General features: G+C 43.1%; 103 protein-coding genes, 2 tRNA genes, 1 rRNA gene and 3 pseudogenes (1 of these 109 running past the window's edge). 60 read left to right on the forward strand and 49 right to left on the reverse strand.

Annotated elements, in window-relative coordinates; genetic code table 11:
- From rrf to E2K74_RS08455, 6 genes are all read left to right on the forward strand, one after another.
- Positions 1-115: ribosomal RNA gene (rrf, locus tag E2K74_RS08430) — 5S ribosomal RNA — on the forward strand.
- A gap of 213 nt (positions 116-328) precedes the next feature.
- On the forward strand, positions 329-1,579 hold the full coding sequence (locus tag E2K74_RS08435) for an esterase-like activity of phytase family protein (protein WP_151207133.1): 1,251 nt from the start codon (positions 329-331) through the stop codon (positions 1,577-1,579).
- Positions 1,580-1,884: 305 nt separating this feature from the next.
- Positions 1,885-3,246, forward strand: a complete 1,362-nt coding sequence (locus E2K74_RS08440; RefSeq protein WP_151207135.1) for an MFS transporter — start codon at positions 1,885-1,887, stop codon at positions 3,244-3,246.
- Between the two features lie 364 nt (positions 3,247-3,610).
- Positions 3,611-4,960, forward strand: coding sequence for an aromatic acid/H+ symport family MFS transporter (locus E2K74_RS08445; protein WP_151207137.1), 1,350 nt, complete (start codon positions 3,611-3,613; stop codon positions 4,958-4,960).
- A gap of 117 nt (positions 4,961-5,077) precedes the next feature.
- A complete protein-coding gene (locus E2K74_RS08450) occupies positions 5,078-5,731 on the forward strand; it encodes a M3 family metallopeptidase (RefSeq protein WP_151207139.1) in 654 nt (217 codons plus the stop codon).
- Positions 5,732-5,761: 30 nt separating this feature from the next.
- Complete coding sequence (locus tag E2K74_RS08455) at positions 5,762-6,085, forward strand: ankyrin repeat domain-containing protein (protein ID WP_151207141.1); 324 nt, start codon at positions 5,762-5,764, stop codon at positions 6,083-6,085.
- Positions 6,086-6,130: 45 nt separating this feature from the next.
- On the opposite strand, the gene E2K74_RS08460 is transcribed toward E2K74_RS08455, so the two are convergent.
- Positions 6,131-6,682 carry a type 1 glutamine amidotransferase domain-containing protein gene (locus tag E2K74_RS08460; protein WP_151207143.1) on the reverse strand — a complete coding sequence of 184 codons (552 nt, stop codon included), beginning with the start codon at positions 6,680-6,682 and terminating at the stop codon, positions 6,131-6,133.
- Between the two features lie 347 nt (positions 6,683-7,029).
- Complete coding sequence (locus E2K74_RS08465; RefSeq protein WP_151207145.1) at positions 7,030-7,740, reverse strand: TIGR04219 family outer membrane beta-barrel protein; 711 nt, start codon at positions 7,738-7,740, stop codon at positions 7,030-7,032.
- A 130-nt stretch (positions 7,741-7,870) separates the two neighbouring features.
- On the opposite strand from E2K74_RS08465, the gene E2K74_RS08470 reads away from it, so the two are divergent.
- The 4 genes from E2K74_RS08470 (at position 7,871) to zupT (ending at position 12,447) form a co-directional block, all read left to right on the forward strand.
- Positions 7,871-9,319, forward strand: coding sequence for an aldehyde dehydrogenase family protein (locus E2K74_RS08470; RefSeq protein WP_151207147.1), 1,449 nt, complete (start codon positions 7,871-7,873; stop codon positions 9,317-9,319).
- 587 nt (positions 9,320-9,906) lie between these two features.
- Positions 9,907-11,394 carry a sodium-dependent transporter gene (locus tag E2K74_RS08475; RefSeq protein WP_151207149.1) on the forward strand — a complete coding sequence of 496 codons (1,488 nt, stop codon included), beginning with the start codon at positions 9,907-9,909 and terminating at the stop codon, positions 11,392-11,394.
- A gap of 1 nt (position 11,395) precedes the next feature.
- Complete coding sequence (locus E2K74_RS08480; RefSeq protein WP_151205234.1) at positions 11,396-11,542, forward strand: methionine/alanine import family NSS transporter small subunit; 147 nt, start codon at positions 11,396-11,398, stop codon at positions 11,540-11,542.
- 95 nt (positions 11,543-11,637) lie between these two features.
- A complete protein-coding gene (gene zupT, locus E2K74_RS08485; protein ID WP_151207151.1) occupies positions 11,638-12,447 on the forward strand; it encodes a zinc transporter ZupT in 810 nt (269 codons plus the stop codon).
- A 69-nt stretch (positions 12,448-12,516) separates the two neighbouring features.
- On the opposite strand, the gene rsmB is transcribed toward zupT, so the two are convergent.
- Positions 12,517-13,821, reverse strand: a complete 1,305-nt coding sequence (gene rsmB, locus E2K74_RS08490) for a 16S rRNA (cytosine(967)-C(5))-methyltransferase RsmB (protein ID WP_151207153.1) — start codon at positions 13,819-13,821, stop codon at positions 12,517-12,519.
- Entirely contained in the window at positions 13,818-14,780 is a 963-nt protein-coding gene (gene fmt, locus E2K74_RS08495; RefSeq protein ID WP_151207155.1) for a methionyl-tRNA formyltransferase, read from the reverse strand. Before fmt ends, rsmB begins: the two co-directional genes overlap by 4 nt.
- 401 nt (positions 14,781-15,181) lie before the next feature.
- Here fmt and ilvD (E2K74_RS08500) point away from each other — a divergent pair, with 401 nt between their 5' ends.
- The 5 genes from ilvD (E2K74_RS08500) (at position 15,182) to E2K74_RS08520 (ending at position 21,696) form a co-directional block, all read left to right on the forward strand.
- The gene (gene ilvD, locus E2K74_RS08500; protein ID WP_151205485.1) at positions 15,182-17,011 is read left to right on the forward strand and encodes a dihydroxy-acid dehydratase; all 1,830 of its coding nucleotides are present in this window, start codon (positions 15,182-15,184) and stop codon (positions 17,009-17,011) included.
- A 361-nt stretch (positions 17,012-17,372) separates the two neighbouring features.
- On the forward strand, positions 17,373-19,058 hold the full coding sequence (gene ilvD / locus E2K74_RS08505) for a dihydroxy-acid dehydratase (RefSeq protein WP_151207157.1): 1,686 nt from the start codon (positions 17,373-17,375) through the stop codon (positions 19,056-19,058).
- 153 nt (positions 19,059-19,211) lie between these two features.
- A complete protein-coding gene (locus E2K74_RS08510) occupies positions 19,212-20,534 on the forward strand; it encodes a hypothetical protein (RefSeq protein ID WP_151207159.1) in 1,323 nt (440 codons plus the stop codon).
- Complete coding sequence (locus tag E2K74_RS08515) at positions 20,515-20,802, forward strand: chorismate mutase (protein ID WP_151205565.1); 288 nt, start codon at positions 20,515-20,517, stop codon at positions 20,800-20,802. Before E2K74_RS08510 ends, E2K74_RS08515 begins: the two co-directional genes overlap by 20 nt.
- A 156-nt stretch (positions 20,803-20,958) precedes the next feature.
- On the forward strand, positions 20,959-21,696 hold the full coding sequence (locus tag E2K74_RS08520; protein WP_151207161.1) for a sulfite exporter TauE/SafE family protein: 738 nt from the start codon (positions 20,959-20,961) through the stop codon (positions 21,694-21,696).
- Here the strand turns inward: E2K74_RS08520 and E2K74_RS08525 are convergent.
- The 4 genes from E2K74_RS08525 to E2K74_RS08540 form a co-directional block, all read right to left on the reverse strand.
- A complete protein-coding gene (locus E2K74_RS08525; RefSeq protein ID WP_151207257.1) occupies positions 21,693-22,598 on the reverse strand; it encodes a LysR family transcriptional regulator in 906 nt (301 codons plus the stop codon). The two genes, E2K74_RS08520 and E2K74_RS08525, sit on opposite strands and share 4 nt — an antisense overlap.
- A gap of 96 nt (positions 22,599-22,694) precedes the next feature.
- On the reverse strand, positions 22,695-23,993 hold the full coding sequence (locus tag E2K74_RS08530; RefSeq protein ID WP_151207163.1) for a solute carrier family 23 protein: 1,299 nt from the start codon (positions 23,991-23,993) through the stop codon (positions 22,695-22,697).
- 297 nt (positions 23,994-24,290) lie between these two features.
- Positions 24,291-26,975: a phosphoenolpyruvate carboxylase gene (ppc, locus tag E2K74_RS08535; RefSeq protein ID WP_151207165.1), complete on the reverse strand. Its 2,685-nt coding sequence runs from the start codon at positions 26,973-26,975 to the stop codon at positions 24,291-24,293.
- Between the two features lie 140 nt (positions 26,976-27,115).
- A complete protein-coding gene (locus E2K74_RS08540; protein WP_151207167.1) occupies positions 27,116-27,742 on the reverse strand; it encodes a TetR/AcrR family transcriptional regulator in 627 nt (208 codons plus the stop codon).
- A gap of 148 nt (positions 27,743-27,890) precedes the next feature.
- On the opposite strand from E2K74_RS08540, the gene E2K74_RS08545 reads away from it, so the two are divergent.
- The 7 genes from E2K74_RS08545 to E2K74_RS08575 all read left to right on the forward strand — a co-directional run bounded on the left by E2K74_RS08545 (position 27,891) and on the right by E2K74_RS08575 (position 35,137).
- Positions 27,891-28,994 carry an efflux RND transporter periplasmic adaptor subunit gene (locus E2K74_RS08545; protein ID WP_151207169.1) on the forward strand — a complete coding sequence of 368 codons (1,104 nt, stop codon included), beginning with the start codon at positions 27,891-27,893 and terminating at the stop codon, positions 28,992-28,994.
- Between the two features lie 2 nt (positions 28,995-28,996).
- Positions 28,997-32,134, forward strand: coding sequence for an efflux RND transporter permease subunit (locus E2K74_RS08550; RefSeq protein WP_151207171.1), 3,138 nt, complete (start codon positions 28,997-28,999; stop codon positions 32,132-32,134).
- 130 nt (positions 32,135-32,264) lie between these two features.
- Positions 32,265-32,642, forward strand: coding sequence for a hypothetical protein (locus E2K74_RS08555; protein WP_151207173.1), 378 nt, complete (start codon positions 32,265-32,267; stop codon positions 32,640-32,642).
- A gap of 102 nt (positions 32,643-32,744) precedes the next feature.
- A complete protein-coding gene (gene dnaJ / locus E2K74_RS08560) occupies positions 32,745-33,860 on the forward strand; it encodes a molecular chaperone DnaJ (RefSeq protein ID WP_151207175.1) in 1,116 nt (371 codons plus the stop codon).
- Between the two features lie 456 nt (positions 33,861-34,316).
- On the forward strand, positions 34,317-34,532 hold the full coding sequence (locus E2K74_RS08565; protein WP_151205465.1) for a cold-shock protein: 216 nt from the start codon (positions 34,317-34,319) through the stop codon (positions 34,530-34,532).
- 108 nt (positions 34,533-34,640) lie between these two features.
- Positions 34,641-34,874: a hypothetical protein gene (locus E2K74_RS08570; RefSeq protein ID WP_151205464.1), complete on the forward strand. Its 234-nt coding sequence runs from the start codon at positions 34,641-34,643 to the stop codon at positions 34,872-34,874.
- Positions 34,875-34,936: 62 nt separating this feature from the next.
- Positions 34,937-35,137, forward strand: a complete 201-nt coding sequence (locus E2K74_RS08575; protein ID WP_151207177.1) for a hypothetical protein — start codon at positions 34,937-34,939, stop codon at positions 35,135-35,137.
- A 130-nt stretch (positions 35,138-35,267) separates the two neighbouring features.
- On the opposite strand, the gene E2K74_RS08580 is transcribed toward E2K74_RS08575, so the two are convergent.
- The 3 genes from E2K74_RS08580 to argS form a co-directional block, all read right to left on the reverse strand.
- Positions 35,268-35,579: an IS30 family transposase gene (locus E2K74_RS08580; protein WP_151207179.1), complete on the reverse strand. Its 312-nt coding sequence runs from the start codon at positions 35,577-35,579 to the stop codon at positions 35,268-35,270.
- Between the two features lie 233 nt (positions 35,580-35,812).
- On the reverse strand, positions 35,813-36,427 hold the full coding sequence (locus tag E2K74_RS08585) for an SPOR domain-containing protein (RefSeq protein WP_151207181.1): 615 nt from the start codon (positions 36,425-36,427) through the stop codon (positions 35,813-35,815).
- 311 nt (positions 36,428-36,738) lie between these two features.
- Positions 36,739-38,529, reverse strand: coding sequence for an arginine--tRNA ligase (argS, locus tag E2K74_RS08590; protein WP_151207183.1), 1,791 nt, complete (start codon positions 38,527-38,529; stop codon positions 36,739-36,741).
- A gap of 270 nt (positions 38,530-38,799) precedes the next feature.
- Here argS and E2K74_RS08595 point away from each other — a divergent pair, with 270 nt between their 5' ends.
- On the forward strand, positions 38,800-39,087 hold the full coding sequence (locus E2K74_RS08595) for a DUF2798 domain-containing protein (protein ID WP_151205460.1): 288 nt from the start codon (positions 38,800-38,802) through the stop codon (positions 39,085-39,087).
- Positions 39,088-39,185: 98 nt separating this feature from the next.
- Here E2K74_RS08595 and E2K74_RS08600 read toward each other — a convergent pair whose 3' ends face one another.
- From E2K74_RS08600 to E2K74_RS08610, 3 genes are read right to left on the reverse strand one after another with little or no spacing between them, the layout of a single operon-like run.
- Complete coding sequence (locus tag E2K74_RS08600; RefSeq protein WP_151207185.1) at positions 39,186-40,487, reverse strand: DUF445 domain-containing protein; 1,302 nt, start codon at positions 40,485-40,487, stop codon at positions 39,186-39,188.
- A gap of 11 nt (positions 40,488-40,498) precedes the next feature.
- Complete coding sequence (locus tag E2K74_RS08605; RefSeq protein ID WP_151207187.1) at positions 40,499-41,050, reverse strand: CC0125/CC1285 family lipoprotein; 552 nt, start codon at positions 41,048-41,050, stop codon at positions 40,499-40,501.
- Positions 41,051-41,101: 51 nt separating this feature from the next.
- Entirely contained in the window at positions 41,102-41,641 is a 540-nt protein-coding gene (locus tag E2K74_RS08610; protein ID WP_151205615.1) for a DUF924 family protein, read from the reverse strand.
- Between the two features lie 213 nt (positions 41,642-41,854).
- Between E2K74_RS08610 and gshA the strand changes: the two genes are divergently transcribed.
- On the forward strand, positions 41,855-43,432 hold the full coding sequence (gene gshA / locus E2K74_RS08615; protein WP_151207189.1) for a glutamate--cysteine ligase: 1,578 nt from the start codon (positions 41,855-41,857) through the stop codon (positions 43,430-43,432).
- 21 nt (positions 43,433-43,453) lie between these two features.
- On the forward strand, positions 43,454-43,981 hold the full coding sequence (locus E2K74_RS08620; protein WP_151207191.1) for a disulfide bond formation protein B: 528 nt from the start codon (positions 43,454-43,456) through the stop codon (positions 43,979-43,981).
- 34 nt (positions 43,982-44,015) lie between these two features.
- On the opposite strand, the gene E2K74_RS08625 is transcribed toward E2K74_RS08620, so the two are convergent.
- Complete coding sequence (locus tag E2K74_RS08625) at positions 44,016-45,347, reverse strand: alpha/beta hydrolase (RefSeq protein ID WP_151207193.1); 1,332 nt, start codon at positions 45,345-45,347, stop codon at positions 44,016-44,018.
- 239 nt (positions 45,348-45,586) lie between these two features.
- On the opposite strand from E2K74_RS08625, the gene E2K74_RS08630 reads away from it, so the two are divergent.
- Positions 45,587-46,180 carry a YqiA/YcfP family alpha/beta fold hydrolase gene (locus tag E2K74_RS08630; RefSeq protein WP_151207195.1) on the forward strand — a complete coding sequence of 198 codons (594 nt, stop codon included), beginning with the start codon at positions 45,587-45,589 and terminating at the stop codon, positions 46,178-46,180.
- Between the two features lies 1 nt (position 46,181).
- Entirely contained in the window at positions 46,182-48,062 is a 1,881-nt protein-coding gene (gene parE, locus E2K74_RS08635; RefSeq protein WP_151207197.1) for a DNA topoisomerase IV subunit B, read from the forward strand.
- Between the two features lie 119 nt (positions 48,063-48,181).
- Here the strand turns inward: parE and E2K74_RS08640 are convergent, their stop codons facing one another.
- The 3 genes from E2K74_RS08640 to E2K74_RS08650 form a co-directional block, all read right to left on the reverse strand.
- Positions 48,182-48,892, reverse strand: a complete 711-nt coding sequence (locus E2K74_RS08640; protein ID WP_151207199.1) for a phospholipase D family protein — start codon at positions 48,890-48,892, stop codon at positions 48,182-48,184.
- 61 nt (positions 48,893-48,953) lie between these two features.
- On the reverse strand, positions 48,954-49,679 hold the full coding sequence (locus E2K74_RS08645) for a hypothetical protein (protein ID WP_151207201.1): 726 nt from the start codon (positions 49,677-49,679) through the stop codon (positions 48,954-48,956).
- Between the two features lie 332 nt (positions 49,680-50,011).
- Positions 50,012-50,737 (reverse strand): outer membrane protein OmpK, encoded by a 726-nt coding sequence (locus E2K74_RS08650; protein ID WP_151204679.1) that lies wholly within the window; start codon positions 50,735-50,737, stop codon positions 50,012-50,014.
- A gap of 1,109 nt (positions 50,738-51,846) precedes the next feature.
- Between E2K74_RS08650 and E2K74_RS08655 the strand changes: the two genes are divergently transcribed.
- The 4 genes from E2K74_RS08655 to dsbD all read left to right on the forward strand — a co-directional run bounded on the left by E2K74_RS08655 (position 51,847) and on the right by dsbD (position 55,511).
- Complete coding sequence (locus E2K74_RS08655; protein ID WP_151204680.1) at positions 51,847-52,203, forward strand: HPF/RaiA family ribosome-associated protein; 357 nt, start codon at positions 51,847-51,849, stop codon at positions 52,201-52,203.
- A gap of 126 nt (positions 52,204-52,329) precedes the next feature.
- On the forward strand, positions 52,330-52,872 hold the full coding sequence (locus tag E2K74_RS08660; protein WP_151207203.1) for an ankyrin repeat domain-containing protein: 543 nt from the start codon (positions 52,330-52,332) through the stop codon (positions 52,870-52,872).
- A gap of 23 nt (positions 52,873-52,895) precedes the next feature.
- The gene (locus E2K74_RS08665) at positions 52,896-53,663 is read left to right on the forward strand and encodes a transporter (RefSeq protein ID WP_151207205.1); all 768 of its coding nucleotides are present in this window, start codon (positions 52,896-52,898) and stop codon (positions 53,661-53,663) included.
- 18 nt (positions 53,664-53,681) lie between these two features.
- Positions 53,682-55,511, forward strand: coding sequence for a protein-disulfide reductase DsbD (gene dsbD / locus E2K74_RS08670; protein ID WP_171480668.1), 1,830 nt, complete (start codon positions 53,682-53,684; stop codon positions 55,509-55,511).
- A 17-nt stretch (positions 55,512-55,528) separates the two neighbouring features.
- Here dsbD and E2K74_RS08675 read toward each other — a convergent pair whose 3' ends face one another.
- Positions 55,529-56,533 carry a GGDEF domain-containing protein gene (locus E2K74_RS08675; protein WP_151207209.1) on the reverse strand — a complete coding sequence of 335 codons (1,005 nt, stop codon included), beginning with the start codon at positions 56,531-56,533 and terminating at the stop codon, positions 55,529-55,531.
- A 263-nt stretch (positions 56,534-56,796) separates the two neighbouring features.
- On the opposite strand from E2K74_RS08675, the gene E2K74_RS08680 reads away from it, so the two are divergent.
- Complete coding sequence (locus E2K74_RS08680) at positions 56,797-57,366, forward strand: FMN-dependent NADH-azoreductase (RefSeq protein ID WP_151207211.1); 570 nt, start codon at positions 56,797-56,799, stop codon at positions 57,364-57,366.
- A 59-nt stretch (positions 57,367-57,425) separates the two neighbouring features.
- On the opposite strand, the gene E2K74_RS08685 is transcribed toward E2K74_RS08680, so the two are convergent.
- Positions 57,426-58,337 (reverse strand): alpha/beta hydrolase, encoded by a 912-nt coding sequence (locus tag E2K74_RS08685; RefSeq protein ID WP_151207213.1) that lies wholly within the window; start codon positions 58,335-58,337, stop codon positions 57,426-57,428.
- Between the two features lie 155 nt (positions 58,338-58,492).
- Here E2K74_RS08685 and E2K74_RS08690 point away from each other — a divergent pair, with 155 nt between their 5' ends.
- Positions 58,493-58,930: a DUF2147 domain-containing protein gene (locus E2K74_RS08690; protein ID WP_151207215.1), complete on the forward strand. Its 438-nt coding sequence runs from the start codon at positions 58,493-58,495 to the stop codon at positions 58,928-58,930.
- A gap of 56 nt (positions 58,931-58,986) precedes the next feature.
- Here the strand turns inward: E2K74_RS08690 and E2K74_RS08695 are convergent, their stop codons facing one another.
- The gene (locus E2K74_RS08695; protein ID WP_151207259.1) at positions 58,987-59,349 is read right to left on the reverse strand and encodes a Spx/MgsR family RNA polymerase-binding regulatory protein; all 363 of its coding nucleotides are present in this window, start codon (positions 59,347-59,349) and stop codon (positions 58,987-58,989) included.
- A 517-nt stretch (positions 59,350-59,866) separates the two neighbouring features.
- On the reverse strand, positions 59,867-60,685 hold the full coding sequence (locus E2K74_RS08700) for an exodeoxyribonuclease III (RefSeq protein ID WP_151207216.1): 819 nt from the start codon (positions 60,683-60,685) through the stop codon (positions 59,867-59,869).
- Positions 60,686-60,725: 40 nt separating this feature from the next.
- Here E2K74_RS08700 and pyrE point away from each other — a divergent pair, with 40 nt between their 5' ends.
- A complete protein-coding gene (gene pyrE / locus E2K74_RS08705; protein WP_151207218.1) occupies positions 60,726-61,376 on the forward strand; it encodes an orotate phosphoribosyltransferase in 651 nt (216 codons plus the stop codon).
- Between the two features lie 287 nt (positions 61,377-61,663).
- Here pyrE and E2K74_RS08710 read toward each other — a convergent pair.
- From E2K74_RS08710 to E2K74_RS08755, 10 genes and pseudogenes are all read right to left on the reverse strand, one after another.
- A pseudogene (locus tag E2K74_RS08710) lies at positions 61,664-61,783 on the reverse strand (IS5/IS1182 family transposase); the annotation flags it as partial.
- Between the two features lie 53 nt (positions 61,784-61,836).
- Positions 61,837-62,045, reverse strand: a pseudogene (locus E2K74_RS15050) (heteromeric transposase endonuclease subunit TnsA); the annotation flags it as partial.
- Between the two features lie 133 nt (positions 62,046-62,178).
- Positions 62,179-64,017 carry a glutamine--fructose-6-phosphate transaminase (isomerizing) gene (gene glmS / locus E2K74_RS08720; RefSeq protein WP_151207220.1) on the reverse strand — a complete coding sequence of 613 codons (1,839 nt, stop codon included), beginning with the start codon at positions 64,015-64,017 and terminating at the stop codon, positions 62,179-62,181.
- An 11-nt stretch (positions 64,018-64,028) separates the two neighbouring features.
- Positions 64,029-65,393, reverse strand: coding sequence for a bifunctional UDP-N-acetylglucosamine diphosphorylase/glucosamine-1-phosphate N-acetyltransferase GlmU (gene glmU / locus E2K74_RS08725; protein WP_151207222.1), 1,365 nt, complete (start codon positions 65,391-65,393; stop codon positions 64,029-64,031).
- A gap of 19 nt (positions 65,394-65,412) precedes the next feature.
- Positions 65,413-65,934: a phosphatidylglycerophosphatase A gene (locus tag E2K74_RS08730; protein WP_151204691.1), complete on the reverse strand. Its 522-nt coding sequence runs from the start codon at positions 65,932-65,934 to the stop codon at positions 65,413-65,415.
- Positions 65,912-66,829: a thiamine-phosphate kinase gene (gene thiL, locus E2K74_RS08735; RefSeq protein WP_151207224.1), complete on the reverse strand. Its 918-nt coding sequence runs from the start codon at positions 66,827-66,829 to the stop codon at positions 65,912-65,914. Before thiL ends, E2K74_RS08730 begins: the two co-directional genes overlap by 23 nt.
- A gap of 18 nt (positions 66,830-66,847) precedes the next feature.
- Positions 66,848-67,297: a transcription antitermination factor NusB gene (nusB, locus tag E2K74_RS08740; RefSeq protein ID WP_151205652.1), complete on the reverse strand. Its 450-nt coding sequence runs from the start codon at positions 67,295-67,297 to the stop codon at positions 66,848-66,850.
- A gap of 4 nt (positions 67,298-67,301) precedes the next feature.
- Positions 67,302-67,772 (reverse strand): 6,7-dimethyl-8-ribityllumazine synthase, encoded by a 471-nt coding sequence (gene ribE, locus E2K74_RS08745; RefSeq protein ID WP_151205653.1) that lies wholly within the window; start codon positions 67,770-67,772, stop codon positions 67,302-67,304.
- Positions 67,773-67,790: 18 nt separating this feature from the next.
- Complete coding sequence (gene ribBA / locus E2K74_RS08750; protein ID WP_151207226.1) at positions 67,791-68,906, reverse strand: bifunctional 3,4-dihydroxy-2-butanone-4-phosphate synthase/GTP cyclohydrolase II; 1,116 nt, start codon at positions 68,904-68,906, stop codon at positions 67,791-67,793.
- A gap of 367 nt (positions 68,907-69,273) precedes the next feature.
- Positions 69,274-70,248 (reverse strand): alpha/beta hydrolase, encoded by a 975-nt coding sequence (locus E2K74_RS08755; protein WP_151207227.1) that lies wholly within the window; start codon positions 70,246-70,248, stop codon positions 69,274-69,276.
- A gap of 599 nt (positions 70,249-70,847) precedes the next feature.
- Here E2K74_RS08755 and E2K74_RS08760 point away from each other — a divergent pair.
- From E2K74_RS08760 to E2K74_RS08805, 9 genes are all read left to right on the forward strand, one after another.
- Positions 70,848-72,071, forward strand: coding sequence for an efflux RND transporter periplasmic adaptor subunit (locus E2K74_RS08760; protein ID WP_151203552.1), 1,224 nt, complete (start codon positions 70,848-70,850; stop codon positions 72,069-72,071).
- A gap of 10 nt (positions 72,072-72,081) precedes the next feature.
- Positions 72,082-75,165, forward strand: a complete 3,084-nt coding sequence (locus E2K74_RS08765) for an efflux RND transporter permease subunit (RefSeq protein WP_004974298.1) — start codon at positions 72,082-72,084, stop codon at positions 75,163-75,165.
- On the forward strand, positions 75,158-75,481 hold the full coding sequence (locus E2K74_RS08770; RefSeq protein WP_004974301.1) for a DUF3240 family protein: 324 nt from the start codon (positions 75,158-75,160) through the stop codon (positions 75,479-75,481). Before E2K74_RS08765 ends, E2K74_RS08770 begins: the two co-directional genes overlap by 8 nt.
- Positions 75,481-76,788, forward strand: a complete 1,308-nt coding sequence (locus E2K74_RS08775) for a TolC family protein (RefSeq protein ID WP_004974304.1) — start codon at positions 75,481-75,483, stop codon at positions 76,786-76,788. Before E2K74_RS08770 ends, E2K74_RS08775 begins: the two co-directional genes overlap by 1 nt.
- Positions 76,789-76,872: 84 nt before the next feature.
- Positions 76,873-77,523 (forward strand): response regulator, encoded by a 651-nt coding sequence (locus E2K74_RS08780; protein WP_264765936.1) that lies wholly within the window; start codon positions 76,873-76,875, stop codon positions 77,521-77,523.
- Positions 77,524-78,888, forward strand: coding sequence for an ATP-binding protein (locus E2K74_RS08785; RefSeq protein ID WP_004974307.1), 1,365 nt, complete (start codon positions 77,524-77,526; stop codon positions 78,886-78,888). It begins immediately after the preceding gene.
- Positions 78,889-79,256: 368 nt separating this feature from the next.
- A complete protein-coding gene (locus E2K74_RS08795; RefSeq protein ID WP_151203557.1) occupies positions 79,257-80,933 on the forward strand; it encodes a phosphoethanolamine transferase in 1,677 nt (558 codons plus the stop codon).
- Position 80,934: 1 nt separating this feature from the next.
- Complete coding sequence (locus tag E2K74_RS08800; RefSeq protein WP_151203559.1) at positions 80,935-81,606, forward strand: response regulator transcription factor; 672 nt, start codon at positions 80,935-80,937, stop codon at positions 81,604-81,606.
- A gap of 3 nt (positions 81,607-81,609) precedes the next feature.
- Entirely contained in the window at positions 81,610-82,926 is a 1,317-nt protein-coding gene (locus E2K74_RS08805) for an ATP-binding protein (protein WP_151203561.1), read from the forward strand.
- Between the two features lie 50 nt (positions 82,927-82,976).
- Here the strand turns inward: E2K74_RS08805 and E2K74_RS08810 are convergent, their stop codons facing one another.
- From E2K74_RS08810 to E2K74_RS08840, 7 genes are all read right to left on the reverse strand, one after another.
- Positions 82,977-83,663, reverse strand: coding sequence for a phosphatase PAP2 family protein (locus tag E2K74_RS08810; protein WP_151203563.1), 687 nt, complete (start codon positions 83,661-83,663; stop codon positions 82,977-82,979).
- A gap of 39 nt (positions 83,664-83,702) precedes the next feature.
- A complete protein-coding gene (locus tag E2K74_RS08815; protein ID WP_151203565.1) occupies positions 83,703-84,089 on the reverse strand; it encodes a diacylglycerol kinase in 387 nt (128 codons plus the stop codon).
- A gap of 206 nt (positions 84,090-84,295) precedes the next feature.
- On the reverse strand, positions 84,296-84,556 hold the full coding sequence (locus tag E2K74_RS08820; RefSeq protein WP_016658942.1) for a helix-turn-helix domain-containing protein: 261 nt from the start codon (positions 84,554-84,556) through the stop codon (positions 84,296-84,298).
- Between the two features lie 279 nt (positions 84,557-84,835).
- Entirely contained in the window at positions 84,836-85,204 is a 369-nt protein-coding gene (locus tag E2K74_RS08825) for an antitoxin Xre/MbcA/ParS toxin-binding domain-containing protein (protein WP_151203567.1), read from the reverse strand.
- Positions 85,205-85,294: 90 nt separating this feature from the next.
- Entirely contained in the window at positions 85,295-88,252 is a 2,958-nt protein-coding gene (locus E2K74_RS08830; protein WP_151203569.1) for a site-specific integrase, read from the reverse strand.
- Positions 88,249-90,429: a hypothetical protein gene (locus E2K74_RS08835; protein ID WP_151203571.1), complete on the reverse strand. Its 2,181-nt coding sequence runs from the start codon at positions 90,427-90,429 to the stop codon at positions 88,249-88,251. The genes E2K74_RS08830 and E2K74_RS08835 overlap by 4 nt, the downstream gene beginning before the upstream one ends.
- Positions 90,426-90,923, reverse strand: coding sequence for a hypothetical protein (locus E2K74_RS08840; RefSeq protein ID WP_151203611.1), 498 nt, complete (start codon positions 90,921-90,923; stop codon positions 90,426-90,428). Before E2K74_RS08840 ends, E2K74_RS08835 begins: the two co-directional genes overlap by 4 nt.
- Before the next feature lie 308 nt (positions 90,924-91,231).
- Between E2K74_RS08840 and E2K74_RS08845 the strand changes: the two genes are divergently transcribed.
- The gene (locus E2K74_RS08845; protein ID WP_005094670.1) at positions 91,232-91,495 is read left to right on the forward strand and encodes a hypothetical protein; all 264 of its coding nucleotides are present in this window, start codon (positions 91,232-91,234) and stop codon (positions 91,493-91,495) included.
- A 69-nt stretch (positions 91,496-91,564) separates the two neighbouring features.
- Here E2K74_RS08845 and E2K74_RS08850 read toward each other — a convergent pair whose 3' ends face one another.
- Together E2K74_RS08850 and E2K74_RS08855 are read right to left on the reverse strand one after the other, a co-directional pair.
- Positions 91,565-91,879: a hypothetical protein gene (locus E2K74_RS08850; RefSeq protein ID WP_151203573.1), complete on the reverse strand. Its 315-nt coding sequence runs from the start codon at positions 91,877-91,879 to the stop codon at positions 91,565-91,567.
- Positions 91,880-91,979: 100 nt separating this feature from the next.
- Entirely contained in the window at positions 91,980-92,309 is a 330-nt protein-coding gene (locus tag E2K74_RS08855; protein ID WP_151203574.1) for a DUF4236 domain-containing protein, read from the reverse strand.
- 151 nt (positions 92,310-92,460) lie between these two features.
- Between E2K74_RS08855 and E2K74_RS08860 the strand changes: the two genes are divergently transcribed.
- From E2K74_RS08860 to E2K74_RS08895, 8 genes and pseudogenes are all read left to right on the forward strand, one after another.
- Positions 92,461-93,051, forward strand: a complete 591-nt coding sequence (locus E2K74_RS08860; protein ID WP_151203576.1) for a class I SAM-dependent methyltransferase — start codon at positions 92,461-92,463, stop codon at positions 93,049-93,051.
- Positions 93,052-93,053: 2 nt separating this feature from the next.
- A pseudogene (locus E2K74_RS08865) lies at positions 93,054-93,949 on the forward strand (HNH endonuclease).
- Positions 93,950-94,004: 55 nt separating this feature from the next.
- The gene (locus E2K74_RS08870) at positions 94,005-97,280 is read left to right on the forward strand and encodes a helicase-related protein (protein ID WP_151203578.1); all 3,276 of its coding nucleotides are present in this window, start codon (positions 94,005-94,007) and stop codon (positions 97,278-97,280) included.
- 2 nt (positions 97,281-97,282) lie between these two features.
- Entirely contained in the window at positions 97,283-97,957 is a 675-nt protein-coding gene (locus E2K74_RS08875; RefSeq protein WP_151203579.1) for a DUF4391 domain-containing protein, read from the forward strand.
- A 13-nt stretch (positions 97,958-97,970) separates the two neighbouring features.
- Positions 97,971-99,989: an RNA-binding domain-containing protein gene (locus tag E2K74_RS08880; RefSeq protein ID WP_151203581.1), complete on the forward strand. Its 2,019-nt coding sequence runs from the start codon at positions 97,971-97,973 to the stop codon at positions 99,987-99,989.
- Between the two features lie 9 nt (positions 99,990-99,998).
- Positions 99,999-101,804 carry a site-specific DNA-methyltransferase gene (locus E2K74_RS08885; protein ID WP_151203583.1) on the forward strand — a complete coding sequence of 602 codons (1,806 nt, stop codon included), beginning with the start codon at positions 99,999-100,001 and terminating at the stop codon, positions 101,802-101,804.
- Positions 101,805-101,816: 12 nt separating this feature from the next.
- Entirely contained in the window at positions 101,817-104,987 is a 3,171-nt protein-coding gene (locus E2K74_RS08890) for a type III restriction-modification system endonuclease (RefSeq protein ID WP_151203585.1), read from the forward strand.
- Between the two features lie 50 nt (positions 104,988-105,037).
- The gene (locus E2K74_RS08895; protein WP_151203587.1) at positions 105,038-105,961 is read left to right on the forward strand and encodes a hypothetical protein; all 924 of its coding nucleotides are present in this window, start codon (positions 105,038-105,040) and stop codon (positions 105,959-105,961) included.
- A gap of 377 nt (positions 105,962-106,338) precedes the next feature.
- On the opposite strand, the gene E2K74_RS08900 is transcribed toward E2K74_RS08895, so the two are convergent.
- From E2K74_RS08900 to E2K74_RS08920, 5 genes are all read right to left on the reverse strand, one after another.
- The gene (locus tag E2K74_RS08900; protein WP_151203589.1) at positions 106,339-107,085 is read right to left on the reverse strand and encodes an ATP-binding protein; all 747 of its coding nucleotides are present in this window, start codon (positions 107,083-107,085) and stop codon (positions 106,339-106,341) included.
- Between the two features lie 10 nt (positions 107,086-107,095).
- A complete protein-coding gene (locus E2K74_RS08905) occupies positions 107,096-107,668 on the reverse strand; it encodes a DUF1376 domain-containing protein (RefSeq protein ID WP_151203591.1) in 573 nt (190 codons plus the stop codon).
- Positions 107,669-107,733: 65 nt separating this feature from the next.
- Positions 107,734-107,985: a hypothetical protein gene (locus E2K74_RS08910; protein ID WP_151203593.1), complete on the reverse strand. Its 252-nt coding sequence runs from the start codon at positions 107,983-107,985 to the stop codon at positions 107,734-107,736.
- Entirely contained in the window at positions 107,975-109,159 is a 1,185-nt protein-coding gene (locus E2K74_RS08915) for a site-specific integrase (RefSeq protein WP_151203595.1), read from the reverse strand. The genes E2K74_RS08910 and E2K74_RS08915 overlap by 11 nt, the downstream gene beginning before the upstream one ends.
- Before the next feature lie 19 nt (positions 109,160-109,178).
- Positions 109,179-109,388: a hypothetical protein gene (locus E2K74_RS08920; protein ID WP_000122748.1), complete on the reverse strand. Its 210-nt coding sequence runs from the start codon at positions 109,386-109,388 to the stop codon at positions 109,179-109,181.
- 115 nt (positions 109,389-109,503) lie between these two features.
- Here E2K74_RS08920 and E2K74_RS08925 point away from each other — a divergent pair, with 115 nt between their 5' ends.
- Positions 109,504-109,731: a helix-turn-helix domain-containing protein gene (locus tag E2K74_RS08925; protein WP_151203597.1), complete on the forward strand. Its 228-nt coding sequence runs from the start codon at positions 109,504-109,506 to the stop codon at positions 109,729-109,731.
- Between the two features lie 325 nt (positions 109,732-110,056).
- Here the strand turns inward: E2K74_RS08925 and E2K74_RS08930 are convergent.
- Together E2K74_RS08930 and E2K74_RS08935 are read right to left on the reverse strand one after the other, a co-directional pair.
- Positions 110,057-110,132 (reverse strand) — tRNA-Gly (locus E2K74_RS08930).
- A gap of 46 nt (positions 110,133-110,178) precedes the next feature.
- Positions 110,179-110,254: transfer RNA gene (locus E2K74_RS08935), tRNA-Gly, on the reverse strand.
- A 230-nt stretch (positions 110,255-110,484) separates the two neighbouring features.
- Between E2K74_RS08935 and E2K74_RS08940 the strand changes: the two genes are divergently transcribed.
- The 5 genes from E2K74_RS08940 (at position 110,485) to E2K74_RS08960 (ending at position 113,289) form a co-directional block, all read left to right on the forward strand.
- Positions 110,485-110,793, forward strand: coding sequence for a BolA family protein (locus E2K74_RS08940; RefSeq protein WP_151203599.1), 309 nt, complete (start codon positions 110,485-110,487; stop codon positions 110,791-110,793).
- 9 nt (positions 110,794-110,802) lie between these two features.
- A complete protein-coding gene (locus E2K74_RS08945; RefSeq protein ID WP_151207229.1) occupies positions 110,803-111,195 on the forward strand; it encodes a SirB2 family protein in 393 nt (130 codons plus the stop codon).
- A gap of 66 nt (positions 111,196-111,261) precedes the next feature.
- Positions 111,262-112,098, forward strand: a complete 837-nt coding sequence (locus E2K74_RS08950; protein WP_151207231.1) for a ParA family protein — start codon at positions 111,262-111,264, stop codon at positions 112,096-112,098.
- Positions 112,099-112,111: 13 nt separating this feature from the next.
- Complete coding sequence (locus tag E2K74_RS08955) at positions 112,112-112,504, forward strand: hypothetical protein (RefSeq protein WP_151207232.1); 393 nt, start codon at positions 112,112-112,114, stop codon at positions 112,502-112,504.
- 191 nt (positions 112,505-112,695) lie between these two features.
- Positions 112,696-113,289, forward strand: a complete 594-nt coding sequence (locus E2K74_RS08960; protein ID WP_151207234.1) for a LysE family translocator — start codon at positions 112,696-112,698, stop codon at positions 113,287-113,289.
- A gap of 16 nt (positions 113,290-113,305) precedes the next feature.
- Here the strand turns inward: E2K74_RS08960 and E2K74_RS08965 are convergent, their stop codons facing one another.
- The gene (locus tag E2K74_RS08965) at positions 113,306-113,944 is read right to left on the reverse strand and encodes a DedA family protein (RefSeq protein WP_151207236.1); all 639 of its coding nucleotides are present in this window, start codon (positions 113,942-113,944) and stop codon (positions 113,306-113,308) included.
- Positions 113,945-114,217: 273 nt separating this feature from the next.
- On the opposite strand from E2K74_RS08965, the gene E2K74_RS08970 reads away from it, so the two are divergent.
- Positions 114,218-114,580: a NirD/YgiW/YdeI family stress tolerance protein gene (locus E2K74_RS08970; RefSeq protein ID WP_151207238.1), complete on the forward strand. Its 363-nt coding sequence runs from the start codon at positions 114,218-114,220 to the stop codon at positions 114,578-114,580.
- A gap of 201 nt (positions 114,581-114,781) precedes the next feature.
- Positions 114,782-115,343, forward strand: partial view of a glutamine-hydrolyzing GMP synthase gene (guaA, locus tag E2K74_RS08975; RefSeq protein ID WP_151205189.1) — the 5' portion only. The gene runs 1,007 nt beyond the window's last position; 562 of the gene's 1,569 nt are visible here — the first part of the coding sequence; its start codon is at positions 114,782-114,784; the stop codon falls past the right edge of the window.

Raw genomic sequence — 115,343 nt, forward strand, 5'->3', positions numbered from 1 at the left:
GCTGGCGACCATAGCAAGAGTGAACCACCTGATCCCTTCCCGAACTCAGAAGTGAAACCTCTTTGCGCTGATGGTAGTGTGGGGTTACCCATGTGAGAGTAAGTCATCGCCAGCTCATTATTCAAAAATCCCCCTGCTAATCAGCAGGGGGATTTCTTTTTTTATAAAAAGAAAAAAATAAGAAGGAGAATAAAAATCAGAACAATAGTGTGGATGTCCTGCTAGAAATTAAAAACTTAGCTAAAGCTTCATACAATTGCTGTCTGTTTGTCATTTAAAGCTGATTTAATCAGTTTTGACTATAAAAAATGACGAGATGAAGAGCCGTATGAGAAAAATTTCGCTGAGCGTGTTAAGTATTTGCATCTTGATGCTTTCTGCTTGTAAAGATTCAGATCATCACGACACAACTTTACCCGAGCAGACATTAACAGAACCTACACTGATATCTTTTGCCAAGTTGGATGTAGAAACTTATGCAGAAGGTCCTGATTCTGGCCATGATGTTAAGGGAGCGAATGGAATTTTTCCTCCCTTTAAAGGTCAGCCTGTACAAGGTTTTTCGGCTGCCCTTAAAAATCCAGACGGTACTTACCTGGCGATGTCTGATAATGGTTTTGGCGCTCAAGATAATTCAGCAGATTATTTATTGCGTTTACATCACCTTTCAATTGATTTTAGAACTAAAGTTGGTGGGACAGCAGGGGTAAAACCTCTGGCTTATATCCAGCTGCGCGATCCTAATCGTCTGATTCCTTTCGATATTGTTAATCAAAATACCCAAGAACGCCCGTTAACAGGCGCTGATTTTGATCCAGAATCGATGCAACGCACTGCAAATGGAGATATCTGGATTGGAGATGAGTTTGGTCCTTATTTACTGCATTTTAATGCCGAAGGCATCTTGCAAAGCCCACCTATTGCTTTGCCACACCCTCGCAAACCCGGAATTGAACTCCGTTCTCCACAAAATCAGCTGAATAAAATGGGTCAAAATTATGTGACTCCGTTGGTACAACGCAGTGGCGGTTTTGAAGGGATGGCCATCTCCACTGATGGCCAATATCTTTATCCTCTACTGGAAAAACCGTTAATTGATGCGACTCAATCACAACTGATTATTTCCGAATTTGATATTCAGAAAAAAGCTTATACTGGAAAGGTCTATTATTTTGATCTTGATAGTAAAGCCACAGCAATTGGTGATTTTCAGCTATTTAATCAGTCAGAAGGCATTATTATCGAGCGGGATGATACTGAAAATAATCTGGGCGGTTATAAAAAATTAATCAAAATTAAGTTGAATCAACCTGGTGAAGCAGTTTCACGTATAGAGCTGGTCAATTTGATGAATCTTGCCAATCCGGACTTGTTATACGGACCTGTACGCGCAGGCGATATAGCTACTAATACTCGTTTTGGTTTGCCTTTCCAGACAATTGAAGATCTGATTATTGAAGGGCCAGACTTGCTTACTGTGCTGAATGATAATAATTTTCCTGGCTCTAGCGGACGTAACCGCAACCTGGCAGATGATAATGAAATTATCCAGATTCGTTTGGAAAAAGCTTTATATTAGGAATTGTTGAGCATTTTTAATAAATCCCCAGATGGATCCATCTGGGGATTTTTTTATATAAATTTTACAGAAAACCAGTTTATCACTTTGATAATACTTTATTTTATATGTGAATAATCACATATTTAGCTGAATTAATTAAATATTTTTATTTACAAATTTAGTGTTAAAAAGCCAATAAAGTTAAAAAATGATCAATTTTGCAGTCGACAAAGTATAAATAATCATCCATTTTATATAAAAAGTGAATAAGCATTCATTTTTTATACAATAAGTAAAAGCTCACAATTGGAGGTGAGGTAAAAATGTCAGCGATAATAAATGTAAATGCTGTAGTGGATGAAGCAAAGTTTAAACCTTTCCATTTAAAAATCGTATTGTGGTGTCTGTTTGTCGTTATTTTTGACGGTTATGACTTGGCAATTAATGGAGTTGCTTTACCTCTACTCATGCAAGAATGGAATATGACAGCGGTGCAAGCTGGCATGTTGGCAAGTACCGCACTGGCGGGAATGATGTTTGGGGCCATGCTGTTTGGGATGCTGGCAGATAAAATTGGCCGAAAAAATGTAATTCTGATTTGTGTGACTCTATTTAGTGGATTCACCTTTTGGGGCGGTTTCGCCTCAAGCCCAACCGAGTTTGGGGTTTTACGTTTTATTGCCGGTCTGGGTATTGGGGGAGTGTTGCCTAATCTGGTGGCTTTAACCTCAGAATATGCACCACAAAAAAAGCGCAGTACCTTGGTGACTACTATGTTTAGTGGCTATGCGGTAGGTGGTATTATGGCGGCATTGCTCGGGGCTTGGTTAACACCAAGTTTTGGCTGGGAAATCATGTTTTATATTGCAGGGCTTCCTTTATTGATCTTGCCACTGTTATGGTTCTATCTACCTGAATCACTGACTTTTCTAGTAAAAAAGCAGAAAAATGAAAAAGCCAGTAAAATTGTACAGCAGATTGTTCCTGAACAGGCGGTTACCGCAGATACTCAATTTGTACTGAATGAAGTCCACGCACCAGAAGGCTCTATTGCCGCCCTGTTTAAACAAGGCCGTAGCATGAGCACCTTACTGTTCTGGAGCTGCTTCTTTATGTGTTTGCTGATGGTATATGCGCTGGGCAGCTGGTTGCCAAAACTGATGATGGCCGCAGGCTATTCATTGGGTAATAGCTTGATGTTCCTGCTGGCGATGAATATCGGTGCGGTAATTGGTACGATTGGTGGAGGGATTCTAGCAGACCGTTTTCATCTGAAACCGGTTATTATCGGCATGTTCCTGCTGGGTGCGGTGTCTCTGGTGGGCCTCGGCTTTAATTCTCCACAAGTGGTAATTTATTTACTGGTGGCGGCCGCGGGTGCTTCTGCAATTGGCAGTAGTATTCTGCTATATAGTTTTGTGGCGCAATATTATCCTTTATCCATCCGTTCTACCGGCATTGGCTGTGCTTCTGCAGTCGGCCGCACTGGTGCCATTGTGGGACCAATCGTGATCGGTTTCTTGCTGGGCATGGAATTACCACACAAGATGAATTTCCTGGCTGTGGCAATCCCGGCCATTATTGGCGCAATTTCTGTTGCCCTGATTGTGCGTAAAGACCTGGCGGCAGAACATGATACAGAGACTGTGTTGGCAGCCAAAAAGCTCAATTCGATTAAAACCTAGGCATTTTTTGCCAATTAAAATGAATTAAACTTTTAAAGAATTACAAAAGCCCCTTTCAATTAAGGGGCTTTTGTTTAAATTTTCTATAAAAATACAGGGCCGAAAAATAGTTAGCTTATGTTTAATTACTGGGCTAAGTTTAATTAAAATTATAATTAATTCATTATTCAATAATTTATCTTAATAAAAACGTGACATATCACGCAAATAAATGCCTTTTCCCAATTCATAGAAATATATCATTTAGTCTTATTGTGCCTGAAATCTGACTTCCGTATATTCCTCAGTCTTGAATCTTCAGTTGAATATTCAATTGAGTCTTCAAAAGGATATTATGGACAAGTACTCATGGGAGATGAGAACGATGACAACGGAAAAAGTGGATATTAGTTCTGTAGTCGATAATGCGAAATTTACGCCTTTTCACTTCAATGTAGTTGCTTGGTGCTTACTCATTATTTTGTTTGATGGCTATGATTTAGCAATTAATGGTGTGGTTTTACCATTATTGATGCAGGATTGGGGTCTAAGTGCTGTTCAAGCAGGTATGTTGGCCAGTACCGCACTTGCCGGGATGATGTTTGGTGCGATGATTTTTGGTTCCTTGGCGGATAAAATCGGTCGTAAAAAAGTCATCATGATTTGTATTGTATTATTTAGTGGTCTGACTTTTGCTGGGGGTTTTGCTTCAAATCCAACCGAATTCGGAGTTTTACGCTTTCTTGCCGGTCTGGGCATTGGTGGGGTGATGCCTAACCTGGTGGCCTTAACTTCTGAATATGCGCCACAAAAAATGCGCAGTACCTTGGTGACCACCATGTTTAGTGGTTATGCCGTAGGTGGGGTGATGGCCGCCTTATTAGGTTCGTGGTTTACGCCAAGTTTTGGTTGGCAAATCATGTTCTTTATTGCTGGAATCCCGTTATTTTTATTACCGGTCATCTGGAAATTTTTGCCTGAATCACTCGCTTTTATGGTGAAAGAAAATAAACAGCAGGAAGCACGTCGTATTGTACGTCGTTTGGCGCCAGAGGTTAGCGTAAATGAGCAAACTACGTTTAGCCTGCCACAGGGAAATGTACCTGAACCTGCTAACGTGGTGAGCCTGTTCCGTCGTGGCCGTGCGGTCAATACGGTTTTGTTCTGGATTGCCTTCTTTAGCTGCTTACTCACTATGTATGCATTAAGCAGCTGGTTGCCGAAGCTGATGATGGCAGCAGGCTACTCGATGGATAACAGCCTGATGTTTATGATGGTCATGAACGTGGGTGCAGTCGTCGGTATTGTCGGTGGTGGTATTTTGGCTGACCGTTTCCATTTGAAACCGGTATTGATGTTCCTCGGTATGATGGGCGCGATTGTGATGAGCCTGATGGGTTTCCAGTCAAATCAGTTTTTGCTTTACATCTTGGTGTTCCTGGCAGGTGCAGCATCGATTGGTTCGCAAATGTTATTGTATAGTTATGTAGCGCAATTCTATCCATTGGCCGTACGTTCAACCGGTATTGGCTGGTCTTCTGCAATTGGCCGAATGGGGGCAATTGTCGGCCCGATCCTGATTGGTGGCTTACTGGGTATGAATCTGCCTGCACACTTCAACTTTATGGCAGTCGGTTTACCGGTACTGATTACAGCAATTGCGGTTGCGTTGATCATGCATGAAAATGAAGCTGACAAGATTGGTTCAATTGAGCCAGCAGTGTCTAAAGCTTAAAGCTAAGGATTAAATAACAAGCCTCCAAAAGGGGGCTTTTTATATTAATTTTTTATTGAAAAATAAACTTTGTGTATTAATATTATTACTTTTCATTAATGCATATAATAGGTAAAAATGAGTCTTAATAAATTAGAAGAAAATAATTATCGAATCCTTTTAGATTCAAGATGGTCATTAGCAGATTTAAATAATTTTACTCGCTTATATATGCAAAATTATGCATTTGTTTATTGCTTAGAAAATATAACAGGAATTATAAATTCAAATTCTTTTTTACAAGAGATAGAGGTTTATAAGCTGAGAGATGGCCTTACATATGTAAATGCTTATCATCTTTTTGCAAGATATATTCCTACAGAAGATAAACCTATTATTCGTGCAATAACTTATGCATCTCCTGGATTTATTGAATTAATTTTAAATTATGAAGTAGCAAAAAAGATTGCTGAATCTGTTAATATTTTTTTAGCTTTATTCAATGAATCTTATTCTGCTTACAAAAACTTAAAGGAAATTTATAGCAATTTAAGTAAAAGACGTAAGGAAAAACATGACAGCTCATTAAAATTAGCAGCAAATGAAATTAGAGAAGTAAGAAAGCTTAATGAGGAATTAGCAAAAAGTTTAGGGTATGCAAATTTAACTGATTTAAGTCAGAAAGTTGGAGATCCAGAAGAAGTATCTAAACTTCTTTTAGCTCATTATCGTAGAATGAAAGCAATGTCACAATTTGTGCAAGAAAATAAAGCTGATTTTCCTTTAGAATAAGGCAATACTTTAAAATAAAGTTATTAGCGTATGAACATTAACTCATTCTCCCCAATCCCTGAAGATGACAACGAACTGCATCTTCCTGAACTGGTGTACTGGGCTTCCTTAGGTGACGTTGAACAGGTCGAGCAGGGTTTGCAAGAAGGTCTGAACGTGAATTCTGCCGATGAAGAAGGCTATAGCGCCCTACAGGCTGCCGCTGAAAATGATCATCTGGCTGTGGTCAAACTGCTGGTCAGTAAAGGTGCAGATCTGGCCCATCGTAGCCCTCATACTGCCTTGGAACTGGCCGAAATGGCACGCAATAAAGAAGTGATTGCTTACCTGAAAAGTCTTACAGGCGGCATCTAAACATAAAAAGAACCTCAATCATGAGGTTCTTTTTATTTTAAGGATTTAAGCCGCTTCGCCTTCAAGTTCTTTCAAGATTGCTTCATTAAAGGCAGGAATATCATCTGGATTACGTGAAGTAATCAATACCCAATCACCGGTATTGCAACGATGAACCGGTTCATCGACCCATTTCCCGCCGGCATTTTCCAGATCCAGCTTAATGCTCTTATACGAGGTCAGATTCTTGTCTTTAATCCGCTGTGCATCAATCAATACCCATGGCCCATGACAGATTGCGGCAATCGGTTTGTGCTTGTCAGCAAAATGCTGAATGATGTTCTGGGCATCCTGATTGATTCTTAAGGTATCCGCATTCACTGTACCGCCCGGAATTACCAGCAGATCATAATCATCCAGATTGACGTGGTCGAAACTGGTATCCGGCGTATATTCGGTAGCAGCTTTGGTATCGCCTTTTACAGTTGCCACATCTTCATTCTTTTCTGCAGCATGAATCACTTCAAATCCTTTGGATTTGAGAAAGTTTAAAGGCTCGACCAGTTCATCATGTTCAATACCTTGATTTGAAGTAATAAAGAGGACCTTTTTTACCATGATCGCTGTTCCCAAAAAATGTGAGGATTTTCAGCTTAACAACAAGCCGATTCTTACAATGTGGGAGTTTTAGCTTGCAATTGTTAAGCAATGCTAAGTCAGGATATCGAGATAAAAAAAGCTCCGACATCCTGTCAGAGCTTTTTTTGTACTTCACTTTTAGGCATAACTCCTGTCATACCTTACGTCCTGAGGTATTACATTATTCTTGTTGTTTTTAGGTATTTGAGCGTCCTGCTCTTTATAGGGGTAGAATAGTCTGTATTGAAAAATCGGTATAGAGGTTGATCATACTGCATGTTGTAAGCCTGAACTTACAAGGTTAAATCAGACCCGCATAGCCCTCTTTAGAAGTGTATATCCAGACCGACATAAGGCCCTTTAAACTCAAGTTTCAGATCAGGTGCCTGACTCTGCTCAGCGTCAATCTTCATAATCCGATAACCCGCTTTGGCACCGACATCAACCAGTAGATTATCAATAAAATTATATTGCACTTCAGCCTGCAAGTCAGTGAGCGAGGTATCGCTACCACGGCTCAATACAGCCTCTGCTTTGGCGCTGAGTCCGGTAAATGGCAGTTTCACTCCGGCCTGTCCATAAACCAGGGCTGCATAACCATCCGCTTCATAATCCGTCAAGTAGGGCGCATTGCGATGTTGAACGGTACCTTGAAGATTGGTAAGACCAAGGCCCAGATCTGCACTGACGATATTATCGAGTATTTCGTAGTAGAGAATATAATCAATCCGGTCGAGCTGAATGTCCGCGGAAAGACCCGGAATATCTTCCTTACTTTGGCTGTCCAGATTAACGTATTTAATTTTAACATTCGGAATGATCGGTACTGGATGCTCTAAGGCCACAGACAGTTGTGCCGTACCCTGACGATCCAGCACATGCTGATATTCTGGCACTGGATGACGGGTTGTATTTTCACTATAACCCTCAAAATTCCAGTAACTCAGATCAGCTTTCAGTCCCAGCACATCTGCATGACTGAATGTGGTTAGGCCACATCCGAGGAATAGGGCAGTTAATATTGTTATCTGCTTCATATTTTCCCTTATATTTTGTTTAAATTGAACGATGTCATTTACCGAAATACATATTCTTAATATCTGCATCTGGGTGCATCATATAGCTAATTTTAAAATTGTAATATATTTGGATGCAAAGGACGGAGCAATGGGATCTACAGCAGTACAGCCTTATAACGATTATCCCTTATATGTAGCCGGAAAACCGGTGGAGACAGGAGCATGGCTGGAAGTTAAACATAAATATAGTCAGGAACTTTATGCACGGGTTGCCCTGGCAGATGCCAAAACTTTGGAGCAGGCTATTCAGGCTGCTGCCGCGGCCGAAGCCGAGATGGCAGCGTTAAAACCTTTTCAAAAGCAGAATATCCTGTTGCATTGTGTGCAGCGTTTTAAAGAAATCCGTGAAGAGCTGACCACTATCCTGATTGCAGAAGGCGGTAAGCCTCGTAAAGCCGCCGCTGCGGAAGTTGAACGCCTGATTAATACCTTTCAGATTGCCGCAGATGCCGTCACCCAGATGGATCAGGGACGTATTTTACCGCTGGCCGTTACGGCAGCAGCCGCGGATTATCAGGGCATGGTCAAGCAGATGCCTATTGGCGCCGTTTCCCTGATCAGTCCGTTTAACTTCCCCCTGAATCTGACGGCACATAAGATTGCACCAGCAATTGCCGCGGGTTGTCCTTTTGTGTTGAAGCCAGCCAGCCTGACGCCAATTTCTGCCTTAAAAATTGCCGAGATTCTGGCTGAAACCGATTTACCGAAAAATGCCTTCTCGGTTTTGCCATGTCCACGTGATCTGGCCGATGTACTGGTCACTGATGACCGTTTCAAGCTGCTCAGTTTCACCGGTTCAGATGTGGTCGGCTGGGATATGAAAGCACGGGCAGGGCGTAAAAAAGTCACCTTGGAATTGGGTGGTAACGCAGCGGTGATGATTGAGCCAGATACTGAAATTACAGAAGCGTTGATTAATCGTTTGATTGCCGGTGCTTATGGTCATGCTGGACAAGTGTGTATCAGTGTGCAGCGCATTCTAGTGCATCAGGATATTTATAAGGATGTCCGGGACAAGCTGGTTCAGCAAGTCAAAAACCTGAAAGCAGCAGATCCTGATCTGGAAAGTACTTTGGCAGGTCCGATGATTAAAGCCACTGAAGCCCAGCGTTTACAGCGCTGGTTAGATAGCGCCGTTGCGCAAGGCACACGGGTACTGGCGGGCGGCGAATTGAATGGCGTGATGTTTGAACCGACCCTGCTTGAAAACGTTGACCGGCAGCTGGAAATTTATCGTGATGAAGTCTTTGGTCCGGTGGCCATTTTGGAAGCTTATGCTGACTTTAAATCCGGTATTGCCAGCATCAATAATAGCCGTTTTGGTTTGCAGGCCGGGGTCTATACCCAGAATCTGCAAAATATGCTCTATGCCTGGGATCATTTACAGGTCGGCGGTGTCATCATTAATGATATTCCTTCTTTCCGGGTAGATAACATGCCTTATGGCGGGGTGAAAGACTCCGGTCTGGGCCGGGAAGGGATTCAGTCAGCCATCCGGGATATGCAGGAAGCCCGGATGCTGGTTATTAAAACCTAAGCGGATCGAAGCAATCAACTGAAGTCCACAATCGGCAAGCCGCAGATTGTGGAATTTTATTTTTAATTCAATAGCCATAAATTTGGAACGAGGAAAACATGCAAGCCTGATTAAAAAAGCTAGGTCTATTGCCGTGCATGCAAAGTGATACGCTACTTTTTATTGTGAGGTTCTACGAATGGTTGAACTGCTAAGCAATTGACGGGGAAAAGGCTGGAAAAGCCGGAGTAAAACTTACAAATCATACATTTCAAAATTTCTCACAATATCGAGTCAGTAAAATCAAGATCAGTTGGTCGAATTATTGAACGATTGACTAAGGATAGATTATAAAAGAAGAATATTTTGAGCAGAAATTACAGAAAAAAAGTGAAAAATTCAGTATTGTTAAAGCATCTAAAGGTCAGTGAACGCATCAGACTTTAAGCAAGCTGTACATTTTACTGACCTGTTTGCACATTAGAATACGATGCCCAAAAGGCACAACGCTAATTCAAACACCAAAAAATAATGGAAATGTTTCTTTTTTTGCTGATGAAATAATCATAACAAACAGCATGAAAAGGAATTTATAGTTTAGGTGTTTTATGACAGATTCTCGTGAAAACTGGTCCGCGCGATCAGGATTTATTATCGCAGCCGTAGGTTCTGCCGTGGGTTTGGGAAATATTTGGCGCTTTCCTTATGTGGCCTATGAAAATGGCGGCGGTGCATTTTTAATTCCTTACCTGATAGCTATTTTTGCCGCTGGTTTACCTTTATTGTACTTAGATTATGCCGTTGGCCATAAGTTCCGTAAGGCCCCACCAACTGCCTATAAGAAGCTCATGAACTCTGAAGCCCTGGGTTGGTGGCAAGTGATGGTGACCTTAGCCATTGGCCTCTATTATGCCAGTGTCTTGTCGTGGGCAGGCAGTTATATGTTCTATTCCATTGGCCAACAATGGGGAGCAGACACACAAGGATTCTTTTTTTCTACCTATTTGCAAAATGGTGAAGGCCTAGCCTTAGGTTTTGTGCCAACCTTATTTTTTGGACTGGTGATTGTGTGGGCCGTGGTGATGTTCATTTTATATGGCGGCGTTCGTCGCGGTGTAGAACTTGCCAATAAAATTTTTATGCCCTTGCTGGTGGTGTTATTTACCATTTTGGTCGTACAAGCGCTGCGTTTACCCGGCGCAACCACAGGTTTAAATGCCTTTTTTACCCCAAACTGGGAAGCGATGGCGAACTATAAAGTATGGCTAGCCGCATTTGGGCATATTTTCTTCTCACTTTCAGTGGGTTTCGGGATTATGCTGACCTATGCCTCCTATTTGAAGAAAAAAACCAATTTAACAGGCTCCGGTCTGGTGGTTGCATTAGCAAACTCATCCTTTGAGATTTTAGCCGGGATTGGGGTCTTTGCTGCATTAGGCTTTATGGCTTATAGCTCAGGTTTGCCAGTAGAAGAGGTGGTGTCGGGAGGAATTGGCTTGGCCTTTATTGCCTTCCCTAAAATTATTTCGAGTATGGGTGCGGGAGGAGATCTGTTTGGATTCTTGTTCTTTGCCTCGTTAACCGTGGCGGGAATCACCTCCATGGTGAGTATCCTGCAAGTCCCTATCGCAGCCTTTCAGGATAAACTAGGATGGTCACGTAAGAAAGCGGTCACCATTATCGCAGGCGGTTCAGCGGTGGTGTCTACATTAATTTTCTCGACACACAGTGCAATTACCTTTGTCGATATTATTGACTACTTTGCCAATAACATTGGGATTGTCGGTGGCGGTGTACTTTCTATTATCCTGGTGTCCTGGTTCCATCGTCCATTAATGCAACAGTTACAAGCGCATGTTAACCAATACTCAAGCATTAAATTAGGCAAGGGCTGGAACTTTTTGCTGACGGTCATTACCCCATTATCCTTGTTGATAGCTTTGGGCTTAACCATCAAGTCCATTATTGCCAGTGGCTATGGGGATTATGCGACGCACATTCTATGGATTGTCGGTGGGGGTACCGTGGCCCTGTTTATGCTGGGCGCTATTGGCTTGAGCTATTTAAAAGATAGCACGACTGGGGAGGAGAACTAAGATGAATACTTCCGCAATATTTATGATGGCCATTTCAATGATCTTGCTTTGGGGTGGTTTGATTCTCGCCATGCTGCATTTGGCGAAGCACCCGGATGCAGAAGAGGATGAGGTGCTGGACGAGGTCAAAGACCAGCACATACTTTAACTAAAAATCTGTTGATCTAGCCCAACAAACCATAAAAATGAAAGTCATTATCCCTTGTGATAATGACTTTCTTATTTTAGAAATGGAGCATTAAGATGCAGGCCATTTTACCCGACCAAGTCGGAATTGCATTTAGTCTGACGTTTCTTGCAGGTCTGGCGACTGTCGTGGGTGGAGGAATGGTGCTGTTCTTAAAACGTCCCAATTTCCGTGTTCTGGCGTTTGGCCTGGCCTTTGCGGCAGGGGCCATGATTTATGTTTCTCTCACCGAAATTCTGAATAAATCTATTCATTCTTTTAGTTCGGCCTTTAATGAAAAAACCGGTTTTGCCTTGGGTACGTTTGCTTTTCTGCTTGGCGTGATTTTGGTGTTAGTACTCGATCGTCTGATTCCGAACCCGCATGAAACTATGGAAACCCGACAAGCGCAGGATGCCAGCCAGCCACAGTTACTTAGAACCGGATTACTGACCCTATTGGCGATTAGTGCGCATAATTTGCCAGAAGGACTGGCGACTTTTTTTGCGACTCTGGAAAGCCCTGCACTGGGCGTACCTTTAGCCGTGGCCATTGCGATCCATAATATTCCTGAAGGTGTTGCAATTGCGCTACCTGTCTATCTGGCCACTGGTCGTAAAGATTATGCCTTGCTGGCCAGTTTTGTCTCGGGATTGGCCGAACCTTTGGGAGCGGCATTGGGCCATTTTATTCTGGCACCGTATATGAACCAGACAATGTATGGCATGGTGTTCGGGGTGATTGGTGGCGTAATGGTTTATCTGGCATTAGATGAACTCTTGCCTGCAGCCAAAAAGTTTTCCCAAGGTCATGAAACGGTCTATGGTCTGGTGAGTGGTATGGCGGCCTTGGCAACCAGTCTGGTCATCTTCAAATTTATTCAGTAGCTGTTAAAAAATACAGAATAAAAAGGGCAGCCTGAGCCACCCTTTTAGTCTAGTCTGCTTATTTATAAATTATGCTATTTTCTCAATACGACAATAGAAGAAGCCATCACCACGGCCTGCTTGTGGCAATAACTGGCGCCCATGAATCTGTTCAATGCCCCAATCGGCCTGGATTTTAATTTCTTTGGCATCAGCATGTTTGCTAAAGAATTCCACCATCTGCTGTTCATTTTCCGCTTTTAGAATTGAACAGGTGATATACAGCAGGGTGCCGCCAACTTTGAGCTGTTGCCACATATTTTCCAGAATCTGCTGTTGCAGTGCGACAGTCTGGCCAATATCAGTTGAATGACGCAGCAACCGGATGTCCGGATGGCGGCGCATCACGCCAATGGCAGAGCAGGGTGCATCCAGAACAATACAGTCCGGCTGTTCGGCTGCCTGCCAGCTAATCGCATCGGCAGCTTCAATCACGACGTGCTCACCTTCCAATAAAAGGCGTTCCAGATTTTCGGTGACCCGAGTTAAACGCTTGGTGTCCTGATCCAGAGCAATCAGTTTTCGAGGCTGATATTTTTCGAGGATATGTGCGGTTTTGCCCCCAGGTGCTGCACAGGCATCCACGACGAACTTGTCATCCAGATTGGGCAGTAGGGTGGCGCACAATTGGGCATGTTCATCTTGAACCGAAAAACCACCAACATCGAAGCCTGGCAAGTCAGGAATCTGGACTTGCGAATCCAGTACAATGCCGACCTGTGAAATGGTACAGGCATGTGCTGCAATATCATGCTCTTCCAGAATTTCTAAATAATCGTCACGACTGACTTGGCGTTCATTTACCCGTAAGGTGAGGGGAGCAAGGTGCTTGAGCTCATGGCTGAGTTCACTCAGCTGTTCCGGCCAGTCTTTCTTTAGACGTTTCAGCAGCCAGCTTGGCAGACCATGAGCTTGCTCGAGCGCCACCTGAAATTCTGATGTTTCACGTGAAACACGGCGCAGGATGGCATTCACCACACCACTCAAAGCCTGATAGCCGAGCTGCTTGACCGCCGTTACTGTTTCAGAAATTGCCGCATGTGGCGCAATCCGAGTTTGCAATAACTGATAAAGACCAACATAGAGGCAGGTCTCGACCGTATCATTATTGAGCGGTTTCACCAGCAAAGGCAGGGTAATACTTTTTAAGGCATACCATTGACGCAAAGTACCCAGAACCAGTTCATGGAACAGGGCGCGGTCACGCTCTGCCACCTTTTTCAGGTGCAGGGGGAGAACGGTTGCCAGAGATTGTCCCTGTTGTACCGCCAGTAAAGTACGTATCACTTGGGCACGCAAGTTCAGATGGGATGTACCTGTTTCAGAATAACTCATGCCAATGACTGTCCTACATGTAATTTTTGGGTCTGGTTAATTTGGACCGGATTAAGCGGTTTGCCTCCTGGCCATTGTAAGGCGCCCAGGCAGACGGCTTTTTCATCACCGCAGGCCACATGCACACCTTGTTTGTCTATCGCCAGAATGGTGCCTGCCTTATGCCCTCGCGCATTGGCAGCAGACAGGGCCGATCCCCAAACGCGCAGATTATTATTTTCATCCAGTGGAATGTAGGCCACTGGCCAAGGATTAAAGGCACGAATGTTACGGTCAATGCTGGCCGCAGTTTGAGTCCAGTCAATATGCGCCTCTGCCTTAGAGAGTTTATGTGCATATACTGTGAGCGCTTCATCCTGAACTTCGCGGGCATTCAGATATTGCTGTAATTTTTCTTCAGATTCGAGTACAGCCACAATCGCCTCAGCGCCTTGAATCGCCAGTTTGTCATGTAATGTGGCTGAAGTATCTTCGGCTGTAATTGGACACCAGGTTTTATACATCATGTCACCCGTATCTAGTCCTGCTGCCATTTTCATGATGGTTACGCCAGTTTCTGTATCGCCGGTGGCAATAGCACGCTGAATCGGTGCTGCACCACGCCAGCGTGGCAATAACGAACCGTGAATATTCAGACAGCCATATTTCGGGGTATCGAGAACCACTTGTGGCAGAATCAGACCATAAGCCGCGACGACCATTACGTCAGCGTCCAGGGCTTTCAGTTCAGCCTGGGCCGCCAGTCCTTCTTCAGTCGAAGACTTGAAGTGTACAGGCTGATAGACCGGAAGCTGATGCTCCAATGCCAGCTGTTTGACTGCCGAAGCAGTTAACTTTTGCCCACGACCTGCTTTACGGTCTGGCTGGGTATACACCGCCATAATCTCGTGCTGGGTATTAATGAGGGCTTTTAACGCAACCGCTGCAAATTCTGGTGTGCCGGCAAAGATGATTTTCACGCATGAAATTCCAAAAAAACTTGAGCCTAGTATAAGCCAAAAGCCAAATTCCAGCCTAATCAATCGGCACACTTATCTGTTACAAGGCTTTATCCCGATGGATTTTTAGTGGATATTTATATAAAAATAAATCATGTAAATTTTAAAAATTATTCATGAAAGTTTTGTATTTAATGCAGAGCCTTAGCGGTATAGTAGTTTTCAGCATGTCATCGTATATGCATTGAAACTTGCCAGTTGAGCATATTGCAGTAAGTCCTGTATTTTTAGCCAGTTTTTTAAATGAATCGCTAATTTATGATATGTTTAAAATTCGACTGATTTCATGCTCTTGATTAGTAAGATTTCGCCAGAGTGGATGAATTTTCCCACTCCTGCACAAACTTTGTTGGAATAACACCATGCCTGACTATCGTTCAAAAACATCAACACACGGAAGAAATATGGCTGGCGCACGTGGCTTATGGCGTGCGACCGGTATGAAAGACGAAGATTTTGGTAAACCGATTATTGCCGTGGTCAACTCATTCACGCAATTTGTACCCGGTCACGTTCATCTCAAAGATTTAGGTCAGCTGGTGGCGCGTCAAATTGAAGCATCAGGCGGTGTAGCCAAAGAATTCAATACCATTGCTGTGGATGACGGCATTGCAATGGGGCATGACGGCATGCTGTATTCCCTGCCTTCACGTGACCTGATTGCAGACTCGGTCGAATATATGGTGAATGCCCACTGTGCCGATGCCATGGTCTGTATTTCAAACTGTGACAAAATTACCCCGGGGATGTTGATGGCGGCAATGCGCCTGAATATTCCGGTGGTTTTTGTATCGGGGGGGCCAATGGAAGCGGGTAAAGTAAAAATCCGCGGCAATGAGAAAGCCATTGACTTGATCGACGCCATGATTGTGGCAGCAGATGACAGCTATACCGATGAAGAAGTCGCAGAATACGAACGCTCCGCCTGTCCAACCTGTGGTTCATGTTCAGGCATGTTTACAGCAAACTCGATGAACTGCTTGACTGAAGCCTTGGGCTTGTCACTGCCGGGGAATGGCTCAACGCTGGCAACCCACGCCAACCGTAAAAAACTCTTTGAACGTGCAGGTTCTTTAATTGTTGAACTGGCTAAACGTCATTATGAACAAGATGACTACAGCGTATTGCCACGCTCGATTGCCACCAAAGCCTCTTATGAAAATGCCATGACTTTGGACATTGCAATGGGGGGCTCCACCAATACCGTCCTGCACTTATTGGCTGCTGCGAACGAAGCTGGCGTTGATTTTACCATGAATGACATCGACCGCTTATCGCGTAAAGTACCGGTGCTGTGTAAAGTTGCCCCAGCGAAACAAGATGTGCATATGGAAGATGTGCACCGCGCCGGCGGTATCATGTCGATTCTAGGCGAGCTTGACCGTGCAGGTTTACTCGATACATCGGTTCCAACCGTGCATGAAGCAAGCCTCAAAGATGCGTTGGACAAATGGGACATCATCCGTACGGAAGATGAAGACGTGTATCAGTTCTTCCGTTCAGCACCGGGCGGTGTACCGACACAAACCGCATTCTCGCAAGACCGTTACTATTCACGTTTGGATGGTGACCGTGAAAATGGCGTGATCCGTAATGCTGAACATGCTTTCTCGAAAGACGGTGGTTTGGCGGTCCTGTACGGTAACATTGCACTGGATGGTTGTATCGTGAAAACCGCTGGTGTAGATGATTCTATCTTGAAATTTAACGGTACGGCACGCGTATTTGAAAGTCAGGATTCAGCAGTGGATGCGATTTTGGGGAACCAAATTAAAGCCGGTGATGTGGTCGTGATCCGCTATGAAGGGCCGCGCGGTGGCCCGGGTATGCAGGAAATGCTGTACCCAACCAGCTATCTGAAATCGAAAGGCCTGGGGAAAGACTGTGCATTGTTAACCGATGGTCGTTTCTCGGGCGGTTCATCCGGTCTTTCTATCGGTCACGTGTCACCAGAAGCCGCCGAGGGCGGCGCTATTGGTCTGGTAGAAGATGGCGACCGTATCGAAATCGATATTCCAAACCGCACCATTCACCTGGCAGTCGATGAGGCAACCATGATTGCCCGTCGTGCAGCGCAGGAAGCCAAAGGCTGGCATCCGGTAGAAGAGCGCCCACGTAAAATTTCAAAAGCACTGAAAGCCTATGCCATGCATACCACCAGCGCGGCAAAAGGCGCAGTACGTGAAATCTAAGCTGTAATTTTTACAGTAAAAAAAAAGCACTCCAGAGGGGGTGCTTTTTTTATGGTTTTGGAAAACTTCACTGCCTCAAATGCATTCAAAAGTTCTTATGATCTTTGTGCAGGCAGAGTTTTACTTTTGGAAGAACAAAACTAACAAAAATATTTTGTTTTGCTGATGCTCCATCCTTGTAGTACAGCAAAACAGCGACATCCATGTCGCTCGGTCATGTGATTAAAGCGTTTTAAGAGTTAATCAAAATATTTTTCTGCAAGGTAATTTCTTTTATATATCGTATGCCTTCTATACAATGAGCTTAGAATAAATTGCCAAAGACTGAAGCTGAAAATCGGTCATCGCCAAGGAAAAAATAATGAGTAAAGACAATATCCGCGAACATTCAGCCCCCGTTTACGATGGTATAGAAAATGCCCCGGCACGTTCCATGATGCGGGCAACCGGTTTTAAAGATGCAGATTTTAAGCGTCCATTTATTGGTATTGCCTCGACTTGGGCCAATGTCACACCCTGCAATATGCATATTGACAGGCTGGCCCGTGAAGTTGAAAAAGGAGTGAATTTTGCCAATGGCAAAGGCATTATCTTTAATACCATTACTATCTCTGATGGAATTTCGAATGGGACTGAAGGGATGAAATACTCCTTGGTCTCACGCGAAATTATTGCTGATTCCATTGAAGCGGTGGTCGGTTGTCAGGCCTATGATGGCGTCATTGCGATTGGTGGCTGCGATAAGAATATGCCGGGTTGTATTATGGGACTGGCCCGTTTAAATCGTCCCGGCCTGTTTATTTATGGCGGGACCATTAAACCGGGAGCTGGGCATACTGACATGATTTCGGTGTTTGAAGCAGTGGGACAATATGCCAAAGGCGAAATTAACGAAATTCAGGTCAAGCAGATTGAAGAGGTGGCTCTGCCGGGGCCGGGATCTTGTGGAGGAATGTATACTGCCAACTCGATGGCCTCTGCCATTGAAGCCTTAGGCATGAGCTTGCCAGGCTCATCGGCACAGGAAGCCGTTTCCGAAGAGAAAAAAATTGACTGTATGCGTGCGGGTGAGGCGGTCATGAACCTGTTACGCCTAGACCTTAAACCGCGTGACATCATGACCAAAGCCGCCTTTGAAAATGCCATTAAAGTACTGATTGCACTGGGTGGATCGACCAATGGGGTACTACATTTACTGGCGATGGCCCATAGCGCAGGGGTAGCGCTGTCATTGGATGATTTCGTGCGGATTGGTAAAGATATTCCTGTGGTGGCCGATGTACGGCCATCCGGAAAATACCTCATGTCAGAACTGATCGCCATTGGCGGTATTCAACCGCTGATGAAACGTATGCTGAATGCCGGTATGCTGGAGGGTTCTTGCCTGACCGTAACGGGTAAAACCTTGGCAGAAAACCTGGCGGATGTCGCAGACTATCCACCAAGGCAACAGATTATCCTGCCATTTGATGCGCCGATTAAAAAAGATTCGCATCTGGTAGTCCTAAAAGGCAATTTGTCTCCTACAGGAGCGGTGGCCAAAATCACCGGCAAAGAGGGGCTGTATTTTGAGGGGCCGGCACGGGTGTTTGAGGGAGAAATCGGTGCCATGCGTGGGATTTTAGATGGCGAAGTCAAGCCCGGTGAAGTGGTGGTAATTCGTGGTGAAGGCCCGAAAGGTGGTCCGGGCATGCCTGAAATGCTCAAACCGACCTCGGCTATTATTGGCAAAGGACTGGGCAACTCAGTGGCTTTAATTACCGATGGCCGTTTTTCCGGCGGCAGTCATGGTTTTGTGATTGGTCACGTGACGCCCGAAGCTTATGAAGGCGGCCCGATCGGACTGGTTAAAAATGGCGATAAAATCTCGATCAATGCCGAAACCCGTGAAATGACCCTGCATATTTCCGATGAAGAACTGGCAGTACGCCGTGCGGCCTGGGTCAAACCTGCACCCCATTATCGCTCTGGTGCTTTGGCAAAGTTTGCTAAATTGACCACCGGTGCTGAAAAAGGGGCAGTCACTGACCTCAATCTCGAGGTCTAATTCATTGTTAAATATTGAACATTTGTTCATGACTTGATATAAAATTTGCACAAGACTTATATCTCTATGCAAATCTCTTCATAATAGGGGCTTGCATAGCGCAAGCGTGCCAGCAGGGGTTGGCACGACAAGACATTATTCGAGGCTGATCTCATGTCCCTGTTACGCCGTTGGTTTGATCCAATCCGATCGAGCTGGTTTTACCAGAAGCCAGTTCGTCAAGCGGTGTTATCTATTGAAGATGGTCTCAGCATCCATTTAAGACTGGATGATGTCTATAGTTATCTGGCCGTACAGCAGCTGCCCCAGCTGGAAGAGATCTTAAGCTCGCAGCTCAAGCCTCTCAAAGTCGTGATTTCCGAGCAACGCGCTGAACCCCCCAACCAGATGTCCTTTGATGAATGGCAGCATTACTGCATTCATGATGCGAAAATTCTGGCCAAGCAGCATCGTTTCAGCTTCCACGATAAGCCTGAGCTGCCCAGCCCGGAAGCCCTGAAACAGGCCGCAGTCATTCTGAAAAACACCCCCTTACGTGGACAGAATTTTCTGTATCTGCTCGAAGATGTGTTCCATATGCTCTGGCAAAAACAGAACGGAAAATTACGCACCTTATATATCATGGCCAGTCGCCATCATGCCGCGCAAAATTTTCCGGAACGGATTTTCAATACCACCCCTATTCTGGCCAGCTATTTCACTTTTGGCGGACGTCAGTATCATGCGGTAGATGATTTACTGCGTCTGACCCGGCGCTTGAAACAGCAAAAGCTGCTGACCGATAATCCGATTTTCCTGATCAATCATATTGAATGGCGTGAGCATTTGATCAGCGATGCAGAAGAGCTGAATGAAATCCAGTCAATGAATCCGGAACTGGATCTGTATATTGCGCTGGAAGATCCGATTTCCTGGCTGTTATTGGCTTATATCAAGGAAGAGCTGGCCGATTTTTATAATATCCGGCTGAATGTCTATCCCTTATCCTATCGTGGACGGGACTGGTTTAAATGGAATCTGGCGACCCGTTTATCCAAACGTACCGAGGTCAAATTTACACCTTTTTGCCGACCGACTGAGCAGGCCATTGTACCGATGGCACAGTTGTTCTATAGCTGTCCGGAAGAGCAGCGCATTGATGCCATGTACCAAATTCTGCAAGCCGTCTGGACGCGTGGCTATGACTTGTCCTATGCACCGCATATCAAGCGTCTACAGCAGGAGTTGAAGCTGGACGAGCTGACCCAGGAAGATATTCAGACCAAATTACAAGAAAACGACACTTTGTGCGAAATGAAGTCCCAGCCTGATTTCCCGGTACTGGAATTGCGGATTGAAGGGCAAAGTTACACATTTAATAGCCTATATCGTGTCTGGATGATTGAAAGTATTTTCAGTAATGTGTTAGAAGAAAAGTATAAAAGTGATAATCAAACTGAGCATGAACTGAATCAATATGGAAAAAATCAAAGCTGAATCATTACAACATGCACGTCACCAGATCGATGCCATTGATACAGCTTTAGTTGAGCTGATTGCTGCGCGTCAATTCTATGTTGATCAAACCACACGTTTTAAAAAAACTGAAACCGATCTGCAATCACCGGAGCGTATGGAGCAGATTGTGGAAAAGGTAAGGGCTTTGGCCCAACAGCAGGGCGTGGACCAGAAATTTATTGAGCATCTGTACCGGGAAATGTTCCAGTATTTTATTCAGCGGGAGCTAAAAGAATTTCGTCCTTAAACCAGTTTTAAATCCGATTTTCGCTGATCAGTCTGCTAGTTTTCAGCACATTCATCTGAAGCCTCAAGATTTACTTGAGGCTTCCTTCTTAAAACCCTGATTTTTCTCTATCCGTGATTTCTATAGCATGAACCTAAATCAATTTAGGGTCATCAGATGACTGCTTTTGTTATTGCTATTTTTGCGCTGGCTGGTCTGATTAAAGGCACCATTGGCTTGGGTTTGCCTGCGGTGTCTATGGGGTTGCTGACTATATTTATGAGTCCATTTCAGGCAGCAACTTTACTCATTGTACCTTCAATGCTGACCAATTTTTGGCAACTCTTTGCTGAAGGTCATGTGCTGAAACTGATTCGCCGTTTCTGGCTATTGCTGGCCGGCATTATCGTGGGTTCGGTCTGGAGTATTTTTCCGACGTTAGGCCATTCTGAATTTCACAGTGAAGCCTTATTGGGCGCGATGCTTGCCCTATATGGCCTATATGGTTTACTGGCGAAACGGATGCCAGATTTAAGCCAGCATGAAAAGTGGCTTTCTCCGATGATGGGATATCTTGGCGGTGCCTTGACCGTGGCGACGGGTGTAGTGGTGATTCCAGTGGTGCCTTATTTGCAGACCCTGCATTTAAAACGTGATGATCTGGTACAGGCCTTGGGTCTTGTATTTACTACCTCGACGGTATGTTTGGCCATTTTCCTGCACCGAAACCCAGTAGAAGATATGCCGATTGATTATGCCATGTCCGCAATTGCACTGCTTCCTGCCTTGATCGGGATGTGGTTCGGCAAGAACATCCGTTCCCGTATCCCTGAACAGACATTCCGTACCGTATTTTTTATCGGCCTGATTGCCTTAGGCAGCTATATGGCGTTGCATCAATTCGGCTGGATTTAATTCAGGATTTTTTGTACATCCGCAGAAATGAGGAACTGGCTAAAGTGCTGATAGGCCGTGCTCAGTTCATCAAAGCTCTTTGCAGCTAACAATAACTTACGGTTGGCCCAATCTCCGGTCAGTTGGATTTGCTGAAATGCATAGAGTTTTGATAAATGTTGTGCAGCGCGTTTTGGCATAATTGCAATACCTACTCCATTGGCCACAACTTGGGCAATGGCCGCAAAATTCGGTAAGCGCAAGCGGTATTGAATCTCACAGTTCAGCAAGCGAGCTTGGGTTTCAATCGACTGCTGCAAAGAGTGATATTGCATCAAGCCCACAAAGGGATAATTCAGACAGTCTGCTAATTTTAATGCCGGATTCGTGGCCAAATCATGCTGTTCAGGGCAGATCAGTACCAGAGGATCATCTGAAAATTCCAGAGTCTGTAATTGGGGTGCAGGAAAAAAGCTAGAGATCAGTCCTAGCTTGGCAGTGCCGTTCACCAAAGCTGCAATGATGTCATTGCTTTCTGCTTCTTTTAAATCGATCTGGATATTTGGGTTATTTACCAAATACTGGGGTAATAATAGGGGCAGATACTCACTTTGTGCTGAAGAGTTACACCATAAGCTGATATTGGAATTGAGTCCTTCACTAAAGCCAGCCATGGCTTGAGACAATTGTTGTCCTTGTTGCAACAGGGCTTGGGCATGCTCAGCAAAGACCTGCCCTGCAAAAGTCATTTTTACCCCACCGGAATGGCGGCTGAACAGACTGACCTGATATTGCTGTTCCAGCTTTTTAATCCGTTCACTGGCCGCTTGTAAAGAAATGGCAGAGCGTTCAGCACCTCTGGTCAGGCTACCGGTATCGACTATATTGAGAAAAAGACGTAAATCAAAAAAATCCAGACGCATCGGCAGGATGCTCATATAAAAGATTAAGCCTATTTAAACAATTCTGGCGATATAAAAAAAGCAGCCTTATGGCTGCTTTTTTTATATGAATCTGGCTTATTTTTTTTCACCCAAAGCAAAGAACCAGTTCAGAAAGAGCGCTGCAAAGGTTGCTGTGCCAATACCGCCCAACGTAAAATTACCGAAGTTCAGGGCAAAGTCTCCTGTGCCCAGAATAATGGTCACGGCTGCGACCATCAGGTTTTTATTTTGTGAAAAATCGACTTTGTTTTCAATCCAGATTTTTGCACCGGCAATGGTAATCAGACCAAATACCACAATCGATGCCCCGGTCAGAATGGCGGTTGGAATGGTATGCACAATGGCACCAAACTTGGGTGATAATCCGAGGAAAATGGCAAAAACACCGGCCACGGCAAAAATGATGGTCGAGTACACTCGGGTCACAGCCATCACCCCGATATTTTCACCATAGGTGGTCATGCCAGGAGCACCGACACTGCCTGCAAGCGAGGTGGCGATGCCATCGGCCACGAAGGCTTTGCCAATGTGCGGATCAAGGTTTTCACCTGTCATAGCACCTACGGCTTTGATATGCCCCAGATTCTCGGCCACCAAAATAAATGCAATCGGTGCAATGATCAGCATGGCATTGGCATCAAAGGTCGGAGAATGAAACTCGGGAATCCCGAACCAGGCGGCTTGCTGAACCGGCAAGAAGTTAATGGCGGTGCCATAACCCATGACATTGCTCAGAAGATAATAGACCAAATAGGCCAGCAGCAGACCGATCAGCAATAACAAACGCTGCAGCAAGCCACGGGTAAAGACGGCAATCGACCCCATACACATCACGGTCAGCAAGGCCATCCAGGAGTTGAAATCATTGCCCATCACGTTTTTCACGGTGGCAGGTGCCAGATTCAGGCCAATGATCATGACCACAGCGCCAGTCACCACTGGCGGCATCAGTTTTTCAATCCAGCGTTTACCGGTGGCCATGACCACCACCCCAATCAAGGCATATAAAATACCGCAGGCAATAATCCCGCTTGCTGCCACTCCAATATTCGGATTTAAACCGCCACCTGCACCGGCATAACCGGTTGCGGCAATCACCACACCAATAAAGGCAAAACTGGAACCCAAATAACTTGGAACACGTCCCCCGGTGATCAGAAAAAATAGCAGGGTACAGATGCCGGACATTAAAATGGCCAGATTGGGATCAAATCCCATTAAAAAAGGCGCCAGCACGGTTGCACCAAACATGGCAAAGGCATGTTGGACACCAAGCACCACAGTTTGTGCAGGAGGTAAATATTCTGCAGTACCTACCGGTCGTGCATCAATATTGCCCTGATAGGGGCGCCATTTTGGAAACCAGTTGGCCATAAAATGAGCACTCTTAAGATAAATTGTGCACATCATACTCTGGTTCTGTAGAAGATTTAATTGCTGCCAGTCGTATTTTGTTCAAATTAATTCACTGAGTTTCTTAAATAATTTACCAATCGGTAAAAGTGTCTATATTAAAAACAAAACTAAATCAGTGGATTGATTAATTGATTATGGCTACATGTCATGTATAAATAAATTTTATTCGATTTATGAAATAAATATTATTTCTGCAATTGACTGCTCAATAAAAAAGCACATCGGGTAGATGTGCTTTCAGTTAAGCTGAACAGATCAGCCGGTGTTGCGTAAACCGGCAGCAATTCCGGCAATACTGACCATCAAGGCATGGTCAACCGGGGTATGCTCGGCATTTTGCTCAGCCAGATAGCTGCGACGGCGTTTCATCAGTTCGGCCTGTAACAGGTGCAGGGGAAGCAGATAAGGCTTTCGCACACGCATGGACTGATCCAGGATGTCATTGCTGGTCAGCAGTTTTGATTCGCCTTTTAACGCCAGCAGGGTTTGTACCGCGTCTTTTAAGCGTTGACGCAGTTCATTGCCCAAGACTTTTAGATCTTCATCCTCGGTTAAATGCGACTCATAATACAGCGCCACATGACCATCTGCTTTGGAAAGCACCATTTCCAGCATATCAATCAGGGTCTGGAAATACGGCCATTGTTGCAGCATTTCATTCAGCAGCTCTTTTTGCCCCTGATCGATCACCTGATTAATGGCAGCGCCTGTGCCTAGCCAAGCCGGCAACATGAGACGAATTTGAGTCCAGGCAAATACCCAGGGAATGGCGCGCAGGGACTCAATCCCGCCACTAACTTTACGTTTGGCCGGGCGTGAACCGAGTGGCAACATCTGCAATTCCAGCTCTGGCGTTACAGTGCGCAGGTATTTGACGAAATGAGGGTTTTCACGAACTGTCTGGCGATAGACCTGAACCGACAGATCAGTCATCTGGTGCATCAGTTCACGCCATTCTGGTTTAGGCTCAGGGGGTGGCAACAGAGTGGCTTCTAGGGTTGCAGCGCTATAAATTTCCAGATTTTGCAGGGCAATGCCTTCCAGACCAAACTTAAAGCGAATCATTTCCCCCTGTTCAGTGACACGGATGGTACCGGAAATTGAACCGGGTGGCTGCGAGAACAGTGCCTGCTGGGTAGGTGCGCCGCCCCGGCTGATTGAACCGCCTCGACCATGGAATAAGGTCAGTTGTATGCCATGCTGTTTGGCAACCACGGTCAGCTCTTCCTGAGCACGATACTGCGCCCAGTTGGCAGACATAAAGCCGGCATCCTTGGCTGAGTCTGAATAGCCAATCATGACCTCATGTTTGCCCTGAATATGCTGTTTGTACCAGTGCATATTCCACAAGGTCGACATGGTGCTGGCTGCGCCGTCGAGGTCTTTTAAGGTTTCAAATAAAGGCACAACCCGTAACGGAGTTTTAATGCCGGCTTCTTTTTGCAGTAACAGCACGGCCAGTACATCACTTGGATATTCCGCCATGGAAATAATATACGCCCCCAGACATTCACTTGGCTGTTCCGCCAGAGTACGCATGGTGGCAAAGACCTCTTGCACATCTGGATGTTGAATCAGGCTGCCTACCGGTTCATTCAGATGTTTAGGCAGCAGCGGACGCTTGCTCTGTAATTCCTGCAACAGGAAGTTCTGACGCGCCTGTTCGGTCCAGGTTTCAAAATTACCCAGTCCCAGATATTCAGTAATGGCAGAAATCGCTTGACGATGGCGGCCTGATTCCTGGCGAATATCCAGTTTTAGCAATTCGATTCCGAAACTGTTTACCCGGTAGATAAAATCAAGCAGTTTGCCATTGGCAATCTCAGGCAGATTGCAGGCTTGTAATGAGCGATAGCAGAGCAGCAGAGGCTGTAGCAGCTCATCTTTGCTTTTGATGACCCGGCTATCATCGGCATCTTTATTGTGTAGTTTCTCGGCCAGCCAGTTGCGGGTGGCTTTCAGACGTTCCCGGGTATCACGTAGATATTCACGGTACGGTTCCGGATGTGCTTGTCCGAGTGCCTGTTGCAGCTCTTCACTACATTGCTGGATCGAGAGTTCCCAACGTAAATCTTCAATATCGCGCAGGTACAGGTCTGCGGCTTTCCAGCGTGACAGCCAAAGTACTTCCTGAGTCACCTGATGGGTCACATTCGGGTTACCATCGCGGTCGCCGCCCATCCACGAAGCAAAGCGTACTGGTGCGACGCTCAGAGGCAGAGGCTGGGTACAGTGTTCCTGTACCAGGCCATCCAGCTCACGAATGAATTTGGGTACGGCATTCCACAAGGTCTGTTCAATGGTGGTAAAGCCCCACTTTGCCTCATCAATCGGTGTCGGGCGATGCTGACGAATTTCATCCGTTTGCCAAGCAGAGGTGATCAGCTGTTTCAGTTCATTCAGTACAGCCTGACGTTCGCGTGGTGTCAATTTCTGCTGGTCACATTTTGACAGGCAGTCATTGATGTCATCATATTTTTGAATCAGGGTACGGCGGCTGACCTCGGTTGGATGTGCGGTCAGCACCAGTTCAATTTTTAATTCACAGATCTGTTGATACAGGGTGTCTGCGCTAATGTCCTGCTGCTTGAATTTTTCAAATAAGGGTACCAGCGGATTAGGAGACTCAGCCGTTTCATCAAACTCGCTTTGACGGCGGCGGCGCACCACATGGTATTGCTCGGCAATATTGGCAAAGTTGAGAAAATGGGTAAAAGCACGGGTCAGAGGCAGGATTTCATGATCTTCCAAACTCAGAAATAACTGTTCAAGCTGCTTTTCAGCTTCCACCTGGCCATCACGTGCGCCTTTGGATAAAGCCCGAATCTGCTCGACCTGATTAAACAAATCTTGTCCGGCATGGAGTTTTAGGGTTTCTCCCAGCAGGTTTCCCAGTAAACGTACGTCTTCGCGTAGTGGTGCATCAATCTGTTGAATCATTCTTGTGTTTCCCTCCCAGAACATCATTTGACTATACCCCGAATAGGTGACAATCCAAGCCCTATAAAGCTAAAAGTTAGCGGATTTTTGCTGTAATTTTTAGCAGATCTGGAACAGGAGAATAAAAAACAGCCAAGTCCTCAGGCAGGAGCAGGGGCATATTTCAGCATAAAGATCTCAATCGCCTGCTGAATGATCTGATGCTGTTCAGTCTGGCTCGGTGGTGGGCACAGGCCGAGCAGCACTTGATGGTGACGCATGCCCATCAGTAAAGAAACCATCAGTTCGGTCTGCTGTTGGGGTTCATCTGCCTGGATCAGCGCGAATTGCTGGGCACGGGAAAAAAACTCATTCCAGACCCGGTGCAGCTTGCTATGCGAGGCCTGATAAAAGCGTTCGGTCAGCGGACTTTGCTCTGCGGCCAGCTCCATGAGCAGCAGATCCAGCTTGATCGCTTCCGGCCGGTTGGCAATATTTAAAGAGCGGCTGCAGACCTGATACAGCGCCTGGGCGAAATTGCTGTCTGGTGCCAGTACTTGAGGATGTTCCTGCAAAATAGCTTCACAGGTATGTTCAATCGCGCAGCTAAACAGGGTCGCCTTGTCCTGAAAATGGTTATATACCGTCAGCTTCGTGACGCCGGCTGTACGCGCAATCTGGTTCATGCTGGAACCCTGATAGCCATGCGCCAGAAATAGTGCCTTGGCGGCCTCTAGTATACGTTGACGCTTTTCCAGATCTTTGGGTCGCCCCACAGGTATTTGCACAACTTCATCCAAAAAAAATCAATATAGCCAATGTATTAAGGGTGCTATTTTAATTAGTGTACCGAGTGGTATATTAATTAAAAAATGATCAGTTTAATATATCAGCCTATTTTGCCCTAAAAATGACGATTAGATAAGAGCGAACACGATGAGCAGGATTCAGAGCGCTTTGGCCAGCATGATTATTCTTTGTAGCATAGCCTTAGCCGGATGTAGCAAAGAGACGATGGCTACCGAACAGGAAGTTCCTTTTGTGATGGTGACGATGCCAAAAACCTCACAGCACGAACTGAAGAGTTATGCTGGAGAAGTACAGGCGCGTCAGCAAACGGCGCTGGCTTTTCGGGTCGGGGGGCAGGTCACCCAGCGTTTTGTCGAGGTGGGTGATCAAGTCAAAGTCGGGCAGGTTCTGGCGACGCTGGATATTAAAGATGCCCAGTTACAGCTCAATGCAGCACGTGCGCAGCTGGAAAGCGCCCAGTCGGCCAGTAAGGTTGCATCAGACGAATTACAGCGTTTCAAGCAGCTCTTGCCATCCAATGCCGTCAGCCGTTCGCAATATGACGCCGTAGATAATCAATACAAGGCGGCTTTATCTCATCTGAAACAGGCCCAGTCCAATTATGAGACTGTCAGGAACCAGACGGCTTATAACCAGCTGATTGCCAATAAGAAGGGTGTGATTACTGCACGCCATATCGAAGTTGGCCAGGTGCTGGCCGCAGGTCAGGCAGCCTTTGAACTGGCGATTGCCGGAGAGCGTGAGGTGGTCATTGGAGTGCCTGAACAGGCAATTGCCGGAATCAAAACCGGACAGGCCGCCGAGGTCACGCTCTGGTCCAAACCCGAAGAGAAATTTGCCGCTTTTGTACGCGAGATTTCACCTGCTGCGGATCAGTCACGTACCTTTAGGGTCAAGGTTGCCCTGCGCGAAGGCAACAGCCAGATTCAGCTCGGACAAAGTGCCCGGGTCTTCTTTCAGCACCAGCATGACAATATATTGAGTGTGCCCTTGTCCAGTGTGTCCGCCCATGGACAGCAGGCTTATGTGATGGTGGTCAAGCCGGACCATACGGTGCAGAAGCTGCCGGTGCAACTGGGCGCCTATGGCCGTGACAGTGTCGCGGTATTAAGTGGCCTGAATGCCACTGATTATGTGGTGGTGGGCGGTGTGCATCTACTGCATGAACGGCAGAAAATCCATCCGATTGATCGGGAAAACCGTAGCGTGACAATTCAGGCAGGGAGTTAAATATGAACTTTAACCTGTCTGAATGGGCCTTAAAAAATAAAGGGCTGGTGCTATATTTTATGATCCTGCTGGGTCTGATCGGGATCGTCTCTTATTCCAAGCTGTCACAGAGCGAAGACCCGCCATTTACCTTTAAAGTCATGGTGGTACAAACTTACTGGCCGGGCGCGAGCGCCAAGGAAGTCTCTTTGCATGTCACGGACCGGATTGAAAAAGAGCTGATGACCACCGGGCAATATGAGCGGATCATGGCCTATTCACGTCCGGGCGAATCCATGGTGACCTTTATTGCCAAGGATTCTTTACATTCCAATGAAGTTGCCGATGTTTGGTATAACGTTCGTAAAAAAATCAATGACATCAGCCATGAACTGCCGCAAGGTGTACAAGGCCCATTTTTCAATGATGAGTTTGGCGATACTTTCGGTAATATCTATGTAATCAAGGGCGCAGACTTTGATTATGCCACGCTAAAAGACTATGCAGACCGTCTGCAACTCCAGCTGCAGCGTGTTAAAGATGTGGCCAAGGTGGAACTGATTGGCTTGCAGGACCAGAAAATCTGGATTGAAATCTCCAATACCAAAGCCACCCAGCTCGGTATTCCGGTGACTGCCATTCAACAGGCACTACAGCAGCAAAATGCCATGACCCATGCCGGTTTTTTTGAAACCGCCTCAGACCGGATTCAGGTTCGGGTGAGTGGTGCATTGCAGAGTGTGGAAGAGCTGCAACAACTACCGCTATATGTCAATGGGCAGACCATCCAGCTGGGAGATGTGGCAGAGGTTTATCGCGGTTTTACTGACCCGGCCCAGCCTCGTATGCGCTTTATGGGCGAGAATGGGATTGGTATTGCGGTGTCGATGCGCAAAGGCGGCGATATTATTGCCCTGGGTAAAAATCTGGAACAGGAATTTGCCCGTCTGCAAAAAACCTTGCCACTGGGCATGCAGCTACAGAAAGTTTCCGATCAGCCGGTTGCGGTCAAGCGCAGTATCCACGAGTTTATGAAAGTGCTGGCCGAGGCCGTGATTATCGTGCTGCTGGTCAGTTTTTTCTCTCTCGGTTTCCGGACCGGTCTGGTGGTGGCCTTTTCGATTCCGCTGGTGCTGGCCATGACCTTTGCCGGCATGAATTTATTTGATGTCGGGCTGCATAAAATTTCTCTGGGGGCTTTGATTCTGGCCCTCGGCCTGCTGGTAGATGACGCTATCATTGCGATTGAAATGATGGCGATCAAGATGGAACAAGGCTTCAATCGCTTACAGGCTGCGGGTCATGCCTGGCGTACGACCGCTTTTCCAATGCTGACCGGCACCTTGATTACTGCTGCCGGTTTCCTGCCGATTGCAACAGCCGCGTCCAGTACCGGCGAATATACCCGTTCCATTTTCCAGGTGGTGACCATTGCCTTATTGATGTCCTGGGTGGCTGCAGTTCTGTTTGTGCCCTATCTGGGGGACAAGTTGCTGCCGGACTTTAATCAGGATTTAGTGCAAAAAGCGCCTTGGTATCAGCGTATATGGGCACGTCTGCGCAAACAGCCTGAACCTGCACCGGTCGTGCATCAGGCCGGGGAAGCGCATGATCCTTATCAGACCCGGTTTTATCAGGGCTTTCGGCGCTGGGTCAATACCTGTGTGACCTATCGCAAAACCGTGATTGCTGCGACCCTGGGTATTTTTATCTTATCGATTGTGATGTTTAAACTGGTTCCTCAGCAGTTCTTCCCGCCCTCGAATCGTGCTGAAATTCTGGTGGATTTAAAACTGGAAGAAGGGGCTTCACTGAAAGCCACCGAAGCAGCGGTCAGGAAGGTCGAGCAGTTCCTGTCCAAGCAGGAGGGCATCGACAATTATGTGGCCTATGTGGGCATCGGTTCGCCACGTTTCTATTTGCCGCTGGACCAGCAGTTGCCCCAGACCAGTTTTGCCCAGTTTGTAGTATTGGCCTCTTCCCTGGAAGATCGGAATGAAATCCGCAAATCCTTAAGTGACCAGATTCGGGTGCTATTGCCCGAGGTCAGGACACGTGTGTCTTTACTGGAAAATGGCCCGCCTGTTGGCTATCCGCTGCAATTCCGGATTTCGGGAGAAGATCTGGTTCTGGTTCGTGAATGGGCACAGAAAGTGGCGACAACGGTGAGCCAAAACCCGAACAGTACCAATGTCCATCTGGACTGGGGTGAGCCGAGCAAAATGATTCAGCTGGAGATCGATCAGGACCGTGCCCGTCAGCTCGGAGTCAGCAGTACGGACCTGGCCAATTTCCTGAACAGCTCGATTTCAGGGGCAGTAATAGATCAGTTCCGGGAAAAACGCGAGCTGATTGAAATCCGGTTGCGGGGGGATGAAGCTGAACGGGTCGATGTCGGTTCACTCAGCAGTCTGGCGGTGCCGACTGCAACAGGTCATGCGGTGCCTCTGGCGCAAATTGCCAAGATTGAATATCGCTTTGAAGAAGGCCTGATCTGGCATCGTAACCGCTTGCCCACCATTACCGTACGTGCCGATATTCGCAGCCAGTTGCAACCTGCAACGGTGGTCAAGCAGCTGCAAGATGAGCTGGACCAAATCCGTACTGAGCTGCCGAGTGGTTATCTGCTGGAGGTAGGGGGGACTGTGGAAGAGTCTGCTCGTGGCCAGCGTTCGGTCAATGCCGGTATGCCATTATTTTTAGCTGTGGTTATGACCCTGCTGATGATTCAGCTCAAGAGTATTTCCCGGGCTGTGATTGTGTTTTTAACCGCACCACTGGGGCTGATTGGTGTGGTCCTATTCCTGTTAATTTTCAATAAACCTTTCGGCTTTGTTGCCATGCTCGGCACGATTGCGCTGTCGGGCATGATCATGCGGAACTCACTCATCCTGATTGACCAGATTGAACAGGATATTCGGGCCGGGGAATCGCAGTGGGATGCCATTATCAATGCCACGGTGCGCCGTTGCCGGCCTATTGTGCTGACTGCTTTGGCGGCAGTTCTCGCCATGATTCCCTTATCCCGGAGTATCTTTTTTGGACCGATGGCCGTTGCCATCATGGGAGGATTGATTGTAGCGACTTTATTGACGCTATTTTTCCTGCCTGCCTTATATGCGCAGTGGTTTAAAGTAAGAAAAAGTGTAGATTCTGTTTAAATTTGTCATAATTTTAGGTGCGAAATATTGAAAATTTCAATATAGTAGGGCCTGCTATTTTAATAATTCGAACAAGATACGCTGCTGTAAATTTGGCGCTGTGCTGAACAGCACACTAAGGTTGAAAAACATGAATTCAGACACTCTTACCAAGATGCGACGTTCCCTGGGGATAGCTTATGTGTTCATGTTTTTGGCCTTGTTTACGGTGGTCAGTGGTTTATTGGCCTACTGGCTGGCACGTAAAGTCAGCCAGCTGGATTATGCCGAAGTTTGGTTACAGGCACAGGCCTTGTGGATCATGCGCAATATCGTGATTTATATCGTTCTGGCAGCCTTTGCAGCACTGTGGTTTATTCCTCTGTTTTTCTTTGCCTGGGACAGTCAGCTTTGGGTAAAAGCTTGTACGGTAACTGGTGTCATCTTCAGCTTTATTGCCTTTATTTTCCTGATCAATGCTTGGTTTAAAGGCATTCATAAATTTACGCAAAGCAAAGCTGTTTTCTAAAATCTACATTTTTTTCAGTATTCCCCTTGTAAAACTTGGTTTGACCCCAATTTCAGACCACAGTTGAGTATGAAATAAATTCCGTGAGGAGCATCGCCAGACATGGCTAAACGTGATTATTATGAGGTTTTGGGTATCGCTAAAACCGCTAGTGATGATGAAATTAAAAAAGCCTACCGTAAGTTGGCGATGAAATATCATCCAGACCGTAACCCGGACAACCCTGAAGCTGAAGAGAAGTTTAAAGAAGCTGCGGAAGCCTATGAAGTGCTATCCGACAGTGAAAAACGCAGCATGTATGACCGTATGGGCCATCAGGCCTTTGAAGGTGGTATGGGGGGCGGCGCAGGCGGCTTTGGCGGATTCAGCGCAGAAGATATTTTCAGCCAGTTTGGTGATATTTTCGGGGGAGCGTTTGGCGGAGGTGGCCGTGGCCAGCAACGCCAGCGCCGTGGTTCAGACCTGCGCTATGTGATGGAGCTGACGCTGGAAGAAGCGGTCAAGGGCGTCAAAAAAACCATTACTTTTACTGCACCGGCACCTTGTGAGGCTTGTGATGGTAAAGGTTCTAAAAACCCACATGATGTAGAAACCTGTCCGACCTGTCATGGTGCCGGTCAGGTGCGTATGCAGCAAGGCTTCTTCTCGGTACAGCAAACCTGTAGCACCTGTCGTGGTCAGGGCAAGATCATCAAGAATCCATGTAATAAATGTCATGGCTCGGGTGTATCTGAACGTCAGCAAACGCTGGAAGTGACTATTCCTGCGGGCGTGGACAATGGCGACCGTGTACGTCTGACCGGTAAAGGTGAAGCGATCCGTGATGGTCAGTCAGGCGATCTATACGTTGAAGTAGTGGTGCGTGAGCATGAAATCTTCCAGCGTGATGGTGCCGACCTGTATATGGATGTGCCTGTTTCAATTGCGGATGCAGCTTTGGGTAAAGAAGTGCAGATTCCAACTCTGGATGGGCGTGTCAGTCTGAAAATTCCTGAAGGCACTCAAACCGGTAAACTGTTCCGTTTACGGGGTAAGGGCGTGAAGCCGGTACGTTCGACCATGCAAGGTGATTTGCTCTGTCGTATCGTGGTGGAAACACCTGTCAATCTGTCCGCACGTCAACGTGAATTATTGAAAGAATTGCAAGCGACTATGGAAGGTGAGGGAAGCAAGACCTCTCCAAAGAAAAAATCATTCTTTGACCGCTTATTTGACTGATCCAGCTTTCAGAGTTCTAAAAAGGACGCTTAGGCGTCCTTTTTATGGGCTATAAGAAATTTTCACCTTAGATAGGCTTCTATTTTAATTCTCAATCCTGCTTAGGCTCAGGTTTTATACACTTGAATAGTTGGCTTGTTTTTATAATCTCTCTGAGAGGCGTATCCAGTCGTGTAAATGTCTGCTTCAAGAAGCTGGATGACTTTATTCTTTTGCGTAGTGGCCTTTTTATAAAATAAATAAATATGTATATAAGAAAACTTGATTATTTTTATTTTTAGTGTATAGTGGGTTTAACTAGAAAAAAGTCTTGTTTCGGTAAATCTTCTTTAAGTATCGCAGTTTTATTTATAATCCTTCGTTTTTTCAGATTTTAAGTCTCATTCTTTATTATTTCAAAGTTATACTCAGTCAATAGCTTGGCTAAAAATTATTAAAAATTAATAGGATATATATATGTCAAACTCTAATGTCGTTAAAGGTACGGTAAAGTGGTTTAATGAAACTAAAGGTTTTGGTTTTATTCAACAAGAAGCTGGTCCAGACGTTTTTGCTCATTTTAGTGAAATTGCGAACTCAGGTTTTAAAACTTTATTTGAAGGCCAACAAGTTGAATTCAGCGTAGCACAAGGACAAAAAGGCCCGAATGCTGTAAATATTGTTGCTATCTAAGTAATTGTAAGTAGTACTATAAAAAAGCACTTATGAGTGCTTTTTTTATGATTTTTAAATTTAATAAGAGCTTTCCACATTGGGAAAATCTAACAACTAGGATATAAATTGTTAAAAAATAATAATTTAATTGCAAAATCTCAAAATGGTACTGAAATTTTAGTATCGTTAACCCCGTTAAATAAAATGCAAAATACACGTCAAGGTTTAAAAACAGTGGAAGTCGGTAAAAGAGTTCTTCTAGAGTCAGGTATTGAAGTTGACTTAAATCTAGATGGGCGTAGTTTTTATACTTCTTCAAATAATTTATTTAAGCTCAATCATAGAGTTTCTAAAATTTAAAATCCTTTAGTATTAAAACCTTAGATTGATATTTCCTTATTATAATATTTCCAGAGAAAAAAATGCTTAAACAAAATATCTGTGTTAAAGATCAGTTTGGGGTTAAATACTCCATACAAGCTACCTTTAATGATCATGCTTCTAATTTTCATTCTAATATAAAACATATCACGGTAGAGGGTGAAAATATCCGCCCCAGTCTTGAAATGCTGTTTAAAAGTGGGTTAAGTGGGAAAATTTTCAAAATTTTATCCTTAACTTAAATTTGCATGTGAAGTGTAATACCATGTTGTTGCCATCCTGCCTGACTCGAACTGTTAAAGCCGCGTCTTTTTCTTGAGCGATGATTCAAACGTAGCATGATTTTTGAGAGCTATTCATCTATACCGTTATTCAAATCGCTAACTTTGCTAATAATCTTCTGATTAAGCCATTGGTATATTCTTTCGAGTCTTGTTGCCAAGCGCTATAGACATCAGCAAAAGATTCATTTATCTCTCTTCCTTCAGCAGCAGGCTCATGCAGGCTGAACTCCTTACCATTGTCTGCGGTAATGGTTTTTAGCAGATCTTGGATAGGTTGGAACAGACGGATTGTGGTTCGGCAGATTTCCTCTGCCTGAGGTGAGCGGTACTTTTTCAACCAGAGATAGCCTGTCTGCCGATCTTCAATCGAAACCAGTGCTTGCGAATGGTTCTTGCCCACCCTCTACCTATTTCCAGATCAGCAAAGCCAGTGCACTGCTCAATTTTAATAAGCCCATCCTGAATACTTTTACGCTTACTGAACGGGTGACGGGTTCCAGAAAAGCCCTCCATCGGATAGGGCATAAATCTGATATTTTTCTTCCTTTCCCTATTTTAAGCTCTGTTGCATTGTATTTGAAAATGCAAGCAATAAAAAAAGCACCATTTGGCGCTTTTTTAAAGATCAAAATTTTAGCGTTTGACCACGATGGAATCGATACCACTATTTTGCAAGGTTTGCTGGGCAATAATGGCGGCGTCGGCTGAATCATAAGGGCCGGAAACAACACGGTACCAGATCTTGCCATTTTCCACACTACGTACCACATCTGCCGAGAGGCCATTTAAAATAATTTCAGCACGACGTGCATCTGCCTGATCCGGATCATCAAAACTGCGGACCTGCAGAATATAACTGGCGGGTGCGGGTTGTGGTGCTTCCGTCATTTCCTGACCGGGTTCTAGCGTGCTTTCAGGTTCAGTCACTTCAGGCTTAGGAGCTTCCACAATCACAATGGTATCTTGGGATTTGGCTTCAGGAACGGCCTGCTCTGGAATCGGAGTAACTTGTTGCTGTGGCAACAGGTCATAAAAACGGTAATCCTCATTGGTCTCTTCTTCCTGATAATGCTGGGAAGTGACCTGATTTTTAGGTTTGACGGGCTCCCAAGGTTTCCACAACAGGAGAGCCATTAAAAAACTTAACACGATTAAAATGATCACGAGTGTGCCAAGCCAAGCTGGAATCAGTGGCTTTTTAGGCTTATTCGGTCTTTGAGATACACCGCGCTGCGTTTTTCCAAACACTGGGGATTTCCTCTTCTTTATATTTTGATAGGAAAGGCATAACAGCAGTTATGCCCTTACTATAGCGCAATCCTGAGGCATCAGGATCTAAATATTCTTATTTAGATTGCAAACTTTCAAGATTTTATAATTTACTTGAACTTTCAAATAGATATAAAAGTCAGGAAAACCATGAGCAAGGCAGAGCAATGGCAAAAGGTCGCCTGCTGGCTCTGCACAGCTTTCATCTTCTGAGCATGCAAAGTAGTGCTTTGCTATATAGACTTATTTTGTGCCAAGCTCTCGTCTTGCGTCAATGTAAAAGCAGTGCTTTACATTGACTCGGGTGCAGAGACGCCCAGAAGTTCCAGACCATTACGCAGAACCTGACGTACGTTGACCGATAACAGCAAACGTGCCTGGGTTAATTCTGCATCATTACCCAATACCTTGTTTTCGTTATACCAGCCATGGAACAGGGCAGCCAGTTCTTTCAGGTAGTTCCCAATCTGATGCGGTTCATAGCTGTTGGCAGCGCGCAATACAATTTCAGGATAGGCAGCCAGTTTGGCCAGAATTTCAGTTTCGGCCTCCAGTTCCAGTTTTGCAGCCAGAGCCCGTGCACTCGCTGCATCAAAGTTCACCCCGGTAGTCACAGCTTTTTCTAACATACGGCAGATACGGGCATGTGCGTACTGGATGTAGTACACCGCATTGTCCTTGCTTTGCGATACTGCCAGATCCAGGTCAAAGTCGATGTGCTGTTCAGATTTACGCATGACATAATAGAAGCGGGCCGCATCGTTACCGACCTCTTTACGCAGGTCACGCAAGGTCACGAACTGGCCTGAACGGGATGACATTTGCACCATCTCGCCACCACGCCATAAGCTGACGAACTGTACCAAAAGTACGGTCAGTTTCTTTGAGTCATAACCCAGCGCATCAATGGCTGCTTTCACACGTGCAATATAGCCATGGTGGTCTGAACCCCAGATATCAATAATATCGGTATAGCCACGTTGTAATTTGTTCAGGTGGTAGGCGATGTCAGAAGCGAAATAAGTGGTCTGTCCGTTACGGCGTTTGACCACACGGTCTTTTTCATCGCCAAATTCAGTTGACTTGAACCAGATATTGCCTTCAGCTTCATACAGGAAACCACGCTGATCCAGCGTCTGTAATGCTTCTTCAATTTTTTCAGTCAAAGAGGCTTCACTGAACCATTGGTTAAAAGTAACTCCAAACTCGCCCAGGTCATCTTTAATGTCATCCAGAATGGCTTTGAGCGCAGCCTGATGGAAGACACGGTAGCCTTTACCGAGCAGGGTTTGTGAGTTAAAAATCAGGCCATCAATATGTTTTTCTTTATCGCCTGACATAACCACTTTATTGCCTTCAGCATCTAATTCAGCGGCGTATTGCACATCTTCAGGCACGTCTTTATACACGTCAGCCACAGGGCGTACATGTGCATCGCCCTCTTGGTCGATAATGCTTTGTGCGATTTCTTTAACGTAATTGCCTTGGTATGCATTTTTCGGGAACACCAGTTCCTGACCGTTTAATTGCAGATAACGTAAATAGGTTGACGTTGCCAGAATATCCATCTGACGGCCGGCATCATTGACATAGTATTCGCGGTCTACTTTGGCACCGGTGGCCTCAAGCAGATTGGCCACAGTCATGCCATAAGCTGCCCCACGGCCATGACCTACATGCAGGCTAGACGTCGGGTTAGCCGAAACAAATTCGACCTGAATGCGTTTTTCCGCATTGGCCTGAGTACGGCCATAAGTCGCTTGTTGGGCCTGAATCTGATCCAGTACGGCAAAGCGCTGATTGGCATTCAGAAAGAAGTTGATAAAGCCCGGTCCTGCAATTTCGGCCTTGCTGATATCTGCCACTTCAGGTAACGCAGTCAGGATTTTTTCTGCTAAATCACGTGGCTTCATACCGGCAGCTTTAGACGCGATCATGGCAATATTTGAGGCAAAGTCACCATGGCTTCGGTCCTTGGTACGCGTCAAACTACTTGTGTTGTTCCAGTCAGATGGGAGTACGCCTTGTGCCTGTAAAGTTTGCACTGCATGATCGAGAGCTGCTTGTATTGCCGTATTCATAATCAGTCGAAAATAGATATCGCAGAAAAACAGCAAATATAGCAAATTTCATGCTCTTTAGGTAAAACCATTTGGACGAAATACAATTTATGACAATGTAGAAAAATTATTCATCCAGATCATTTTTTTATTTAAACTTGAAAAAATCAAAATAGGTATCATGTGAAAATCATGATAATTTCGAATGCTCTACTTTAAGGCCCAAACACTGCTTTCAAAGGAATGAATTTGGCTTAATATGAGTATTCCGCCCACAGTCTAAGAGTCAGTATGAATTCGCAACAACGCCCGGTCCTGATCGGCAATATTCCTAAACTTCCGGCGAAATGGGCCTTAATTATAGTGCCTTTTATTTTGTCCTGCCTGATGAGCGGCATTATTTCCATGATCAACATGCTGCGCAATTTAGGCTGGATCGAAGGCTTTATGGCACTCTGGTTTCACAACTGGATGATTTCCTGGGCCATTGCCTTTCCTATTGTGGTAACGCTATTGCCTTTTGTACGTAAATTCACAGGTTTATTTGTGGATATGTCGGGCAATCCACCCTCCAAATAAACATTGATCCGGCAACCCTCCTGCTACTGACTCCCGCTCAATAAAAAATAAGGTCAGGTTGTTTTATGGAAGAGCCGTGTAGAAGGCGCGGAGTCAAGCTAAATCAGGTGCTCAACTACAGCACGGATAATGCCCAGCACTAAACCGATACAGGCACCTACCACAACGCCGTTAACCCGGATCATATGCAGGTCGCCACCCACTTCATTTTCAATCTTGCCGATCATCTCGGTTGAATCCCATTCGTGAATGCGTTCGCTGATAAAACGAATCACTTTTTCACTATACTGGTCACTGAGCTCAACCGCGAGGCTACTCAGGCGCTGGTTGAGCAGCTCCCGTACAGCCGTATTGGAAACGATATTTTCCCCGACCTGCTGTATGGCCACGCGCAGGTTCTCTGCAATCCCCGAGTCCGGTTTTTGTAGATCGTCCTTGATCGCATCGCATAAAATGACCACCGCACCACTGATAAAGTTCAGTACCTGCGGACTGTCGAGCAGGGTATTTTTAGTGTCATTCAAACGCTGGCTGGCCAGACTGTCATGGTCCGCCAGTTGCAGCATCAGTTCCTGAGCTGCGGCCTCAATGTGAAGGCGCCAAGGATGAGCCGGATCTGCCAGCATGGCCTCCACCCGCTGGATGACGGAGTCTATACTGCGCTGCTGCACATCAATACCGATCCAGCTGGCACCTTTGGCCAGTCGCCAGACTCCCATTTCCTTAAACAGGGTACGGGTCAGTTCGCGGGTCTGTTCCGGATGCGAGGTCATCCAGGCATGTACCACATCCAGGCCGCGTTGTAATACATCCTGATGGAAATCATTTTCTAAAACGGCACGCAGCATTTCACTGGCCAGGGTATTGATCTGGGTGTTTCTGACCCATTGCACACTGTTGCTGTGGACAAATCCGGCAATTTGCTGCTGTCCGACAAACTCAAACACTTTAGGAACGGTCTGCTGAATGACCTGGGTGACCTGAGTGCTGTTATGCGGGTTGGCCAGCCAGCGTCCCGCCGCTAAGCTCAAATCGGTATCGGCTAGGCTGCGCTCGACAATTTGGGGTGAGAGAAAATTTTCCTGAACAAAGCGTCCCATCGACTCGGCAATCCGGGCCTTGTTGCGCGGAATAATTTCGGTATGATCCCGCAGGAATTTTGGAATGGGCAGCTGGCCAAAAGGATTGCGGAACAGCACCGTAATGGCATACCAGTCAGCCAGTCCACCCACCACGCCTGCTTCGGCTGAAAGCATCAAGATATGAATCAGCCAGACATATTCAGGCAGCAGCTTGGCAGCAGCCATCAGGGCCAACCAGGCCAGTACCGCCACCACCAGAGCGATCGTGGCAAAACGTTTACTGCGTTGTAAGCTCGGTGATGGTTGTTCTTTCTGCATACATGATCCTGTTATTGAGGAGTAGCCGGCTGGGGTTGCAGGACTGTACCGGATGGACTCACTCCATATTTAGCGCCAAGTGACTGTAAAATCAAGCGCGCATCAAAGGCATCCTGAGGTGCCTGGCCGGCCCGGAAGCACTCAATGGTATAGGCCACCTGGGCTGGGTCCAGAGTCACGGTATAAGGGCGGTCATAAAATGGATCTGGCCAGAACCCTGGATAACGGCGGTAGTAAGCAGAGGGATAGAAGCTCGGTGCAGGATAGACAATCGCCTGACGGGGAGGCTGCTGAGTCCGGTTGCTTGGATCATCCAGAACGCGAAAAAACTGGAAGCCATTCTGTACCGTCGTTTGGGCGGCTTTCAGCAGGGTAATTTCTTCTGCCGTAGCAAAACTCATATTGGGACGGGCCTGAAAGCTGATCCGGTAAGTCGTGGCATTTAAGGGCGTCGTGTTATAGCGCCCTAACTGATCAAAGGTCAAAGGTTTGGAGGGTGTGGTTGCGCAGCCACTCAGGCCAAGTGCAACAACCAGACCAAGTCCTAATAGGGTGTTTTTCATCTCCAATCTCCTGATAGATGATCCAGCAGTCGCAGAGCTTGAAAGGGAGAATCAAAAACTGCTGTCTGGCTGGGTCAGGAAAGTTAACTCTTCAGCGGTCGATGGGCGACCTAAAATCCGGTTACGGTGAGGATAACGCCCAAAGCGGTCAATAATCACCTTATGCTTTTTTTCAAACTCCAGATTAACCGGGTTGCCCAGATGCTGGAACAGCTCCAAGGCATATTCATGAATCAGTCTGGATTCGCTATGCATGAACGGCATGTACAGGAAACTGCATTGTTCCGGGCTGAGCTGTTTGTCCAGATCCAGGCTAATTGTCTCCTGAGCCAGAGCCAGAGCCAAGGGGTCTTGGGCAAAGGCCTGAGGAGAGTCACGAAACAGATTGCGGGAAAACTGATCCAACACAATAATTTCAGCCAGTCGGCCTGCTATGCTTTTGCGCCAGCACCAGAGTTCACCACGAGCTGCCTGTTGATGGATACTCATGAATTGTTGTGCAATATGCTGATCAAATTCCAGACTTTTGCTAAACCAGAAGGGCTGATGGTCGGCGTGGAACCAAAAGTCTAAAACATCTTGATAATTCATAATATTTACAATTCTTTAGTCTGTGTTGGTTAATAAATCACAAATTTCACATGTCTTATAGAGGAACTTTGTGTTAAAAAATTGCCCAGTTAAAAATCAATAGTTTGCCTGAAAACCCGGCAGGATGTAATGTGCCGACCAGAAATCACGTTATACTGCTATAAATTGATGATTCTACTTTATTAATAGTTACCCCCATGAAGCGAGATTGTAATGAGTCAACCTGAATCGACCGCCCACGATGTATTACCTGACTGGGTGGATTCATCGCTCATCCAAGGAATGCTGCGCGGTATCGAGCGCGAAAGCTTGCGTATGCAAAGCAACGGTTTCTTGTCCCAAGCGCCGCATCCTCGTGCCCTAGGTTCAGCCCTGACTCATCCACATATCACCACTGACTATTCTGAAGCCTTAATGGAGTTTATTACTCCACCGCAAAGCAGCATTCAAAAAGCCTTGGACTATCTGACCGATATTCATGCCGTCGCGCATCGCCAGCTGGAGAATGATGAAAAGCTCTGGCCGCTGTCGATGCCGTGCATGCTGGACCACAGTGATGAAAATATTCCGCTGGCCCAATATGGGACGTCTAATATCGGGCTGTTTAAAACCCTGTACCGTCATGGCTTGGGGGTGCGTTATGGCCGCCGTATGCAGACCATTTCCGGGGTGCATTATAACCTGTCTTTCCCGGATCATTTCTTTGAAGCCCTGCAACAGCAAGAAAGCGATGAAAATTTACGGGCACTCAGCTTGCAGGACTATCGCAGTCACCGTTATATGGGGCTGATCCGTAACTTTATCCGCCTGACGCCACTGGTGATTTTTCTGGTCGGGGCCAGCCCGGCGGTCTGCCAGTGCTTTATGAGTGGCCGAGATCATCATTTACTACCGCTGGTTAAAGGCACCTTGTATACCCCGTATGCGACCGCTTTGCGCATGGGACGTTTTGGCTATCAGAACTCTGCACAGAAGCAACTGGGCATTCACTACAATGACCTGCAAGGCTATCTGGAAGGGCTGCAAAAAGCCGTCAAAACTCCTTATAAGCCCTTTAGTCGTCTGGGCCTGAATGACCCGCAGGGACAGCCAATCCAGATCAATGATCATGTACTGCAAATTGAAAATGAATATTACAGTCTGGTGCGCCCCAAACAGGTCCCCGAAGCTGGTGAGACCCCGTCACAGGCCTTGCAAAACCGCGGGATTGGCTATGTCGAGCTACGGGCGGTAGACGTCAACCCGTATAGCCCGATTGGTATTAATGAAGATACTGCCGGCTTCCTGGAAGTGGTGGCATTGTACTGTCTGCTGCAAGACAGCCCGGCATTGTTGGCTGCAGAGCAGGAAATTATTGAACGAAACCAGACCGAAGTGGTCAATCGTGGCCGTGCCTTCAATGCCGCTATTGTCGAAGATGGCCAGCATTATCCGATTGAAGACTGGTGTGCCCAGCTGCTGACACGTATGCAGCCCTTGGCTGAGCTGCTTGACCAGACTTATGACACAGGACTTTATCAGCATGCCATGCAGATCATGCAAGGTCGGGTCGATGAAGTCGATGCCACTTTATCTGCCTTAATTGTCGGAGATATCCGTGCTGCAAGCAGCATGTGGCATTTTGGACAGCATCTGGCCCAGCAGCATAGTCAAGTCTATGAATTGCATCCGCTCAGTGCCGAAACAGCAGCTTATTTTGATGAAATATCACAAAGCTCATTGCAACAACAACAGCAGCTCGAGCAAGCGTGCAGTATCAACTTCAGTGATTATTTAGCGCAATATCGATAAAACAAGAAAAGAGGATTGACCATGCAATGGAGTTATCGCGGGGTAAGCGGCATGCTGTTTTTGGCTGCCGTGGTCGGGATGGTATTTGCACTTTATCTTGAACATGTCCAGGGACTGGCCCCTTGTCCGCTCTGCGTGTTTCAACGCATCGGGCTTATTGGCTTGGGACTCATCTCCCTGATCGCTTTTTTGCACAATCCAGCCTCCAGTCTGGGCAAGCGTCTGTATGCCTTGTTAAGTGCTTTGAGCATGTTATGGTCAGCCGGGGTGGCAGCACGGCATGTCTGGCTACAGAATCTGCCACCGGATAAGGTACCGAGCTGTGGTCCCGGTCTGGAGTACTGGCTGGATACCCTGCCGATGAAGGCAGTATTGCAGCAGGTACTGAATGGTTCAGGCGAGTGTGCAGTGGTTGACTGGAGCTTTCTGGGGCAGTCCTTGCCGCTATGGTCACTGGTATTTTTCAGCGTATTATTACTGATTAGCCTGTGGCAGCTCTTGCGTAAATATCCGGCCAAGCCGCTAAAACGCCTGCGAGATCAATACTAAGCAATCTAAAAAGCCCTCATCAGAGGGCTTTTTTTCAGGTTAAGGCAATGCCTTCAATACTGTTCAGATCGACCAGGTGCTGATAAATCTGGGTATAATTCTCATCCTCCACACTTGGGTAAAACCAGCGTGCAATCTGTTCAGCCACCAAGGGATGGTATTGAATTTCAAAATGGTTCAGGCCATAGAAAATTGCCTTATGAGCATCTGGCACTTTCAGATCGTAGCGTGGATTTGGATGTTCTCCCAGCGCACTTTTGACGCTGACCAGATAGTCTCCAATCACATTACGGGTCTTGTTCTTGCGCTTTTCCAGTTCGATCGTTCCGGCCACCAGATAGGCATCGATATGTGAAGGAATCGGTGCCGGTTTGCGGTTGTCATCCATAAAGCCAATCCGTACCGGATTATGCTCCCAGTCATCATCGCGTACGCTGCCATAGCGCAAGTCCAGAATACCGTTGCTGCGAATATTGACGAGATGCCCGACAATTTTCACCAAAGGAAAATGTCCAAGTTTGTCTTGGAGGTTAAAACCGAAACGTTCCAGTACTGCCCCATGATGAGGTGAACCCAGACAGACCAGATTCTCGACCATGGGAATCCAGTCATGAACATTCTGCTTGCCATAAAACAGGGCACTTCGGGAGACCAGTCCCCCCATACTGTGGCCGATCAGGTCAATGCTGGTAATCCCCGGATTACACTGTACAAGTTCCTGCAAGGTGTTGGCCAGACTGTGACCATTGGCAGAAATCCGTCGTCCGGTATTGTAGTGCAGATAGAGCATGGTATTGCGGTCACGTTGCGCCAGCAGTTTTTCACCAATTCCTTCATATTTGTGGTTGGACCAGTCCAGATGATTCATACAGAGTCCATGCACAAAAAGGCTAATCCGTCCGGTCAGCTCACCTTGCTGTAAAGAACCATAATGATCATAAATGAGCATTGGCAGGGCCAGCGGATTCTGATGTTTTATCAAATAGTCACCAATAATACCGTTCAAGGCACTGACTAAAAAATGCAGGGTCGGAGTTAAAGGCTTATGATGCAATTTGGGAAAGTGTTCAATAATTTGACGCAAACCGGGTGCAATCAGGGTATTGCCATAATGAAAAATCATGTCGTACGACGACTGGTACAGTCGGGCAATATAAGGGATATTTTGCAGGCTTTTAGCGTTCTGGTCACTGAGGCCAAACATGCTGAGTAAAATTTCACGCTGAATAGTTTTAATCAGTTCCTGGGCCACATCGTTCAGGCGCATGGTCACCAGCTGGGCCAGACCTTCCAGTACATCTGCCTGGCTGGGTGGCGTTCGATCCCATCGGCAGTAAGTTTCATGCAATGGTGTTAAACTGGGCATCTGCTTCTGTCCTTTTGATCAACCGTGTAGAGATCTCTTTCTTTTTAAAGTACTTCACGGTATAAATTCTTTTTCTGTAAAGAGTCTGAATCCTTTGCAATACTTTTAACATAGCGAGAATTACACAACATTCAGGGCTTTCTTGTCTGACAATTTAAGCAATTTCAGCTGAGAAAAATGCGAGGTATTTCACATTTTCCAGAGAAATTTCAATCATTGATCAATATGAATAAATACTGATGAATATTATTTATTTACATGGATTTCAGAGTGGAAGCCATTCCATTAAAGGACAATTATTACTGCAATTTTGTAAAAAATATCCTGAAATCACCCTACATTTACCAGATTTAAATATGCCGCCCCAGGCTGCAGTTGAAAAGGTTTCGGAACTGATCCGCAGTTTGCCTCAGGTAGCACTGGTCGGCAGCAGCCTGGGCGGATTCTATGCGACATATCTAGTCGCAAAACATGCGGTTCCGGCTGTACTGATTAACCCGGCAATGCGACCATGGCAGCTGTTTCGTGAACTGTTTCAGGCGGAGTTGCCCTATCCTGTGCATCCGAATTGGAGTCTGGAGGTGGCAGATCTGGCACAGCTGGAGCAACTGGCGCTAAATCCTGCCCAAGATGCAGACAAAATGCTGGTGCTGCTGCAACAAGGCGATGAAGTTTTGGATTATCGTGAAGCACATCGTTATTATAGTGCTGCCCGTCCTCCGGCCATGTTAATGACAGAAGCCCATGGCAATCACGGGATGGATGATTTTGCGGAGAAAATTCCGCTGCTTTTACAGTTTTTATCCGACTGCGTCAAAAAGGAAACCGAATAACGTGTCTCAATATACGGCTCAATCTCTTGAAGTTTTATCTGGTCTGGATCCGGTGCGCCGTCGCCCGGGCATGTATACCGATACCTCGCGTCCGAACCATCTGGCGCAGGAAGTGATTGACAATGCGGTAGATGAGGCATTGGCCGGATATGCCAACAAGGTCACGGTGACGGTATATAAGGATGGCTCGCTGTCTGTAGAAGATAATGGTCGCGGCATGCCCGTGGATATTCATCCGGAATATGGCCAAAGCGGGATTGAAATCATTATGACCAAACTGCATGCCGGCGGTAAATTCAGCACCGATAATTATCAGTTTTCTGGCGGCCTGCATGGCGTGGGTATCTCTGTCGTCAATGCCTTGTCCAGCCGGATTGAAGTGTCAGTTCAGCGTCAGGGCAACCTGTATAAAATGGCCTTTGAAAAGGGTGAACCGACCGGCCCGCTGGAAGTGCTGAAAGGCAAAGCGCCTAAACGTGCATCGGGTACTACGGTACAATTCTGGCCAGAAGAAAAATATTTCGATTCTCCTAAATTTGCCCTGAAAGCCTTAAAACATAACTTAAAGGCCAAGGCAGTGTTGGCCGCTGGTCTGCAAATTAACTATATTGACCAGAGTAATAACGAAAAAATCACCTGGCAGTTTGAAAATGGTCTGGTGGACTACTTGATGGATGAGCTGGAAGACCGTGAAATTATTCCGGCACCGGCCTTTGTTGCAATGGGGGAGGCAGAACGTGCCAGTGCCGAATTTGCAATTTGCTGGAATGTCGAAGGGGGAGACAGTATTCAGGAATCATACGTTAACCTGATTCCAACCGCGCAAGGTGGTACGCATGTGAATGGTTTGCGTTCCGGAGTGACCGATGCCATGCGTGAGTTCTGTGAGCTGCGTAATTTGCTGCCGCGTAATATGAAACTGTCGGCGGAAGATGTCTGGGACGGCGTAAACTATATCCTGTCCTTAAAATTCCAGGAGCCCCAGTTTTCAGGTCAGACCAAAGAGCGTCTGTCCAGTCGTGAAGCTGCTGGCATTGTTCAGAATATTGCCAAAGATGCCTTTGCCTTGTGGTTGCACCAAAACTCGGATATTGCCCTGCAATTGGCAGAAATGGCAATTTCCAAAGCCGGGCGTCGTTTAAAAGCGGCAAAGAAAGTAGAGCGTAAAAAGATTGTTGCTGGTCCGACCTTGCCAGGCAAATTGTCGGATTGTGTCGGCCATGAGCTGGATCAGTCGGAACTGTTTATTGTGGAAGGGGATTCGGCAGGTGGTTCGGCCAAACAGGCACGTGACAAGAATTTCCAGGCCATCATGCCCATTCGCGGAAAAATTCTGAACACCTGGGAAGTATCCTCAGATGAAGTTCTGGCATCGCAGGAAGTGCACAATATTGCTATCGCAATTGGGGTAGATCCTGGCTCTGATGACTTGTCTGAGCTGCGTTATGGCAAAATCTGTATTCTGGCGGATGCCGACTCGGATGGTCTGCACATTGCCACTTTGCTGTGTGCATTGTTCGTGAAACATTTCCCGGTACTGATCGAAGAGGGGCATCTGTATGTGGCGATGCCGCCACTGTTCCGGATTGATGATGGTAAAGAGGTGCACTATGCTCTGGATGAAGAAGAGCTGGAGGGCATCTTGAAAAAGTGTAAAACCAAGAATCCGCAGATTACCCGATTTAAAGGTCTGGGCGAGATGAACGCCAGCCAGCTACGGGAAACGACTTTAGATCCAAATACCCGCCGTCTGGTACAGCTGGATCTGGATGATGTGCATGTCACCGCAAGTTTACTGGATAAACTGCTGGCCAAAAAACGTTCGGGTGACCGTAAAGACTGGTTAGAGCAAAAAGGTAATCTGGCAGATATTGTGGTTTAGGATGCTGGCTTGAAAGCAAAAAAACCTCATCCGGAGAGTTTCAGTCGATTAGTTGACTGAACTTCTCCAGTTAGGGGAATTTTTATTGTACCCCAATATATTTTTTAAAAACTCGTCAGTTAAATTTTGGTATGTTCATCCCATAAAAAATAAATACCAAATTGTCCTGTTCTAAACTCTCCACCCATCGCTTTGCCTGCATCGGTGAGGAAATGTTTTCCATTTTCTGTCAGATTTAAATATCCTTTATTGACTAAATTTTCAAACAGATCAGGTGTTTTTAAACCAAGTTTTGCGGCCAGTTTTGCAGTGGTCAGTTTGGAATAGCCGCTGCTTTCCTCAGTTGTGACTTCGCTCTCAGCAAGTGGTACTGGTTCCGTCTTAATTTCATCCAGAGTAATCCGTACTTCATCACTAATACGAATAATACGTTGAGCTTCCTCATAAGCATCTTTAAAGACCTCTTGATCTTCATCTTTACGTACCAGAATCCCCATTTCATTATTATTAACCTGACTAAACTCATAGAGGTTCAAGCTTGAAATAATACATTCTGATTCATTGATATAGCATTTTGCATGGAGATTTTTACAAAAGCTTAAACGTACATAATCCAGTTTTTGCAGCCATTTAATTTCATCGGGATGCAAATCACTTTTGCCATAGATAATGCGAATATCAATTTTGAGCCGATCTTTATCTTCTAAGAGTTCTTTAATACGATCATTTAAACGCAAATAAGGGCTGATTAAAATTAAACGCTCTTTGGCATTTTTAATTAATTCTTCTAAAAAGAAATTCGTTGCACTGGTATTTAAAAACTTGGCCATGGACTCCCCTGATCATGCTCAAATATTTATTTTGTATATTAAAATACAAATAAAAGAAAAATTATTCTACCTTCAAATATACACCGCTGGCAGAGACATTATGCCCAAAGCCACACGCTGAATCTCCACTGTCTTGCTCTAAAATAAGCTGTTGCCCAGCGCGAGGATTAAAAGCAAAACTAAGCTCAATTTTACAGTTATCTTGCTGATAACGGGTCTGGGTGTGATGCAGGGGCATCATTGTTTCAAATTCACCTATATTGGGGCCATAAATCAGGCTGCCTAAACCCATATATAGACCATTAAATTGAATTTGATAAGATTGCTGATGGGGCTTTACCTCAATACTACTCCAGGCGCCAAAACCGGCATGGCGAACATATTTGCCTGCCAGATTGGAGTTTTTTTGAGGTGCAGGCAGCTGCTGCAGATTAAACTGGCTACTCTTGGCTTGAGGATAAATCGAAAACCAGGCTCGTGCCCACTGCGGCTTGGCCAGTTTGGCATAACTGAGTCCGACATTATTAAACGCTGTTACAATGCTGCTTTCTGAAAAAGAAACACCACTTTCTTCGCTATGCATGTCACAAAATGCAGACCATGCCGCCTGTTGCTCAAATTGTTCAAGGGCTTTGCTATATTGTTTCTGGTCATACAATCTCTTGCCCTTCGCTGCATAGTTTTTAACTTGGGCACATTCGGATCTGAGTTGAGTTTCAAAGCTGGAATCGGCAAAACTCAGGCCACTGAGAGAAAAGATACTCATGCAGATAAGCCATTTATTCATTGTTCTACTCAACTTGGTATTTATTTCAAATAAAACATAGCAGAAGTATCAAGTAAAGGCGGATTTTAAAATTTAGATTTTATACAGGCTTATTGAGTCTGAGTAGAAGGGATTTTTAAGTAATTCTAATCAGAAATGGCTAATCTCTGAATTTTTAATTGAATAGATTCAAGTTTACCAGGAAACATTAGGTAGTGTAACGCCGGTCTAACCGGATTTGGATCAAGTCAAAGCAGTTGCGGAGACCAGCACTTTAAAAAATACAGCTGATTTTTTGCCATAAAAAAGCAGAACCCGGGTTCTGCTTTTTTATGAGCTGCTTTTTTTTGGGCTTAGAAGTGATATTTCACCAGCGCACTCACATTGTTTTCGTCTTGATCTTTAAGACCAAACTTATTGTTCCAAACAGAGTGTTCAATACCTACATATAAGCGTGTCTCTGGAGAAATGTGTTTGCCCGCATTCCACTTCCACTGTGTGGTCCAGTTGAGTTCACTCGCTTGAGCATCTTTTTCAGCAGTAGACCAGTCCAGGAAACCATCCACCAGGAAGTCTTCTGCTCCCAAGCTAAACGGTACGCCATAAGTGAAAGTCATTTGATAATCGTCTTTATTACCAAACACCTTTTCATTATTGGCACGATAAAAGTTTAAGCTTGCATATTGAAAATATGGAAGGTCAAGATCAAAACCTAAACCATACAGGAAGTTATCTGCATTGTCTGAGCCTTCCCACGTTGTGGAAATTAATACATCTTTCACAGGACCAAAGGCAAGTTTCTGGCCACTTACTTCACTTAAACTTAAGCGTGGCGATAATTCAAAATAAGTGCTTTTAGCATCATCGCCCCCACGCATACGGTCCATGAAGAAAAACACATCTGCATATTTTACTTTAGCAGCGTATTCAACGGTTAGAGTGCTTTGCTGTTCGTCTACCGCTTCATAGTTTTCACCATAAAGACCGGTTACGCTAAAATCTTGCCAAACTGGTTTTGCTTGTGCCAAAGCAGCAGTTGAAGCCAAAGCACACAATGCCGCGATTTGTGTAAGTTTCATTTAAAATCTCTTCCCCCAAGAAAGCAGGTAAAGGATACAGATTAATAAGTAAAAATAAAGTTAAAATTGATCGATGACAGAAATATATTAAAAATCTTGCTTGGTCTCCCTGTCTGTTTTCTTATTACGGGTTCTTCAATACTTTCAAAAATAGGGGCTAAATAGCTATGCTTAAAGAAATTTAAATGATCAGAAAATAGTAAGAGTCGGTTGAGCTGCTGCCAAAATTAAAGAAAATTTATGTCCGTTATTCTAGTTAAAGCATATTCAACAGTGAGTAGTCGGCGGAGTGCAATAGAAGTGGGCACAGTCAGAAGCCATTTACCGCCTCTTTTCTATAATAAAAATCGGGATTTTCCTCATGAGTTTGCTAAAAAATCTGGCTGATCGCAAAGGCAAGCATGTACCCTGATCAGATTAAACGGCGATGCTCTGGAGGCGGAGGGTGAGAGGTACTGTGGTCAGTATTTCATCGGTTGAAGAGTAGGTGTCATCATTTTAGATGACATATAACGGTGAAGAAAAACCTGTTTCCACTCTCAAAATGGGCGGTGTTCCTCCCTCGTACTGAACTCGAAACCGAAGCGGTAAAAACCAGTAATTAAAGCATACATGTTTAGCACTTCTATAGCGGAGGCCATCGTCACAACCCTATACGCTCCTAGGCTTAGAGAAAAAATATCTAAAGCGGGCAGGAGGGATCTACCGGATAATTCTCTACATTTTCATCATCATTCGGAAGAAAATTTAGGCTGATTCTAAGTGGTCGGGATAAGCAATTTTCTCATTGGCCGAATCCAATCACGTGAATAAGATGGTGATGAACGAACTGGAAAGCGGCTTTATTTGACTAAGTAAGGACCTGTCACAATTAGTTATTCTTTTGCTAAAAAAACCAAAATAGCACTTGCATATTTTCTGGATAGAGCCGATATTCAAGGTATAAGGACATGATTCTGCAGATTCATAAAGGTGTTCATCCATTCAAAATGGAGGAGATATTCCAATCATTTGAAGAAGTGAAATGCGTTGCGATACAGCAAACCAGAAACGTGCCAAGATAAAAATTTTGCACTAAGAAAAGTTAAAAAGATTGAGGATGGTAATTTATGAATATCGAACTTCGTACAGATAAACACATTCAGAGTAGCGATCGTTTAATCAGTTATGTACGTGCAGAATTAAGTCAGGAATTCCAGCGCCACAGTGAGCGTATTACCCATTTTTCAGTCCATTTGAGTGATGAAAATGGTGCCAAAGGTGGTGATGACGATATTCGCTGCATGATCGAAGCACGTCCGGCAGGTCTAAAACCGGTGGTGGTGAATCATCGCGGTCATAATATTGATACCGCCATTCGTGGTGCCATTGACCGTTTAAAACGCAGTCTAGAGCATGTTATTGAGAAAAAAGATACCATACGTCCGGGTGCCCTGGAAATTAAAGAGATGGAAGACGAAGTCTGATCTGGAATCCTGAAAAAAAGCCCTGCGGGGCTTTTTTTGTATAAAATGAAAAATAGTTGTGGGAAAGACAACAAATTTTGCTTTCTTCGGCATAATAGGGAAAAACGAATTGAAGCGAGCTCCATCATGTTAACTGCGCAACAACAGCTTTTTGTGCAAGCCATCGAAGATTTAGATCTGGACCAGGTAACAAAACTCCTGGCGGATGGACTCAATCCGAATTTTATTGACCTTGAAAAAGGTCCAGTCATTTCGGTCTGGTCGGATGGACTGTTCAAATGGTGGGAAGACGTCTGTGAGGCTTATGAAGCAAATAGCCCGCTTTCACACGAAGAAAAACAGGCACGTCTGGATATTCATTTGCAGATTCTGGAAGCATTGATTCAGGCCAAAGTCAATTTACACCTGTGGGATGCTGAAGAAATTTATGGGCCGCTCTGGGACGCCGCGAGTGCCGCCTGTGTTCCTGCAGTACAGCGCCTGCTGGATGAACAGGTCAATCCAAACACCAAAGATGAAGATGGACAGACTATTTTGTCCTCTATTAGCGATTTATTCTTTGATTGTGATTTCGATGAAATTAACTGGTCAGAGGCCCTTGAAGAAGAAAAACAGACTCTGCAACTGTTGCGTGACCACGGCGCAAAAATGACCAAAGAACTGAATTAAATTTGAATAAAGAGCCTAACCAGATGAAGACAACATTAACAACCTTGGGTTTCATTGCGCTGACCAGTGTCAGTGCCCAGCTTTTTGCTGAAGTCGAATTTGATCGTCCGGGTGAAGGTATGGGAACCGGCACTATCCCTGTGGGGCAGCTGGCATGGGAGCAGGGTTTGCCAACGCTGAACTATCGCGAGTCAATGGTAGAAGGAAGCAGGCTTAAAGAAACCACTTTAAATGCCGATATATTATTGCGCACAGGTTTAACCGATAGCCTGGAATTGCGTTTGGGCTGGGATGGACCGGCATGGAACCAGCAGAAATGGAACGGACACACTGAAGAAAATGATGGGCTGGGAGATGTCAGTATTGGTCTGAAAAAAGCCATTGATCTGGACGATGACAAACTGAGCATGGCCGTGATGGCTGAAGCGCTTATTGCAACTGGTAATAAGGGGTTTAGCAATGAAGAAGATATGTATAGCCTGAGCTCGGCGGTGGCCTATCAATATAGTGATCTGGTCTCGACCTCTATCACCATGCGTTATGAATGGCAGGATTCAAACTGGGCTATTAGCGCAATTCCATCTGTAGATTATCAGTTTACGGATCGCTGGTCGGGTTATTCGGAATTGATTTATCGTAAGGCCGAAAGCCAAGCCAATGAATATGCGCTCGGCACGGGCGTAATGTATGCCCTCAACGATCGGGTCCAGCTGGATGCCAGTGTGGGGGTAGATCTGGACGGGCAGGAAAACAGTTACTTCTCCAGTCTGGGTGTATCCTTTCTCTTTTGATCTATCGCACTCGGTATGATGCAACTTTTAGTAGTTCAGAAATGGAGCGCTTTATGTGCGCCTTTCCTGTTAGGCAGTGTACTGTTCAGTATGGCAGCTCAGGCCGAAACGGCGTTACTGTCACCTGAACAGGCCTTTCCTCTGAGTGTAGTCTCGGACAGTGCTGAGCAGGCGGAACTCAGCTGGGATATTCCTGAACACTATTATCTGTATCAGCACAAGATTGAAGTCCGACAGGGCAATCAGCCGCTAACATTGGAACTGCCGCCCGCTGAAGAGATCTATGATGACAACTATGGGCATACCCAGGTTTATTATCAGCAGTTGAAATTTCAGATCCCGACTCAGCCCGGACAGTCTTATCAGGTCAGCTGGCAAGGCTGTGCCCAGGATCGGCTGTGCTATCCACCGCAAACCGTGCAGTTTAAAACCAATCTTTCCGGTCTGGTGCAATATGACACTCCAGTTTCCGGGAACACACGTCTATTAGATTTAAACAGCTCCACAGCTGCCCAGAATCGTCTGCTTGATACTCTGGCTGATACTCAGCTGCAACGCTCAGAACAATCTGATCCAGATATCGAAGAAGCTGTAACCGCCCAAGACCAGAAGTGGTCAGTGCGTCTGGCAGAAAGCTCCTGGGCCTATGGTTTGCTGCTGTTTTTCGGTTTAGGGCTTTTGCTGGCCTTTACCCCGTGTTCGTTGCCTATGCTCCCGATCCTGACCTCGTTGTTGGTCCGTGATAGCAAAGGCTTAAAAGCCTGGATGATCGCCTTAACCTTTGTGGTTAGTATGGCCACCGTCTATGCTGTATTAGGTTTAATCGCCTCATCGGCCGGGCTGAACTTCCAACGCTGGCTACAGCAGCCGGGTACCCTGATTGCTTTTAGTGCTCTATTTGTGCTGTTTGCCCTAAACCTGTTTGGCCTGTTTGAAATTAAACTTCCGCAGCGCCTGATTCAGCGTCTGGATCAGGTTCAGGCCATGCAGCAGGGAGGGAACCTGATCAGTGCCGCAGTCATGGGCATTATCTCCGCCTTGCTGGTGGGGCCGTGTATGACAGCACCCCTGGCAGGAGCATTGCTGTTCATTTCCCAGACCCAGAGTCAATGGCAGGGTGCCTTGTTACTCTTTGGTCTCGGATTCGGTATGGGGACACCCTTACTGCTGGCCAGTATTCTGGGGGCCCGGATATTACCGCGTGCCGGACACTGGATGAATCAGATCAAGGTGCTATTTGCCTTTATCATGCTGGGGCTGGCGCTGTATTTTATACGCCCGCTGATTTCTGAAGCTATGTTGCAGGGGGTGTCGCTGGGCTTAGGCATGGCCTTTATTGTCTATGTGCTGTGCCGTATTTTCTGGCAGCGTACTGGCCTGAGATGGTTATATATCCTGTGTCTAGTCGTCGTGCTGCCTTATCTGGCATATAGCCAATATCAACAGAGCCAGCGTTTTTTTGTTGAGCAAAGTCATCGCACTGCCACGTGGCAGGTGGCCAAAACAGCTGCCGAATTTGAATCCTTGTTAAAACAGATACCGCATGGCCAAAAGGTCATTATTGATGTCTATGCCGACTGGTGTGTGGCCTGTCAGCCGATAGAACAGCGTGTTTTAAAATCAGCCACGGTACAGCAGGCACTGGCACCGTACGTGCTGATCAAACTCGATTTAAGCCAATATGATGCAACCCATCAGTCTTTACTTAATCAGTGGGAAATTCTGGGGCCGCCGACCTATTTGTTTCTGGATGGCCAGCAGCAGGAAATCCGTGGTTTGCGTTTAACCGGGGCATTTAATGAAGCGGAATTATTGGCTCAGCTGAAACGTCTGGCACAATTCCATTAACCTGCTGGATTACCGTGTTAAGAATATAGCTCAAGTTCGGGTTGGGTCGATGTAATATAGGCTCTGACCTGATTCCGGCCTCTGGCTTTGGCCTGATACAGTGCCCGATCAGCCAGCTGTTGCGGGCGCAATTCTGCTTGGGAAATCGCAATACCAAAACTGGCCGTGACAGGAATTTTGGTACCCTCATCACTTTGAATCTCTAGCTGCTGAATGGCAAGACGGCAACGTTCTGCAATCTGTTGTGCCATTTCAATATTGGTGTCTTTTAGTACCAAAATAAACTCTTCACCGCCAAAACGGCCTCCGATATCACTTGCACGTAATTGCTGGCTCAGTACGGCACTGACCTTTATCAGGGTTTCATCACCTTTGTGGTGACCATATTGATCATTAATTTTTTTAAAATGGTCCAAGTCCAGCAGGACCAAGGCATAGCTTAAACAGGCGCTATGATTTAATTTTTCCAGACATTGATTGATACTGCGCCGGTTAAACAGACTGGTTAAGGGATCAAGTTGGCTCAGGTGCTGAATCAGCCGTTCACGGTGCCGCCATTGGCTAAGCAGGATTTCAAACAGCATGGTGCAGATGGCCAGAATGGGTAACATAAAATACAGCATGGAGCCCAGCCAAAAGCCATTATCAAAAAACTTGCCCTGTATATTGAACAGGGGCGAATAGGGAATTTGATGACGAAAGCTCAGATAGGTGCAAACTGCCAGAAACAGAAATGCCGGTATCAATATGCTATAGATCAGGGCGAGCAAAACCAGTAAAAAACTGCTGTCGAGGATGAGCTGTAAGTGAATTAGTTTAATCTGTACATATTGCCAATATTCAGGATGAAACAGCACAAACAGGTCCCAACTAAGCCAGCTCAGATGGACAATGCAGCCCAGTACCAGCATCAAGATACATTTTTTTAAAATTCCCCAATTGATGACGACTTCATCTTCGATCAGATATTTTTTGATTCTCAGCCGCAGGATTTTTGCTAATAATCCTCTTATCTGCTTCATCTATTTCGCCTTAAACTTTATCGTTATTATGAAAGCGCTTTACTTTTTAACATGGATATCTTTATAAAACTGACTATAACATAACTTAAAATTGATTAAAAAATTCCTGTTTTACCACAAAAAAGATAAAGCCATATTTGTCTGTATAGGCCTTTTGTTCCGTATTTGGAATGTTCTGTTTTATGGGCTGGGATTATCTCATTGTTGAAAAATCATTAAACTATGCCTATTTCTAGACAGACCAATTCATACAGGCAAAATAGATGCAAGTTTTACATATTGATTCAAGTATTTTAGGTGATGCTTCAATTTCCCGTCAGTTGAGTCAGGCCATTGTGAGCCAGTTGCAACAAAAGCATAAAGACACCTTACAGGTAGAGTATCTAGATCTGGCGACACAACCGATTCCTCATCTGACTGCCGAGATTCTGATGGGGCAGGATGCAGAACAGGCAGCTCTGGGGGAAGCGATTTTGCAGCAGTATTTGCGTGCGGATATTATCGTGGTGGGAGCGGCAATGTATAACTTTGGCCTGCCTTCTACTTTAAAAGCCTGGATCGACCGTATCAGTGTGGCTGGGCGTAGCTTTAAATATACTGAAAATGGCCCGATTGGTTTGGCGGGTAACAAGAAAGTCTATATTGCCAGCAGCCGTGGTGGTGTCTATGGTGAACAGAGTCCGGTTGACTTTCAGGAAGCATTCTTGAAAACCGTGTTTAATTTTACCGGGGTGAGTGATATTCAGGTGATTCGTGCCGAAGGCGTGAATATGGGCGATGCAAGCAAGCAGCAAGCTCTGGAGACCGCACACCAGATGATCAGCGCGCTCTAAGGCAGAAAATTAAAAAGGTCAGCCTTGGCTGACCTTTTTTATATCAGGACTTGAGAGTCCTAGTCCTGATCCAGACGATGTGCAAAGTCTGCCAGGTCAGCCAGAGATTGTCGGGCTTCATCAAACCAGGCGCTAAACATCTGGAAGTTATGCCACATGCCCGTATAGATTTTAAACTCCACCTCAACATGGGCCTGCTCGGCCTTTTCTTTGAAACGGGTGGCGTCATCCAGCAAAATTTCCTTAGAACCGACCTGAATATGGATAGGAGGTAATCCGCTCAGCTCGGCAAAGTAAGGAGAAACGCCGGGATCACCTCGGTCTATGGCGCTGGGCACATAATATTCGATCCCGGTTTTAAGCGTTTCGATTGACAGCAAGGCATCATGTTTCTGGTTATACCGTAAAGATTCACTGCTCAGAGTCAAATCCAGCAGTGGAGAAAGCAGAATCAGTCCACTAACCTGCGGGCGACCTTCCTGTCTGATTTTTAAAGCGAGGGCCAAGGCCAGATTGGCGCCACACGAGTCACCGGACAGAATAATATCTTTGGGCTGAATTCCCTGATCAAGCAACAGGTTGTAAACATCATATAGCGCCTCAAGCGGCTCCGGATACGCCGATTCCGGTGCAAGCGGATAGTTCACATGCAGGACCTGCATCTGGGTACGGGCTGCAATCTGGGTCATAAAGGCCCGGTGGGTATTGAGTGAACCTAAATAGAATGCTCCTCCATGAATATGAAAAATCATCTGGGTCGATTGCTGCTGGGGTTTGATCTCTTCAGCACGTAAACCGGCCAGACGCAAGGAACGAATTTGTACAGACGGGTCTTGCGGGAACAGTTTGCATAGCTGTTCCAAGGCGATACGCAGCGAGCTAGGAGGAAGGTTCAGACGACTTGGCGCACGAATGGCGGCTTTTAAAAAACTTTCTGTAATGAGTTGTTTCGTGAGGGGACTCATCTTCATTATCCTTCCATATTTTTATGCTTTTATTCAAAATGAGATTATTTACCAACCTGATTTACAAGGTTACACTAAATAGTCACACGTAAAAATTGCAAAATTGTTGTGACTTTTTAATACTAAATTGGTCTATCAACAGACTAGGGAAATGAAAAAAAATGAAAAAAATCGCGCTAACCTTAGGATTACTTGGCTTATCGGCATTGGCAAATGCCGCAGATCCTCTGAATGGTACCGTTTGGAAAACGATTGATGACAAAACTAAACAGCCAAAAGCCATGGTGAAGTTTACTGAACAGAAGAATGGTACTTTATCTGCCAGTATTCAATCGGTATTGACTCCGGGTGAAGAGAATGCCTGTACAAAATGTGAAGGACCTTATCATAACAAGTCATTAAAAGGCTTGACCATTGTGAAAGGTCTGAAAAATGTGGGTGGCACCAGCTATGAAGGTGGTTCTATTCTGGACCCACAATCTGGCAAAACCTATAAGCTAAAAGGCAATCTGGCGGAGGGTGGCAAGAAGCTGGAGCTGCGTGGCTTTATGGGGATTTCTGCTTTGGGTCGTAACCAGACCTGGATTCGTGCAAACTAATCCATCCTGTATATGCAAAAAGCCTGACATCTGTCAGGCTTTTTTTTATATGCTGATTAATCCTGTTTTTCTTCAACTAGAGCACGATAAGCAGCTTCGTCAAATCCGGCAATAAAGCCATCAGCAGTCTGTAAAATCGGTCTTTTAATTAAGCTGGTATGCGTGGTTAAGGCTTGCACCAGATGATCTTCACTGGCCAGTGCGGTTTGCTGCTCTTCTGCACTGAGTTTACGCCAGGTGGTGCCTTTTTTATTCAGAACCACGTCCTGACCGAGTGCATCCAACCAGCTTTTTACACATTCTGCATCAATGCCCTGTTTTTTATAATCATGGAATTCATAGCTCAACCCCAGTTCATTGAGCAGATCAAAGGCTTTTTTCATTGAATTGCAGTTTTTAATACCATAAATTCTTAACATCATCATCACTCATTTAAAGTCTTGGACTAGCTTAACCAAATTTAGTCAAGACGGCCACGGGGGACTGCAAAACAGGAGTGTCCGTCTGCATAGGAAAATTTCGAATCAGGGCCAAGCTGTCATGAAACTGACATAAGGAGGGGATAAGATTCTGGATAGAACAATAAGAAATAAAGTTTTAAATAAGAGAACAATCAGCGGATATATAAAAAAATCAAAACAATAATCAAGAATAAGAGTCATTATAATATGAGAAAACCCGCATCAATCATCCTGATTATGCGGGTCTCAGTATAACGTCCAATGTCACATCCATGAAAAACAAACTAAATTTGATGGTCTGTTTTATTTTCTTCCTACGGCTTCCTGTCCTTTATGTGTCATCCTGACATATCCCTGTGCCGTGCAGCTATCATGCTATGTTCTTAAACTCAAAGAAATCCAAGAAATACGTCATGGCATGTAAGCAATTCACCTTAATTGAGTAAACAATTGTTTACTCAGCTCTCAAGCCTTTTTACAGTTTGTAATCAATAATGACCGGTGCATGATCACTAAACCATTCATCTTTATAGACCCAGGCATTCACCGTACGGGTTTTCCAGTCTGGAGAACAGGCGTGGTAGTCAATCCGCCAGCCGACATTCTTGGCGCGGGCCTGACCACGATTCGACCACCAGGAATATAGCTCGGCTTCCTGGCGTACTTCACGGAAGGTATCTACATAGCCGAGTTCATCATAAATATGGTTCAGCCAGGCGCGTTCATGCGGTAAACAACCGGAAGATTTCTGGTTGCCCGACCAGTTTTTAATATCAATCCGTTTATGCACAATATTGTAATCCCCACAGACAATGACCGATTTATTTTCATCGCGCCATTGTTTCAGAATCTTTTGATATTCTTCTAAAAAGTGGTCTTTACGGGCCTGAGCTTCTTCACCCGATGAACCGGATGGCAGATAAAGCGAACAGATATATACAGTTTGTTCTAGGCCCAGATCGAATTCAGCGGCAATAAAACGGCCCTGTGAGTCTGCCAGTTCAAAACCCAGACCATCAGTGATGGAGACAAAAGGCATACGGCTATAAATGGCGGTGCCGGCATAGCCTGGACGCTCGGCTGGAAAGAGATGGGTGTACCAGCCTTCAGGCTTAAATTTATCGGTCCACTGAACATGGGTAATGCGGCTTTCCTGCATGCAAATCACATCGGCATCGGACTTTTCCATCCATTCCAGCAAACCCTTGCTTACAGAGGAACGTAAGCCGTTGACGTTAATTGAAACGACACGAAGAATTTTTTGATCACTTGGATAGCTACTCTTTGGTATCATGCGCAAGTCTTACCTTAATTAATGGATTCAGGAGCACCTCATGTCAACGCCAGCTCAGTTTAACCCGCAAGCTTTTATCGAACTCGCATTATCACGTGGTGTGCTTAAATTTGGTGAGTTTACTTTAAAATCGGGTCGTGTGAGCCCTTATTTTTTTAATGCCGGCTTGTTAAATGATGGCGAAGCCTTGTCTCTCTTGGCATCAGGCTATGCAGCCAAGCTGATGCAATGTGATCAGGTCGAAGTGGTTTTTGGTCCGGCATATAAAGGTATTCCATTTGTTGCTGCAACTGCGGTCGCACTGTCGCAAAATCATGGTGTGAGTATACCTTGGGGCTTTAACCGTAAAGAAGCTAAAGATCACGGTGAAGGTGGCGTATTGGTCGGAGCTTCGGTTGAAGGTAAAAAAGTCTGGATTATTGATGATGTGATTACTGCCGGAACTGCGATCCGTGAAGTGGTCACTATTCTGAAAAATGCCGGTGCACAAATTGCTGGGGTATTGGTTGCGTTAGATCGTCAGGAAAAAGGTCAGGGCGAACTTTCTGCAATCCAAGAAGTACAAAAAGAACTTGAAATTCCAGTACATGCACTGATCACTATGAAAGACTTAATGGATTATCTGGATGGTAAAGGCGAGCAGGAAGCACTGGCAAAAATGGAAGCCTATCGCGTTAAATACGGTATTTAAACCGGTATAGCTAGCAGTGGATAAGGAAGCTCAGGCTTCCTTTTTTATGACTTTAAAGTAGCCAGAACGCCTGATTGTCTCACTATCCATGAAAACCTAGACAATTTTGCTGGCCAAAAAAATCGTATCTGTCGACTTGATCGGCATACTCTGAGCAAAAAGTGTTAAGTAGAATTATCCTTTTAAATGGGGAACATCGGATAAAAATATGGACTATTTATAGCTTTTTATTGGTTTAACTGTTGAGACCCTCTTTCTTTTAATTTCTTTAGTCAACCCAAAAGCTGAACCGCTTCAACAAATAGTCGGTTATCGCTGGCCGTTACTCCCACAGTACCCGTTCGTCCAGGGAACAGATCTTTAATTTGTTCCCACTGATTATCTCTTAAGGCATAGCGTTTACTCATAAAAGTATAGTGGGCGCATGGTGGTTTTTCTCAAGTTAATTGATGACACGCCTTAGTAATAGAAAAGTAGAAAGTTCTAGATCAGAGAGAAGGTGATGGGTTCTTTGGCTTTTATGACCAAAAACTCGGTGAGATCGACCTTCTGAACTCACATCTCGAATTGTGATCCTAGGCTTATAGTTATTTCCAAAACCCTGTCATCGTCTTTAATCCATTTTTGAATTTTGAGTGCATGATTTTGTGTGTTCTTAAAGTTGGCCATAAAAAAATCCACACAGTATGCTGTTTAGAGCATAGCTTGTGTGGATTTTTTTGAGCAATTCAGTAGTACACTTTATTACTCAGTATGAGACTTTATTGTCTGACTACAATAACCAGCCTTGCTTCAATTCTGATTATTCTACGGTCACTGATTTTGCCAGGTTACGCGGTTGATCTACATCCGTTCCCCGCAGGACGGCTACATGATAAGACAGCAACTGAACCGGAATGCTATAGACGATAGGGGCTAAAAGTGCGTCTACTTCAGGAATATGCACCACATGCTGGCGTTCTTTGGCCTTGATGCCGCTATGCTCATCAGCAAAGACAAATAACTCGCCACCACGTGCCTGAACTTCTTCCATATTGGATTTTAATTTGTCCAGCATGTCATCCTGCGGTGCCAGAATGACCACAGGCATATCATTATCCACCAGTGCGAGCGGGCCATGTTTCAGTTCACCTGCTGCATAACCTTCTGCATGGATATAGGAAATTTCTTTCAGTTTCAACGCACCTTCAAGCGCGATCGGGAAATGCGTCCCACGGCCGAGGAACAAACAATGGTTTTTCTCTACAAACAGTTCAGACAGGCGCAGAATTTCATCATCATAACGCAGGGTGTCCAGAATCACTTTAGGAGTATGCCAGAGCCCGGTCGTAATCGCGGTAACTTGTTCCGTTGAAATCGTGTTTTTGACAGTACCGATTTTCAGTACCAGCAACATCAATGCAGTCAACTGGGTGGTAAAGGCCTTGGTCGATGCGACCCCAATTTCAGGTCCTGCCAGGGTCAGCAAGCTGTGCTCAGTTTCACGTACCATCGACGATGTAGCCACGTTACAAATGGTCATTGTGCTGATGTCTAAACCTTTGGCCTGAGCGCGTTTTTGCGTATCGCGTAAAGCCGCCAGGGTATCTGCGGTTTCACCGGATTGAGAAATACAGACATACAGGGTGTGGTTTACAATCACTGGCGTGCGGTAACGGAATTCACTGGCAATTTCAACCTGACAAGGCAGGCCGATTAGCTGCTCAAACCAGTATTTGGCAATCATACCGGCATGGTAGCTGGTCCCGCAAGCAATGATCTGGATCTGCTGGATCTTGGAAAAATCCTGCTCTGCACTAACCAGAAAGTCTTCACGCAGGGCATTTCCATTGAGTGCTTGGGAAATGGTTTGCTGGATGGCTTCAGGCTGCTCATAAATTTCTTTGAGCATATAGTGCTTGTATTCGCCTTTAGAGGCATTACTCACCGCAGCATCCAGTTCCTTCACCGGACGCTCAACCAGTTGACCATCCACAAACACTTCAATCGTGCTACGAGTCAAACGGGCAATATCCCCTTCTTCCAGGTAGATAAAGCGGTTGGTAATTGGCAGCAGGGCCAACTGGTCAGAACTGATAAAGTTTTCACCAATTCCAACCCCAATCACCAGTGGTGAGCCTTCACGCACCGTGATTAACTCATCCGGATGATCGGTATGAACAATACCCAGTGCATACGCGCCTTTTAGTTGTGGCACCACCTGTTTTACCGCTTCCAGTAAAATCGGGGTCGATTTCAGTGCATCATTGACCAGATGGGCAACGACTTCAGTGTCGGTCTGTGAAGTGAATACATAACCTAGAGCTTCAAGGTCATCTTTCAGCTCTTGATAGTTCTCGATAATGCCGTTATGTACCACGGCCACATTGCCGGAGATATGCGGATGGGCATTATTCTCAGTCGGCTTGCCATGTGTGGCCCAGCGGGTATGGGCAATCCCGAGCGAACCAATAATCTGTGATTCATTGACTGCATTTTCAAGGTTGGCAACCTTGCCGACACGACGTTCACGTAGAACCTGATTCTGGTTAATCAGGGCCAGGCCGGCTGAGTCATAGCCACGGTATTCAAGACGTTTCAGGCCTTCAATTAAAATATTGGTAATGCTGCGTTCCGCAATGCCACCGACGATACCACACATAATATTTCCCCTTATTTCTTGATCTTTTGCGGACGTGGATAATTTTCTTTGGCAAATTGCTTGGAACGTTCCACCGCTAAACTGTTCTCTGCCACATCACGGGTAATGGTTGAGCCTGCACCGACAGTGGCACCATTGCCAATCTGTACTGGAGCAACCAAGGAGCTGTTGGAACCAATAAAGGCATTATCTCCAATGATGGTTTTAAATTTATTGGCGCCGTCGTAGTTGCAGGTAATGGTACCGGCACCAATATTAGAACCACTGCCGATTTCGGCATCACCTAAGTAGGTGAAATGATTGGCCTTGGAACCTAGGCCAATACTTGAATTTTTGACTTCGACAAAGTTGCCAATATGTACGTCATTGGCCAGTTTCGCCCCTGGACGTAAACGTGCAAAGGGACCAATCTGTGCATCTTCACCGACAACAGCCTGATCGAATACGCTATATGGCTGTACTTTGGTACCCGCAGCAATTTTGGTATTTTTAATCACGCAGCCTGCGCCAATTTCAACCTGGTCACCGAGTTCGCAATCACCTTCGATAATCACGTTGATATCAATACGGACATCTTGGCCCGCTACCAGCTTGCCGCGTAGGTCAAAACGGTTGGGATCAATCAGATGAACACCTTGCTGCATCAGCTGCTTGGCTTGAAAAGCCTGGAATTGGCGTTCTAGGGCAGCCAGTTGTACGCGGTCATTGACGCCTTCGACTTCAAAAGCCAGTTCAGGTTCTACCGAGGCCACCTGCATGCCATCGGCCAGCGCCATCGCCACGATATCCGTCAGGTAATATTCGCCTTGTGCATTATCATTGCTTAAACGTGGCAGCCATTCATGCAATTTGGCATTGCTGACTGCATAAATCCCGGTATTGATTTCCTTAATTTGGCGCTGTGCGTCAGTCGCGTCTTTATGTTCAACAATCGCTTGAATCTGGCCATCTTTACGAACAATACGACCATAACCTGTTGCATCTGGCAAGGTTAAGGTTACCAGGCCAATGCCTGTCTCTTGGGTAGCATTCAGCAGGTTTTGTAAGGTAGCTGGCCTAATACAAGGCACATCACCCGACAGGATCAGGGAAATTCCATCCTGTGGCAAGACCGGTAACGTCATTTGTACCGCATGACCGGTACCCAGCTGTTCTGCCTGTTCCACCCATTGGATAGCTTGATCTGCAAATGCAGTTTGAACGCGATCACCGCCGTGTCCATAAATGGTAATAATATTATTAGCATTCAGCTTTTTCGCCGTGTCGATCACATGACCAAGTAAGGGGCGTCCTGCAAGAGGTTGTAATACTTTGGGTAAATGAGAGCGCATACGCGTTCCTTTACCTGCAGCAAGAATAATGACAGTCGTTGACATGTTCTCATCCTAAATGTAGCTAGGCCATGGTAAAATAAAGATAAATCAGAATACAAAGAGCTGCCCAAAGGCCGGCAATAATATCATCCAGCATGATGCCGAATCCCCCGCCGACTTGGCGGTCAATGACCCGGATTGGCCAAGGTTTCCAGACATCAAACAAACGGAACAGGGCAAAGCCAACCAGAAGCCACAGCCAGTTCATCTGCCCCATATAGAGAACGGGTAGAAACGTGATGGATTGCCCAGCAAATTCGTCCCAGACAATCCGGCCATCATCATGTACACCCATCAGCTCAGCGGTTTTGCCACAGATATAGATGCCAATCAGTGACATGATCACCATGGCAAAAAGGCTATTTAAAAAACCCAGAGAGAGCCAGAACGGCACAAATAACAGCGCAAAAGCTGAGCCAAACGTCCCCGGCGCTTTCGGTGCCAGGCCAGAACCAAAGCCCACTCCACTAAATACAATCAATCGGTCCTTCCAGGACATCGCTTTAAAATTTATTGCAGGTTTATGCAAAATGTTGATACCCATTAAATTGAAGCAAATGATCTATGCCATTTTTTTCAAAAGTTAAACCGAGTGAAGAATGAACAGTGCCGATTATACTGATCGAAACATCAATTTGTTTTTGCAATAATTTTTCATAATTTTGCGCACTTATTGTAAAGCATAATTCATAATCATCGCCACCGGCGAGCGCATATTGCCATTTTTGCTCATCACTTAAGGTGTGCAGGGCAGGGCTGAGCGGGAGCTGATCCAGTGCCAGGGTTGCACCCACTTGAGAAGCTTGAAGAATATGTCCCAGATCTTGAGCCAGGCCATCCGAAACATCAATCATGCTATGTGCCAGACCTTTTAAGGCAGCACCAAGCTGGCAGCGTGGACTCGGATAATCCAGCCGCTGCTGTAAGGGGTGGCCGGGATGATTCAGGGCAAAAGCTGCATCGCCGACGGTACCGCTGACACAGATCAGGTCACCCGGTTGGGCACCTGAGCGCGGAATAGCCTGTCCGCTATCGACCCAACCAAGTGCAGTGATGCTTATGGTCAGGTGAGGGCTCTGTGTGGTATCGCCACCAATTAAGCTCACCCCAAATTGATCGCAGCAATCATACAGACCCTGACTAAAGGCTTTGAGCCAGGCATGATCAATTTGGGGTAGGCTCAAGGCCAGCAAAATACTGTGCGGAGTGGCACCCATGGCAGCAATATCGGACAGATTAACAGCAACCGATTTCCAGCCAATCGCATGCGGGTCAGTCTCTAGGGGGAAATGTCGTCCAGCCACTGAAGTGTCGGTACAGATCACCAGTTGTTGCTGTGGAGGAGGGGTGAGCACGGCTGAGTCGTCACCGACGCCTAAATCGACAGAATTGAGATTCCGCCGATTAAAATAGCTATCAATAATCGAGAACTCAGCCATACAACAATGCGACTTAAACTAGTGGGCTTGCTGTTTTTCTGCTGTACGTAGCGTCGTGGCTAAACGGTCCAATACACCATTGATGTATTTATGGCTGTCTGCACCGCCAAAATGTTTAGCCAGTTCGATTGCTTCGTCCAAAACCACACGATACGGAATTTCCAGATGTTCTTTCAATTCGTAGGCGCCCAAACGCAGTGTAGCCAGCTCAACGCCGTCCAGTACGGTAATTTCACGATCCAGTACCGGAATTAAGAGCGCATCCAGTGCTTCATGATTGGCAACCACTTGAGTCAACAATTCATGATAATAGCTCAGATCCACTTTATGCATGGCATTTTCCACACGCGTACGTGCTTCAATCTCATGCACCGGATTGTGGCTCATCTGCCATTCATAAATTCCTTGCACAGCAAAACGACGTGCTTTACGTTTTGCTGCATAAGTTGCTTGAAGTGTTTGCGACATAGCGTTAGATAGCCTTTAACAAGTTAACCATTTCAATCGCAGTTAAAGCAGCTTCACTGCCTTTATTTCCTGCTTTTGTACCCGAGCGTTCAATCGCTTGTTCGATACTGTCCGTAGTGAGTACACCGTTAATGACCGGTAAGCCAGTGTCCAGGCCAACCACGCCCAAACCTTTGGCACATTCACCCGCCACAAAATCGAAATGAGGGGTGCTACCACGAATCACTGCGCCAAGTGCAATGATGGCATCGAAACGTTCCGAAACAGCCAGTTTTTTTGCAACTACCGGCAGTTCCCAGGCACCCGGTGCATGAACAACCGTAATATTATCCTCTGATACGCCATGACGTTTCAACGTATCAATAGCACCTTCTAACAGATGTTCAACAACAAAGCTATTAAAACGACCAACTAAAATCGCGAAACGGCCTTCGCTCGCGAGATGCAACATACCTTCAATACGGCGAATAGCCATAGGAACCTCGATTATTTCTTAAGATGTTTGTTGTGCAGTGATGTATTCCACCACTTCTAAGTTAAAGCCGGACAGGGCATTGAAACGTAATGGAGAGCTGAGCAGCTTCATTTTTTCCACGCCCAGATCACGTAAAATTTGTGCACCCACCCCAATGGTTTGATATTGCTGAGACAGTGCAGCATTGGATTTGACATTTTTCGGTGCTTTCAGGGTCTCTAAAGCCGGGCCTAAGTCCTGTAAATGGCGCTGGCCGATCCAGACCAGTACACCGCGGTCGCTGGTAGAAATCTCTTTGAGTGCTCGGTCCAGATTCCAGGTACTTTCACTGTCCGGTTTTTTGACTTTTAAAAGATCGCGGGTCGGGTTAAAACCATGTACGCGTACCGTCGTGACACCTTGTTTAGGCTCGCCTTTTACTAAGGCTAAATGAATATCCGGATTGCCGAGCTCACGGTAACGATATAAGTCAAAGCTGCCATATTCAGTCTCGATGGCTTGATGATCAATACGTTCAACCGTCTGTTCATTGGTCATACGGTAATGAATCAGGTCGGCAATGGTGCCAATTTTCAGACCATGCTTTTCGGCAAATACTTCCAGATCCGGACGGCGCGCCATGGTGCCATCTTCTTTAATAATTTCACAAATCACCGATGCGGGTTCCAGACCGGCAAGGCGGGCCAGATCACATCCTGCTTCGGTATGACCTGCGCGGTGCAATACCCCACCTGGCTGTGCCATTAAAGGGAAAATATGGCCGGGCTGTACAATATCTGTTGGCTTGGCATGTGCCGCCACCGCAGTCTGAATCGTGTGAGCACGTTCAGCGGCTGAAATGCCGGTGGTAATCCCTTCTGCTGCTTCAATAGACAGCGTGAAGTTGGTGCCATGCTGGGCACCGTTCGCATCGACCATTAACGGTAAATTCAGCTGCTGGCAACGCTCTTTACTCAACGTCAGGCAGACCAGACCACGCGCATGGGTGATCATAAAGTTGATGTCCTCCGGGCGGACATGCGTGGCAGCAATAACCAGGTCACCTTCATTTTCACGGTCTTCATCATCCATCAGGATGACCATTTTTCCTGCACGGATATCTGCGACAAGCTCTTCAACTGTATTGAGCGGCATCAATCTTCACCTTCTTCTTTGATCTTTATCAGACCGAATCATGACATTATTGCTGCATAGTCTAACGCTTTTTAAGCAATTTTGCCTATGCCTATTACTTTGTCTGTAGCGTTCATTGTTATACACAGTCTTGCAGGTGATGGAAAGTCGACTTTAAAGTAAAGCCCAGCTTTGTGCTGTATTTTTGTACAGTCACAAAGCAAGAAAAAATAAAAAATCTGGATAAAATGCCAGCTGTTAAAAATAAATTGGTTTTTATAGAATTTTCGCAGTGTTACTGTTTTAGGGTGATTGAGAACAACCTTTAAAAGTGGTCATAAAACCAGACAGCCTGACCTGCTGTTAGGAATGGTCTGACCTATTCTGGTCAGACCAAAAGAGATTTTTGTTCCAGCCATTGAAACAGTTGCTGATACACCTGCTCTCTGGCCGGTTTTTCTGAAAGTACCAGATCATGGACAGCATTTTGAATGGAACACAGCTGTACATCGCCCTGTAGCTTTTGAGCATGATCAATTATATCTTGCACCTGAAGAATTACGTCACTGCTTTGAGCAGCGTAATTAAAGCGTAAAGGATAGCGGGTTTGATGGGCATGCAGGATTAAAGTAGGCACTGTAAGATGAACTCCCTGATGAAGGTGTTTCTGAGCCTCATAAATGGCATGCACAAAACTTAAACGTACCAAGGGGTAGCTTGGTTTTTTCCATTCCAGATTGAAATTCCATTCTCCTTGATAACTGATATGCAAGCTGGGTACATACCAGCGATTGAGACGGCTTGGAAACTGCAGGTCTGGAAAGCGTTTTCCTAAACGGCTCAGTTGAGGCAATAAAATCTTTTTCTCTAGATAGCGCATGTTGAAGTCATAAAATGGACTGTTGAGCCAGAGTCCCTTGATTAGAGGATGATCGGGATGCCGGGCGGTATAAAGGGTAGTAATTAATCCACCGGTTGAATGCCCGCATAGAAGTATCTGGTCATGGCCTTCTTGGCCAATCAGCTCGAGTGCCTGATTAATTTCAGCATCATATTCAGAGAGACTGTAGACATTGTAGAGCTTCTGGTGACATAAATGGGAGCGTCCATATTTTCTTAAATCCAGAGCATAAAAATCAAAGCCTTGCTGATTAAAGCGTTCCGCCATTTCAGTTTGAAAAAAGTAATCAATAAAACCGTGGATATAAAGCACGGCCTTAGAGGTGGTTTGGGCTGCTTTTTTACGCACCAGCGTGGCAATGACCGGGCCTTCATAATCTTCAGGAAAGTTGAAAGTGGTCTGCTCATAACCCTCACCTAAAATATCAGCCTGATAGACTGGCGCCACAGCACTATTTTTCATTTTGTTATACTCATGATTTTTTAGATTATCCTTAAGGATAAGTGTGAGTTTGTCAAACTCTGCTGAAAGTTTTTTAATATAAAATCAACAACAAAAAAGCCCCAATCTTTCGATCAGGGCTTTTTAAATCTGGAGCGGGAAACGAGACTCGAACTCGCGACCCCAACCTTGGCAAGGTCACCGAGATTTATTCCATTAAATGACCTTAATTATAAGTATATGATTTGATTACTGGTATATAGTTTTTGGTGGAGTAAAATTTTGATCAATTTAGATCATTTAATGTGGTTTTGGTCACTTCATTTTAGACATTTTAGTTTATAAAAGTCACCTATGTTTTGATGCTGATTTTCGTGAGAAATAATAACAATATATAGTTTAATATAATGATTATTAATAATTTATAAATCGACTACAACATGTAGTAGCGAAGATGCTCAAAATGCACTTACTACGTAACATCAGTTAAATAAAAGTCTCCCACAAACCCAATACGGTTCACTTGGGCCTATGCAGTCTGAAATAGGTTTATAAACTTAATCTGATCTTAAGAACTTAATCTTAGCTTTGTAGAGAAAATCTCTTGAAGGATGAAACGAGTGGATCAGCGAGTAGATGTACTAAATTTTAAAAAACTATTATATCTAATGAGCGTCTTGATCTTGATTAGCCTTGGGCTATGGTGGGGAAGTAAGCTGCTCTCGAATAAAAATATAGAGGCTAAAGTAGAGAGACAGGTTTCAGAGGCTGAGAGGAGTCCTGAAGTCTCAGAGCAACAAATCTTAATTTCTTCAAAACAAATTGAGCAAGTTGGGATCAAATTACACACATTAGGTGCTTCTTCTACTAACATACAAAAACAAATTATTTTACAAGGGCAAGTACAGTGGTCACCAGAAAGCAAAGTTGTACTGACTAGTCCTGTTTCAGGAATGGTGCAGCAAGTTTTGGTACAACCCTTGGCAGAAGTTACCCGGAATCATCATGTACTTGCTGTACATAGTCCAGATTTAATTCAGATTCAAAATGAAATATTGCAGCTTCGTGCTCAACAACAATTAGCCCAGCAAAATTTAACACGTGAACGTAGCTTATATGCTGAAGGCATTATTGCCGAGAAGCGTGTGCAAGAGGCACAGAATCAAGTACAGCGTCTTAATATTGACTTAGGTGCAAAACAGCGAATGCTGCAATTTATGGGAGGAGGGCAGGTAAATAGTCTAAATTCCATTGTCTATGTTAAAAGCCCAACAAGTGGTTATATAGAAAACTTACAGGTTTCTACAGGTCAGTATGTTGAGGCTGGTACAGTATTAGGTCAACTTGTAAACGCTGATTCACCGTTACAATTGTTATTACAAGCTAATTTAGCTGACAGTAAATATGTGCATATTGGGGATGTTGTTCAGGTTGAAGGTTGTGATATTACAGGGCATATACAAAATATCGCTCCAGCACTTGTAGGGAATACACAAACTCAAAATATCATCGTACAAATGGATACCAAACATAATTGTTTGCGGGTGCAACAATTTGTCAAAGTTCATGTTCAAAGTAAGCAGCCAACAGTAATTGCAGCATGGCCAGTACCAAGTACTGCCATAACCTCACAAGATGGTAAACACATTATTTTTGTTAAAAATCAGAAGGGGTTTGAAGCTGTAACGGTTGAAGTTCTATCAGCTGATCAGCAGCAAAGTTATATTACAGCTGAAAAATTAAAACCCAAAATGCAACTTGCTATCAGTGGTGTAGAGCGTCTCAAGGCGGTGTGGTCTGGCTTTGGTGCAGAGCAAGCACCTATTAGCACTACAGAACGTTGAGGTGAGACATATGTTAAAACGTCTTATCGCCTTTTCACTTAGTCAGCGCATTTTAATATTATTGCTCACATTGGCGATCAGTGTGGCAGGCTACATTGCTTTTACGAAACTACCAATTGATGCTTTTCCTGATGTGTCAAGTACGCAAGTACAAATTGTGATGAAATCGCCCGGCATGACGCCCGAAGAGGTGGAAAGCCGTATTGTTGTACCCATTGAACAAGAAATGTTGGGAATATCTCATCAGACAGTAATGCGTTCGCAATCTAAATACGCGATTGCGATTATCACATTAGACTTTGCTGAAGGCACTGACCCTTATTGGGCTAGACAACAGGTGAATGAACGTTTAAGTAATGTGATGTCTGCATTACCAAGTAGTACGTCAGGTGGAATTGCACCCATGACGACCCCATTAGGTGAATCTTTTATGTTTACCTTACATGGGCCACTCAGTGATATGGAAAAACGAACTCTACTTGATCGGGTGGTTCGTCCACAACTTCGTAAAATTGAAGGGGTCGCCGATGTTAACGCTTTGGGGGGACTTGTTCGTACATTTGAAGTGACCCCTAATTTAGAGGCCCTGGCGGCACGAGGCTTATCTTTAACACAGCTACAACAGGCAATCGAGCTAAATAATGCCAGTGATGGTGCTGGGCGGCTTAATGAAAATGGAGAGTCATTACTGATCCGAAGCGATAGCCGCGTCAGAAACCTTGAAGAGTTAGGCGATATTATTGTTTCTAGCCATCAAGGAACATTGGTGCGGGTTAAAGATGTTGCACAGGTACATACTGGAGCACTCACACGCTATGGTGCAGTGACTGAAAATGGCCAAGGTGAGGCTGTCCAAGGTATTGTATTAACTTTAAAAGGTGCGAATGCACGTCAAGTCGTTCAACATGTTCGTGAGCATTTGTCCGACATTGAAAAAACTCTGCCACAGGGTACAACGATTGAACCATTTTATGATCGTGGTGAGTTGGTAAACCGAGCCATTCATACCGTAAGTAAAACGTTATTAGAAGCTATTGTCTTAGTCTTGATTTTACTTTTATTGTTCTTAGGAAACCTAAGGTCTGCTTTAGTGGTTGCGGCAGTTTTACCATTATCTGCACTAAGTACTTTTTTGATGATGCACCATTTTGGTTTAAGTGCCAATTTAATGTCTTTAGGTGGTTTGACGATTGCGATTGGTTTATTAGTGGATGCTGCAGTTGTAGTGGTTGAAAATATTGAAATGCAACTTGCTGAAGCAAAAGAGTCACCGCAACGTTCTTTTTTACCGCCATTAAATATGATTTACCGCGCAGTGTCTGAGGTTGCAGTACCAGTCACAGCAGGCATGATCATTATTATGTTAGTGTTTATTCCATTGGTCACGCTTGAAGGATTGGAAGGGAAGCTCTTTTCACCTGTGGCTTTAACAATTGTATTTGCTTTATCAAGTTCACTAATTTTTTCTTTGACAGTGATTCCTGTACTGTGTTCATTCTTTCTAAAACCGAAAGCACATCACACACCCTTTTTAGTAGCTAAATTAGAAACTGGTTACCGAAAACTTTTGAATCTGAGTTTAGCCCATCCTAAACAGATTTATGTCTTAGCAGGTGGTACCTTACTTCTGGCTGCATTGATTTTCCCATTCATTGGAAAGTCATTTATGCCAACCATGGATGAGGGAGATACTATTTTACAGTTAGAAAAAATCCCTTCGATTAGCTTACAAAACTCAATTGCATTAGATCTGGATATTCAAAAACGTATTTTGGAACAAGTGCCTGAAGTTGAAAGAATTGTGGCACGTACAGGTTCTGATGAATTGGGATTAGACCCTATGGGGTTAAATGAAACAGATAGTTTCATTGTGCTAAAACCACAAACGCAATGGCAAGTCAAAAATAAAGAGCAAATTTTAGAAAAAATTCGTCTTGTACTTCAAGATGTTCCTGGCGTGAACTTAACATTTAGTCAACCCATAGAGATGCGCACTTCAGAAATGTTGTCTGGAGTACGAGGAGATTTGGCTGTCAAAATTTTTGGAAGTGATTTAGACCAGCTTAATGATTTATCAAAGCAAATTGCAATAGTTCTACAAGGCATTGAAGGCAATGAAGATGTCATGACACTCGAAAATTCGGGAGTACAGTATCAAGAGCTGCGAATCCATCGTGATATGGCTATACGAAATCAATTGGACAGTCAAAATGTTCAAGCCCAACTCAAGATGCTCGTGGAAGGCAAAGAAATAGGTTCCATTATTGAACAGGGGCGCCCTGTTCCATTAATGATGAAAGGGGATCCACGTTTGGGAGAGTCGAGTTTTGAATTTTCCAATATTGCCTTGCCAATTGAGAATGCAGCTGCAGTGCCATTGTTATCTTTAGCAGAAGTGGTTAAGACTGAGGGTGTCGTAAAAATTGATCGTGAAAATGCATCACGAATGTCAGTGGTACGTGCCAACGTACGTGATCGTGATTTAGTTAGTTTTGTAGATGAAGCAAAACAATTGGTTGCAGAGAAAGTCAAGTTACCAACCGGCTACTCACTCAAATGGGGGGGGCAATTTGAAAACCAACAACGTGCGGCTGCTCGCTTAATGCTTGTTGTACCTGCTGCATTAACAATGATCTTCTTTTTACTATTTACGACTTTGGGTTCGGTGCGTCAAGCCGTATTGGTTTTCGTCAATATTCCCTTTGCGTTAGTCGGTGGAGTATTTGCATTAGCATTAACAGGTGAGTATTTATCTGTTCCTGCATCAGTTGGTTTTATTGCCTTGATGGGGATTGCTGTACTGAATGGTTTAGTGATGATTAGTTATTTTAATCAACTGATTTCTCGTGGTGTTGCAATTGAGGAAGTTGTTCGTGAAGGTGCTATGCGCCGTTTACGTCCAGTCATGATGACCGCGAGTATTGCAGCTTTAGGTTTGATCCCATTGTTATTTACTACTGGCCCTGGTGCCGAGATTCAACGTCCATTGGCGATAGTTGTGATTGGAGGGCTTATTTCTTGTACTTTGCTGACTCTGATTTTACTTCCTAACTTGTTTAAAAAATTTGGTTTAGCGCGAGATCATCATGTCTGAAATATGCCAACTCTCTATTAACGTGTCCTCTGATATTGCTGAAGAACTTATGGAGCATTTGTGGTTAATTCCTGAGTTGATTTCAGGGTGTACTTGTGTCAACGCACAAGGGTTTGGTAATCGCCAACATTATCGTAATGTTCAGGAAAAAATTCGCGGAGCAACTGAACGGAATCTTATATTGCTGATTGTACAACACGAATCTGTATCATTGGTTTTGGCGCATATTCAGCAAAAATTTAAATCAAGTGATTGTTTTTATTGGGTCATACCTACATTAATTTCTGGTTATATGAGCCAAGGAGCACTTGACTAATGACATTAAATATCAAATTTAAATCAACACTTCTAGGCCAAATTTGGTATCTGTTTGGGTTGGGCTATTGTTTTACAGTGGCTTCGACAGCAATTGCAAAACCTCAACTTGAAGCTGCTTTGCCACCACTTGAAGCAGTACAACAGAGTCTAGTAGAACATCCGAATGTGCGTGCTGCAATATCAGAGCAAGATTATGCAGACTTTGCCCGACAAGGATTAAAAGTAGGGCAAAATCCGTGGACTGTTACAGCCGGTATGCAAGTACGTAAGACGGATACACAACTAGAGCGAAAACAAGCCAATAGTTATGAACCTAGTTTGGGGATAGAAAAACAAATACGTTTGCCTAATAAATACCGGCTAGATCAAGATCTAGCACAACGTATTTCAAGTATTGCAGAACTGAAGTATGAGAATGCTCAACATCAAGCATCTAAAATGTTGTTAAATAGTTGGTTTGCTTATATGCGAAGCACATTGCATTTGAAGCGACTGCAAGAACAGCTGGATCAAATTCAGCAATTTATCCAAGTGACTGAACAACGTATTCGAGCAGGAGATGCACCACGACTTGAGCTAATGCTCTTGAAGAATGAGTACCAACAACTTGAGGAACAATATATGCAAGCTAAAGCTGCATATATTCAAGCTCAGCAATTGTTGGCCCGCGATTATAGAGGAAAGATCCCTGAACAGTGGAGCAGCGATGTTATACAGCCTAGCCCTATACAGTATAGTCAAGCAGAGTGGGTACAGAAAATTTTGTCAGTTAATCATGAGTTAGCACTCGTAAGGATGCAAGCTACACAGCAATACGCAGTATTAAAAAGAGAGCAGCTTAATAGACTGCCAGATCCTACGATTGGTTTTGGTTACAGTAGGGAGCAATCGGGAGAGGAGAATTTATTAGGGGTTAGTGTTTCAATTCCTTTGACTGCGCGACAAGTCGGTATTGCTTCAGGAATGGCAGCGGCAGAAGCAAAAAAAGCGGATTTGGAGGTATTGCGTGTAGAAAAACGTCTGCGTCAAGAAATACAGGGGTGGGTGATTCAAATGGAGTCAGCGACTGTACGGAATACGAAGGCGCAAGAAAACTTACAACTGTTGCAACAACAACATCACTTGATGCAAAAAGCGTATAAATTAGGTGAGTTGAATCTCAATGAGCTTTTGTTGCATTCGCAGCAATTGATTGAAGCACGTAGCCGAGTCGATCAAGCTAAAGTAGATTATGCAGAAAGTATGAGTTCCTTATTACTTGATTCTCATCAATTGTGGCCTTTACATGAGATGGATAGAATTTAACAGTAATATTTACGAGCATAGTAGGGATTATAAATTTGCGCTGTAGTTTGGTAAGCAAGAGAAAAAGGTGTTATGAGAGTTCTATTGGTAGAAGATGATTGCTTGTTGGCAAAAGCAACTGCACGTGGTCTAGATCAAATGGGCTTTGTAGTTGACATTGCGAGCACAGCAGAGCAAGCGTACCATTTTTTAGTGAGTTATCATTATCACTTTATTCTACTAGACTTAGGTTTGCCTGATCGAAATGGGATTGAAATTTTAAAATCACTACGTCGCAAAAAGAATCAAGTTGGAATTATTATTCTGACTGCTCAAGATCAAGTTGATGATCGTATTACAGGTCTAGAGGCAGGAGCTGATGATTTTGTTGTTAAACCTTATGATTTACATGAGGTCGTAGCAAGGATTCATGCTGTATTACGCCGAATTTCAGGAGAGGTAGGGGACCTAATTCAGGTTGGAAATATTAGTATTAACAAAGCGAGTAAACAAGTACTGTTAAATCAAGTCGAAATTGAGTTGACACATAAAGAGTTTCATTTATTGGAGTTATTTACTCTCAATCGTGGTCGTGTAATTTCGCGTGAAAATATAGAAAATTCATTTTATGCTTATGACGTTGATGTGAGTAGTAATGTTGTACAAGTCTATATTCATAACTTGCGTCGGAAATTAGGTAAAAATATTATCCGTACAGTACAAGGTTTTGGATATATCATGGATGAACAGCATTAAATGGCTGATCCAATTCGCAGCTATTCATTAACCCAGCGCTTATCTATAATTTTACTGGCAATTACCACTAGCGTTTGGTTGGGTAGTTTAGGAAGTATTTATTGGGGAATGCAAAACACTGCCAATAATATTTTTGATAAGTCATTGGCAGAAACTGCTCATGCTTTATTGTCTACGACTCTAAGTACCCTAGATGGAAAAGTACCGCAGCATACAGTGATTGAAAAAGCTAAGGGTGAGCATTATGACCAAATTGTATTTCAAATTTGGCATCGTGATGGACAATTAATTTATCGTTCTATTGGTGTGGAAACACAGCCATTTGTTCAGCAAGATAATTTTGGTTGGATTAAACTGAATAATAATACTTATCGTAGTTATTCTGTTTGGGATAGTACGCATACAATACAGGTACAAATTGCGCAGGTTTGGACAATTCGAAAAGATATTCAGCAAGATATGTTGCTGTTTTTGATTTTGGTTTCAATCATATTTTTGCCATTATTATTATGGTTGATTATTTGCACGATCCGTCGTCATTTATTGGCTGTATATAGCATTAGTCAAAACTTAGAAAAACAATCCATTGAACATTTAAATCCAATTAAGCCAGTTGTACCGAAAGAAATAGAACCTTTAGTGAGCTCTTTAAATACCTTACTTAGTGAGATTGCTGAAAGTATGCAACGTGAAAAACGTTTTACCTCAAATGCCGCTCATGAACTCCGTACACCATTAGCTGCTATACGCTTACATGCCCAAGTACTTCAAAATGCACGTTCCAATGAGGAGTCTAAGGAAGCTGCACAGGACATTATTACAGGAGTAGACAAAGCATCAAGAATGATTACTCAGTTGCTTACATTAGCGAGGCTTGAACCGAATGCCACACAAAACAAAAGCAATATTGATTTGGTAGATATTGTTAAAGGTACAGTTGAAATGATGGGTATTCAGTTCAGAAAAGCAGGTGTAGACTTACAATTGCATCTCACCTCAGTGTGCGTTTGGGGGCAGTCAGATCAGTTGGAAATTATGTTGAGAAATATACTCGAAAATGCCATTCTTTATCGTAGTTCAATACATAAACCCATTATTAAAGTCAGTTGTGGAAGTATTGGAAATGGTAGTTTTATACAGGTTGAAGATAACGGCATAGGTCTAGATGAAGCACAAATCCCATTTATATTTCAGCGTTTTTATAGAATAAATCAAGCCAGTTCTGTAGTAGGAAGTGGTCTGGGATTATCTATTGTGAAGCAGATTATTGACTCTCATTTAGGCAAGATTACTTTACAACGTGCAAATGCAGTTGGAGGATTGATTGTCAGAATTGAATTTTTCAAAAAATTGAATATTTATTAAAACGATAGTCAAAAAAATAGATTTTATCATATTGATTTATAAATTTAATTTAAATGCTGGCGTATATCGTTGTCCACTCATAATGTTCTCTCCTATGCAAAAAGAATAGACGAAATTTGTCTAGGAGAATGGTGGCAGTCCAGGGCCTGGTTCAAGCATGACTTGAGTAATACTCGGGCTGTGCTCATGATTTGCTTGAGCATTACTTGCGGATTTTCCCCAACGTGCTTGGGCTGCATTTTTGGTTTTATCAGATTTGATTTGAAATCAAAATATGTATAAGTTTTTGTAGCTCTCAGATTATTTTAAGTCATTTTTAAGATTCAAATTTTAGGCTAAAGCATATTAAAGTCTTTGAACTAAAAAAAATGCTTAAGCTGCCTTCTTTTCCCGGTCTACGCCAGATCAAACCCATCAGCCTTGCACGCTTCAACCTGTTACTCGCCATTTGGCTGGGACTGGTCTTAAACTTTGCTTTCTATCAGAAAATCCATCAACTGACGCCTTATACCAACCTCAAGGCAGACGCATTATTGGCGGCTACAGTCCTGGTAGTTATCGGCTTGTACAATCTGGTCTTGCAGTGGCTGAACTGGAAATGGAATGCCAAGATACTGGCCAGTGTGCTGATCATTCTGGGCGGTTTTAGTGCTTATTTTGTCAATAGTCTGGGGGTTGTTATTACGCCGGACCAGATCCAGAATATGCTGCAGACCGATGCCCGGGAAGTCCGTGATCTCTGGTCAATACGGCTGGTGATCTGGACGCTGGTCTTTGTGATTTTTCCTTTGTGTATCGTCTGGATGCTGAACATTCAGCCTGCATCTTTCGGGCGTCAATTGTTGCATAAAAGCCTGAGCAGTCTGCTTTCGGCCGTATTGATTCTAGGACTGTTATTCTGTTTTTATGTCGATTATGCAGCCATCTTCCGCGAGCACCGCGATCTGAAGGGCATGATTTCCCCGCAAAATAGTATTGCATCCACCGTATCCTACTATAAAAAGAAAGCACCTAAAGCCAATTTGCCTTTGATTCCTTATGGTGAAGATGCCCATCTGCTGCAGCAGGCTCAAATACAGAAACAACCCAAATTGATGGTGCTGGTGGTTGGGGAGACTGCACGTGCCGAGAGTTTTGCTTTAAATGGTTATGCACGCAATACCAATCCTGAACTGAGCAAGTTACCGATAATTAATTTCAATCAAGTCAGTTCTTGCGGAACTGCCACAGCTGTTTCAGTACCGTGTATGTTTTCAGGGATGACACGTCAAAACTATAATGAACAGTTGGCTAGCCACCGAGAAGGTTTGCTGGATATTGCTCAGCGGGCCGGTTATCAGGTGACCTGGATTGATAATAATTCGGGCTGTAAAGGTGCCTGTGACCGCGTACAAAAATACCAGATTCCAGCCCAACTGAAACAGAGATGGTGTGATGCTGGTGGTGAATGTTTTGATGAAATCCTGGTGGATAGCCTGAAAGATTATCTGGCGCATCTGGATAAAAACAACTCGAAACCGCAGTTAATTGTACTGCATCAGATGGGCAGTCATGGCCCCGCATATTTCAAGCGCTCCAAAGCACCATATCAGCCATTTCAACCGACCTGTAATACCAATGCCATTCAGGGCTGCAGTACAGAAGAATTAAAGAATAGCTATGATAATTCGATTGTATATACAGACCATGTTCTTGCCGAGATCATTGAAACTTTAAAGCAACAGACTCAATATCAAACCGGTTTCTGGTATCTGTCTGATCATGGAGAATCTACCGGAGAGCACGGTTTATACCTGCATGGTGCTCCTTATAGCATGGCGCCCACGCAGCAAACCCATATCCCAATGCTGATGTGGTTTTCTGATACCTGGCAACAGTATAATGCCCTGCAGCTAAACTGTTTAAAAACACAGACCGGACAGGCACGCAGTCACGATCATCTTTTCCCCAGCTTATTAAGTATGCTGGATATAAAAACGCAAGTGATTGAAGCTAAAAATGATATGCTTGCACAATGCTCATCATCATTAAAAAACAGAGCTTGAAATGCATAAAATACTGATTATTGAAGATGACTTTATGATTGCCGAGTCGACTGAAACATTGCTTAAACTGCATCAGTTTGAGGTGTACTGGGTCAATAATGGGATTGAGGGTTTAAAACAATTACAGCAGCAGGTCTACGATATTGTGCTGCTCGATTTAGGTTTGCCAATGATGGATGGCATGTTGGTGCTAAAAAATATCCGGCAGAAGTTTCCGAATTTACCGGTATTGATTATCTCTGCCCGGGATCAATTACAAAACCGGGTAGATGGGCTGAATCAGGGAGCTGATGACTACTTGATTAAACCCTATGAGTTTGACGAACTGCTGGCCCGTATTCATGCCTTAATCCGACGTGCCGGCTTAAAAAATACTGTGACAGATATGAATAAGAAATTATCACACAGTGGGCTGGAACTGGACCTGGAACAGCACATCGTATGCTTTAATGGTGAACCGATCGAGTTGTCTAATCGGGAATGGTCTATTCTCACTGCACTCCTCATGCATCCTAGCAAAATTTTTTCTAAAAACGATTTAGAAGACAAACTTTATGATTTCGATAGTGATGTAAGTAGTAATACTGTGGAAGTCTATATTCATCATCTGCGCGCCAAATTAGGAAAAGACTTTATACGGACGATCCGTGGTCTAGGATATCGCTTAGGATAGAGCATGAAGCCAAAACGTTATTCCTTACAAAAACGTCTAATTATTTATATTTCATTGTTTAGCGTGGTATTGGGCTGTGTACTAATCTTTGCAGCATACCGGATTGCACTTGAAGAAATTAATGAAGTCTTGGACAAACAGATGCAAAGTCTCGCAGAGCGCATTGCAGAAAATCGTCCAGAACCGCTACAAAGCAAGATCGATTTAGAAAAACAGTATAGTGAGGAAGATTTATTTGTAGATATCTGGTCTTATACACATACTACATTACATCCACAGGATGTTTTGGTTGCATCGGTCAAGAAAGCAGGATTCTATACGCATCAGACCCCTTACGGGACTTGGCTAACTTATATTATTCCTGGAGACCAATTGCAGATCCAAGTGAGCCAGCAAAAAAATGTCCGGCAAGAATTAGCATTGGAACTCGCAGCGAACATGTTTCTCCCTTATGTACTATTTCTTCCTTTTGCTATATTCGGTTTAAGCTGGGTAATTCGGAGAAATTTTCAGCCTCTTAATGATTTTAAAACAGAATTGGCCAGCCGTAAGGCTCAAGAATTAAAGCCGATCGCAATGAAAGATTATCCCTTGGAGCTGGAACCGACCATTCAGGAAATGAATTACCTGTTTGGCCGTATTTCCCTATCACAACAAGAGCAGCGCCAATTTGTAGCAGACTCTGCACATGAACTACGTACACCACTGACAGCTTTGAATTTACAGTTGCAGATATTATTACAGCAATTTCCACAAAGTGATGCCTTGCACAACTTGAGTCAGGGCGTCTTGAGGATGCAACATCTGGTAAATCAGCTATTAAGTCTGGCCAAACAGGAAGTCACAGATGGTTTAACTGAGCCTGTACAATCCCTGTCTCTGAATCAAATGACAGTCGCCTGCATTGAGCAATTGATCCAACTGGCACTACAGAAAGAAATTGATTTAGGGGTGGAGCAGCAACAGGAACTGTTGATTCACGGCCAAGCTTCGGCCTTGCATTCAATTATTTATAACCTGATCGATAATGCGATTAAATATAGTCCGAAGGATGGCGTAATTAACGTATCGATTTTCCAGCAAGGCCAGCAGGCAGTTTTACAGATCGAAGATAGCGGAACCGGGATTGATACTGCTCAATTCAATCAGATTCGGCAACGCTTCTACCGGATACATAATTATGCAGAAATTGGCAGTGGTTTGGGTTTGTCCATTGTAGATAAAGCCACCGAACGCTTGGGTGGAACACTAGAATTTTCCCGAAGTCTCAATCTGGGTGGCCTTTGTGTACAGGTCAAGTTTCCTTTAGCCAAAGCCTAAGGGGATAGGCTTAGGGCTATTTGGGCGTTGAGGCTGCTTGATTAAACGCGCTAAGGAACAGTTTTTTCTATCTCTAATTTGTGACTAAATAGCGCATAGCCGATAACATTCAGACACCAGATAATCCAGCCAGTCCAAAGGTTATGACTCAGGAAATGCGCTCCACGCATCATTTGTGCCCAGCCCATGGCTAACCCTAAAATTACCGCAGCGATCAGAAAGAAATAAGCCCGCTTGGGGTTAGACATGCGATAAACAAAATAGCCAGCCATTAAGGAAAAACCGCTAGAGGCATGCCCTCCAGGAAAACAGTGGCCAGCAGTAGCACTAAAATCCCATAAAATACCATCATAAGTAGGAATAACCATATTCCAGGGACAGGCATGGGCTGACTGGGATTTTAAAATTCCGATCGAGGCTGTGGTCACTGCTACCATGCTAAAGAAATAGCCAAATTCCCAGCGCCGCGTATGCCAGTTCTGCCATTTTAGTGAGACCTGCCAGCCTAGAAATAATAGGATATACACCAGAATCAGCATGTCTTTAACATAACGATGATTAAGTTCTGCCAGCGCCCAATTTTGCCGAAGGGGAAATTGTCCCTGACCATCGATAAAGGGATAGATAAGCTGTAAATCAAGCACTCCTCCAATATCAAAGAAGTTCAAAAGAACCAAAAAACTGAAACTCAGTAGTAATATTTGATTTAGTAAAAAACGAGATCGCTCTGACAACATTTTAAATATTCCATTCTTGTCGTTGTAGCAAAAATGAGGTCACAATGAATGACCGATTAAAATGATGCCCCAAGTTACGGTAATTAAACTGAGTGCGACAAACTGAGCGGCACTGCCCATATCCTTAGCATTTTTGGATAACTCATGCTGTTCTATGGAAATACGATCCACTACTGCCTCAATTGCTGAGTTAATCAGTTCAACAATCAGTGCTAGCAGGCACACAGCCACCATGAGTGCTTGCTCAGCTAGACTCTCGGATATCCAAAAACTAAGAGGAATCAAAATCAGGTTAATTAGCACGATCTGCCGAAAGGCAGCTTCAGTTCGGAAGGCTGTTTTAAGACCGGCCGCGGAATAACGGGTAGCATTGAAAATACGTTGTATTCCGGAAGTGCCTTTATAGAGTGAACGATCAGGGGACATAGAAGTGATTCAGTTAAGACGAGATTTGATTAATTTAAGTTCTTAACCTTAAAACTCTCTTAAAAATGGATGTCGATTTGATCCGCATTTATCTAATCAGATTTATGATCTAGATGTGTATTTCAATCAGCTTTCATATAAAAAATTAATTTGAATGGATTGGGGAGAATTCACCTTTTGAATGTTTGTGTAAAAAAGCTGTTTATTTATTTGTCATATTCTGAAAATATTTCTTCAATTTCATCCCACTGTGGCAATTTACAATTTTTTTTATTCACTTCGAATTGTAAACCAACACCATCAAGCACACGTTCAAATATGTCAAATGAACCTGTAAAACGGCCATTTTCCATCTCTGAAATTGTTGTTTTATTGACTTTAGTTTTTTCTGCAAGACTTTTCTGTGTGTGGCCCAATCCTTTTCTGGCCAAACGTATTTTTTTACCTATTTCACCTCGTGTAGCCATTTTTTGCTCCCCAAATTTGTTAGCTATATAGCAAACTTTTAACTAATAATAGTTAATGTTCGCTATATAGCAAACTTTTATAATGATTCTTGAATGGCTAAATTGAACTTATAAGATTCAATTTAGCCTCGAATTAAGTTAATAGAATCCATATATGTATGGCAGTTATCAATAATGAGGCAGTTGTATACCTCTTGAGAAGAGGAACTTCTTATACCTTAAATTTAAATTATTAGACAAACAATGACTTTTTTTGTGTGTAATAAGGCCTTGTATATCTTAATATTTACCCTGAAGCCGAAGCCCTTCGACTACGTTTAATATAGTAATTAATCCCTGAGTAGTCTGAATCTGTTCTATTGGAATGCCTTTGGTTAACTTATTTGGTGCCTTCATAAAATGCAGCATCCATTTAGCCTCTCCACCTGTTAAAGCATCTAGTGATATTGCAATACGAATTAAAATAATTGCGAGCTCTCCCTGACTTGAATCAGGATCTAACTCAAGCGAATTTAAAGTTTCTATTGAATCTAAATTGAGAATGATAGCAAGCTGGCCCTGTGTCAAACCAAGTTGATTTGCAGATGATAAAACAGCTTTAGCTAATACCTTTTTTTGTTTTGCAATTTTTTCTGGTGTTTTATGCATGACTGATCTCTGTTTCAGACGTTGCTGATATCTAGAGTTTATACTATTTGATTATCGTTTCTCAGAGTTCAAATTTTTATTACAAACAGCTTAAAGATGAGAAACTATCATGAGATACATCAGTAGTTTGAATACCCCAAGTGCTTTTGCATCTTTATACTTGAAAGAGAACTTAATTCGCTCTTCATCCTCATTCAGGCTGAAATTTTCTGCCCGTAATGTTAAATCCTGTAATGTCTTTTTGAGCTCTGTCTTGCTCTGCTGAGAGAGTTCTAAATGAAGATATTTTTTTGGAAATAAGCTATGAATAAAAGAAAGAAGTTTCTTCAGTTGCCGTTTTTCATTCAGTTCAAAAATTAACTGGGCTGAATTGGGCTGAACTTTTTCAAGATAAATTGAGTAGATCGTATTGAGCTGTTTTTTGTATTTACTTTGTACATTTGCATAACGCTCCTGAACATGGTGAATGACCTTTTTTTCCTCCTGATTGGTCGGCAACATGGTAACTAATGCAGCAGGAGTTTTCCTTAAAAAATCTGTGGTAAATAACCTCGATGATTTTTTTTGGTTTACATAGGAGGTTTTCAAATGCAGAGCTCTGGCACGTAATTTTTGCGCGATTTGCAAAGGAATAGCTTCAGGTAACAAAAGGTCTTGTTCTTTTTCTACTGCAAGAATGTGATGCAATAGTTCAAAAGTCATTTCGGAATCATGTGCTCCCAAGATCAGTGGGTCAGTGGAACTCTGGTGCCCTGGTTGATATTGATGATCATGTTGCTTGTAACGGTCTTTAGTAAGTTGATCAAATAAGAACGGTCTTATTGCACGTTGTTGAACAGGATATTTAACAGCAGCATCATGTTTTAGAATATTAAAATAGGCTTCTTTAGGAAGCAGGCTTTGTATTTGATTAAGCTGATAACTGATTGCCAGATGCATTAAATGCAGATAGCTAGAACAGGTTGTTTCAGGTGTCAGATGCCCGGCAAAATGTGAAAGAGCATACCAGGTCTGTTGAGTATTTCTGATCCGTAGCAAGGCAGAACGAATGCGTATTTGCTCATTTGGCGTATAGTCTGTAAATGCATCAGCAAGCGGTGAGTGTTTTAAAATCAGATAGAGATGATTAAATGCTGAATGACGCAGACTATGATAAGTAAAATTGTGCTCTCCAAAAGTTGACTGGATCAATTGTTTCAACAGAGCATTGACTTCATTTTCATGAGTTTCTTCCAACGACTGTTTGAAAAATAGCGGTTGTGTAACTGATTTTCCTTGTTCTTTTAGCAAGCGTTTTCTATTCTGACTATATGCTTTAAATGTATGTAATTCGTCGGCTTTAAGGAGATGATGCAGGGGAATCTTGCGGTAAGCTGAGTAGCTTTTTTGATTTTTATTGCGATTGTTTCGAACAGTGAGTATCACAGCATCTTCACTAATAAATAGATCACGTACGAAGATATTCAATGTTTCATTGATCCGTAGTCCGACTCTGAACCCCAGAATAAAAATCAGTTTAAATATATTTTTATCCTGAATCGAGATATCTTGAGTATTTTCGAGCTGCTCTAGCATGTGGTGAAAAATATGGGGCGAGATCAATGCGGTTCTGCAGATTTTTACCTGGATTAAATTATCCAGATCGATAGTGGGTGCGTTAAAGAATAAGGTTTGTTTGTGATGAAACTCCTGTAGACGTTTTTGTAAAGTCGCTCTAGTTGTTTCTTTCTTTAATAAAAGCATTTCTCCATACAGATCTTCAAAATCAGCATCTGAAAATGATGAAATATCTTTGTCTTGTGTTGCCTGCAGCCAAAGGACTGCAAACTGTGAAAACATGGTCCTCAGAGAACTTTGCTTGAGCGGCTGAAAATCTGCACGTATAAGCTTGCGCTTAAATCGTTCCTGCTGCTGAATAATATGATTGAGAAGGTCCAGTTGAGGCTCCGTTAATTTTGAGCGTAGAATGCTCCACAGCAGCAAACGTTCCAAGGCTGGAGATTGTTCTCTGGCATATAATTCTATGAGTTGATCGCTATAGTTTTTTGCACGAATAGCTTGACGTATTTCTACTAAAATATCAGCTACATCTAATGCAATAGTGACTGTAGATTGGTCCTGAGGGTTTTTATAAACTTCCTGAATCGTATGGGTAGGTGTGGGTTCAGGCTGAATAAAATAAGCTGCTAATTGTTTTTCGAGAGGACTGGAACTGTAAATTTCATTTTTTAAGATACAAATGGACATTTGATCCAGTCCGCTGTTTTTCAGGAACTGTGTATAGTAAAAACCGTATTTTAACAGGTCTTTACAACGCACCTTTTCCTCAGGAAAGGATTCGTTGATGCAAGTGTTGATCAATTGTTCTGCGTCATCAATATCTGAAAATAAATCAAATTTTTGATGTTTTAGTCTGTAGATCCAGCATTTCACAATATCGTGCAGCACAAATGTTTTGGTATAGCTGACTGAAAACTCAGGGTTATTAATACGCTGATTACCGAAATTTGGATTTGGGATCTCTAGCGAAACAACATGATTCGAGTCTAAGAAGCTTTGAAATTTCCTTGTTTTTAAAATGATTTTTAAAAACTTTTGTAGTTCGTTCTCATTATAAATGCCATTGAATAATATTGTGCTGATCAAACAAAAAGCGAGGGATTGAGTTGGACTGAAGTCATTATGTTCTGTCCAGTGAGCAATCACATTCTGGGCAAATTGAGTAATTTTTTTACCATGTTTTAAGGTTTCAATATTTTGCTGTGGTAGAGTTCTCTCATGTCTCACAGGAGTGGCGGGCACCGGATAGTTTTGATTCGATAAGCGGTTAAAGCGCTTAATATATTTAGCAAACTCTATACGTGCCATCTGATAGCTACGGATATTTGACTTACAGTGTTCTAAAAGCTGATTATCAACTTGGCGACAAATTTCCGAATAGTTTTCAGGTGTCAGCTCTATACATTTCTCACTAAACAATTTCAGAAGAAATGCTTTGTTTTTTCTATGCTTTTTTATTCTTTTGAGGGAGTGTGGATGTCTGCTCATTTAATCATGATCCCGTTGAATGTCGACATACTTTTAAGCTCTAATATTTCAATTAGCTTGTCTTGTGCTGTTCTAATTTGATCGTAATCAGTCGCCTGAAAAGCTGAATAGCGGTCAAACAGTCCTTGCATTGCTTCGTCGTGACCAAAGATGCCCTTAACTATGTCTTCATTGCAGTATTGGGCAAAAAAATAACGAGCAAAGTGGCGGGTCCAATTGCGCTGAAGAGCTATTTCTGTACAGTATTTTTGAATATCAGAAAGTTCTAAATTTCGGATATATCCTTGTGGATCGTAAAATAATAGAAAGGGGCGCTCACCCTCGAAGACCTCATGGATTGCTTGTACTTGTTCATTGGACAGATAGGCCTTTGTGAGGTGGAGAAAGTGTTTTAAATATTTTAGGTAATGCTGTATTTCATCACGAAGATAATCGTTAAATGGTAGATATCGTCCAATGGTGCCCGAATAACGCTGCTCTTTATCTGCAACAGCCATCAATTGATTATCGAGATCAAGATAATCGAGATTCGGGGGAAAGGCTTCATTTGGTCGGGCAGATGTCATAATCATGCAAACGTACCATAGCCAAATTGAATAATATTTCAGTGTTTTGAAAGGGTTAGGATTGCCCCGAACTTGCTGGTCAAGCTGTTTAAAAAAGGATTTAACCAGAGGCAGGTCTGGCGTTTGCTGACTACCGAAAGTAAGAGGGGATTTAAATTCTTCGATATAACTAGTGTCGAGCTGCGGGCAAACCAGATAAAGTGTTTGGCTATAAATATCGAGGATATCAACAATTTTCATTGAATAGTAATGGCCTGGGGTGTAGCTATTAACGTTTTCTCCACTAAGTAATTTACTTTCCAATTCATATCCGAGTGTATTCAACGTGATATCGCTGATTAAACGAGGAAGGTTTCGAGCTGTTAAATGAAAAGTAAGGCCGTCACTGATTCTACGTAAATATTCTTGTACATCTGAAGCAATATCATCTTTATCCCACTTTTTTAGTTGAAAAATCTGATCAAAATAAACTTTGGGTAAGGGGATGGTAAAAGAATTTCCTATATTCAGCATATATTCTTTTAATAAAGCATCTTTAAATTTAGAGTTATCAAAACTTTGCCGAAAATAGAAGTTTTCAGGGCTAAAAGTAATTTCTTTTCTTTTTGAACTCAGACGGAAATTTTTCCGAAATACTAATAGCTCTTCATAGTATGTCAAACTGAGTACTGAAAATAAAAGTAAGGCATGAATTGGAGAGGTTTCTGCCTGTTCAAACAAAATTCGTATAATATGCTGTGCGGTAGGCAAATCAAAGACACGAGGATTTGACTTGCTCATTAACTGATTTTTGTTTTGATGCAGAACTTTGTTCTTGAGATTATTGACCTGAGCTGTAATTGAGTATTGCTCAAGAGGATTAAATTCAAAATTATGATCTTCAAATTTTTCTATAGTTTTATCTTCGCGTGGTTGTTTGGCTGTACCTTGTTCAAAATGAGTCTGATGCGTTTGTTCATCATCGAGAGATATTCTTGATGTCTTTTGAACATCAGTTTGAGGAGGTTCTTTGGCGCCTGAACTGCTTTGGCGATTTCGTTTTAAACGTTCAGACTGAGTAAAGACATATTGATAGATGACACGTAGATTTGCCAGCTGGCCAATTTGTTTTTCATCTAATTTTGGTGTGGAGCGGTTAAGTAACTCTCTATTCTCAATTTCTGCTTGATTTAGAAATGCAAGCAGATCTTTTAACTCTATAGGAAGAGGAGCTAAGAAATTGTAAAGCCAATAGTATTCTTGCTTTGTACTAGCTAAACGAAAACGTCTACAAAGGTTAGCTACAGTGGCTGCATGTTCTTTGTTATTGAGCGATTCAATGCATTGAGTATTAAAAATAGCCCATTTTAGTGCAGTTGTTTGATATGCTGATGGGGTGTTGATGAGTGCAATAAGGTAATGAGCTAGAGGATACTCACTGATTGATGTATCAGCAAGATCTTGTTTTATGATGTTATCAAGTTGAATTATTTCAGTGTGCTGAATGAAGTCATTGAGCTTAAGGGAATCACTATAATTTTTCAGCTTTGCTTCTGCCAATACTTGGTAGAACTTTCGAAACGGCTCAAGCTTTAATTCTTGAGTATCTTCTAAATAACTATATCCATTCATGATGAAATTCCCGCCAGAATTTTTTCTAATGAAATTGGACCTGCATAATCTGAAATAGAACTTATCGGGCTTTGGGATTTGGATAGTCCTGATAATTCTCGCAGTTGGTTGATAGTTAAAATTTTATGACCGAAAACTTCTTGAAGATGGTCAGGTCGGTATTGTTCATTCAGCCAGTATGCAATGATATCTAAGCCCTGAATTGAGTGATGCAAACCAGAACTGAGTAAGTTTCTTACTTCGTTTAGAGCCTGAATGATGGATTCATATGAATTATTTTTCTCGTAAGCTTTAAACTTAAATTGAGTTTTATTCTTATTGTAAAAATAAGCATAGATCCAGCTGAAATGGCTACTAAAAAAATAGTGATCTGGTTTATCAGTTGTAAGGAGAGGGATATCTATATTTTGTTTAAAAGTGAAATCCAAATGATAGTTTTGCTGTTTCTCATTAAGCTGAAAAAATAAAGCTATCCAGATTTGATAAGCATGCATACATTTGGGATAACACATTAATTGCAGATTTTTTGCAGATACGCGGCAATTTGGTACGTTTTTCTTTTTTCCAGACATACAGTGATACTTCCCCATATTTGTGCCAAATGGCTGAAAATAAAAAATAATATTCATATAATTTTCAATAGTGATGCAATGGCTAAAAATACCATATATGGTGTTTGTGAATTATTAAAATCACTATATATAGTTTTTATTGTTTTTAGAATTGGGATTAAAATAAAAAATAAGTAAGTTTTTGCTAAGTATATAGACAAATTTAACTTGATTGATATCGGGAGCCGTATATGGAAATTAAACAACTGAAACAGGTAGAAGTCGTTACAGATGTTGTATGTGATGTATGCAACCAATCAACGAAACTGGAGTTTGGAACTTTATCGGCACATTGGGGCTATGGTTCTAAGCATGACGGGGAAAGATATGAATTGCAGTTATGTGAGAAATGTTTTTTTTATGCACTTGCGACATTAAAAAAAGAGCGAGCAGATGAGTTTATGTTTGATGAAAACTTTGACCCTTCAACCCTAGATGGGTTTGGGTTGAAGTGAACCTATCATCGCGACAGGTTCTAAGAATCCAGAAAATACTGATTCATATCCACGCTAGCAGCTTCATTTTTAATGGCGAGTAAGGGATTCAGGAAAAATATTTTTCTTTGCTTCGAGGTCACTGAGTTCGGAAAATGCTTGAATACCGCCTGCGGCTTTAATTCCATCTAAAGCGACAGATAGAGCTTTCTGATCTGACAGGAATGTTTCATCCCATACGGTAGAAGTACCACTTTGGCTCACCACTTCCAGTGTCCAATCACTATCAGGTAATCGATAAATTAGAATTTCAATTTGCTCATTATCCTCTTGTAAAACTTGAGATAAGGGAGAGTCGATTAAATCATTTTCATCATAATCCAGAGTATTGTCATTATCAGACATTAGCGGCAGCCTTTATTGTATTTAACATCCGTCCATAGTAATGAATGAATTAAATTTTGCCTAGCGGAATGAATGTTATGGGTACAAAGGACGGCTAATTCTAAAAAATAATAGCCCCGACAATAAAACAAAATAATCCAAAAATTACCCAAATCCAGACATTCGATTTGGGTTTCTCAGTATGTGATGTATAGAGTGGTTGTTGTTCCTGAGCAGGATTCTCTTGGTTGCCAGCTCTGTTCTTATAGGGTTGGTACTTGGAATAGGATAGGCCTGTGCCTGGAATACCAACGCTGGTTCGGGTGCCTTTTTTGCCAATATTTAAAGAAGTACCAGGTTTGCCAATGCTTGCACTGCTGATGCCTTTATGCGTCAGATTGATTTTTAATCCAGGTAATATTTTAATACTCTTGCGAAATCTGAAGCCCATATTTTTTCCATTTACAAGAACCAGTTTGGTTTCTATCTCAGTTATCCGGATACAGTGAAATAAGAGTTTGATTCATTCATAGGACTGATCATTTGACTTATCTAGTGAAATATCAGTATGTTCTTTAACATAAGATATTGGCTTTTAGACAATGAATCAAACATCAAATTATTACAATCAACATGCTCAAGCATTTTTTGAAAATACCTATCAGGTTGAGATGGAAAGTCTTTATGCACCATTTCTAAGATATTTGCCGGAACAGGCATTAATCCTGGATTTGGGCTGTGGCTCGGGGCGGGACACTTTGGCATTTAAGAAAAAAGGCTATCAAGTTGAGGCAATTGATTATTCTACCGAGCTGGTTGAAAAGGCGAGAGAGCTGACAGGCATCGAGGTACGTCAGCAAAGTTTTTATGAGCTGAATGAAGTAGCTAAGTATGATGGGATTTGGGCTTGTGCTTCTCTTTTGCACTGTGAAAGAGATCGCCTGACTGAAGTGCTGGCGCGCATATTTAAAGCATTAAAGCCAAATGGTGTGTGTTATATGTCTTTTAAATATGGCGATACAGACCGTGAGAAAAAAGGGCGCAGCTTTACTGACTTGAATGAGCAGCAAGCTTACGACTTACTCAAACAAATAGATCAGGCTTTACTGTTACAGCAATGGATTACTGTAGATAAACGCCCAGACCGTACAGAAAAGTGGTTAAATATTCTGATTAGAAAAAAGCAGGCTTAGACATGTTGTTCAGTACAGCCGAAATACCAACACCCAACGAGCAGCTGAAATTCTTGAAGCATATTCAGCAGATATTGCAGTCAGGGACTTTTACTTCGACCTATAAGTTTGCCTTGCTGATAAGTATCACGCGTCTGGCGATTGAACAGGGGCAAGATACCGGTGCTGCGTTGCATTTGGAATATCAGGATATTGCTGAAAAGTTTATTAACCTGTACTGGAAACAGTCACTGCCGTTTCAGTTTAACCAGTATGAGCCTTTTACTATTCATCAAAACACTGGTAAGCAGGCAAAGATCATCAGTGAAATTCAGAATGCACAGCAACAATTCAAGACCTTGGGAACGTTGAGAAAGGATGTACTTTACTGGAACAGGCTGAAGCGAACAGTTGCGACAACGGTAAAGCAAATGCCAGTAGTGTATTTGCAGAATCTGAATGGTCAAACGGTAGAATTTCTCTATTGCCTTGAAGACTCCAAACAGTCCCTCAAGCTTTTACCCAAAGTGATGTATTGTTTGAGACAGTTTAGTGAAATTATTGAAGAGCTGTGCCAGAAGCGCTGGATCATTTTATTCCATGGTCTCTATATCCTGCCGATACCGGACATAACTTTGTTCTGGCAGATGATAAATGTAATTCACAAAAAAGGAATTATCTGGCATCCGAGCAATTCCTAGATCAATGGCTAGAACGTAATTATTTACATGATCGACTAATCACTCAAGAGATTTCTCAACTTGGTTTTTTAACTGATATGCAGCGTTCGCGTCGGGTAGCTGATTGGGCATACAGACAGGCAGTTGAGAATGAGTATTTGGTTTGGTTGGGTGGTAGTGAAAAAAAACTAGTCTCTAAACTTATAGAAATTCGTTGTGAGAACAAAGTGATAATTTAATTAATAAGAAAAATATCAGTTATTATCATATTGTCTTAATTACTGCATTTGACAAATGAAACTCATTGATAACATCAACAGCACATTAGGTTCAGATATTGGGGGAAATCTCAGTAGAAAGTCCAGATTAAAGATCGCTGCTTCCTATTTCTCCATCTATGCTTACGCTGCTTTAAAAAAAGAATTAGAAAAGATCGAAGAACTGCAATTTGTTTTTACGTCACCAACCTTTGTTGCAGATAATGTGACGGACAAACTGAAGAAAGAGAGACGTGAATTTGTCATTCCTAAACAAGATCGTGAAAGCAGTCTTTATGGCACAGAATTTGAAATTCACTTGAAAAATCAGTTATCACAAAAGGCAATTGCTAAAGAGTGTGCAGATTGGATACGACGAAAAGCAACATTTAAATCGAATAACAGCAATGCACCAATGCAGGAATTCATCAGTATTCAGAAACCTGAGCAATCCTTAACCTATATGCCAATTCAGGGGTTTACCCCTATGGGACTCGGCTTTGAAAAAGGTAATGCTATTTCCAATATGGTGAACTGCTTTGATGAGCAGCCGATGGTGCAAACCTATATTCAGCTGTTCAATCAAATTTGGAATGACCCCTCAAAAGTTGAAGATGTCACTAGTGAAATTATTCGACACATTGAGTCTGTCTATCAGGAAAATCCACCTGAACGCATTTACTTCTTAATGCTTTACAACATCTTCAAAGACTTCCTCGAAGATATCAATGCAGATGTGATGCCTAATGATCTCACAGGTTATCAGGATACCTTGGTATGGAATAAGCTGTTCAATTTCCAAAAAGATGCAGCCGTAGGCATTATCAATAAACTTGAAACCTACAATGGCTGTATCTTGGCGGATAGTGTTGGTTTGGGTAAGACCTTTACCGCATTGGCTGTGATCAAATACTACGAATTACGAAACAAGAGCGTTCTGGTTTTATGCCCTAAGAAATTGGGGGCGAACTGGACGAACTATAACGCCAATTTAGTTACGAACATCTTTGCTAAAGACCGTTTTAGCTACGATGTGCTGTATCACACAGACCTCTCTCGTAAAGGTGGTGAAACCCTAGGCATAGATTTGGCGAGAATCAATTGGGGTAACTATGATTTGGTTGTCATTGATGAATCGCATAACTTCCGTAACCGTGGCACGTTTAAGGATCGAGAAACACGTTATGACCGCTTAATGAATCAAGTGATTCGTCAGGGCGTGAAAACCAAAGTGTTAATGTTATCTGCTACGCCAGTAAATAATCACTTTACTGACCTTAAGAATCAGCTCGCCCTTGCTTATGAGGGAAATGCAGGGTTATTGGAAAATAAGCTCGATACTGAACGTGATATCGAAACCATATTCCGTAGAGCACAGGCCAGCTTTAATGCCTGGGCAAAACTAGATCCTGCCCAACGGACAACTCAAGAAATTCTTAACCTTCTGGATTTCGATTTCTTTAAGCTGTTGGATAGCGTAACAATTGCTCGTTCAAGAAAACACATTCAAACTTTCTATGACACCAAAGATATTGGACAGTTCCCTCAACGACTCAAGCCGATTTCATTCCGTTGTGCATTATCAACCGATCAGGATAGTGTTTCTCTGAATCAAATTTATGCAGATCTGTCCTTAATCAAGATGTCAGTCTATGCACCAGTCAGTTATATCTTTCCAAGTGCCTTAAGAAAATATGAAGAGATTTTTGATACTCGTGTAGAAGGCAAAGGTAAATTAAGACAGGTAGACCGTGAAAAAAGTTTACAGGCCTTAATGACGGTCAACTTGCTGAAACGCCTAGAAAGTTCTGTCCATGCGTTTAGACTGACGCTCAACGTTTTAAAGAAAAATATTGAAAATGCACTCGCTAAAATTGCGGACTTTGAAGCTCGTCAGGCGGATGATGAAGTCAGTATTTCACCAGACTTTGGCTACGATGAAGATGAGAATGGCGAATTGCTTAATACTGAAGACCTCATTGGCAATAAGCTCAAAATTCATTTGGCTGATATGGATCTGTTGAGCTGGAAAACGGATCTAGACGGTGACTACCACATTATTCTCGGTTTACTGCGAATGATTCAGCCAATTAATGCTGAAAAGGATGCCAAACTACAGCATCTTAAAGCACATGTTGTTGAGAAAATTCAGAACCCAATTAATGCCAATAACCGTAAAGTCATCATATTTACTGCCTTTGCGGATACAGCGAATTATATCTATGAGCATATTGCTCCGATTTTGCTAGAAACCTACGGTCTGCACAGTGCCAAAGTGATCGGTAGTGATAATACTTCAACGATTAAGACCAGAGTGGGAAGTCGTCAAAGTTATGATATGCAGGGCTTACTGACTCTATTCTCTCCACAATCAAAGCAAAAAGCAGACATATTCCCTGAAGAGTCCAGAGAAATTGATGTGCTCATTGCAACCGACTGTATTTCTGAAGGACAAAACTTACAGGACTGTGATTATTTGATTAATTTCGATATTCACTGGAATCCTGTACGCATCATTCAACGCTTTGGGCGTGTGGATCGTATTGGCTCATCAAATAGCGTCATTCAGCTCGTTAATTACTGGCCTGATATCAGTCTGGATGAATATATTAACTTGCGAGAACGCGTCGAGAATCGCATGGTGATCGTCGATATGACCAGTACGGGAGATGATAACGTCCTCAGTGCTCAAGCCAATGATATTGCCTATCGTCGTGAACAATTACAAAAGCTACAAACTGAAGTACTAGACTTGGAAGATGCCAATACAGGGGTTTCTATTACCGATTTAGGTCTAAATGACTTCCGTATGGATTTGCTTGGCTATATGGAAGAGCATCCTGAATTGGAGCGATTACCGAATGGATTGCATACCGTTGTCCCTGCACAGCCAGAACTCGGTTTAAATGCAGGAGTTATTTTTACCCTAAGAGCACGACATCCTGAGTCACCTAACAGCCAAAGCAACCGCCTATATCCATATTACTTAGTTTATATTAATCAAGGCGGTGAAGTCGTTTATGACTATACCCAAGCCAAATATTTATTGGATGTAGCACGTAAAGCATGTCGAGGAAAAGATCATCCGATTCCTGAAGCATATGAAAAGTTTAATGAGAAAACCAATGATGGACAAGATATGAGCCAATATTCAGAATTGTTGGATATTGTAATTCATACCATTCAGGACGTAAAAGCTGAGAAGGATATTGATAGCTTGTTTTCAGGCTTGACTACATCGGCGTTGGTAGATGTGGTTTCTGGATTAAATGACTTTGAGCTTATTAGTTTTATTGTGATTGAAGAATCTTGATCATGAAGTTATATAAATTTCCACCCCAGGCTAAAGTGGATCTGTTAATTCCGAAAAATAAGTTTTATGAGCAAGGGAAAGCCAATGCCAAGCTCGAACAACTATTTGTTGATCAAGTGGCAAATATACGGTGGGCTTACAAGTTGGCTTCATCTACAATCCACCTCCAAGATCAGGAAGATTTGAAGGAAATTCAAATCTTTCGAGTGAAAAGTCGGGTTGAAGATTTAGATATGTCAATTCTATCTTTCATTGATAAGCTCATTCTCACTCCAATTGTTTTTGAAGTTGTTTATCAAGATAAAGTGAAGGTTGTTGCAACCTATAAACGGTTGAATCAAGCAGATAAAAGCAAAGCTGTGATAGGTCAATATTATGCTTCTGAATGGCTAGAGGATCATGATCGTATAGAACTACCTTTTTATTTAAACTTGGCTGATCTATATGAACATTTCATTGCTCAAATCTTGCCAATTGCATCAAGTAAAGACTTAGAAAACGATGATGAGTCCGTTTCTATTGAACTTCAACTGCAAAAAGCTCAACAACTTGAAAGCTTGCAAAAGCAGCTTGCTCAGTTGCAATCCAAGTTGAGAAATGAAAGGCAATTTAATCGTAGAGTTGAGTTGAATAAACAATTGCAAAATTTGCAATTACAGATAAGCCGTATTCATTAATGGTTGATATAAAATGATAAATTCCATTATTCAGCAGTTAGAGCAATTGATCGCAGGAGATTTTTCCCTTCTACAGGAAAGCGTAGATATTGAGTGCAAATTAGCTATTGGTCATGATGGAAAAGGTGGGTTACCAAAAAGCCTTTGGGAAACATACAGTGCTTTTGCAAATACGGATGGTGGCATCATTATTTTAGGTGCCAAAGAGTTAAAAAATGGCACATTTGAAGCACGTGGTATAGAAAATCTTATTCAGATCAAAGCAGATTTATTTAATACGCTGAATAATCCTGCAAAGATTAATAAAAACTTGTTAACCGATCAGTTTGTTCGAGAATGGCAAGTTGATGGTAAATGTTTGCTAGTGATTGCTGTGCCTAGAGCATCACGAAAGCAGCAGCCAATTTATTTAAATAATAATCCACTCAATAATACTTATGTTCGTCAGAATGAGGGTGACTATAAACTTGATGATGAACATGTCAAACGCATGTTGGCTGAACAAGCACATGATGGTCGAGATGATGAGATTCTTCCGAATTTTGGGTTAGATGATTTAGCGATAGAGTCATTAAGGTCTTATCGACAACGCTATAGCAATTTAAATCCTAATGCTGAATTAAATGATTTGGTTGATATAGAGTTTTTACGTCGTATCGGGGCTTATGGGATTAACCGTGAAACAGGCGCGCGCGGTCTAACCAAAGCGGGATTATTGATGTTTGGAATGCAGCATACAATAGCTGAGGTATTCCCAAACTACATGGTGGACTATCAAGAACGACCTCATGCGCAAACAGAAGCGCGTTGGGTTGATCGAGTTGTGCCTGACGGTTCTTGGAGCGGGAACTTATACGACTTTTACCGTAAGGTTTATAATAAACTTATACAAGATTTAAAAATTCCGTTTGAGCTTAAAGATGGAGTGCGTCAAGAAGATACACCAGTTCATATTGCATTACGTGAAGCTTTGGTAAATTGTATTGTACATGCGGATTATACAGATCGAGCTTCGGTCCTTATTGTAAAACGTCCCGATATGTTTGGTTTCCGAAATCCTGGACTGATGCGGATTCCACTAGAGCATGCACTAAAAGGTAGTGAATCCGACTGCCGTAATCGAAGGCTACATCAAATATTTAGACTTATTAATGTCGGTGAGCAGGCAGGTTCAGGAATTCCAAAAATCCTATCTGGGTGGCATTCTCAGCATTGGATTCCACCTTATTTACATGAGAAGCGACAACCCAATAATCAAACCCTTCTCGAAATGACCATGGTTGATTTATTTCCATCTGACACCATGCAGCAATTGACGCAACAATTTGGCTCAAGTTTTACTGAGCTCACGCAAAATGAGCGCGCTGCCCTTGCCATTGCCAAACTTGAAGGCACTGTAACACATGCACGTTTACAAACTGTTGTGACAGGACATTCCGTTGATATCACTCGTGATTTACAACATCTTGTTAAACTTGGCTTTCTAAATACGAGTGGTGGTCGTGGTTCTGTATATACCTTGGCTGGGGTAGATATTGTTCAGCCAGATGATATTTTTAATGAACAAAATAAAGAAATAAGTGATTCTAGCTTAGGTTCTAACGAAGCGAGCTTAGGTTCTAACGACGCTAGCTTAGGTCTTAAAGAGTCGAGCTCTATACCTAATGGATCATATAGAGATGAGATGGGGCGCTTGTGTAGCGATCGTTTGGACTTTCCAATTATTGATAATTTAATGGAATTATCTGAGGATTTTAGGGAAAGTCTTTATGTTTTGGCGAATGAAGCGAGAATAAAGCAGCGTCTTTCTTTCGAAGTCATGCAGCACATAATTTTGCGACTTTGTAGTGAGCATTTTTTTACCATATCTGCTTTAGGTGAATTGCTGAATCGTAAGGCTGAACCTTTAAGAAAGCGTTATCTATCCCCAATGGTAAAAGCCAACCAGCTTTGTCTTGCATTTCCAACGACACCGACGCATGAAAAGCAAGCATACCGTACCAATACCGAATTAAATCATTCAGAAAATTAAGAGTTATCTATGTCAGACCAGTTAAAAATGCACTCACCCAATCTTGTGGATGCAAACATCGAAAAAATTTCAGCACTATTCCCAAACTGCATTACCGAAACCAAAGATGAAAATGGTGAGCTGAAAAAAGCCGTTGATTTTGACTTGCTTAAACAAGAACTTTCACAAGTTTTGGTTGAAGGTGAGCAGGAACGCTATCATCTTGATTGGGTCGGTAAAAAAGAAGCCATTTTAACGGCTAATGCACCAATTGCGAAAACCTTGCGCCCATGTCGTGAAGAAAGCGTTAATTTTGATAAGACAGAAAACTTGTTTATCGAAGGTGATAACCTCGAAGCACTAAAACTTCTCCAAGAGAATTATTTGGGTAAGGTCAAAATGATCTACATTGACCCACCATACAACACGGGTAATGATTTTATTTATAAAGATAATTTTGCAATTAATAGAGATCTATACAAATTACAAGCCAATGAAATAGATCAAGAAGGTAATAAATTCTTTACAAATTCTGATAGTAACGGAAGATTCCATTCTGATTGGTTATCAGATATTTATCCAAAGCTACGTTTATCAAAAAATCTTTTAGCAGATGACGGATTTATCATTGTATCGATTGGAGAGCGTGAATTAAGTAACATGCTCAAAATGCTGAGTGAAGTATTTGGAGAAAAAAATCAACTCGGAATTTTTACATGGAAATCAAGAAGCAAACCTACTAATGCCGGTAATTCAAAATATAGAGCTCAAAAAGTTGCTGAATATGTAATTGTCTATTCTATGACTAACCCAGAAGAAGTTATTTTAAATTTAAGCTCGTCAAAAAGTAGAACTTATCCTCATACGGATACAGATGGTAGAAAATACAGGACTACAACAATTCTGACTTCGAATAGAGGATCATTCAGACGTGAAACCATGAGATTTGAAAGTAATGGTTATTTACCTGAAGAAGAGTATCGTTGGAAAGCTGGAAAAGAAACGATTGAAAATTTATTTGCAGACAATCAAATAATCTTTAATGAAGATGGATATCCAGTTTTAAAAAAATATGAAGATGATGAATATGACCCTCTCTATCCAGTATATACCTATTTAGATACTGATTTAACTGGTACTGCTGAGAATGGAAAATCAGAATTAAATTTTCTTGTTGGAAATCAACATGGTTTTGATACTGTAAAACCAATTAATTTGATGAAATATTTAATTCAAACATTTTCAAATGAAGGGGATTTAATTTTAGATTTATATGCAGGTTCTGGTACAACAGCTCAAGCTATCGTTGAAATAAACAAGGAAATAGACTCTAATAATGAAAGAAAATTTATTTTAATCCAAATTGCCCATGAAGGTATAGAAAATATCTTTCATAAAAGAATTTTGGGGTTAAAGAATAAATATAATTTAACTTGTGGGTATAGATTCTTAAAAATTGACTCAACCAATATGAAGGATGTGTATTACACACCTGACGCTTTAAGACAAGCTGATATGCTGGATTTAGCTTCAAATATTAAAGAAGACCGTACATCTGAAGATCTGTTATTCCAAGTCATGTTGGATTGGGGGCTTGAACTTTCTTTACCGATTGAACGTAAAACTATTGCAGGAAAAGAAGTCTTTTACGTTGCAGGCAATAGCCTTGTAGCTTGTTTTGATGATTTGACTTTCGATGTAGTTGATGAAGTTGCTAAAGATCGTCCTTTACGCTTCGTATCAGCAGAAAAGGCCATTCGTCTAGACCATGATAAAACCAATATCAAAGAACGCTTTAAACAGCTCTCTCCTGATACCGAAGTCAAGTTTCTTTAAGAAGGTTAGATAATGGAAATCCGTTTTAAAACTCTTGATTATCAGAAAGATTCTGTACAAGCGATTGTGGATTGCTTTAAAGGACAACCACGTTCTGAAGGTCATCGTTACATGATTGACCAAGGTGCAGCTAAAGTGAAAAAAGCAACTGCACAGGTTGATATGCTTGAAGAAACCTTGGACTTAGAAGGTGGTAAGGCTAAAAAAGTTATTGCCGATGTTGGTTTTGAGAATGCTCATATTTTTGATCTGCAAGCTGTATTGAAAAACATTCAGGAAGTACAAGCAGCAGGTGGATTACAACGATCATCGCAATTGATCACGGATGACAATGGCAAAGGTAAAAACCTGACTAAAAGCCCATTAAACCTTGATATTGAAATGGAAACAGGTACAGGTAAGACCTATTGTTATATCCGTACCATGTTTGAACTGCATAAGCAGTATGGCTGGTCGAAATTTATTGTGGTCGTACCAAGCATTGCCATTCGTGAGGGCGTTTATAAAAGCCTAAATATGATGGCAGATCACTTTCAAGAACAGTACGGCAAAAAGGCGCGTTTCTTTATCTATGCTTCAAAAGCACTGCACCATTTAGAAAGTTTTAGTTCTAATGGTGGCATTAATGTCATGGTCATTAACGTTCAAGCCTTTAATGCGACAGGTAAAGATAACCGTCGGATCTATGACGAATTGGATGAATTCCAATCCCGTCGTCCAATTGATGTGATCAGCCGTAACCGTCCAATTTTAATATTGGATGAGCCTCAAAAGATGGGGGCAGATAAAACACTAGAGTCTTTATCAAACTTCAACCCCTTATTCATTTTGCGCTATTCAGCTACGCATAAGCGCAACTATAACCTTGTTTACCGTTTGGATGCCTTGGATGCCTATAACCAAAAACTGGTGAAAAAAATCACCGTGAAAGGTGTGGAAGTACAAGGCTTAACGGGTACACATGGCTATTTATACTTACAAGACATCATTGTATCTAAATCTGCACCTGTCGCGCGTTTAGAAATCGAAATTAAAACCCAAAATGGCTTTAAGCGTGAAGTGAGAAAGGTCAGTAAAGGCAATAATCTTTATGATATTTCCAATAAAGCTGAACAATATAATGATAGATATGTAGTCAGAGATATTGATGCTCGAGATAATTCCATTACTTTTGTAAATGGAATCAAAATTCATGTTGGTGAAGCATTGGGACATGTTGATGAAAAGATCATGCGAACCATTCAGATCCGTGAAACGATTCGTGCACACATTCAAAAAGAACGTCAGTTATACAATCAGGGTATTAAAGTTCTGAGTCTTTTCTTCATTGATGAAGTAGCAAAATATCGTCAATATGATGAGGATAATAATCCTGTAGATGGGGAATATATTCAAATTTTTAAAGAACAGTACCAGCAGGTACTCAATGAAGTTCTGGATCTAAACTTAGAAAATGACCCATATTTTGACTATCTGAAAGCAATTGAGGTAGACCGCACTCACAACGGTTATTTCTCAATTGATAAGAAATCAAAACGTCTTGCCAATCCAGCAATTGATAAGAAAGCTGAAGAAGCTCAGATATCCAATGATACAGACGCTTATGACCTGATTTTAAAAGATAAAGAACGCCTACTTTCCTTTGAAGAGCCAACTCGTTTTATTTTCTCTCACTCAGCGTTACGAGAAGGTTGGGATAACCCGAACGTCTTTGTGATTTGTACTTTAAAGCATTCAGATAATGTGATTTCTCGTCGCCAAGAAGTTGGCCGTGGTATGCGCCTTGCAGTGAATAAATTTGGCGAACGTATGGATGCCAACCATTTCCAAGGGGCCTTAGGAGAAATTCATAAACTGAATAATCTCACAGTTGTTACCAATGAAAGTTACAAAGAGTTTGTGTCGAATCTACAATCAGAAATCTTAAATACGATTCAAAATCGTCCGACACAAGCGACTCCTGATTACTTTAAAGGGAAAATTTTTAAGTTATCCGATGGATCTAGTGTTGAAGTAACTGAATTGATGGCAAAGCAGATTAATAAGCATCTGTCTAAGCATGATTATATAGATGACAATGATCAGTTAACGTCAAAGTATCACGAAGCGAAAGAGCAAGGTACGCTTGCTGAATTGCCTGAAAATTTAGTGGCTTATTCTGAGCAAATTCACAAGCTGATTGATGGGCTGTTTGATCCAAAAGCTTTGGAGGGTATGACTGATAATGGCAATAAGAAGCTAACCAATACGATCAACCAAACCAATTTAGAACGAAAAGAATTCCAGGCTTTATGGTCTCGTATTAACCGTAAAGCAGTTTATCAAATTCATCTAGATTCTGAAAAACTCATTGAGCAAAGCATTAGTGCTGTTGAACGTACTGCTGTTGAGCGCAACAACAAATTTGTGGAAACGTTGAGTTATAAACTTGCAGAAGCGACACAGAATGATGAATCCACCTATGAGCAAGTCAAAGCCAAAGAAATGTTTGGGAAGGTGACTTCAAAAACTGAAGTGGCGAATATTTTTATTCAGTCTCAAGTGACCTATGACCTGATTGGCAATATTGCTGATGATACGAATCTCACTCGTAAAACGGTTGCTCGTATCTTACAGGGAATTAACGCTGCGGTATTTGCGCAGTTTAAGTCGAATCCAGAAGCTTTCATTCGTGAAATGAGTCGTATCATCAACGAACAGCAAGCCAAAATGGTCATTCAAGGACTGAAATATAACCCTTTAGATAGTACTTATCCTGACAATGAAATCTTTGTGAGTAATGAAAATATTCCATTACAGGCGTATAAGGCAGAGCGTCATATATGGGATTACGTAGTCACCGATTCTGATAATGAGCGTAAATTTGTTGAGGAGCTGGATGGTGCAGATGAGGTGGTCGTCTACGCTAAACTTCCTGATCGTTTCCAGATTCCTACGCCTTTTGGTAGCTATAACCCTGACTGGGCAATTGCTTTCAATAAGGATAAAGTACGCCAAATCTATTTCGTTGCAGAAACTAAAGGCTCAATGCTAGACAGTGACCTAAGGGAAAAAGAGAAACGTAAAATTGACAGTGCTAAAAAGTTCTTCGCTACTTTAAATCAAGAAAATCAATCATTGGAGGATGTAGTTCATTATTCGGTGATTGATAGTTTTGGTAGTTTGATGAAATTAGTGAAATAAGCAATCGAAAGTCTATGACTACGTCATAGACTTTCTTTTACGAGGAAATTATGGGCTTTTTTGATATGTTGTTTTCTGGCATTGGGTCTTTATTCAGTGCAGCAGTGAGCGTAGTTTCTGAAGTCGTTTCTACAGTCAAAACCTATTTCACTGCAAAAGAAATCGTAGCAAAAACTGTCTACGATGAGCGAGACAAAAAACAAGATCAAATACATGAGCTTAATCAAGAAATTCAATTTTTGCGTAGAAAATTAAATGAATCAGGACGTATTACTGAACAACAACGTAAAAGGCTGTATGAGCTTGATGAGGAAAGAAATTTTTTAAAACAAGGCATTAAAAGTGATAGTCAAATTATTGCTGCTGATAGATTCCAACAGAATGAAAATAATATTCATAAAGTTGATATTGATCTAGAAACAACCCATGTCCTTCAATGGAATGCTTTTGCAGATACCATGGCAAAGGCATGCCCTAGATGTCAAAGACCTATGAAATTACAGTGGGCACGTAATTTAGTTCATGTTAATCCACAAGATTTCTATTGGGGATGTACAGGTTGGTATTTTAATAATAAACAGGTTCGTTTATGTGAATATCGTGAAAATTTATCTCAACAAGACTTAGCATTAATGACAGATACATCCGCACCTGAATTTAGTCTTTCAGCTCAAGACTTCAATATTATTCTTCAGGATCATCGTACGTCTGAAAGTATTATAGAGCGTATGGATGATTTACAGTCTGATCTAAGGAGTAAAAAGCAAGGTGTTAACATTGTTTGTTGCCCAATGCATGCTGAACCGATGGTTTTACAAAAGAAAAAGAATGGAGTTGGGCTATTAGATCAATATTATTTACGTTGTCCTCATTGGGCACCTAATGATCAAGGCTGTCCCTATACAGAGAAGCTAAAATCAGGTTCACAATTGGCAGCTTTATTAAAGCATCAAACTGGTACAGGAATACTTTAAATTTTATAATGTGTCCAAGTAAAGTAAGAATTGATGTTCTACTTCAAATAAGAATATCTGTCCATTAAAATAAGAATACGCACCACCAGAATTCAAGGAAATAAATGGCTTGAAATTGGGGTAGTTCATAATAAAAATTGGTAAAAAATATTATGTAATTCATCCATTTTAGTCAAAAAATATGTACAAGAATTACTTGGAGTAGATAGCAATTCGGATGAAATTGAGTTTTTGAGCTCATTTGAAATATTGCATACACCACAAAATGTATTTTGACCGTAAGCGTCCGCTGAACCCACTTTTCGAGCCTGTAAATAATTTTTTTAATAAAAAAGCCAATTATCTCGGAAGATAATTGGCTTGAGCAAAAAGTTTGGCTATCTGCTTATTCGTCGATCATCCCAATAACACGGTACTACAATCAAATTGTTTTCATGTAATCGTGACCATAATCGGACACCTAAATCCCGCTGCATATTTTGGACTGTGAAATTGGAAATCAGCAGGGTAGATTTCATATTGTCATAACGACTATATAAGACCTTATGCACCATCTCCAGGCGTTTTTCATGCCGGTCATGCAGGCCATATTCATCAATCACCAATAAATCAAAACTGGAGAAATGATCGATGACTTCTTTCTCAGAGCGTGAAGTATCTGACCAGGTATCCATCATTTTTTGAGCAATTTCTGCACTGGTATAGTAGCGTGCAGATTTTGTACTGTTATGCAGAATGTTGCGAATAATTGATGCACTCAGATGGGTTTTACCTGTACCCGGTGTACCAATCATCAACATGTTCGGGTTGTGATCAGAAATAATTTGCTGTGCAAAGGCCTGGCATAGCTTGATGGTATTATCTTGTGCAGGGCATGCAACTACATAATTCTTGAAGCCACGATCCAGGTAGCGTTTATTGAGCCCTGAATTTTTAATTTTCTGTTGTAGCAATCGCTGTTGCAGTTCATCCTCATAGGCTGCATGTGAGTGATGGACGGTTTCTTTGGCACACAATTTACAGAGCCTATGACCAGCAATTTCCATCAGGGGTATATGGTGGGTAGGGCAAAGTGTTTTCGTTGATTCTGCGTCAAACTGAAGCATTCTAGGCATAGTATTCATTAGAACCTCCTCAAATCCATTTGGAGTTTTCTGCAAAATCCTCATTTTTTTCTTCAAAATTTGAAGATGAAGATGAAGATGAAGATGAAGATGAAGATGAAGATGAAGATGAAGATGAAGATGAAGATGAAGGGCATGATTCAAGCATGACTTGAGTAATACTCGGGCTCTTCTCAGGAGCTGCTTGAGCATTTACTTTTCGTTGCTTGGTTGATGCTTGAGCATTACTTGCGGATTTTCCCCAACGTGCTTGAGCTGCGTTTTTAGCTTTATCAGATTTCATTTGCTGATTTTGCAATGCCTGGCTTTTTAAACTGGTTAAAAAGTTTGAATGAATCTGCTCAGATTCGATTTCAAACAATTCCAGGGCCATTAGCGTATTCAACAAAGTTTTAGCCTTGGTATGTTGCGATAATTTTGTGATGCTACATACAGTAGCTAGGTCATGAGGAATGGCACCATTTTTCCAGAAATCCATCATTAACAGTAGGGTGGCACCAATTTGTTCTGCCGTCATTCGTGCAAATTTTGCCTGTAGGTCGCCAATATAGAGTGGCATCCAAATTGAAATATCTTTATGCATGTGTTCACCTTTTTATAGGTATAGAGGGGCTAAGGTCATCGATTGGATGACCTTCTATGTTGGTTTTATTGGTGGGCGAGACTCATTAACCGGAGACGGGCCTGTTGGGCCAAGTCATCGTAATGGGCTTGCCCTTCATCCAGCATTCGTTGTAACCAGAGTCTTAATACTTGGTGATCATCGAAGCACTTATTGATTTCCAGCAAAAAGGCCAGATTGTGCAGTTTGGGAATGTGGAGCTCATGGATTAATTCACGAGCGACCATATCTGCTTCTGGGCTAACGACTACGCCGCCAAAGAAAGCTTTACTGTTCATGGGCAAGCTCCTCTGTATTCAGTCTCTCCAGCATGGCTTCAAAAGCACTACCATCGCGGCGCGTAACATTAGGGATGTAACGGCTATAGACCCGGAATAGCATTTCAGTCGTTGAATGTCCCAGCTGGCGTGCAATCCATTCTGGGTTCTCGCCTGCCGACAGCCAGAGTGTTGCTGCGGTATGACGTGTTTGATAGGCTCTTCTAGGCTTCAATCCTAGAAAGCGCAAGATCGGATGCCAGACACGTTTATTCACCAGACGGTAATCGAGAGGTCCACCGTCACGATTGCAGAATACAAACTCTGATTTGCCATTATTTAAGCTTTTCTGTTGGAGAAAGGCTTGGTAAACGTGGTCATTCATCTGGATCGTGCGGTCAGAACCATAAGTTTTGGTTCCACCAAGCACACCATTCACTAACGCTTCTCTGATATGGATTTCACGACGTTGTAAGTCGATATTTTTCCATTGCAGACCATCGATTTCACTGGTACGCATACCCGTAAAAAAGCGAATGGTGTAATAGGGACGGAAGTCTTCACGCACTGTGGTAAGAATTTTATGCACCTCTTCCAGAGAAAAAGGTGTGACTTCAATCTTGCTTTCCTTCAGATTGTTAATATTTTTATAAGGCGACTCAAACTCGTATCGTTCAGCCGCATCATTGAGTATCATACGTAAAGGCGTCATGATTTGATTGATTCTCGATGCTTTCAGACTTGTCTGATCTTTTCCGTGAGTCACTTTGGCGAGGGAAGCACGGAAGTTCAGCAAGTCTGACTTCTTGATTTTTGAGAGAACCTGATTACCAAAAGCAGGAATCAAATAATTTTTAATAATAATTGAAACCTTGTGTTGATAGGATATTCTCCACTCAATCTGTTTCTGTTTAAACCACAGTGCAGTAAACTCTTTAAAAAGAGGTACTTTGGTTTGTACAGCGATTTGCTGACTTCTTTTTTCCTTAAACTCCTCGACACGGTTACTTTTTGGGAAGTACTTTTCGTATTCAAAAGTTCCCAAAGTAATTTCCGCCTCTAGCTGCTCGAGACGTTTTTTTAAAATGCGACGATTATAGGCATTGTCTTCAAGACTGGTTGTTTCTCTGCAACGAATGCCCATGTAGCGAAAATCGGCAATCAGTTTGCCACTTCGTTCCCGGATGGTAGCCATCAGTTAAACCTCCTAAGCCTTATTGCAGGGCATCCATGCTTAAACCAGTGAATTTAAGCATTTCAGTTTCAATACGTTCCCAAACAAAAAGAATTTTGCGACCACCAAAAGGACGGATGTAGTGAACACCTTCAATAAAGACACTGTCCTTCAGCTGGTTGCGAATAGTACGAGCGTCGTACTGGATTTTTTCAGCCAGTTGCTGGGCTGTGAGATAGGTATATGACATAATTGTATTCCTAGCGTAATTCATAGGATGTAATGAATTTTTCATCCTTAGACCTAAAATAACCTCAAATTTAATTAAATGCAATTAAATTTTCATTGTATTAGAGGAAAAATTAATGGTTACTTGTAAGCTGCCAATATTGTTGGCTGAAAGAAAAATGCGTGTAGCTGACTTAATTCGTGGCACAGGCATTAATAAGACAACTTTGCATAAGCTTTATAATGGCGAATTGACTCGAATTGATTTGGAGACCATCGATCGAATTTGTGATTATTTGGATGTACAGGTAGGGGATTTATTTGTTTTTGAAAAAGACAATAAAGAACAATCTGTTAGTAAGTAGTTTGGTCACAAATGGTCACATCAAAAAGTGAAATGGTCACAAATTATTGATCATTTGGTAAAAAATATCTTGTTTGGAAGAGAACAGGGTGATTTTTTGCCTTCAAAAAAGCTCTGAAAGTGGTGATCGATTGAGGACATTTAAGATCAATTGAGACCATTTTTTTTGTTGTGGGCACGCCATGGTCACATCTTGGTCACAAAATACGAATCACATTAAGAATATTTTTTATTGAATCGAATAACAAAGGAAGGAGAGTTTTTAAAAAATATAATAAAATCAACAATAAAAAAGCCCCAATCATTCGATCAGGGCTTTTTGAATCTGGAGCGGGAAACGAGACTCGAACTCGCGACCCCAACCTTGGCAAGGTTGTGCTCTACCAACTGAGCTATTCCCGCATAGGCGATCAATTTTTTACTACAAAAAAATGAACAAAAAAGAATTTGGAGCGGGAAAGGAGGCTCGAACTCCCGACCCCAACCTTGGCAAGGTTGTGCTCTACCAACTGAGCTATTCCCGCATGCCGTGTATAATACAGCATGAAAAATCAGGGTCAATCACTTTATGAAAAATCTTATATCAATTGCATAAAATAAAAGCAATATTAGGGCTATAAGCAGATGGGTGTACAAAAGTTATGCCAATTTTAATGAAAATTGGCCACAATCAAATGATTAGAGGTAAATCGTTCACCGAAATAGAGTAGAGAACAAGGTATACTGGAGACAGATTATCAATGGGAGTCAGGCCATGAGCTTAGAACAACAACTGAAAGACCGTTTGGCACAATTGTCACCAAGTTATCTGGAAGTCGTCAATGAATCTTCGGGTCATGGGGGGTATTTTCCAGGTAAAGAATCGCATTTTAAGGCAGTCATTGTCAGTGAAGCGTTTGCTGGCCTGCGTGCGGTACAGCGTCATCAGAAAGTCTATGCTGCAGCGGGAGACTTGTTGGCTAAAGACAAGATCCATGCTTTAGCCATCCACGCTTTTCTACCTGAGGAATGGAAAGAACAAGATACCTCAAGTCCAGCCTGTGCACATGCACCCAAACACTAAGAGCGTATTATGGACACTCAACTTTTAGTTAAAATAATTCATATGTCTGTTGCAGGCGTGGCCCTAGTGGCCATCCTTGTACGTGCGCTCACCTTGTTTGCGGGTACACAGGGAAATTTACCTAATCCAGTGGCACAGAAATTTTTAGTGGCCTTACAGCATTTGTCCATGACCATCATTGCGATAACGGGCGTAATTGCGCTGGTCCTTAAAGACTTTGATGTGCAGCCCTGGTTCTATGCCAAAATCGTTCTGTTTCTGGTTTTGCTTTCATCTTTGGGGAAAGCGTATAAAAAAGATGATTCAATCTTATTGGTGCAGCGTCGAGCAGGTCTACTCATCGCAGTGGTTTCTTTGCTTGCGATTATCGGATTGGTGATTAGCAAACCAACGTTTGGTTAAAAAAATGAATTAATTAACCGCAATGTCATCTCAGTGAAATAAATACAAAAATGAAAAGAGGTTCTTATGCGTACACGTGTGATATTTAATCAAAAAGGTGGGGTGGGCAAGTCCAGTATTGCAGTGAATCTGGCTGCAATCAGTGCGCACCGGGGGCTGAAAACACTGCTGATTGATCTGGACCCCCAAGCCAACTCCAGTCAATATTTACTGGGCGATGATGCCACCTATTCACATGATAAACCTGCATTAGAACCCAATATTGAGAACTTTTTTGCAGATGTACTCGGTCAGCAGCAAAGCAAGGGACTGCTTGGCAATGCGATAGGCTCTATTTTAAAGACCCGCGCCAAAGGGCTGGAAAGTTATGTGCATCAATCGCCTTTCAAGCATCTGGATATCATTCCCGCCAGCCCGAATTTGGGTGCTTTGGCGCATGGACTGGAAGCTAAACATAAAATCTACAAGCTACGTGATGCTCTGCAGACTCTGGCCGGTCAGTATGATCGGGTCTTTATTGATACGCCGCCAGCTTTTAACTTCTTTACCCTGTCTGCCCTGATTGCAGCAGATCGGGTTCTGATTCCGTTTGACTGCGATGTATTTTCCAAGCGTGCTCTGCATACTTTAATTGAAAATATCATCGAAACTCAGGATGATCATAATGCCGGTCTGGAAATTGAAGGGATTGTGGTCAATCAGTTTCAGGCGCAGGCAAAACTGCCACGCGAAGTCGTGCAGCAGCTCAAAGATGAGGGACTGCCTGTACTGAACAGTATGTTGCCGCCTTCTATTATGATGAAAGAATCCCATCAAAAAAATCAGCCATTGATTCATCTCGCTACTGAGCATAAATTGACTCAGGCCTATCAATCATTGTTCAATGAGATTGAGCAGAACTAAGATCGAGCTAACTATGAAACTTGTGAAACTAAGTCTGGGCCTTGGCATGTTGGTGCTGCTAAATGCCTGTGCAAGTACTATCAAGCCGACCTATGTCTCACCGACCCATTATCAGGCACTTAGCTGTCAGCAGTTACAGAGCGAATATAACCGGATTCAGCAGTATATTAATAATGGTGTGGAAGTACCTAAACGTACTGGAGTCGGGGTGGGAGTAGGTTTAGGTGGCGGCTGGGGCAGTCGGGGTGGCTGGGGCATTGGTCCAAGCGTATCCGTCAATATGGGGCAATCTTCCAATACCAAACGTACTGAAACGGCACGACTATTGGGTGAACAGGAAGCCATTGTTCAAGCAGCACGCTATAAAAACTGTCCGATGATTGCCCGGAAAGCTGTGGCGTCTTAACTATCTTTGTAATAATCAAAAATGCTGGCTTTAGGCTGGCATTTTTTATATCGGCACTGTGATATGCTAGAAAAATAAAAATATTTTGATGAAAAAATGACTCATCAGCATAAAAAATAAAAATTTGTGCGCTTGTTCTCGGGCTTTAAGATTGGTTAAGGTACGGCCTGAATTGAAGAGTTGCTCTGCCTATGATTGAAAACTGGTTGTTTGTGCTAGCCATTTTAGCGGTCCTGATGATTCCTGGGCCAGCCAATGCAATGGTCGCCAGCTCGGCCTATCAGCATGGCCCATTAAAAACCAGCCTTTATATCCCGGCGATTCTGGTCGGCTATCTGTATGCCATTAATGCCTGGGCCTTACTGATTCATTTGTTCTCCCCAATCTGGCCCGGTTTTAGAGGGGTGGTGCATGTCTTGAGCTTGATCTGGGTAGGCTGGATGACCTTTCATTTATATCAGGCCCAACAATTACAGCAGTATAACAAGGGCCATCCACATGTACATCCTTGGAAAATGTTTAGAATAACCTTAAAAAATCCCAAAGCAGCGCTATTGGCTGCGGGGATTTTACCCACAGCAACCTGGCAAAGTCCGGTCAATTTTCTGCTAGTATTTTCAGCATTTATAGCGGTCGCAGTGCCGGTCACTTTTTTCTGGATATACTTCGGACAGGCATTACTTGCAAATCAGCTTAAACGCATCAGCAACAAGCTAATCTATAAGATCACCTTATTGCTGCTTTTACTGTGCCTGATTCCTGTATGGATCAAGCTTTGGGATTAATTCTAAGAAAAAAGATTTAAGCCGGTTTGCTTTTTTTCAGCTTCTGCTGGATAAAGCCGACTATGCCCGGCATCACACTCAGAATAATGATACCGAAAATCAGATAGGTGAAGTTGTCTTTAATAATCGGCATATTGCCAAACATATAGCCTAAAATCACAAAAGAGCTGATCCAGAGCAGAGCGCCCACCACGTTATACGTCAGGAAGTACTTATAGTTCATGCTGCCAGCACCGGCCACAAAGGGTGCAAAGGTGCGGGCAAACGGTACAAAGCGCGCAAATATAATGGTTTTACCACCATGTTTTTCAAAGAACTTTTGTGTATAGGTTAAATGCTGTTTATTAATAAAACGTGATTCAATCTCGAACACCCGTGGACCAATATATTTACCAATATGATAATTCAGGGTGTCACCCAAGACTGCCGCAGCAAACAAGAGCGGAATCAGCACCCACGGGTCCATCGCACCGGTTGAAGCCGCTAGAGCACCCGCAGCAAATAACAAGCTGTCGCCTGGCAGGAAGGGCATGACCACCAGACCGGTTTCCACAAAGATAATCAGGAAAAGAATGGCATAAATCCAGATCCCGTAATTGGTGATAAATTCAAGCAGATGGTCATCCACATGCAAGATAAAATCAATCAGTTCCATGAGCCGAGTACAAGCAAAAGTGTGCTGAAATCCTAACAGTGATCACCATTAAAGTCAGTAATAAAAGTCGACTATTTTGCTGCTGGTGGTTTGGCTCAGGGGCTGATCCGGCCTGCTGCAAACTCATGACTGTCACACCATCGCCCGGTTTTTATGGCTATGGTTTTAAAACAGATGACAGGGGCTAATGTGGCTGTTACATAATCGCTGCGGAGCAGATGGTAACTTTCTGCTTAGATGGTAGCTTAATGATACTGCAAGGAAAGGTTGAGTATGAAGCAATATATTCTAGCAACACTGGTAGTGGCAGCAGCAAGTCCGACCCTTCAGGCCAAGTCCGATCAGGCGCTGATGGCAGAAGCCCAAAAGAATGTGGTCAGCATTGCCCAAGCGCATAAAATGAAAGATGAAACAGGCGTGACGGTAGTGGGCCAGATTATAAAGCAGCGCTCGACAGACAGTGATGAATTTGAGCTGAAAGATCGAAGCGGCAGCATCATGATTGATGTCGATGATGATGACTGGAAAGTGTTAAAACTCAAAGCAGGTGATCGAGTAAAAGTCTGGGGTGAGGTTGATACTCATCGTTATAAACCGACCGATATTGATGTCATCAAGATTGAACGGGTGAAATAACCCCGGTTCTTATTTTTAAACAGGTGAGGCTGCAATGGGCTCTCCTGTTTTTAAGCCCGAGCCTGGCTTGGCAATTGTTTAAAAACAGCTCAAACATAATTTAACTGTTTAATCTTGATCCTGTTTGGAATAGTGTGCGTAAACTCAAGAAAAATGCTAGAATACAGCGCTTATTTCGTTTGCCTTTCATAGTTGTTTGTCATGACTACCAATACTCAAATTACTGAAGATCGTATCCTGATTCTGGATTTCGGTTCTCAATATAGTCAGCTCATCGCACGTCGTGTCCGTGAAGCTGGCGTATATTCTGAAATGTATGCCTATGATATGTCTGAAGAAGACATTCGTGCATTTAATCCAAACGGTATCATCTTGTCAGGTGGACCTGAAAGCGTTCATCTGGAAGGCAGCCCACGCGCACCGCAAGTAGTATTTGAGTTAGGTGTACCGGTACTGGGGATCTGTTATGGCTTGCAAACCATGTGTGAACAGCTGGGCGGTAAAGTTGAGCCAGGCACCGTCCATGAATTCGGTTATGCAGAAGTAGATATCTTGGTACGTGACCAGCTGATTGGGAACCTGCAAGACCGTGAAAACCAGCTGCATGTCTGGATGAGTCATGGTGACAAGGTTGCCCGTCTTCCTGAAGGCTTCCAGATTACTGCTCAGACACCAAGCTGCCCGATGGCAATGATTTCTGATGAAACTCGCCGTCTCTATGGTATCCAGTTCCACCCGGAAGTGACGCATACCTCGAAAGGTG

This window comes from Acinetobacter sp. RF15B (assembly GCF_007558235.1).
Lineage (GTDB): Bacteria > Pseudomonadota > Gammaproteobacteria > Pseudomonadales > Moraxellaceae > Acinetobacter > Acinetobacter lwoffii_C.

Excerpts from the sequence above, each read along its gene's own strand:
- E2K74_RS08645 (WP_151207201.1), bottom strand. The coding sequence starts at position 49,679 with ATGAATAAATGGCTTATCTGCATGAGTATCTTTTCTCTCAGTGGCCTG.
- E2K74_RS08845 (WP_005094670.1), top strand. The coding sequence starts at position 91,232 with ATGGAAATTAAACAACTGAAACAGGTAGAAGTCGTTACAGATGTTGTA.
- E2K74_RS08910 (WP_151203593.1), bottom strand. The coding sequence starts at position 107,985 with ATGAACAGTAAAGCTTTCTTTGGCGGCGTAGTCGTTAGCCCAGAAGCA.
- E2K74_RS08605 (WP_151207187.1), bottom strand. The coding sequence starts at position 41,050 with ATGAAAAACACCCTATTAGGACTTGGTCTGGTTGTTGCACTTGGCCTG.
- E2K74_RS08680 (WP_151207211.1), top strand. The coding sequence starts at position 56,797 with ATGCAAGTTTTACATATTGATTCAAGTATTTTAGGTGATGCTTCAATT.
- E2K74_RS08810 (WP_151203563.1), bottom strand. The coding sequence starts at position 83,663 with ATGTTGTCAGAGCGATCTCGTTTTTTACTAAATCAAATATTACTACTG.
- E2K74_RS08520 (WP_151207161.1), top strand. The coding sequence starts at position 20,959 with ATGACTGCTTTTGTTATTGCTATTTTTGCGCTGGCTGGTCTGATTAAA.
- E2K74_RS08665 (WP_151207205.1), top strand. The coding sequence starts at position 52,896 with ATGAAGACAACATTAACAACCTTGGGTTTCATTGCGCTGACCAGTGTC.
- E2K74_RS08775 (WP_004974304.1), top strand. The coding sequence starts at position 75,481 with ATGACATTAAATATCAAATTTAAATCAACACTTCTAGGCCAAATTTGG.
- E2K74_RS08825 (WP_151203567.1), bottom strand. The coding sequence starts at position 85,204 with ATGCATAAAACACCAGAAAAAATTGCAAAACAAAAAAAGGTATTAGCT.
- E2K74_RS08850 (WP_151203573.1), bottom strand. The coding sequence starts at position 91,879 with ATGTCTGATAATGACAATACTCTGGATTATGATGAAAATGATTTAATC.
- E2K74_RS08470 (WP_151207147.1), top strand. The coding sequence starts at position 7,871 with ATGGGATCTACAGCAGTACAGCCTTATAACGATTATCCCTTATATGTA.
- E2K74_RS08435 (WP_151207133.1), top strand. The coding sequence starts at position 329 with ATGAGAAAAATTTCGCTGAGCGTGTTAAGTATTTGCATCTTGATGCTT.
- E2K74_RS08970 (WP_151207238.1), top strand. The coding sequence starts at position 114,218 with ATGAAGCAATATATTCTAGCAACACTGGTAGTGGCAGCAGCAAGTCCG.
- E2K74_RS08940 (WP_151203599.1), top strand. The coding sequence starts at position 110,485 with ATGAGCTTAGAACAACAACTGAAAGACCGTTTGGCACAATTGTCACCA.
- dsbD (WP_171480668.1), top strand. The coding sequence starts at position 53,682 with ATGCAACTTTTAGTAGTTCAGAAATGGAGCGCTTTATGTGCGCCTTTC.
- E2K74_RS08795 (WP_151203557.1), top strand. The coding sequence starts at position 79,257 with ATGCTTAAGCTGCCTTCTTTTCCCGGTCTACGCCAGATCAAACCCATC.
- E2K74_RS08920 (WP_000122748.1), bottom strand. The coding sequence starts at position 109,388 with ATGTCATATACCTATCTCACAGCCCAGCAACTGGCTGAAAAAATCCAG.
- E2K74_RS08455 (WP_151207141.1), top strand. The coding sequence starts at position 5,762 with ATGAACATTAACTCATTCTCCCCAATCCCTGAAGATGACAACGAACTG.
- ribBA (WP_151207226.1), bottom strand. The coding sequence starts at position 68,906 with ATGCCGCTCAATACAGTTGAAGAGCTTGTCGCAGATATCCGTGCAGGA.
- E2K74_RS08695 (WP_151207259.1), bottom strand. The coding sequence starts at position 59,349 with ATGTTAAGAATTTATGGTATTAAAAACTGCAATTCAATGAAAAAAGCC.
- E2K74_RS08885 (WP_151203583.1), top strand. The coding sequence starts at position 99,999 with ATGTCAGACCAGTTAAAAATGCACTCACCCAATCTTGTGGATGCAAAC.
- argS (WP_151207183.1), bottom strand. The coding sequence starts at position 38,529 with ATGAATACGGCAATACAAGCAGCTCTCGATCATGCAGTGCAAACTTTA.
- ilvD (WP_151205485.1), top strand. The coding sequence starts at position 15,182 with ATGCCTGACTATCGTTCAAAAACATCAACACACGGAAGAAATATGGCT.
- E2K74_RS08815 (WP_151203565.1), bottom strand. The coding sequence starts at position 84,089 with ATGTCCCCTGATCGTTCACTCTATAAAGGCACTTCCGGAATACAACGT.
- E2K74_RS08450 (WP_151207139.1), top strand. The coding sequence starts at position 5,078 with ATGAGTCTTAATAAATTAGAAGAAAATAATTATCGAATCCTTTTAGAT.
- E2K74_RS08475 (WP_151207149.1), top strand. The coding sequence starts at position 9,907 with ATGACAGATTCTCGTGAAAACTGGTCCGCGCGATCAGGATTTATTATC.
- E2K74_RS08550 (WP_151207171.1), top strand. The coding sequence starts at position 28,997 with ATGAACTTTAACCTGTCTGAATGGGCCTTAAAAAATAAAGGGCTGGTG.
- glmS (WP_151207220.1), bottom strand. The coding sequence starts at position 64,017 with ATGTGTGGTATCGTCGGTGGCATTGCGGAACGCAGCATTACCAATATT.
- E2K74_RS08515 (WP_151205565.1), top strand. The coding sequence starts at position 20,515 with ATGGAAAAAATCAAAGCTGAATCATTACAACATGCACGTCACCAGATC.
- E2K74_RS08625 (WP_151207193.1), bottom strand. The coding sequence starts at position 45,347 with ATGCCCAGTTTAACACCATTGCATGAAACTTACTGCCGATGGGATCGA.
- E2K74_RS08440 (WP_151207135.1), top strand. The coding sequence starts at position 1,885 with ATGTCAGCGATAATAAATGTAAATGCTGTAGTGGATGAAGCAAAGTTT.
- E2K74_RS08960 (WP_151207234.1), top strand. The coding sequence starts at position 112,696 with ATGATTGAAAACTGGTTGTTTGTGCTAGCCATTTTAGCGGTCCTGATG.
- E2K74_RS08950 (WP_151207231.1), top strand. The coding sequence starts at position 111,262 with ATGCGTACACGTGTGATATTTAATCAAAAAGGTGGGGTGGGCAAGTCC.
- E2K74_RS08875 (WP_151203579.1), top strand. The coding sequence starts at position 97,283 with ATGAAGTTATATAAATTTCCACCCCAGGCTAAAGTGGATCTGTTAATT.
- nusB (WP_151205652.1), bottom strand. The coding sequence starts at position 67,297 with ATGTCGCAAACACTTCAAGCAACTTATGCAGCAAAACGTAAAGCACGT.
- ribE (WP_151205653.1), bottom strand. The coding sequence starts at position 67,772 with ATGGCTATTCGCCGTATTGAAGGTATGTTGCATCTCGCGAGCGAAGGC.
- E2K74_RS08610 (WP_151205615.1), bottom strand. The coding sequence starts at position 41,641 with ATGAATTATCAAGATGTTTTAGACTTTTGGTTCCACGCCGACCATCAG.
- E2K74_RS08800 (WP_151203559.1), top strand. The coding sequence starts at position 80,935 with ATGCATAAAATACTGATTATTGAAGATGACTTTATGATTGCCGAGTCG.
- E2K74_RS08765 (WP_004974298.1), top strand. The coding sequence starts at position 72,082 with ATGTTAAAACGTCTTATCGCCTTTTCACTTAGTCAGCGCATTTTAATA.
- E2K74_RS08460 (WP_151207143.1), bottom strand. The coding sequence starts at position 6,682 with ATGGTAAAAAAGGTCCTCTTTATTACTTCAAATCAAGGTATTGAACAT.
- E2K74_RS08640 (WP_151207199.1), bottom strand. The coding sequence starts at position 48,892 with ATGGCCAAGTTTTTAAATACCAGTGCAACGAATTTCTTTTTAGAAGAA.
- E2K74_RS08870 (WP_151203578.1), top strand. The coding sequence starts at position 94,005 with ATGAAACTCATTGATAACATCAACAGCACATTAGGTTCAGATATTGGG.
- E2K74_RS08530 (WP_151207163.1), bottom strand. The coding sequence starts at position 23,993 with ATGGCCAACTGGTTTCCAAAATGGCGCCCCTATCAGGGCAATATTGAT.
- E2K74_RS08730 (WP_151204691.1), bottom strand. The coding sequence starts at position 65,934 with ATGGGTATCAACATTTTGCATAAACCTGCAATAAATTTTAAAGCGATG.
- E2K74_RS08880 (WP_151203581.1), top strand. The coding sequence starts at position 97,971 with ATGATAAATTCCATTATTCAGCAGTTAGAGCAATTGATCGCAGGAGAT.
- ilvD (WP_151207157.1), top strand. The coding sequence starts at position 17,373 with ATGAGTAAAGACAATATCCGCGAACATTCAGCCCCCGTTTACGATGGT.
- E2K74_RS08600 (WP_151207185.1), bottom strand. The coding sequence starts at position 40,487 with ATGCAGAAAGAACAACCATCACCGAGCTTACAACGCAGTAAACGTTTT.
- E2K74_RS08755 (WP_151207227.1), bottom strand. The coding sequence starts at position 70,248 with ATGAAAAATAGTGCTGTGGCGCCAGTCTATCAGGCTGATATTTTAGGT.
- E2K74_RS08700 (WP_151207216.1), bottom strand. The coding sequence starts at position 60,685 with ATGATACCAAAGAGTAGCTATCCAAGTGATCAAAAAATTCTTCGTGTC.
- E2K74_RS08565 (WP_151205465.1), top strand. The coding sequence starts at position 34,317 with ATGTCAAACTCTAATGTCGTTAAAGGTACGGTAAAGTGGTTTAATGAA.
- ppc (WP_151207165.1), bottom strand. The coding sequence starts at position 26,975 with ATGATTCAACAGATTGATGCACCACTACGCGAAGACGTACGTTTACTG.
- E2K74_RS08620 (WP_151207191.1), top strand. The coding sequence starts at position 43,454 with ATGCAATGGAGTTATCGCGGGGTAAGCGGCATGCTGTTTTTGGCTGCC.
- gshA (WP_151207189.1), top strand. The coding sequence starts at position 41,855 with ATGAGTCAACCTGAATCGACCGCCCACGATGTATTACCTGACTGGGTG.
- E2K74_RS08655 (WP_151204680.1), top strand. The coding sequence starts at position 51,847 with ATGAATATCGAACTTCGTACAGATAAACACATTCAGAGTAGCGATCGT.
- E2K74_RS08575 (WP_151207177.1), top strand. The coding sequence starts at position 34,937 with ATGCTTAAACAAAATATCTGTGTTAAAGATCAGTTTGGGGTTAAATAC.
- E2K74_RS08510 (WP_151207159.1), top strand. The coding sequence starts at position 19,212 with ATGTCCCTGTTACGCCGTTGGTTTGATCCAATCCGATCGAGCTGGTTT.
- E2K74_RS08840 (WP_151203611.1), bottom strand. The coding sequence starts at position 90,923 with ATGCATGCTTATCAAATCTGGATAGCTTTATTTTTTCAGCTTAATGAG.
- E2K74_RS08465 (WP_151207145.1), bottom strand. The coding sequence starts at position 7,740 with ATGAAGCAGATAACAATATTAACTGCCCTATTCCTCGGATGTGGCCTA.
- E2K74_RS08925 (WP_151203597.1), top strand. The coding sequence starts at position 109,504 with ATGGTTACTTGTAAGCTGCCAATATTGTTGGCTGAAAGAAAAATGCGT.
- E2K74_RS08915 (WP_151203595.1), bottom strand. The coding sequence starts at position 109,159 with ATGGCTACCATCCGGGAACGAAGTGGCAAACTGATTGCCGATTTTCGC.
- E2K74_RS08945 (WP_151207229.1), top strand. The coding sequence starts at position 110,803 with ATGGACACTCAACTTTTAGTTAAAATAATTCATATGTCTGTTGCAGGC.
- E2K74_RS08855 (WP_151203574.1), bottom strand. The coding sequence starts at position 92,309 with ATGGGCTTCAGATTTCGCAAGAGTATTAAAATATTACCTGGATTAAAA.
- E2K74_RS08545 (WP_151207169.1), top strand. The coding sequence starts at position 27,891 with ATGAGCAGGATTCAGAGCGCTTTGGCCAGCATGATTATTCTTTGTAGC.
- E2K74_RS08860 (WP_151203576.1), top strand. The coding sequence starts at position 92,461 with ATGAATCAAACATCAAATTATTACAATCAACATGCTCAAGCATTTTTT.
- E2K74_RS08785 (WP_004974307.1), top strand. The coding sequence starts at position 77,524 with ATGGCTGATCCAATTCGCAGCTATTCATTAACCCAGCGCTTATCTATA.
- E2K74_RS08675 (WP_151207209.1), bottom strand. The coding sequence starts at position 56,533 with ATGAAGCAGATAAGAGGATTATTAGCAAAAATCCTGCGGCTGAGAATC.
- E2K74_RS08905 (WP_151203591.1), bottom strand. The coding sequence starts at position 107,668 with ATGCATAAAGATATTTCAATTTGGATGCCACTCTATATTGGCGACCTA.
- rsmB (WP_151207153.1), bottom strand. The coding sequence starts at position 13,821 with ATGAGTTATTCTGAAACAGGTACATCCCATCTGAACTTGCGTGCCCAA.
- zupT (WP_151207151.1), top strand. The coding sequence starts at position 11,638 with ATGCAGGCCATTTTACCCGACCAAGTCGGAATTGCATTTAGTCTGACG.
- E2K74_RS08770 (WP_004974301.1), top strand. The coding sequence starts at position 75,158 with ATGTCTGAAATATGCCAACTCTCTATTAACGTGTCCTCTGATATTGCT.
- E2K74_RS08650 (WP_151204679.1), bottom strand. The coding sequence starts at position 50,737 with ATGAAACTTACACAAATCGCGGCATTGTGTGCTTTGGCTTCAACTGCT.
- dnaJ (WP_151207175.1), top strand. The coding sequence starts at position 32,745 with ATGGCTAAACGTGATTATTATGAGGTTTTGGGTATCGCTAAAACCGCT.
- E2K74_RS08630 (WP_151207195.1), top strand. The coding sequence starts at position 45,587 with ATGAATATTATTTATTTACATGGATTTCAGAGTGGAAGCCATTCCATT.
- E2K74_RS08890 (WP_151203585.1), top strand. The coding sequence starts at position 101,817 with ATGGAAATCCGTTTTAAAACTCTTGATTATCAGAAAGATTCTGTACAA.
- E2K74_RS08965 (WP_151207236.1), bottom strand. The coding sequence starts at position 113,944 with ATGGAACTGATTGATTTTATCTTGCATGTGGATGACCATCTGCTTGAA.
- E2K74_RS08685 (WP_151207213.1), bottom strand. The coding sequence starts at position 58,337 with ATGAAGATGAGTCCCCTCACGAAACAACTCATTACAGAAAGTTTTTTA.
- E2K74_RS08660 (WP_151207203.1), top strand. The coding sequence starts at position 52,330 with ATGTTAACTGCGCAACAACAGCTTTTTGTGCAAGCCATCGAAGATTTA.
- E2K74_RS08900 (WP_151203589.1), bottom strand. The coding sequence starts at position 107,085 with ATGAATACTATGCCTAGAATGCTTCAGTTTGACGCAGAATCAACGAAA.
- E2K74_RS08820 (WP_016658942.1), bottom strand. The coding sequence starts at position 84,556 with ATGGCTACACGAGGTGAAATAGGTAAAAAAATACGTTTGGCCAGAAAA.
- E2K74_RS08445 (WP_151207137.1), top strand. The coding sequence starts at position 3,611 with ATGACAACGGAAAAAGTGGATATTAGTTCTGTAGTCGATAATGCGAAA.
- E2K74_RS08835 (WP_151203571.1), bottom strand. The coding sequence starts at position 90,429 with ATGAATGGATATAGTTATTTAGAAGATACTCAAGAATTAAAGCTTGAG.
- E2K74_RS08480 (WP_151205234.1), top strand. The coding sequence starts at position 11,396 with ATGAATACTTCCGCAATATTTATGATGGCCATTTCAATGATCTTGCTT.
- E2K74_RS08690 (WP_151207215.1), top strand. The coding sequence starts at position 58,493 with ATGAAAAAAATCGCGCTAACCTTAGGATTACTTGGCTTATCGGCATTG.
- E2K74_RS08830 (WP_151203569.1), bottom strand. The coding sequence starts at position 88,252 with ATGAGCAGACATCCACACTCCCTCAAAAGAATAAAAAAGCATAGAAAA.
- thiL (WP_151207224.1), bottom strand. The coding sequence starts at position 66,829 with ATGGCTGAGTTCTCGATTATTGATAGCTATTTTAATCGGCGGAATCTC.
- E2K74_RS08895 (WP_151203587.1), top strand. The coding sequence starts at position 105,038 with ATGGGCTTTTTTGATATGTTGTTTTCTGGCATTGGGTCTTTATTCAGT.
- E2K74_RS08525 (WP_151207257.1), bottom strand. The coding sequence starts at position 22,598 with ATGCGTCTGGATTTTTTTGATTTACGTCTTTTTCTCAATATAGTCGAT.
- E2K74_RS08805 (WP_151203561.1), top strand. The coding sequence starts at position 81,610 with ATGAAGCCAAAACGTTATTCCTTACAAAAACGTCTAATTATTTATATT.
- E2K74_RS08955 (WP_151207232.1), top strand. The coding sequence starts at position 112,112 with ATGAAACTTGTGAAACTAAGTCTGGGCCTTGGCATGTTGGTGCTGCTA.
- E2K74_RS08595 (WP_151205460.1), top strand. The coding sequence starts at position 38,800 with ATGAATTCGCAACAACGCCCGGTCCTGATCGGCAATATTCCTAAACTT.
- pyrE (WP_151207218.1), top strand. The coding sequence starts at position 60,726 with ATGTCAACGCCAGCTCAGTTTAACCCGCAAGCTTTTATCGAACTCGCA.
- E2K74_RS08555 (WP_151207173.1), top strand. The coding sequence starts at position 32,265 with ATGAATTCAGACACTCTTACCAAGATGCGACGTTCCCTGGGGATAGCT.
- glmU (WP_151207222.1), bottom strand. The coding sequence starts at position 65,393 with ATGTCAACGACTGTCATTATTCTTGCTGCAGGTAAAGGAACGCGTATG.